We start from the raw sequence: 115,343 nt of genomic DNA, 5'->3' as shown, positions 1-115,343 counted from the left end.
TGGCCAACGACGCCGCCTTCTCCGCGGCCTACGCCATCGGCTGCGCCGCCGATCGGCTCTTCGTCACCGAGACCGGCGGCGTGGGCTCGATCGGGGTGATCGCGCTGCACGTCGACCAGTCGGTCAAGGACGCCCAAGACGGCTACCGCTACACCGCGATCACCGCGGGCGAGCGCAAGAACGACTACTCGCCGCACGAGCCGCTACACGATGCCGCCCGCGTGGCGCTGCAGGCCGAGGTGGACCGGCTCCACGCCATCTTCGTCGCGCACGTGGCGGCGATGCGCGGCCTGCCCGAGGAGGAGGTGCGTGCGACCGAGGCCGCGCTCTTCTTCGGCCCGCAGGCTGCTCGAGCCGGGCTGGCCGATGGCGTGGCGACGCTTGCCGCGGTGCTCGCCGAGTTCGACCGACATCTTGCGGCCACGCGGCGTCCGTCTTCCCCGCCGCGCCCAGCCCCGACCGGGAAGGCGACCGTTCTCCGAGGAAACACCACCATGACCGATACCCCGTCCGAAACGCTCGGCGTGGATGAGGCCGCCACCCTGATGGCCGAGGCCCGCCGCGAAGTGGCGCAGTCCGCGCAAGCGATCGCGGAACTGTGTCTGATCGCCGGCTGCCCCGAGCGCGCCGCCGAGTTCATTGCCGCCGGCCGCACCGAAGCCGAGGTGCGCCGCGCCCTGATCGAGGCGCGCGCCGCCCACAGCATGGAGTCGGCCGTGCGCTCGACCCACGTGCCCCAGGACTGGGCCGCCCCCGGCGCCGATCCGGCCGCCTCGCCCGTGGTCGCCGCCGTGAAGAAACTCGTGACCCGGGAGTGAACCATGCCCACGCTCACCCAAGCCCCCACCCTCGGCGACCTGCTGAAGTACGAGGCGCCGAATCTGTACTCGCGCGAGCAGGCGACCGTGGCCGCCGGGCAGAACCTGCCGCTCGGCGCCGTGGTCGGCCGCGAGACGGCCACCAGCAAGCTCAAGGCCCTCGACCCCGCGGCCGGCGACGGCAGCGATGTCGCCGTGGGCGTGCTCGCGCTGGCCGTGGATGCGACGCTGATCGACCGGGAGGACGCGATCCTGATCGCCCGCCACGCCATCGTCGCGCGAAACGCACTGGTCTGGCCCGCGGGGATCACCCCCGCGCAGCAGCTCGCTGCGATCGCCCAGCTCGAAGCGCGAGGCATCGTGGTGCGCGACAGCGCCTGATCGAGTACTCATCGAGCCCCCTGTTCAGAACCCGCCGCTGGCGGGTTCTGTCGTTTGGAGACCCCCATGCTCAACCCCTTCGATTCCCCCGGCTTCTCGATGGCGAGCCTGACCGCCGCCATCAACCTGATCCCCAACCGCTACGGGCGGCTGGAAGCCTTGAACCTGTTTCCGGCCAAGCCCGTGCGCACGCGCCAGGTCGTCATCGAGGAGTACGCCGGGCGCCTGAACCTGCTGCCCACCCGGCCGCCCGGCTCGCCGGGCACGGTGGGCGAGCGCGGCCAGCGCTCCTTGCGTTCCTTCGTCATCCCGCACATCCCGCACGACGACGTGGTGCTGCCCGAGGAGGTCCAGGGCATCCGGGCCTTCGGCTCGGAGACGGAAATGGAGGCCGTCGCGGGCGTGCTGGCACGGCACCTGGAGACCATGCGCAACAAGCACGCGATCACCCTCGAACACCTGCGTATGGGCGCGCTGAAAGGTCAGATCCTGGACGCCGACGGCAGCACGATCTACGACCTGTTCGACGAGTTCGATCTCAGGCCCACCACCATCGCCTTCGATCTGGCCAATGCCGCGAGCGACGTCAAGGGCCACTGCTACGAGGTGCTGGCCCACATCGAGGAGAACTTGAAGGGCGAGTTCATGACCGGCGTGCACGTCCTGTGCTCGCCCGAGTTCTTCCGTCAGCTCACCGGCCACAAGTCGGTCAAGGAGGCCTACGCGCAGTGGCAACAGGGCGCGATCCTGATCAACGACGTGCGCGCGGGCTTCGTCTTCGCCGGCATCACCTTCGAGGAGTACCGGGGCCAGGCCACCGACGCCAACGGCAACGCGCGCCGCTTCATCGCCGCGGGCGAGGCCCACGCCTTCCCGCTGGGCACGGTGGACACCTTCGCCACTTACTTCGCCCCGGCCGACTTCAACGAGACCGTGAACACCCTGGGCCAGCCGCTCTACGCCAAGCAGGAGCCGCGCAAGTTCGACCGCGGCACCGATCTGCACACCCAGAGCAACCCGCTGCCGATGTGCCACCGGCCCGGTGTGCTGGTGAAGCTGACGGCAGCGTGATGACGCAGGTGACGGATCTATACGAGGCCGCCGGCCGCGCCGGGCTGCTCACCGACGTCATGGTGGGTTCGCTCACGGTGCAGTGCGTCTTCAGCGCCCCGGACGAGCTGGCGCTCGACGGGCTCGCCCTGAACCGCGACTACCACCTCGAGTACCCGAGCGCCTGGCTCACCCTCGCCGCCGGCGACACGGTGGAGATCGCGGGAAGCCCGTATCGGGTGCGCGAGGTCCGCCAGCTGCGCGACGGCTCCGAGATGCAGGCCAAGCTGACCCGGCTATGACGTCCTCCGTCCGCGAGCGTCTGGTCCGGACGGTCGTGGCGCGTATCGGTCCCGCGATCGCACCGACGCCGCTGCATCGCCAGCCCACCGTGCCGCTCCCGCGCGAGGCGAGCCCCGCGCTCCTGCTGTTCATCGAAGGCGATCAGGTCCTCACGCAGGCGAACAACCGGCTCGACCGCGCCCTGACGCTGAGGCTGGTCGCGCTCGCGCGCGAAGACGACGCCTTCGACGTGGCCGACGCGCTCATCGTCGCGGCGCACGGCGCGTTGATGGCCGAGCCGAGCCTCGGCGGGCTGGCCCTGGGCGTGCGCGAGATCGACTGCGAGTGGGACGCGGAGGACGCAGACAGCCAAGCCATGGCCGTGCCCGCGCGCTACGAGATCCGCTACCGCACCCTGGCCTCCGACCTCACCCAAAAAGGATAGTCACCATGCACATCGAACTGATCGAACCGCACACCCACGCCGGCCGACTCCACGCCCCCGGCGAGATCCTCGATCTCGACGAGGCAGCGGCGGAATGGTTGATCGAGCGCGGGACCGCGCGGGGGCTGATCGAGCGCGGAGCCGCACGGCCGGCCGACCCCCAACCCCAGACCCAGATCAAGACCCGTAAAGGAGACTGACCATGCCGTACTTTTCCGGACAGGGGCGCGTCTACATCGGCGCCCGCGACGCACTCGGCAACCCGCAGGGCCTGGCCTACGTGGGCAACGTGCCCGAACTCAAGGTCTCCCTCTCGGTGGAGACCCTGGAGCACCAGGAGTCGGTGAGCGGCCAGCGCCTCACCGACCTGCAGCTCATCAAGACCAAGAAGGGCGAGTTCGCCTGCACGCTGGAGGAGCTCATCGCGACCAACCTGGCGCTCGCCCTCTACGGCGCCACCACCGCCCAGACCCCGGGCACGGTCACCGCCGAGGCGCTGCCGAACCCGGTCACCCCCGGCAGCCTCTACCTGCTCGCCAAGCAGGACGTCTCGTCGGTGGTGGTGAAGGACTCCAGCGCCACCCCGAAGACCCTGCCGGCCGCGCAGTACTCGGTGAACGCCAAACACGGCTCGCTCACGATCCTGGACGCCACCACCGGCGGACCCTATGTCGAGCCCTTCAAGGTCGACTACGCCTACGGCACGGCCTCGGTCACCGCGATGTTCACCCAGCCGCTGCCCGAGCGCTGGGTGCGCTTCGAGGGGCTCAACACCGCCGACGCCAACCGCGAGGTGGTGATCGACCTCTATCGCGTGGCGATCAACCCGGCCAAGGAGCTTTCGATCATCACCGACGAACTGCTGAAGTTCGAACTCTCCGGCCAGGTGCTCGCGGACCTCTCCAAACCCACCGACGGCGAACTGGGCCAGTTCGGCCGCCTGGTGCTGCTGTGAGGGGGATGACGATGAGTGCTTCCGATCTGGATGTTCTCGTGCCGCAGCCTCAAGTTGTGGATCTGGCCGGCCAACGCCTCGCGATCAGCCCGCTGGTGCTCGGCGAGCTGCCGGCGATGCTCAAGGCCGTGCAGCCCTTCGCGCAACGACTGGCGGACGAACCGGACTGGCTCGCCTTGCTCTCGGACCACGGCGATGCCTTGCTCACCGCGTTGGCGATCGCCAGTCGCCAACCGCGCGAGTGGGTGGACGCGCTGGCCCTCGACGATGCCATCACCCTGGCGGCGACCGTGTTCGAGGTGAACGCGGATTTTTTCGTGCGTCGGGTCGCACCGAAGGTGGGCGATCTGGCGCAGCGTCTGAACGGCCGTCTGGCTGGGCTGACGCCGTCGCCCGCCTGATTCGCGGCGGTCACCGCTACCCGGACATCCTCGGCTACACGTTGGGCCAGCTGAACGCCTTCCTCGCCGCCGATCGCCGCCTCGAACACGAACGGCTCGCCACCCGGCTTGCCGTCATGACCGCTGCCGCTCAGGGCAGTCGCGACGGCATCCGTGAGCTCCAGGCCGAACTCCATCGGGGCATGCGTGATGAAGATCGATCTGGTCGCTGAGGGCTTGCTGGATCGGCGGCGCTTCAGCGCCTGGCAAGGTGACACCCGCAAGGCGATCCACACCGCCGTGGCCCGCGCGATGCGCGACACCGGCAAGGCGATGGGCGAACGGGTGCGGAGCGACATGCGCGCCGGTTTCAAGGTCGTGAAGCCGAAGTTCCTCCGCTCGATGCACGCCAAGGTGTTCGATCGCAAGGCCGAGGAATTCCCGGCCCTCTACATCGGCTCGAAAGTGCCCTGGCTGGGTATCCACGAACGGGGCGGAACGATCCGGGGGCGGATGCTCGTCCCGCTGCTGCCGCAGCACCGGCGCATCGGGCGCAAGGCGTTCGCTCGGGTGATCGATGCCCTGATGCGCTCCGGCAACGCCTTCTTCATCGAAAAGAACGGCCAGCAGATCCTGATGGCCGAGAACATCGCCGAGAACGCCCAGCCGCTCGCGCGCTTTCGCCGTGCCGAGCGGGAGCGCACCGGCGCCAGGCGCGTGCGGCGCGGCCAGGAGATTCCCATCGCCGTGCTCGTGCGACGTGTGAGCTTGAGAAAACGGTTCGACCTCGCCCGCTCGGTGCGAGGCGATCTTCCCCGCCTGACGGCGGCCATCCGTAAAGCAATGTCGAAGGTTTGAACGTGGCCGGTAACCGTGCCCAGATCCTCATCACCGCCGTCGATGAGACGCGACGGGCCTTCCAGTCCGTACAGGGAAATCTCGCCCGCCTGCGCGGCGAAGCCGCCCAGGTCGGCCAGGTACTCTCACGCATCGGCGGCGCGATCGGCCTTGGGTTGGGGGTGCGCGAACTGGTCGAGGTCGCCGACCAGTACAAGAACCTGCAGGCGCGCCTCAAGCTCGCGGTCACCTCGCAAGAGGAGTTCAACCGCGCCGACGCGGCCCTCTTCGAGATCGCCCAGAAAAACCGCGCGCCCCTGGCAGAGACCATCACCCTCTATGCGCGGCTCGCACCCTCGGTGCAGGCGTTGGGGCGTTCGCAGGCGGACGTGCTGGCGGCTACCGACGCCATCGGGCAGGCCGTGTCGCTCTCCGGCGCATCCAGCGACGCGGCGGCCGGTGCCCTGCTGCAGCTGGGGCAGGCCTTCGCCTCGGGCCAGCTGCGCGGTGAGGAGTTCAATTCCGTCATCGAGCAGACGCCGCGCCTGGCGCAGGCCATCGCCGACGGCATGGGCGTGCCGCTCGGCTCACTGCGGGCCCTGGCGCAGGAAGGCAAGATCACCTCGAAGGCCGTGCTCGACGCCTTGCTCAAGGAGCGGACGCGCCTCGCCGAGGAGTACGCGAGCCTCCCCGATACGGTGTCGGGTGCGCTCACCCGCCTCAAGAACGCCTTCCAGCGAGCCTTCGGCGAACGCGACGCGAGCTCGGGTCTGACGGCGGGACTGGCGCAGGCCATCCAGCTCGTCGCCGGGCATCTCGAACTGCTGATCGACTTGGCCGGTGTCGTGCTGGTCGCCGCGTTCGGGCGGATGGCCGGCGCCTTCGCGACCAGTGTTGCTGCCGCCCGGGCGGAAGCGGCCGCGCGCCTGGCCAACCTGCGCACGCTGGAAGCCGAGGCGCTCGCCCGGGTGCGGCTCGCCGATGCCGCCTTGGCTCAGGCACGTGCGCAAGGGCTTGCCACCGGCGCGCTGGTCGCGGATGCGGCCAAGGCCCGGCTGCAAGCCACCGCTGCTTCCGGTGCCGTGGCTCAGGCAGTAGCGTCCACGTCCCTGCTCGGTCGCGCCGCGGGTCTGTTGCGCGGGGTGCTCGCGCTCCTGGGCGGGCCCATCGGCGTCATCGTGACCGCCGCGGGGCTGCTCGCGGGCGCACTCTATTCGGCGCGCGACGCCGTGGTCGAGTTCGGCGGCAGGACCGCCTCGATCAAGCAGATCGTCGCCGCCGCCTGGGACCTGGTCGTCGAGAAGGTCGGCGAAGTCGTCAGAGCCTTAGGAAGGCTGGTCGGCACCAACGATCTCTCCTGGGCGCGCGTGCGCGCGGCAATGGTCGGCGCGCTGAACGCCATCGGCACGGCGGTCCGCGCGATGGTCAATGTCGTCATCGGCGCGTTCAACGCCATCGGCAGCGTCGTCGGCATCACGGCCGCCTTCCTGGTCGAGCGCTTTCGTAACGCCTTCTCCGACATCGGGGAGCTGGCGAAGGCCCTGGGCCAGGACGTGGCCGCGGCCTTCAGCGGCGACTTCTCGATGCAGTCGCTGCGCGCAGCACTCGGCCGCCAGCTCGGCGAGGTGCGGGATTTCGGGAAGGAGCTGGCCGGAGCCGTGCGCGACGCCGTCACGCGTGACTACGTCGGGGAGGCCGCGCAAGCCATCGCCCGGCGCATCCGCCCCGAGCCAACCCAGCCGGGCGTCTTCGGCCGTCCGCAGCCGCAGGCCTTGTCCGCCCCCGACAAGGGAGGCGAAGCAGCGAAGCTCGCCCTCGTGCAGGCCCAGGCCGAGGCCGAATTCAAGCTCCTCAAGGACGCGTTGGACCGTCAGGCGCGGGCATTGGATGCCTCCCTCGAAGACCGGCTGATCTCGCTCAAGGACTACTACGCGGCCAAGACCCGGATCGAGCAGCAGGAGATCGATGCGGAGATCCGGCGCGTGCAGGTCTCGCTCGCGGAGCAGCAGCGCCTGCAGAGGACCGGCAAGGACGAACCGGTACGCCTCAAGGCGAAAGCCGAGGTCGCCAAGCTCGAAGCGGAGCTCACCGTCCTCAACAACAAGCGCGCGGACGTCGAGGTCGCCAATGCCCGCAAGGCCGCCCAGGCCGAGCGCGAGCTGCGCGAGGAGCTTGCCAAGGTGCGCGACGAACTGCTCGACCTCACCGGGGCGGCGACCAGCCAGGATCGACGCGCGGCGATCGAGCGGCAGTACCAGACGCTGATCGAGCGGCTGCGTGCCGAGGGCGACACCGAAGGCGTGGCCACGGTCGGGCGCCTCATCGACGTCAAGTCGGCGGCCGCCGATCTCGCCGACTACGAGCGCCAGTTCAACGACGCGCTCGCCCGGATGCGTGCATCCGAGGAGTCGATCAACCTGCAGCGCCAGTCGGGGCTGCTCACGGAATCCCAGGCCCGCCAGCAGATCCTCGCGCTGCACCGGGAGACCGGGGCGGCGCTGGAAGGACTGTTGCCACAACTGGAGGCCGCCGCCACAGCCATCGGCCCCGAGGCGGCGGCGCGCGTGCAGGCCTGGAAGAACGAGATCGCGCAGGTGAAGCTCGTGGTGGACGACGTGGCGGTCGCCATCGACGGGGCGGTGCAGGACGGCTTCGCGCAGATGTTCGAGGCCATCGGCAGCGGCGCCAAATCGGCCAAGGACGCCTTCGCCGACTTCGCCCGCTCGGTACTCGCCGCCATCAACCGCATCGCCTCGCAGAAGCTCGCCGAGGCGCTGTTCGGCAGCCTGTTCGGGGGCGGCGGCGCGGGCGGGTTCAGCCTGGGATCGCTGGTCTCGTCGTTGTTCCAGGGCTTCGCCGGCGGCGGCTACGTCACCGGCCCGGGCACCTCCACCAGCGACTCGATCCCGGCACGACTCTCCGCCGGCGAGTACGTAGTCAATGCCGCCGCCGTGAAGCGCGTGGGCGTGGCGTTCCTGGAGGCGATCAACGGCATCGAAGGCGGACCGCGCATCCAGGGGCCCCGGCTCGCTTTCGCCGCCGGCGGGTTGGTGCCCGAGACGCCGCCCCCGCAACCGCAGGGCCAGGCGGTGCGCATCGTCAACGTGATCGACCCGGCGATGGCCGCCGACTATCTCAACTCGTCCGCGGGCGAGAAGACCATCCTCAACATCCTGCAACGCAATGCGGGAGCCGTCAGACAGGTGCTTGCGTAAATGGCGTTCGAAATCGGCACGGCCAGCGATTACCGCGATCTGCTGGACCGCTTCCATGCCTTCCTCACCACTCACCCGAATCTGGTCGCCGCGGGCCAGCAGTGGCAGGCGCTGCGCTGGACGACGGACGCCGCTACGAAAGAGCTCATCCTCAAAGCGCCCGGCCTGGCCGGTGCCGAGGAGATCTACTGCGGCATCCGGGCCTACGAGAACGCCACGGCCGGCTACTACATGTGGGACCTGAACGGCTTCATCGGCTTCAACCCGGCCAACGACTTCTATACGCAACCGGGCGCGATCAGCGGCTGGCTGCCGATGATGTCGCTCTGGAACACAGCGATCCCGTACTGGTTCGTGGCCAACGGCCGGCGTGCCGTGGTGGTGGCGAAGATCTCGACCGTCTACCAGGCGGCGCACCTGGGCTTCGTCCTGCCCTACGCGACGCCGGGTCAGTACCCGTACCCGCTGCTCGTCGGCGGTTCGATGACCGGCCAGCGGGGCCGCAACTACAGCGTGACCTCGCCCAACCACCGCCATTTCGTCGACCCGGGCGAGGATGGACAGAACAACGCCAACACCGCCTGCATGCTGCGCGGCCCCTCGGGCGCCTGGCTGCCGTTCCAGAACGTCGCCTACTCGTCGTCCGAGTATCGCTACGACGGGCCGCGCCCGGTCTGGCCGACGAACTACACCTACCTCGGCAACCTGCGCGAGGCGCCGGATGGCACCTACGTGCTCTCGCCCATCGTGCTCACGCAGAACAACTCCGGCACCGATCACGACCTCTTCGGCGAGTTGGAAGGCGTCTATCACGTCTCCGGGTTCAACAACGCCGCCGAGAACCTGATCACGGTGGGCGGCGTGGACCACCTCGTGGTGCAGAACGTGTATCGCACCAGCGTGCGCGACTACTGGGCGCTGCGCCTTTCGTGACCGACCATGGCCTACCAGACTGGTACCTCCGCCAACGCCGATCAGCTGCTCGACGCCCTGCGCGTGTTCGCGGTGGCCAACGGCTGGACCCAGCTGCGCTGGGCCCCCGACGGCACCGGGCAGACCCTGTCGCTCGCCAAGGGCGGGCTCTACGTCCATCTGCGCTCCGCGGTGAATGAGCGCCTCTCCACACGCTACAACACCATCACCGGCATCTGGCTGATCGGCTCGACGGGATTCGATGCCGGCAAGCCCTGGTGGGATCAACCCGGATCGATCGTCAACGCCAGCTACGTGAGCAACACCACGAGCTACCGCGCCGAAGCCTGCGGCCTGTTCGAGGTGGGCACCGCCAACACCTACCACCTACTCTCGGCCGCCACGCCCGAACTGATCATGTGTGTGGCCGAGGTCTCGCCCGGCGTCTATCACCATCTCGCCTTCGGGGAACTCACGAAGTTCGGCAGCTACGGCGGTGGGGCGTTCGTGTCGGGCGCGTTCGGCCCGGACGCCTACACCTATACGTACAGCGGCTTCAACGACTATGTCTTCGGCTACGACCACGACCGGCACTTCGGCCTGCCGTTCAACGATTACAAGTACTACGGCGGCGCGAACTTCGTTCTCGCCGAGGTGGACGGCGCCACCGACTGGCACTCGGTCTGCAAGGACTGGGCGCTCACCGGCAAGCGCGCCAAGGCGCTGTGGGAACGGGGCACGGGCACGCCGCGCGACAGTCTGGCGCGCTACTGGTGGGGTCACGTGCCCAACACTCTCAACGGCGTGACGCCGATGCTGCCGTTCTACCTGTTCGTGGCGCGGCCTTCCGGCTTCTTCTCGCCCTTCGGCCACACCGCTCACCTGCGCTACCTCAACATCACCCACTACGCGCCGGCGGAGGCCTTCGCGTTGGGCGCCGAGCAGTGGATGGCCTTTCCGGCCCACTCCAAGAACGGCAAGAGCGGCGTGCACGGCTATGCCGTGAGACTCATCCCTTGAGCGGATCATGCCGACCTTTCCCGGTTCCATCCTGCCTGGTGCCGCCCGCCAGGAGCCGCCGACCTGGTCGCGCTCGCCGGAGGTCTCCGAGCGCGTGCCGGTCGCCTTTCCGTTCGACCCGAGTGCGAGCTCGGTCATGCGTCCGGGCGCGCGACTCGACACCCAGCCCGTCGACGAGCTGCGGCTCGGCGTCAACGGCGCTCTGCTGCCCATCTTTGGGGCCGACTGGTATCACCGCATCCACGTCATCCCTTCGACCATCGATCTCGGCAACCTGGTGAGTCCGGTCGAGCGGGTGCTGGAGGTGTGGAACGCTCGGTTCGACGCGCAGACGCTCGATGCCATCGACGAGACCGGAACGGACGGGCTGCTGCTCTCGGGCCAGCCGGCGCCGCCGCTCGCCTTCGGGCCGCTGCAGTCGCGCCTCTACACCTTCGCAGCGGGCACGCGCGGGGCGCCGGTGATCGACGCCGCCTACCGCTTCGTCTTTGCCGGCGGGCTCACCGCGCTGCTGGTGGTCACCGGCCGCCGCGTGGTGGTCTTCGGCATGCGTCCGGACTGGTCGCAAGGGATCACCGAGCGGCTGGAATGGCTCACCGAGGTGCTGGAGGCCTACGACGGCACCGAGCAGCGGGTGCGCCTGCGGCAGCTGCCGCGACGCGGTTTCGAGTATGGATTCCTGATCGAGGGTCGAGACGCCCAGGTGCTGGATCACCTGCTGTTCGCCTGGGGCGCACGCATCTACTGCCTGCCGGTGTGGACCGACGTCTCCACCCTTGCGGGCGAGGCCGCCGTCGGCAGCACCGCGCTCACCGTGCAGGACGCCGCCAACAGCGACTACCACGCCGGCGGCCTGGCGGTGCTGTGGCGCTCCAACACGCGGCACGAGGCGGTGGAGATCCTCTCCATCGCCGGCAACACGCTGACCCTCAAGCTCCCCCTGGCCGGGAGCTGGCCGGCCGGCACGCGGGTGTTCCCGGCGCGGCTCGCCCGCCTCGAGGGCGAGGTGGCCGTGGCGCGTCCCACCGACACCATCGCCGTCGGCCGCTGCCGTTTCGGCATCGAGGACATCACGGCGCCCGCGGTCGCCGACTATGGCCCGGCCTATCAGGGCTACCGGGTGTTCGACTGGCGGCCCAACCGGAGCACCGACCTTGAGGACAGGTGGCTTCGGCGCCTCTCCATCATCGACTACGGGACGGGACTGCCGACCTTCGACGACGAGTCGGGCTCCCCGCTCATCGGCCGCACGCTGACCTGGCTGCTCACCGACCGGAGCAAGGCGACCGCCTTCCGGGGCTGGCTCGCCGCACGCGCGGGACGGGCGAATCCCTGCTGGTTGCCGACCTTCGAGTCCGACCTCGAAGTCAGCCGCACGGTGGCGGCCACGGATGCCGGCCTCGTCGTCCGCAACGTCGGCTACGCCCGCTTCGTCGCCGCCGATCCCTTGCGGCGCGACCTGCGGCTCCTCACCACGGCCGGCACCTTCCATCGCCGTATCACCGGGGCGAACGAGATCTCCGAGGACGAGGAGCTGCTCTCCCTGGACGCGCCGCTGGGCGTGACCCTCGATCCCCAGCAGTTCCTGCAGGTCTCGTACCTGGAGTTGGCCCGGCTCGACCAGGACGCGGTCGAGCTGCATTGGGAGACGGACGCCACGGCGCGCGTGCAGCTCTCCACCCGGACGTTGAGATCATGAGCTAAGACCATGAGCTATCTGAGCATCGAACAGTCCGCCCACGGCGGACAACCGCAGGAGCTCTACCGCTTCTCCCAGGGCGCGCAGCGCTGGCTCTACACCTCGGGGCAGGCGGCGGTGGACTACCAATCCGAGACCTATCAACCGGCGACGATCTCGCGCGGCGGCCTCGAGCAGAGCAACGAGCTCGCGCGGCTGGGGCTGGAGATCCGCATGCCGCGCGACCTGGCCGTGGCGAGTCTATTTCTCGCCGCCCCGCCCGAGGGTGTGGTGAGCGTGACTCTCTACCGGCGCCATGTCGGCGACGCCGAGTTCATCACCTACTGGAAGGGGCGGATCACCGGCGCGCGGCTGTCCGGCGCCGAGGCCACCCTCAAGTGCGAGCCCATCGCCTCGAGCCTGAAGCGGCCGGGCTTGCGCGCCCGCTACCAGCTGCTGTGCCGCCACGTGCTGTACTCCAGCGGATGCGGCGCGCTGAAGGACAGCTTCCGCGTGGACGGCACCGTAGCGGCGGTGAGCGGCGTGACCGTCCAGGTCGCCGCCGCCGCCAGCCGGCCGGACGGCTACTTCGTGGGCGGCATGCTCGCCACCACCGCCGGCGCGCGCATGATCGTCGGTCACGCCGGGATCGACCTCACCCTGGTCGCGCCCATGGTCGGCCTCACGGCGGGCGATGCGGTCCAGCTCTATGCCGGCTGCGACCACACGATGGCGCATTGCAAGGACAGGTTCGGCAACTTGGACAACTTCGGCGGCTTCCCCTTCATCCCGGTGAAGAACCCCTTCACCGGCGACGCCATCGTGTAAGGCTTTCCCATGTGGCAACAGATCATCATTTGGGTCGTCACCACGGTACTGTCCGCGCTGCTCGCGCCGCGCCCCAAGGTGCAGGACGCCCAGCCGGGCCAGATCGGCGACAAGGACGTGCCCATTGCCTCCCAGGACGCCCCCATCCCGGTGCTGTTCGGTACGCGGGTGATCTCCGGGCCCAACGTGGTCTGGTACGGCGACGTGCAGGTGCGGCCGATCCGCAAGTCCTCCGGGGGCAAGAAGTGACCGAGGTCATCGCTCGGCTGGAGCATGCCCGTGCCCTGGGCTACTGCGCCCGCGGCATGCGTCGCTGGTTCGAGGGGCGCAGCCACACCTGGGCCGAGTTCGTGGAGCGAGGGGTCCCGGCCGACTGGCTGCGCGCCACGGGTGACGCGATGGCGATCCGCGTCGCCGAGGAAGCCGACAAGGCCCAAAGGGCCGCAGGACAGCACGAAGTGCTGGTCCCGAGCGCAGCGAGGGATGCGCGAAGCGCACAGAAGGAGCAGGCAGGATGAGCGGCGGCGGCAAAGGCAGTCAGGAGTACACGGTCGGCTATTGGTACGGCCTCGGCGCCCACCTTGCCCTGTGCCACGGCCCGCTGGACGCCATCACCGAGATCCGGGTGGGCGAGCGCGTCGCCTGGTCGGGCAACGTCACCGGCAACACCACGATCACCATCGACAACCCCAATCTCTTCGGCGGGGAGGAGCGCGAGGGCGGCGTGCAGGGGCCGGTGGACATCCTGATGGGCGGGCCGACCCAGGGACGGAACGCCTACCTGCAGGAGCGCCTCGGCGCCGACATCCCGGCCTTCCGCGGCGTGGTGTCGCTGATCCTGCGCCGGGTGTGGGTGGCGGCCATGAACCCCTACATCAAGTCATGGTCGGTGCGCGCCAAGCGGGTGCCGAGGCAGTGGTACGCGGCCAAGGCCGAGATCTCCGGCGACGCCAACCCGGCCCACATCGTGCGCGAGTGCCTCACCAACGGCGAGTGGGGCATGGGTTACCCGACGAGTGACATCGACGATGCCAGCTTCACGGCGGCCGCCGACACGCTCCATGCCGAGGGCTTCGGGCTGTCGCTGCTGTGGAACAAGGAAGAGACCATCGAGGACTTCATCCTGTCGGTGCTCAGGCACGTGGACGGGCTGCTCTACGTCCATCCGCGCACCGGGCTCTTCACCCTCAAGCTCGCGCGCGACGATTACACGATCTCCAGTCTACCGATCTTCGACCCCAGTAACATCCTGCGCATCGAGGACTTCACGCGGCCCTCCTGGGGTGAGATCACCAACCAGGTGACCGTCGTCTACCGCGACGGCGTCACGGACAAGGACGGCAGCGTCACAGTGCAGGACATCGCCGCCGTGCAGCTCAACGGCGGCGTGGTGGCGACCACGGTCAACTACCCCGGCATCAGCCGAGCGGAGCTGGCCAACCGGGTGGCCATGCGCGAGTTGAAGCAACTCGTAAGCCCCCTCGCCAAATGCACCTTCGTCGCCAACCGCCAGGCCTCCGGCCTCAACATCGGCGATGTGGTGAAGCTCTCCTGGCCGCCCTACGGCATCGACCAGATGGTGATGCGCGTCGCGCGCATCGCCTACGGGGAGCTGGCGAACGGCACGGTGCGGGTGGAGTGCGTGCAGGACATCTTCGGCCTGCCGCAGTCGGTCTACTCGGCGCCGCCGCCCTCGGGCTGGACGGAGCCGACCAGCCTGCCGGCGCCGTGCCCCCACCAGACCCTGTTCGAGGTGCCGTACTGGTCGGTGGTCAAGGACTTCACCGGCGAGTCCCAGAGCCTGCTCGGCGACATCGACGATCTCGACGGCCTGGTGGCAGCCTGCGGTTCGCGCCCCTCGTCGGACGCCTTCGGCTTCAAGGCGCTGGCCCGCGTCAGCGGCAGTTTCGCCGACAAGGGCTTCGGCATCTTCACGCCCACGGCGGTTCTCACGGCAATGCTGCCGCAGTCGGCCGCGCAGGTGAGCGTGGGGCTGACCTCCGGCATCGACCTCGAGGAGGTGACTGCCGGAGGACTCACGGTGATCGACGGCGAATGGCTCAAGGTGGTGTCGCTCAACCTCGCGACCCAGACCGTCACCTTGGAGCGCGGGATGCTCGATACGGTGCCGGCGAGCCACCCCGCAGGCAGCCGCATCTGGTTCGTCGACGGCTTCCGCCACTACCTCACGCCCGAGTACGTCGCCGGCGAGACGGTGCGCGTGAAGCTCCTCACCCGCACGGCACGCGGCACGCTGCCCGAGGCGGCGGCAACGGAGATGAGCCTGCCACTCGACAAGCGCTTCATTCGTCCGTACTGCCCCGGCAACGCCCAGATCAACGGCAAGCGCTATCCAACCGTGGTAGCCGGCGAGATCAACGTAAGCTGGGCCACGCGCAACCGCCAGTCCCAGACCGCCTACCTCGTCCTGCAGACCGAGGGGGCGATCACGCCGGAGGCGGGCCAGACCACAACCGTGCGCTTCTACAACGAGAATGGGCAGCTCGCGCGCACGGTGAGCGGCATCACGGGTAACGGTACCACCTGGCCGCTGGCGCAGGAGCTCGCCGACTCCGGCCTCGGGCGCGTCAACGCGCACGTCAAGGTGGAGATCGAGGCGAGCCGCGACGGCCACGTGTCCTGGCAGAAACACGTCATCGAATTCGACCGTACCGGCTACGGCCTGCGTTACGGCGACTACTACGGAGGTGTCTGATGGCCTTGAATGACCCGAACCTCGGCCTCGCCTACGGCTGGGCCCAGGGCGAACACAACTGGAACGGCGGCATGGACGCCAACCTGAAGCGGCTCGGCGCCGTGGTGGGGCTGTCGGTCAAGGACCGCGATCTCGCCACCCCACCCGCGACACCCGTGGACGGCGATCGCTACATCGTCCCGGCAACCGCCACCGGCGCCTGGGCGGGTCGCACCGACCAGATCGCGGTGCGCATCGCGGGCGCGTGGGAGTACCACGTCCCCAAGATCGGCTGGACCTGCTTCGTCGAGGACGAGGGCGTGCTCTCCGTCTACAAAGCGACCGGCTGGAGCCCCGGCATCGCCGTCTGATCGCATTCTCTTTACTGCATCCACCGAACCCGCCGCCCGGCGGGTTCTTCGTTTCTGGAGACCAGCAATGAGCCCACCCACTCTGCAAGACGGCATGGTCGTCATGCCGCGCGACGAGTTCGAGGAGATGCTCGCACGCGCAGCCGAACGCGGCGCGAGGCGCGCCCTTGCCGACGTCGGCCTTGACGGCGAGGACGCCGCCCACGATATCCGCGAGCTGCGCGGCCTGCTCGAAGCCTTCAACGCCGCCAAGCACACCGCCTGGCAGACCGTGATCCGGCTCGTCACCACTGGCTTCCTCCTGGCGCTGGTCGCGGGCGCCGTCATCAAGCTCAAGCTGATGGGAGGTGGCCAATGATCGAGACCCTGCTCGGTGGGCTGCTGGGCGGGGCCTTCCGTCTGGCGCCGGAGATCCTGAAATGGTTCGACCGCAAGGGCGAGCGCAGCCATGAACTCGCCATGCAGGACAAGGCCTTGGAGTTCGAGAAGCTGCGCGGTGCGCAGCGCATGGCCGAGATCGGCGCCGGGGCCGATGCCGCCTGGAACGTGGGGGCCCTCGAGACCTTGCGCGAGGCGGTGGCGGCGCAGGGACAGCGATCGGGCGCCCGCTGGGCCGATGCGCTCTCCAGCAGCGTCCGCCCCGTCATCACCTACTGGTTCATGGCGCTGTACTGCGCGGCCAAGACCGCCGCCTTCGTGGGCGCCGTCGAGGCCGGGGCGGACTGGATCCCGGCCATCCAGGCGGCCTGGACCGAGGCCGACCAGGCCCTGTGGGCGGGCGTCCTGAACTTCTGGTTCCTGGGCCGGGTGTTCGACCGGGTGCGGCCGTGATCGAGGTACCCCAGGCGGCCATCGACCTGGCCAAACGCTTCGAGGGCTTCCACCGCGTGCCCAAGCACGACCCCGGCCGCGCACACCCGTACGTGTGCCCGGCCGGCTACTGGACCATCGGCTACGGGCATCTGTGCGATCCGAAGCACCCGCCGATCACGGAAGGCGAGGCGGAGGCCTACCTCGCCCAGGATCTGAAGGTGGCGCTCGCCGCCACGCTGCGCTACTGCCCGGTGTTGGCCGCGGAGCCGGAGGGGCGGCTGGCGGCCATCGTGGACTTCACCTTCAACCTGGGGGCGGGGCGGCTGCAGACCTCGACGCTGCGGCGACGCGTCAATGAGCGGGACTGGAAGGCGGCCGCGCTCGAGCTGAGGCGGTGGGTATATGGCGGAGGGAAGGTGTTGCCAGGACTCGTAGCACGTCGTAATCTCGAGGCTCGATTGGTTCAGTGAGCGTTAACCTTCGAACTCCTTGAGGCAGATGCGCTTGCAAACGACGAAGTCAGCGAAGCCAAGCGGGAAGCTGAGCAGGGGCCGAGGCTGCGAAGCGTTCCTGGATGGCGAAGAAGAGCTTCCCGGCCCTTTCTAGCACGGGATCGGGAAGCACGACGCCCTGCTGTGACCACGACGAAACCAGTTGAAGAGCGACCGTGGTCTTCCAGCCATCGGGCAAGTCGATGTCCTTCTCTTTAGCGGAAGCCTTGATTCGATCGGGAAGGCTGCGGGTCCTGCCTTCTTCTTCTGGCAGGCGAAGCGGCTCTGACAAGAGAGGATTGAGGACTGGTAGGATGACATCCTCTCCAAGGATGTCTTCAATCTCGACGGTAGCTCCTGGCTGTTGTAAGGCGTCGTCGAGCATGACGATGTTGCTGTCTTTCCCGAGATACAACTCCTTAAGAAGTGCGTCGCGCCTGACTCGGCCAGCCTCGTCGGAATCGAGAAGGATCAGGGGCCGAACGTCCTGCCCGAGGAACAAGGCCGCTATGTGACCGACGAGCTTAGTCCCGCCGCACGGCGTGATGTAGATGTCCTCCGAAAGCGCGGGGAGACCCTTCGCACGGCACTGCTGATTAAGTGCGTGAAGGTAGTAGTAATCGCTCATGCCCTCGACGAGCACGTTCTTCTTGTGCTGGAAGAGGCCGCGCAACATGGCGTAGCCAGCGGCGGCTTGCAGCGGAAAGATGGTCTCGCGGTCTCTGGGCCATGTGTCGGCACTGATCCGCGAGTGGCCTGTGTTGTCCTCCGTGACAGGGCGGACGCGATAGATGTGCTCGCCGTCCACGAGGAACGGCGAGTGGGTCGTATATACGAGCTGGTTCTTTTCGGCCAGGCGCTCGAAGAAGGCCAGAAGCTCCTGCTGAGCCGTTGGATGTAGGTTCATCCCCGGCTCGTCGAGAAGAAGGATTGCGTCCTTGTGCCCCTCTTCGGACTCTACGAGGAACACCAGGTAGAAGGAGAAGAACCACTGGAATCCCTTGCTTCGGGCTTCCAGCTCGATTTCCACATCCGGCCTTCGGTCGTCAGCGACCCAGATTCGGAAATAATCGCCGTCAGCGTGATAGCGGATCTTGTGCCGGCGCTGCGACCACCAGTCAGAGAACCGGGTGCTTATGTCGTTCGATGCAGAGTTGAGGCGGATCGCGCGCTCCTCTTTTCGCCGTTGATCCTTGGCAACGGTCTCGGCGTTTGGCTGTTGGCCGTTTTGACGTTGCGCCCTAGCTTCTTCCGCACCTAGGTCAGCTATGTCCTTCGCGTCGAGCGCGACATGCTTGAACATCGCATTGATCGTGCGTACGCGAGGATTGTTTCGATCACGTTGAAGGTCTTCGAGGAACCGCGGCAGATAAATCGCACTGTCAAGGACACCGTAGTTCTCGAAGTAGATCAGAACGGGAAGCGCGTCTTCGATCAAGCTGTCGAGCTTGGGCAGGACTGGCCCTTCCTTGGCCGCTTCGAGAACCGGATCAACTGCCTCGTGGAGCGCTTCGACAAGATCGGCGGTCTGTGGGCTGCTCTTGGTCTCTGCCTCCGCCTTTAGCTTGGCGAGCATCTTGGCCCCGGCGTCACCACGAAGGTCTGCGGAACCCTTGAGCTTGTCCTGCCACTGAGTCGCCCACTGTGCGAGCGCGTTCCTTGTCTCGGCAGTTGCCTCTTCCTGCTCGGGCGTCGGTGCTCGGAGGCGACGCGCGCCGCTGGCAAAAGCCTTCAGTCCGGCAAGTACGGGCTCTGGCGAAAGGGGTTGCTCGGCAATATCAGGTTCGTATTCGAATGTGATGGAGCCGTCGTAGTAGCGCGTCGCAATCACTTCGGTCGGCGGGATCTGATCGGGTGGCAGCAGATCCGCCATATCGGCTTTCAGCGCATCGTCAACCGCAAAGGCGACGGAGCAGACAGGCCAGTCACTGCCCTTCGAGCCACCGCCGACGAAATCCCGCATGTAGCGATCGCGCGGAAACTCGCGCATTGGGTCGTATGGCTCCGTGGACGCCGGATTGAACTTGTGCAAGGCCTTTAGGAGCGTGGTCTTTCCAGATTCGTTGCGCCCAACAAATGCTGTCACTTGATCAAGCAAGATCCAACCGCTGTCATCAATATTTCTGAAGTTCTGGATTCGAAACCGCTTAGCCTTCATGGCATTTCCCCTTGCTTGTCTGATCCTCTCGGTGGCCTTTTGGATGATCCCCGCGGTTGGTCTCGCTACTCACCTACCTCAAACTCCGCGTTCTTGAACTTCAGCACGTTGCAGTTCTCCTTCACCACGCGCTGCAGGCCGTCATCGAATCCAGAGGGAGACTCGGCCTGGATCTCGATGGCGATCTTGACCTTCACGCCGGTGCGCATGGTGAACTGCTGGACCACCTCGTCCACCAGGTCGGCGAACTGCTTCTTGGCCAGGATGGGGTCGAGGTCGATGCTGCCGTAGAACTGCTTCTTGACGATCTGGCCGGCGGTCGCGCCACCGGCGTGGTAGCCCCCTTTGGCCGAGTCTTGGACGCACGAGGAGTCGCCGCCGCCAACCGGAGCCGTTGCGGTGCTTGCGCCCGTTCCGGCTTCAGCGGTCTTGGCACGCGAGGCCTCTTCAGACGCGCGCAGGGCTTCCATGTACGCGGCGGCCGTCAGCGGCTCGATCAGCAACAGCGACGAGTCCATGATGAGCGACGTGCGCTTGCCGTAGCTGAAGCCGATGTAGCGACCATCTTCCTTGCCCTGCGCGAAGCCGAAGAACTCACGGCTCTCGGCGCCCGCCGCCATCGTGTTCTGGAACACGGTGTCGTCTTTCAGGCGGGGCAGGTAGAGCTGCTGGCAGCTCTGCTGCCAGACGGTAAGCGCCGGAACGTCCTTGACGTCATCCTTCCAGAACCAGTTCTTCAGCACCTTGGCCAGGTGGATCGGCGCCCACTCGGTGATGAGCAGCTCGTTCTCCTTGAGGACGCGTTCGATCTCCTGAGACCAGTTCTGGGCGCCCGGGTTGAGCGAAAAGTGCTCCCACATCACCTCAGACAGACCTTTGCCCGGCCGCGCCTCTTGCACCGGGGCCAGCAGCCACTTATAGGTCTCACGAATCATCCGCCGCACGGTTTCCTCGGCCTGCTCCAGGCTGGCTTGCGCCTGCTTGGCCATCAGGTTGTCGAGGACGATGCGGTTGTCTTTGTAGTCGCCGACGATGCTGCGCCATGCAAGGTACGAGCGCACGTGGTCCTTCAGGCGGCTCACGCTGTCGTAGTCCGCAGCCACGAAGATCAGGCGGTTCTGCTTGAAACGGGGCTGGTCGCCGCGCTTCTTCAGGATCTCGGTGGCGCGCTCCACTGCCAGGCTCTGGCCGCTTTTACTGAAGGCTGCATCCGGCGGCAGCACCACCAGCCGCAATGCCCAGTCGTCCGGCACGTCGCCGCTGCCGGTGAAGATGTGGATGCCGCCGAAGACGCCGCTGGCAAAGCTGCGCTGCACGCGCTCTCGGATCGTAGGGAACACGTCCTCCTTGTCCTGGAAGCGGCGCTTGCGCTCTTCCATCTCGCGCCGCAGGTTCGGGCGCGTGTCCAGCCAGAAGCGGTTGTTGGCGTGGTTCAGGTAGTGCAGCCGGTCGGAGAGGCGCCTCAGCGCATCCTTGTAAAGGTTGACCTGCTGGCCGGGCTGGGCGACACCCAGCAGCACGCGCTCCAGCTCCAGACCCCGTACCAGCTGGTTGGACGCGATCTGGACGGAATGCGGTGCACTGCCCAGGAAGATCGCGCGGGCAGTGCGGCGGCAGGCCTGGACGCTGCCGAAACGGGTGTCCTTGTTTTCGATCTCCCAGGTCTCGGAGCGCTCGCCATCCACGTCGCGCTCGATCACCGGGTCCCAGCCCTGCGGCAGGTAGTAGATGGCCTCGTTGCGCGTGTCGGCATCCATCAGCGGCACGCTGCCAGGCATGATCAACGGGTCGTTGTTGCCGTCCTTCCACAGGCGATGGATGACCTTGGCCATCAGCTTCAGCACGCCGCGGGTGCGCTGGAAGTTGTCCAGCGTGGACCAGTCCTCGTACAGGCGGTCGAACACCTCGGGGTGGATGGGATAGGCGTGGATCAGGCGCTCGAAGTACTTGCTGTCCTGCGTCTCCTGGGGAAAGTCCTCGCGGTTGGCGATGTAGTAGTCCGCGAACGCGCGGCAGACCGACTCCATCGCCAGCTTGTCGTTGATGTTGGTAAAAAGGCGGCGGCGGACGATCTCGAACGCTTCCTCGGTGGCCACCGGCTTCCACAGCGCCTGCACGCGGCCGAAGTAGTGCTCGAGCGCACGCAGGGCCTTCACGCCTTGCTGGCTGCCGGCCTCGCGATCCGAGAACGGCAGCGAGGCGAGCAGCACCGCAGTCGGCACCGCCTTCAGGGCCTCGGTGAGTGCCTGCACGAAGGAGAGTTGGGTGTCGTAAGTGCCCCCCGAGAGCGTCTTACCCTCCTCGAACTGCGACACGTAGCGCACCAGCTCGTCCATCAGGATCACGCACGGAGCGCTGGCCGCCAGCATGTCCGCGAGCTCCTTTTTGCCCGGCGCGGTGCCGGTCAGGTCGGCTTCTTTCACGTGCTCGTAGCTGGTCTCGCCGCCCAGCTGCCAGGCCAACTCACCCCAAAGTGTGCGCACCGTACAGCCGTCATGGACGCGCGGCTTGCTGGCCAGGCTCAGCAGATCCACGCCGTCGAGCACAGCGATACGGGCCTTGGGCAAATCCGTCACGCCGGCCGCGTCAAGAATCGGCGGCACCCCCTGAAGCTCGCTCGCCGGTACCGCCCCCTTGGCGAGGTGGTAGACCGCCAGCATCGTGTGCGTCTTGCCGCCGCCGAATGCGGTCTGAAGCTGGATGACCGGATCGCCGCCTTTGCCGGCCAGGCGCTTGACTACTGAGTCCAGCAGCAGGCGCATGCCCTCGGTGATGAAGGTGCGCTGGAAGAACAGCACCGGGTTCTGGTACTCCTCGTTGGCCGTACGCGCATGCACCCGCGACAGGTCCGCCGCGAACTCGGCCTGCTGGAACTTGCCCTCCCGCACATCGGAATGCGGCTCTGCAATCTCACGCCATGGTTTCAGTGTCATGATCTTCCCCAATCAGATATCCAGTTGCGCTTGCGAGCCGACCACGCCCGCTTCGCTGGCCGCTTGCTCGATGGCGCTCCAGGCAGTAACCAGCTCGTTGTAGGCGCGGGCCTCCTCGGCCCAGCCCTTGCGCTCGCACAGGGTGTAAAGGCGGTAGGCCAGCGCGCGGATCGGCTCGGCCCTTGCAGGCATGCGGGCGAGCAGCGCGCCGGCGGCGGCCTCACCCTCCTGGTTCAGCGCGCGGATGAGTTGATGCAGCGCCTCCCACACGGGCAGGCGGGCGTCAGTCTCGGGTGACCAGTCGCGCGGCATCTCAGCCCACTTGAGCAGCCGCAGTTCGCCCTTGCTGGAGGCCACCACGCCACTGGCTTGCAAGCCGCTCACGCTGGTGCCCTTGGCGCGGGCAAGCACGTCGGCCTCACCGAACTTGCCCGTGGCCCAGCCCTGCTGCTCGAACCAGTGCAGGCAGAACTGGGTGTCATGGTCGAAGTCATCTTCCGCCAGGAAGCGGTTGATCAGCTGCAGCGCGGTACGCACGCTCATCGGCGTGCCGTCGGCTTCGAGCACCGCGGCGTACTGGCTGAAGATCGCCATGCCCGGGCCGATGATGGCCTGCGACAGATCCACTGGCGCGACGGGAGAGTTCACGCCGCCGCGGGTCATTTCATCCAAAGCCTCGGGCAACACCGCGTTCAGTTCGCGGATGAACTCGCGGCGGCTGACGGTAGGCGCATCCTTTGCGCGTTGGCGGCAGACCAATATGATGCTGGACGCGAGCGCGTTAGCTTCGGCACCGACCATGCGCCGCTCAAGCTCTGTGCGCATCGGCCAGGTCCCGGTAACCGCAAACCCTGCATCAATGACCGCCTGAAGAAACGTTTCCCAGCCCGTGCTTGATGTTCCAGCGTCGCTCTTGGTCTCGGCCTGCTTGAAGGCGTAGTAGATCGTTACAGGGAAGGCCGGATGTGCGCTCTCGGCCAGGTTGTGCATGGCCTTGGTCATGCCAGAAAGGAAGAAGGCCTCCGCCTTCTCTTTGCTGCCGTGACGGTATGCCGTCGCAACAAGCTCCTCTGCTTTGGGAACAGCCAAGGTCGCGAACAGCTCTGGGAAGCTCGACCGAAGGCTCTTGCGCAACCAGACGTAGAAGAAGTCGGACAAATCTGCGTATGCAATGTTGTCGTAATACGGTGGATCTGTTGAAACGACCCTGTTCAGGGACAGTGACTGGCCCTGGGCATCCGCTTGGCGAGCCCTTCCAGGAGCTACCGGGGCCAGGCCGGCGAGCGCGTCAATAATCGACTTGATGCCGCCTTCAAAGTTGCCGCTGGAGTCGGAAAGCGGATTGCTTTCTGCAAAGTCCCAGGTCATGGGTAGCGACTGCCGCCCGAAGGTGTTCCTGGCATGTTCGCGGAGGCTTGCCCATGCGCATAGATTGGAATTTCGGTCGCTCACCTTGTCTGTGGCGAAAGCCAGGTACACCCCGACCGCCTCCGCATATGCCGTCGCGCCGGTGCCGCCGGCGTCCAGCCCCACGCCATCGTCGGGCAGGCCGGCGGCGATGGCGTCCTGCCGGCACATGTTGATGGCCTCCTGCACCAGGTCAGAAAAGGTAGTCAACGCGACGAGTTGGCGGGGGGTGAAGAGGTCGCCCCATTCGGTCAGACCGTAGGGAACGCATGTGCCCCCCGTAAGGCGGGCAGGCACATTACCGGAGGGCTTCCAAGTGGGCTGCGCCTGTCGAGCGACATCCTCGTGTTCTTGAGTCGGTGCCAGATAGACGCGACCACGCGCGCCTTCGGCGACGATAGCCATCAGCCTTGCGCCCATGCGCCCGGCCTGCCCCTCGCCCTTGATGTAGTCGCCGCCGATGGGCGTGTCCGACAGCACACAGCGGAAGTTTGCGCCACGACCGGCGGCTTTGGTTCCGTCCTTCGCTTCTTCCGGCGGCGTGCCCACCCTCACCGTAAAACGGTACTGGTCGCCCTCCACCACCGGCTCCACATACGCCTCCTTGCCCGCCTTGCTGGAGAGCACGAAGGTCGATGCCAGCGGAACATCGACGTGGCTGAACGCCGGGTTCGGGCTCTTTACCGTGCGCGCCCACAACCAGGCGATCACGGTGAGCTGTTGCCCCACCAGCGGCTTCAGGTCCGGACGCTCGGCCGCCATCTCGGCGGTGACGGTGATCTTCGGGTACAGGTGCCCGATGCGCTTCTCGGCCTCGGCGCGCATCCAGGCGCCGTAGCGCCGCACGTCCTCCGCCAGCCCGCGCGCGCCACGCCAGTCCTCGTGCAACTTGGCCTGCTTCTCGCCCGGGGGCAGAGGCCCCACCGGCGCGCGGCCGGCAAAACGCGGCGGGATTTCGATCATCGCCTTGTTGATCGTCACCGCCACGGGGTTGAGGTCAGACGCCCAGGCTTCCAGCCCCAGGCGCTGCGCCTCCAGCGGGATTGCGCCGCCCCCGGCAAACGGGTCGTGGAAGGCGGGCAGCTCGTCGGGGTTGAACAGCTCGGCCGCCTGCGGATGGTTCTTGTTAAGTTCACAGGTCTCGCGCCACGAGCGGCGGATCTCGGCGCGGGCGCGTTCCAGCACTTCCTCGTTGTTGGTGTTCTCCCACTGCACCAGGTCTTCGATGATCTTGAACAGGCGCTCGCGCTCGGCGGCGGCCTTTTGCTTGTTGACGCCGCGGCCCAGGTGGCGTTCGTAGCCGGGGTCGTTGACCATCTGCGCAAAGATCACCGCCCGCGCCGCCGCCAGGGGCCGGCGCGCCCACCACAGGTGCAGGGTGCTGGGGTGGCCGTGGCGGATGGACTTCTCGCGCGCTGCCGCTTCGTTGATGGCGTCGAGCGGCAATGCTACTTCGATGAGTTTTTTGGGGGCTTTGATGCTGGTCATTCTTGAAGTCCTTCAGCGCCAGGTGGCAGGGCGTGCGAGCACGTAGCCATCGGGCTTGACGAGTTGTTCGGGTAGCTGGCTGGCGCGCAGCTTGTCTTCACCAATGTTGAGGTAGCCGTTGGCGCAGCGCTTGAGTTCGTTCGAATAACGACCGGGCGGAAAGGCAACGACGATGCGCTTTTGGGCAAAGCGCTCGCGCACCCTGCGGATGGGTGTCGTCAGATCGCTGTCGCCGGATATGACGAGCGCTGTGTCGAAGGCGTTGTCAAAGGCATCGCCGAGCAACTGAATGGCGATGTTCACGTCCGTCATCTTCTCTTCGTAGTCGGGCCAGTTCGCGCCGCACTGCCGGCACTGGCGTGTCTTCTGCAGGTAGTGGCCGAACTGGCAGCGCACGCCGCGCAGGGCCAGGGCTTCGAGGTAGTCGTTCTGCCGCTTCTGGTCAGCCGAGTTGCGGCCATTGGCGCGGATGCGGGCCGTGAAGTAGTGCGTGGCCAGCAGTTGCTGCCCAGGCTTGAGGAGGCTCTGTGCAAGCACTGAGACGTCGAGCCAGTAGTAGCGCTTGAAGCTGGAATCCTTCAACCCGAAGTAGAGGTTGAAGCCGTCCACGTAGGCCGTCACGCGCTGCATGGCTGGCCTCCGGAAACGCTGCTCGGCTTGACAGCAGAGCCTGGTCTGACGACAATATGGCGCATTAACCCCGCCGGAGATAGCATCTCCGGCCCGACGCCTCCCTCGGGAGGCGTCTCTTCTTGTAGCCCCGCCAAGGTGAGCAGCCCTGGCCCGACGCCCTCCCCGTGAGGGCGTTTCTGTTTCTGAGGGCAGCCCAGGCTCACAGCGAGCCCTCCGCCGCCGTGGCGCGCGCGAGCAGCGCGTCCAGGTCCAGGTTGATGCTGGTCACCGCCCAGTCGGGCTCCTGGGTGAAGGGCTTTCGGATGTAGAACGGCCCTTCGTGCCTGCCGCCGTCAACGAGCACGATGGCCAGGATGAACTTGTCCGCCTGGTTGAGGCCATAGAGGATCTCGTTGCGGGTGACGGTGATCGTGGTCTGGCCTTTAGCGCGGCCCTTGACCTCGATGTGGCGCGAGGTGGGCAGGCGGCCATCGCGGGCTTGGGGGATGCTGGTGACGTCCCAGCCGCACTTCTGCGCCGAGACGTCGATGACCTCATGGCCCAGCGCGCGTTCGGCGTTCATCACCGCCTGCATGGCGATGTGCTCGATGCGGCTGCGCGCATCGGCATCCGCCGACCAGCCGGGCTGACCCTTGCGCTGCATCAAGAGGCCCGCCGGGATCACCAGCGCACCGCCCAGCACGACCGGCGTGGCGGAGACCACATGGCGCATGGCCAGCAACTCCTTCTCGCGCGATTCGCGGCGGGCGGTCAGGTCGTCGATGGTGCGGCGCACGTTCTCCAGCGTCAGGCGCACATCCTTGCCGGCAGCCAGGTCGTCTTGCAGCTTGATGTAACGGTCGGACCAAAAGTTGATTTCCTTGACCAGACGCTCATGCACGGCGGCCAGGGTTTTGTCCACCGCCTTCTCGCGGCGGGTGCGAACTTCATCGAAGTGTTCGGGCACCAGGAAGCTTCCGGCATGGGTCAAGGCCTGTTGCTCCAGGTCTTTGGCGATCCACGGGGCCGCCAGCACGTCTTCGATCAATTTGAGGTCGGCAGGCGCAATGGGCTCCAGGTCCAGGTGAGGCGCCCAGCCGGCGTTGGTGGCATGGCCCTGCGGGTCGATCTCGACGAACTGCATGCGACGCGAGACGATGCGCGCGGGGTCTGCCCCTTCCTTGACCGCGTGATCAACGATGAACATCACCTTCGGGGTGACGCCCATATCACTCGGGTCCACCAACACCGCGCCTTGCTTGAGCTTGTTGCGGTGAGCTTCCAGCACCAGGTCGGTGACCGCCTGCATCAAGGGGTGGCCGGGATGGATGAGGCTGGCCATCGGGGCGCCGACACGGTCGGTCAGCCGCACGTACTGCTTCTCGAAGCAGACGCGCTCGTAACGGCGTAGCACCGGGTCGGTATTGCGGCGGTCGCGGCCGGTGATTTGCCGGTCGCGCTCGCGGATGATGGCCGGGACGTTGGTGATCTCGTAGCGCCCTTGCTCGCGCGGGCGCAGCTCGCCGCCCAGTTGCTGGAAGGCCTGATTGAAGAAAGCGCGGATGAAGAAGGGCTGCAGCTTGCGGGCCTCGGCCTTCTCCATCTCCTCCTTCACCGCGAACAGGCGCTTCTCATCCATCACCTCTTCGCACAGCGCATTGCGTTTGATGATGTTTTCAAGGTGCTGGGTATCCAGCGCGCCTTCCACCTTCTTGAGCAGGCGGGCACGGACTTCGGGATCCGAGCCGTAGCGGATGGCCTCGATCAGCAGGTCCTTGAGGGGCTTGTCCTCGAAGACCTCGCCCAGGATGTCGAACACGCGGCCGCCCAGGGCCTGGCGCTCCACCTCCAGCTTCTCAAACAGGCGCTGGAAGACATCCCCCTCGCGGGTCTCGGCGGCCACCATGTTCCACAGGTGGCAGACCTCGGTCTGGCCGATGCGGTGGATGCGGCCAAAGCGCTGCTCCAGGCGGTTGGGGTTCCAAGGCAGGTCGTAATTGACCATCAGGTTCGCGTTCTGCAGGTTCACGCCTTCGCCCGCCGCGTCCGTGGCCAGCAGCACGCGCACCGTGGGGTCGTTGCGGAACAGCTCCTGCACCTTGCGGCGCTCTTCGCGCTTGACCCCGCCGTGGATCATCACTACAGCTTCTTCGTTGCCGATGAGGCCGCGGATCTTCACCGCCAGGTAGTTCAGAGTGTCTCGATGCTCGGTGAAGATGATGAGTTTGCGCTGGCGCCCATCGGCGTCGTGCATCTCCGGCGTGTCTTGCAACAGGCGGGAGAGCTCATCCCACTTGCGATCCTGACCGGAATGCACCACTTGGCGGGCCTGCTCCTCCAAGCCTTCGAGGATGATGATCTCGGCCTCCAGTTCCTGGATGGTCTGGGCCGCCGTGGCCTGGTCGACCACGGCCTCTTCGAAGTTCTCATAGTCTTCGGGCGACAGAGCGTCGGCGGCTTCCCACACGTCGTCGGGCAGGCCGTTGTTGCCGCCCAGCGTCTCGGCCAGTGACTGGCCGCGCTGACGGAGTTTTTCTTCCTCGACGCGGCGTTTGAGCTTGTTGCGCCGCCGCTTGAGCGACTGGTAGATGGCCTCGGGGCTGGAGGCCAGGCGGCGCTGCAAGGCGGTGAGCGCAAAGCCCACCGTGCCCTTGCGCCCACCATCCGTGAGCTGGTCAACCTTGTTGAACTGCTCCTTGACGTAGTCGGTCACGGCCGCGTACAGGGCAGCTTCAAGGTCGGAGAGCTTGTAGTTGACTGTGTAGGCCCGGCGCTCGGGGAACAGCGGGGTACCGTCGAACTTGAGCAGTTCCTCCTTGACCATGCGGCGCATGAGGTCGGACACGTCCACTTTGTGCGCGCCGTCGCGGAACTTGCCGTAGAAGCGGTCGGCGTCCAGCAGCGACATGAACAGCTGGAAGTCCTCTTCCTTGCCGTTGTGCGGCGTGGCCGTCATGAGCAGGAAGTGGCGGGTGATCGAGCCCAGGAGCTCGCCCAGCTGAAAGCGCTTGGTCTTGTTGACCTTGTTGCCGAAGTAGCTGGCCGACAACTTGTGGGCTTCATCGACCACCACCAGGTCCCAGCGCGACAGGCGCAGCTTCTCCTGGAGGTCTTCAGCGCGGGCCAGTTGATCGACGCGGGCGACCAGCAAGTCATGGTCGTCGAAGGGGTTTCCGCTGCGCGACTGTTCGACTTGCTCTCGCGAAAACAGCGCAAACGACAGGCCGAACTTCTCGAACATTTCGTCCTGCCACTGCTCGACCAGGCTGCCGGGGGCGACGATCAGCACGCGCTTGGCATCCGCGCGCATCAGCAGCTCGCGGATGAAGAGGCCTGCCATGATGGTCTTGCCAGCACCGGGGTCGTCGGCCAGCACGTAGCGCAGCGGCTGGCGCGGCAGCATCGACTCGTAGACCGCCGTGATCTGGTGCGGCAGCGGCTCCACGTTCGACGTGTGCACCGCCATCATCGGATCGAACAGGTGGGCCAAATTGATCCGGTAGGCCTCGGTGGCGAGCTTGAACTCCTCGCCCGGGGCGTCGAAGGCCCAGGGGCGGCCGGCCTCGGCCGGCGACAGGTTGGCCTCGTCGGTGCGGAACAGCATCCGCTCACGCAGCGAGCCGTCGGCGGTCTTGTAGTAAACGGTGAGGGCGTTGTCACCGACCGGCTCTGTCGTGACGATGCGTACCACCTGCCCGGGTTCCAAGCCCGAGATGGCCGCGCTCTTCTGGATCTGTTCGAGCTTCAGCACGGTGCGCCCCCTTGTTCTTATTGCTCCCGCCTCAGGGCTTACGCCGGTTGTAGGGCGACTGGTTGGTGGGCTTGAGGGAGATGTTGTTCTCGCCCGCCTTGGCTCGCACCGCGTCCTCCGTGCGGCCCAGCTTCAGGCCAATGACGCGCGTGGGCGTGTTTTCTTGGGCGAGCTGCTTGAGCTGCTTGGCCTCGGCAGGCGTCCATTGCTTGCCGTGGTTGGCGGGAGGCTTAGCCATGATGGAGCTCCTTTCGGCGGTGACGGTCGACGGGATTGCAGGTGGGGGTGATCGTCATGATTACCCCTACTTGCTGGATTCGCTGTAGCCCGGCGCGAGCACCAAGTTGGTGACGCCATAGAGGGCCTGGCGATTGCGGAGCCACAGGTGGTGCTCGCCACCCTTGAGGCTGTGATCTTCGGTGCAGTCCACGTTCCAGCGGCGCAACAGGTAGCCGGCCATCGCCGCACGGGTCCGCACCTTGAGCACGCCGCCGTCCATGCCGTACTCGGCCTCGATGGTGTCGGGGTGCTGCACGTTGGCCGGATGCGGCACGAGCTCGAGCTCGGTGATCCGGTTCCACTGGATGTCCTGATCGGGCTTCTCGTGGTCGGCCACAGGGCCGGGCAGGATGCGGGCGGCGTCGAGGCGGCCCAACACGAAGTCGCGGAACTCACCGCTGCGCCGGTCGAAGGCGCGGACGTGCCAACGAAGGCCGCTGTCGGCCAGTGCGAACGGGACGATCTCCCGGGTCGTCAGCCCGCTCGACAGTGCGCGATAGGCGACCTCAACAGCGGCGCCTTGGTGAATGGCGCGGGTCAGGACGGACAGCAGATCCAGATCAATCTTGCCCGGCAGGCTGGTGCCCTCTTGTGCCACGACACCCTTCCAGCGGATGGGCTCGCCGTCACCGTAGCCCTGGGACAACCAAGTGAGGATCCGCTCGGCGGGGAAGTCAAACAGGGGGCGGAACCAAGCGGCGCGGACGTAGACCTTGCCCTTGGTGTCGTACTCCATATTGCCTGGGGCCAGCTCCTTGTACTGGGCGATGTCCCGCGTGGCTGCCGCAGCCTGGATGCCGAAGCGCGTCACCAAGTCCTGCCGGCGGATCTCGCCGACGAACCGCAGGCGCAACTCGACGAACGCGAGTCGGTCGCGTTGCGCCTGGGTCATCTCCGGGAGTCGGTCGCTGGACATGTTTGCGCGTTGGCTTCAGTATTGTTTCGTGCATCATACACTCATCCAAACAGAACGTCAATTAGTTTGAAAAAGCTACTATATGCATCGCAAAATGATTACTACTGTCGTCGAGTGGGAGGTCTTGCGGGCCAGTTGCGCGCGGGAGAGGCCGCGGATTTCTCTGGCCACAGCGTCAACCAAGGTGTAAACTGACAACTCAACTGTCAACCGCGAAATGATTGGAGCCTACCAGTGAGCGAGAGGATGTCCAACGCGCCGGTGTACTACGCCCTCGCGCAGGCGCACTTCAATCCTGTCGCGGCAATGTCCAAGTACGTGGACCAGATCCAGGATCGGCTGCGACGCGAGGGATACCCGTTGTTTGAGCCGCAGCAAGTCACGCATCTAGTTGTGCCAGGGCCGGGTCGAGCGCAGCCAGTGGAACCGCAGGTCACGCAGGTCCATCAGTGGCTCATCACCCGCAGCGACCGCACAGCGGGGTTCATCTTGGCGCCATCGGCCATCACCTACCACACGACCCACTACGACACGCATAACGAGTTCATTCCGGAACTGCTGCGCGGCTTGGCGGCCGTGCACGAGGCGGCCACCCTTGACCACGTCAGTCGGTTGGGCCTTCGCTACCTGGATGCCGTGTTACCTCGCGCCGGTGAGAGCGTGGAGCAGTACCTTGTTGGCGGGTTGCATGGGGTCGAGTTCAATGCACAGCCACTTTACAGACTGACGGAATCGGTCTTTAGGACGGAGATTGGCCCACTGGTACCGATGGGGACGCTCGTGGCTCGGGTGCATAGGATGACCGCGCCCTTGGGGTTCCCGCCAGACATGCAGCCCAGCGGCTTGACGATTAACTCGAAATTCGAGGTAAAGGAGCCTCGGGCGCATGCGGTCATTGATACGGATCACTTCGTCGAAGGCCGCATGCCGATCGACATGGACAAGCTAGGTGAGGAGTTGCTCTCGCTGCATGCGATCATCAAGTCTGTCTTCCGAGCGACGACGACGGATCACGCGCGCGGCGCGTGGGCCTGAACCGGACAAGGCAAACGCCATGTACACAGCAACCCTCCCTTCCCAGCGACCGATGCCGTTCGCCGCGCCGATAGGGGCTGCCGCTACCGCAGCTTTTGCGCTGATCGGCTCAGCCCTTGTGATCGGCGGTACTGGCAGTGTTTTCGATCTCTCCCGTGCCGGGGACTGGCGCAGGATGTTGGAGGCGCGCGTGCCCTTTCATGTCGATGTGGGGGTGGCTGACGATAGCCAGGAACAGCGCCCGGATCTGAGATCTGCATCTGACCACCTTGCCAACATCCGCCAAGTGTTGAATCCGGCCATCGCGGATCTGGCCGCTGTGTTTGGCGTCTCCCGGCAGGCGATCTACAAGTGGATCGGCGGCGAAGCCACGCCTGAGCCCGAGAAATTTGAGCGGATCATCGCCCTCAGTCATGCTGCCGACGCTTTCCGAGACGCTGGAATTACGCGCGCGTCTGCCATGCTGAAGATGAAGGCGTTTGAAGGTCGGTCCTTGCTGGACCTCGCTGCTACCGGGCAGCTTTTGCCCTCACATATTCAAATGCTGATTGCCGAAGCCCAAGCGATGGATGCAGCATACGACCGATCCGGTATGGCGAAGTCGAAAGCGAAGCCCTCGACCGACTGGCGCGCAGAGGTGTCCATTCCCGGGGCTCCCGAGTGACAGGTCGGGGGAGGATGGATGCTGGCTCGTGATACGGACTGGCGACAGGGCGATCTACTAACTCGCGAGGCCGCTGCTGCTCTCGGGCTGGTCGCGGCTGTTGACGAGGAGCGCCGCGTCATCGTTATCACTCACGACTGCGATCTGCCGCATGGGAGCGAGTTGTGCGTCGAGGTCATCGTCGCCGAAATGGTCGTCAAGGAGGACCCGCAGCTCTCCTACGCCAAAAACCCGCGACGACTCCACCTTGCCTACGAGGGCATCAACGCTGCGCCGTTGATTCTTGAGCTTCGGCACGGTGATCGCCGCAGCGTACCGAAAGGCGATTTCGCCGAGCGCGCAGTCAAAGATCACAGCCTCGCGCTGCCGATTGACGCCAAGCGGGTTCTGAAGCAATGGCTCGCTGCACGGTACGGCCGACCTGCCTTTCCCAACGAGTTCGAAGAGCGACTGCGTAAGGGCAAGGTCGAGCGGAAGATTGCAAAGATTCTGGAGCCCGATGCCAAGTACCTGGTCGGGCTGTTCTTCGATCTGGGCGAGCAGCGAGGCACAGAAGCGGTCGAGGGGGAGCCCTACGCCTTGTCGGTATCTGTTGTCTACGACGCCAACGAAGGGGGCGCCGACGCAAGGGGAGCGGCCGAGCGTGTCGCCATGCAGTTGCGCGAGCTGTTCGAAAATACCTATGGCAAGCCCGACGTTGCCACGGAAATCGCGCTCGACGCTTGCGAAGCCGTGGCAGACACCTACCTGACGCTTGCTGATCTGCGCCGGGTGGATCAGTGGCGCCTGGAGTACATCAGCCTGCGCGATGGCGAGCAGGGCGACTTCCTTCCAGTTGGCGAGATTCCGGTGTAATCGGCGAGGGCCCCGCGCCAGCCCGCGGTTTTCCGCCCAAACGCGTCCTGATGGAGAAGTTGGGTTGTCTTTTCGGGTGAAGTCCACCACCAAATCCACACCAGACGAAAGCCCCGGCTCACGCCCGGGGCTTTTCGTTTCCGGCGCGCATCGTTTCGAAAGAGCCTGCGAACTGGCTGACTGGCAGGCAAACGGCGGCAGCGTGGACCTTGATGCGGCAGCGTCAAGGCGCACTTTCGGCACTGCATGCGCGGCATGCTTGGCGCCAGATTGGGCGCCATACGTCGTCCACGGAGATCCGCAAGCCATGACACCGCAGGAACAACAGCTACTCGATGATTTTCTCCAGCGCCTGGCCGCCGCCGGCGGCGTCGCGAAGGACGCGCAGGCCGACGCACTGATCCGCCAGCGCCTGGCCGGCCAGCCCGATGCGCTTTACCTGCTGGTGCAGCGCAGCCTGCTGCAGCAGCAGGCGCTGGAAAGCGCCAAGGCGCAAATCGCGCAACTGCAGGCCCAGCTCGCCTCGCAGCAGGGCGGCGGCAGCTTCCTCGGCGGCCAACCGTCGGCCTGGGGCGCCACGCCGCCACCGATGCCGCCGCAACAACCCGCGGCCCCCGGCTGGCGCGAACGCCTGTTCGGCGGCGCGCCCGCGCAGCCACCCGCGGCAGCGCCCAGCTTCCTGTCGCAGGCTGCCACCACGGCAGCCGGCGTGGCCGGCGGCATGTTCCTGTTCGACGGCATCGAGAGCCTGCTGAGCGGCCATCACGGCGGCGGCTTCTTCGGCGGCGGGCAGCCGACGGTGATCGAGAACGTCACCGAGAACAACTACTACGACAACGACGACCGCCAGCGCGACAACGACCAGGACTTCGCCTCGACCGATTTCGACGACAACAACGACGGCGGTTTCGACGACAGCGGCTGGGCATGACCCGGAATCCGCGCACGTGCGCGTGCGCGGACCTAGCCCGCGCTGGCGACGCCACCCGCCAGCGCGCGAAGGGCCGGGTGGCGCGAATGCTCCAGCTCGCCACGCAACGCATCCACGAAGTAATCCGGCGCATGGGCGATGGCGGCGCGCAACAGCGCGCAGGCTTCCTCGACGCGGCCCAGGCCGGTGAGCACGGAGGCCCAGCTGCACTGGCCACGGTAGTCGCCCGCTTCCGCCGAGCGGCGATAGAGCTCGCAGGCGCGGGCCATGTCGGGCTCGGTCTCCCAGCCGTATTCGTAGTACTGCCCCAGGAAATGCATGGCGCGCCCATGGCCCGCCTCGGCCGCGCGGCTGAACCAGCGGAACGCCTCGGCGCGATCGCGGGACACGCCTCGCCCCTGGGCCAGCGCGTTGGCGTAGTGGTACATGCCCAGGTCCAGGCCATGCTCTGCCGATTCGCGGTACCACACGGCGGCCAGTCCCACATCCACCGTTCCGCCCCAGCCGTTTTCGTGGCAGCGCCCCAGCATGTGCATGGCCATCGGCGCGCCCTGGTGAGCGGCATGCTGGAACCAATAGCGTGCTTCGGTGCCGTCCCGCTCGCAGCCGATGCCGCCCAGGTACATCTGGCCCACCGCCAGTTGCGAAGCGCAGTCGCCCGCCAGGGCCTGCGCCAGCAGCATGCCGTGGGCGCGCGCCGGGTCGGACCTCAACAGGTGGGACAACACGTCGCCGCCCGTGGCGGACTGGCTGAGGGCGTCGCGGGTCATGGCCGCGCTCCACGGGCACCGGCCGGCGAACCGGCCATCGGCGGAGGGGGGAACCTCCGGCTTGGAAAGAACAGCATGGTGTTTCCTCGCATACGGCCTCCGTTTCCGGCGGAGACGGCAGGCCTGCGAACGTATCAGAAGCCGTACGCCATGGTCATGACGCCGGCCCGATAGCGCGCCGCATCGTGCCGGACAAAGCGCCGCGCCCCAGGCAGGCAAGCCAGCGCCGGCATGACCGCCTCGCCGGTAGGGAACTGTCGGAAAACAACCCGCCCGCCACGCACCATCATATGGCGAACGCCCTATCCGTATCCGCACCGCCCCCATGGCATGCCTTGCCCGCGACAGGTCCGGGCCGGCCGCACCCCTGCCCCTTCATGGCCTGGCGTCACAAAAGACAATATCCGCCATCCGGCAAGCATCCTCTGGCCTAGCGGAAAAACCGGCCCAGCCTGCTAGCCTTGCGACGCCGCCGCGGCACCGCCGCGCGGCCCCATCCAGACACAGCGGGACGCCGGCATGCATTCACTGGAAGACACCAAACTCGCCATCATCGGCCTCGGCTACGTGGGCCTGCCGCTGGCGGTGGAGTTCGGCAAGCGCTACGACACCCTGGGCTTCGACATCAACCGGGGACGCATCGAGGAACTGCGCGCCGGACATGACAGCACGCTGGAAGTGGGCGCCGAGGAATTGCGCGACGCCGCGCGCCTGCGCTTCGGCAGCGAGCTGGCGGACCTGGCCGACCGCAACGTCTATATCGTCACCGTGCCCACGCCGATCGACACGGCCAAGCGGCCCGACCTCACCCCGCTCATCCGCGCCAGCGAGACCCTGGCCATGGTGCTCAAGCGCGGCGACGTGGTGGTGTACGAATCGACCGTGTATCCCGGCTGCACCGAGGAAGTGTGCGTGCCGATCCTGGAGAAAGGCTCGGGCCTGGTATTCAACCGCGATTTCTTCGCCGGCTACAGCCCGGAGCGGATCAACCCCGGCGACAAGCAGCACCGGGTCACCAACATCCTCAAGGTGACGTCCGGCTCCACCCCCGAGGTGGCCGACTTCGTGGACCGCCTGTACGGCTCGATCATCACCGCCGGCACGCACCGGGCCAGCTCGCTGAAGGTGGCCGAGGCGGCCAAGGTGATCGAGAACACCCAGCGCGACCTCAACATCGCGCTGGTCAACGACCTGGCGATCCTGTTCAACAAGCTGGGCATCGATACGCTGGAAGTGCTGCAGGCCGCCGGCACCAAGTGGAACTTCCTGCCGTTCCGGCCCGGCCTGGTCGGCGGCCACTGCATCAGCGTCGATCCCTACTACCTCACGCACAAGGCGCAGGAAGTGGGGCATCATCCCGACGTGATCCTGGCCGGCCGGCGCACCAACGACAGCATGGGCGCGTACGTGGCCAGCGAGGTGATCCGGCTGATGGTGCGCAAGGGCATCAACCCGGTGCGCGCGCGCGTGCTGGTGCTGGGCCTGGCCTTCAAGGAGAACTGCCCGGACCTGCGCAATACGCGCGTGGTGGACATCGTGCGGGCGCTGCGCGGCTACAACGCCGAAGTGGACGTGCACGATCCGTGGGTGAACGCCGCCGAGGCCGAGCACGAATACGCGCTGAGGCCGGTGGGCGAACCGGCGACGGGCGGCTACGATGCGGTGATCGTGGCGGTGGGGCATCGCCAGTTCACCGAACTGGGCGCCGAGGGCATCCGCGCGTTCGGCAAACCGGACTCGGTGGTGTACGACGTGAAGTACGTACTGCCGCGCGAAGCGGTGGACGGTCGCTTGTAAGGAACGCGCATCATGAAAGTGCTGGTCACCGGCACCGCCGGGTTCATCGGTTCCTACGTCGCCGAGCGCCTGCTGGCGCGAGGCGACGAAGTGGTCGGGCTGGACAACCTCAACGACTACTACGACGTCACGCTGAAGAAGGCGCGCCTGGCCCGCTTCGCCGAGCGGCCCGGCTACGCGCATATCCATGCCGACCTCGCCGACCGCGGCGCCATGGAGCGCGCCTTCGCGCAGCACCGGCCGCAGCGCGTGGTGCACCTGGCGGCGCAGGCCGGCGTGCGCTACGCGGCCGAGAATCCCTATGTCTACACCAGCAGCAACGTGGTGGGCTTCCTGCACGTGCTGGAAGGCTGCCGCCAGCATGGCGTGGAACACCTGGTATTCGCCTCGACCAGTTCGGTCTACGGCGCCAATACCGACATGCCGTTCTCCGAGCACAAGTCCGCCGAGCATCCGCTCACCCTGTACGCGGCCACCAAGAAGGCCAACGAACAGATGGCGCACAGCTATGCGCACCTGTACGGCATCCCTTGCACCGGGTTGCGCTTCTTTACCGTCTACGGTCCCTGGGGACGCCCGGACATGGCGCTGTTCCTGTTCACCCGCGCCATCCTCGCCGGCGAGCCGATCCGGGTGTTCAACCACGGCAGGCACAAGCGCAGCTTCACCTACGTGGACGACATCGTCGAAGGCGTGATCCGCACGCTGGACAAGGTGCCCGGCATCGACGCGCGATGGGACAGCCAGCGCCCCGACCCGGCCAGCAGCGGCGTGGCGCCGTACCGCCTGTTCAACATCGGCAACGAGCGGCCGGTGGAGCTGCTGCACTACATCGAGGTGCTGGAGCATTGCCTGGGCCGCAAGGCCATCATGGAACTGCTGCCGCTGCAGCCGGGCGACGTGCCCGACACCGAGGCCGATGTCACGGACCTGATACAGGCCGTTGGGTATAGGCCGCAGGTGTCGGTAGAAAACGGTGTCGCCAACTTTGTACGCTGGTACCGGGAGTACTACCGCGTGTGATGGGCTGAAGGCCACCGACGGTCCGTAACCAACGACCGCCACGAACCCGATCCACGACGCGACATGACGTTGGCCAACGTGGGTTCCTAGGGGGTTGGTGTGATCATCGACTACTTGAGCGGGTCGCATCCAGAGGATGTGGAAGCGGACCTGTGCGTCGTCGGCGGCGGTGCCGCCGGCATCGCCATCGCGCATGCCTTCATCGGCACGCCGTTCACCGTATGCCTGCTCGAAAGCGGCGGCCTGGCCGGCGAGCAGCGCAGCCAGGCCTTGTGCGAGGGCAGCTACGAAACCCGCTTGCCGCTGGACCCCGGCACCTCGCGCATGCGCGTGTTCGGCGGCAGCTGCAACCTGTGGGGCGGCGGCTGCATACCGCTGGGCAAGCAAGACATGGCACGGCGCGACTGGGTGCCGCACAGCGGCTGGCCGATCGATTACGCCGAACTGGAGCCCTACTACGCGCGTGCTCGCGCCTTCTGCAAGCTGGACCCGCTCGACTTCACCGATGGCACCTTCCGGGCGCCGACGCCGCGCGCGCCGTTGCCGTTCGACGCGGACACCCTGGTCAACCAGCTGTTCGCGCGCAGCCCCGTGCTGTTCGGCGACGCCTACCGCGACGCGCTGGCCCAGGCCGCCAACGTCAAGGTGCTGCTGCATGCGAACCTGCTCGAACTGGAGGCCATGCCCAACGGCGCCTATGTGCGCGAGGCGCGCATCGGTTCGCTGGGCGGGCAGCGTGGCCGCGTGCGCGCGCGCCATTACGTGCTCGCCGGCGGCGGCATCGAGAACGCCCGCCTGCTGCTGTTGTCCGGTTCGGTGATGCCGTATGGGCTGGGCAATGCGCATGACGTGGTGGGCCGCTATTTCATGGACCATCCCAGCGGCAAGCTCGGCACGCTCACCACGGATGCGCCGCATCGGGTGACGCGTCCCTACGAGCGCCGGCATGGCCGCAACGCGCCGACCTCGTTTCCCGAGATCGCGCTGTCTCCCCATTTCCAGCGGCGGCATCGCGTGCTCAACGGCCGCGTGCATCCGTTCGGCGTGGAAGGTCCCCTGCCCCGTGGCATCCGCGCCCTGCGCGAGCTGCGCTCGGCCCTGCGGCACGCGGTGCCGGACGAGAATGCCCTGCTGGAAGCGCGGCTGTCCGAGGCGCTGCGCAATGCGCCGGCCGCCCAGGCCATCGCGGTGCCGCAGAACCTGGGCCTGACCACGCTGCGGCTGGGCCTGGGCATCGGCGACATCGCGCGCGCCTTCGCGCACAAGCTGGCCGACCGGCCCGCGGTGACCAGCAGCCATATCGAACTGGTCGGTTATTTCGAGCAGGCGCCCAACCCGGATAGCCGCATCACGCTGGGACGCGAGATCGATGCACTCGGCCAGCGCAAGGTGCACGTGGACTGGCGGCTGACGCCGCTGGACCACTACACCTACCGCACGGCGGCCGCTGCGTTCGGCACGGGCATCGCGCGCGCCGGCCAGGCGCGGTTCGTTCCGGAGCCATGGCTTGCCGACGGCGATACCGCGAGCACGCCCGTGCATGGCACCGCCCACCACATGGGTACGACGCGCATGTCCGAGGATCCCCGTACCGGCGTGGTCGATCGCGACTGCAAGGTGCATGGCGTGGACAACCTGCACGTCGCCGGCAGCTCGGTGTTCCCCACCGCCGGCTGGGCATTCCCCACCTTCACCATCGTCGCGCTGAGCCTGCGGCTGGCCGACCACCTGCGCGGCCTGCTCGCCGACTACGCCTCCGGCGGGTTGATCTAGGCGCGGAGCGATGCACTACGCGGCGTGCCAGGAACCGGAACCATCGTTTGCACGCGAAGTAGCGCTCGCCTTGCGGCACGGCGGCTTCGCCGCCCCGGCCGAGGACGAGGCGCGCGTGCTGGTGTTCGACAGCGCGCCGTGGTGGCCTTGGCAGACGGATGCCGCGGAACGGCTCACGCCCGCGGAACAGGCACGCTCCTGGCGCTTCCACCATGACCGCGATCGCCGCACCTACGTGCTGGCCCACGCCTGCTGGCGGATCGCGCTCGGCGAAGTGCTCGGATGCGATACCCGCGACGTCGCGCTGGCCAGCAGCGCCAGCGGCCAGCCGCGACTGCCCGGTACGGCCTTCGCCACCAGCCTGAGCCACAGCGGCTCGCACGTGGCGATCGCCGTCGCGCGGGCGCCCATCGTTGGCGTGGATATCGAATGCTCGCCCACGCGCACCAGCCTGCGCGCCATCGAGGACATGCTGTGCACGCCCGGGGAGGCGCTGGCCATGCGAGCACTGCCGGACGACGCGCGGACGACGGCGATGCTTGCCCTGTGGACCCGCAAGGAAGCCTTGCTCAAGGCATTCGGCATAGGCCTGTGCGTCACGCCATCGGCCATCGCCGCACCCGGGCAACACGCCATCGATCCGCCCTTGGCCGCCGCCGGCATGCCGGCATGCCGGATCCACGCGCTGCCGCTACCGGCAGGATTGCTTGGCGCCATCGCCGCGCCGCTCGCCGTCGCGCGCATCCACGTACATGGCCTCGCACGCGCATCGTAGACGCGCTGTTACATGGCTGAGACAGCCGAACAGGTAGTCCGGCAGGTCTTCCGTAAGTTGCATCGACACCCATCGATCCCAGGCGATAGCCTCGCTTCCCGCTGACAGGGACGTGCACTTTGGGTTCAAGGGGGATTGGATGCTTCGTTTTCTGCGTCGGCAATCCGTGCGTTGGCTGGTGTTGCTGGGCTTGTGCGAGTTGATGCTGCTTGCCATCTCGCTCTGCCTGGCGACCTACCTGCGCTACGCGCATCATCCGGACGAACTCGCCGAGTTCTCCATGCACATGCCCGAGCGCGCGCTGGTGTTCGGCGGCAGCATCGTGTTCGCCATGGTGGCCATGGGCCAATACCAGGCGCACATGCGCACGACCCGCTTCGGGCTGCTGGCGCGCCAGGCGGTGGCCTTCGTGCTGGGCGGCACGCTGCTGGTGATCGGCTACTACGTGGTGCCGCAGGCCTACGTGGGCCGCGGCGTGCTGGCCATCGCGCTGACGCTGGGCTTCCTGCTGGTGCTCGGCCTGCGCCTGGCCTTCCTGCAGCTGGTGGAAGTGGAGGCGCTCAAGCGGCGCGTGCTGGTCCTCGGCGCGGGCACGCGCGCCGCGCAGATCCACAACCAGATGCGCCGGCGCACCGATCGCCGCGGTTTCCACGTGGTGGGATATATCCCCCATGCCCGCGAAACCATCGCGGTGCCGGAGCAGCACCTGATCCGCTACAAGCTTCCGCTGCACGTGCTGGTGCAGCGCGAGCAGATCGACGAGGTGGTGGTCGGCGTCGACGACAGGCGCGGCCACCTGCCGATGGACGCCCTGTTGGAATGCCGCCAGGCGGGCGTGACCATCACCGATCTCACCTCGTTCTTCGAGCGCGAGGCGGGCCGCCTGCAACTGACCATCCTCGACCCGTCCTGGCTGGTGTTCTCCGGCGGCTTCAACGGCACCCCGCTGCGCCAGCTGAGCAAGCGCTGCTTCGACCTGGTGGCGGCCACGCTGCTGCTGTTGCTGTGCTGGCCGCTGATGCTGCTGGAGATGCTGGCCATCCGCCTGGAATCCGGCCCAGGCCAGCCCATCCTCTATCGGCAGGAGCGCGTGGGCGAACATGGCCGCACCTTCCTGCTACTGAAGTTCCGCAGCATGCGCACCGACGCCGAACGCGACGGCGTGGCGCGCTGGGCCGCCAAGAACGATGACCGCGTGACCCGCGTGGGACGCATCAGCCGCAAGCTTCGCCTGGACGAGCTGCCGCAGCTGTGGAACGTGCTCAAGGGCGACATGAGCATCGTCGGCCCGCGGCCGGAACGGCCGCAGTTCGTGGCCGACCTCGCCACGCAGATCCGCTACTACACCCTGCGCCATTGCCTCAAGCCCGGCCTGGCCGGCTGGGCGCAACTGAGCTATCCCTACGGCGCCACCGTCGAGGAAGCTGCCGAAAAGCTCAAGTACGACCTGTTCTACGTAAAAAACCACAACCTGCTGCTGGACCTGCTTATCCTGATCCAGACGGTGGAAGTGGTGCTGTTCGGGCGCGGCGCGCGCTAGTCGGCGATCGGCAGCGTGCCACCGGGCGTCGTGGGGATGGGACCGAGCGAATGAAGCGGCGAGCTGTACCAGTCCACCACGCGGTCGCCCTCGAAACGGACCCAGGAGGGGCCATAGTCCCAGCGGTCGCCATGGATGCCCAACGGCTCGCCCTCGATGGCGCGCACGTCCTCGCGCGACATGCCCAGGTCCAGCACCGGCCCGGAAGCCGTCGCCGCGCCCAATGGCCGCGCTGCCGGCGAGGCTGGCGCGGGCTCCTCCACGCGCGCCGGCGACTGCCCGAGGAAAAGCCAGGCCAGTGCGCCGGCCACCACCAGGCACAGCAGCATCCAGCCGGCACGCAAGCGCCCGCGATGACGTGCCGGCGCCGCGGGCACCACCTGCACCCTGGCCTCCGGCACGCTGAAGCGCACCTGCGGCATCGCTCCGGGCAGGCGCCCATGCTCGCGCTGGAAGGCCATGGCCGCGTCGTATTGGGCGATCAGGCGCCGCAGGCGTTCGGCGGCGGCGGGATCGACGGCGCCATCGCCACCGCGGTCGGGATGCAGGCGCGCCACCTGGCGCCGGTAGGCCTGCTTGAACACAGGCAAGGCGCAGCCGGGACGCAGGCCCAGCGTGCGGTACATGTCGAGAAAATCGATCTCGCTGGCCAAGCCGGTCCCCCTCCGGGTGGCGATCCGCCGGCGCCGTCCGCGCGACATGCGCGGTGCATGCACCGATCTCGCCTGATTGTTGGCACAGCATGATGCGCTTCGCAATATCGGCCATTCGCCGGAGAGGAATCCCCGCCATCGCGCGGCACATGCTTGCCATCGCGTTGGCGTTGGCGTTGGCGGGCATGCGCGCGGCGGCCGCGCAGGAGCCAGCCATGCCGACGCTCGGCGCGCATGCGCTGCTCACCCATTCCGAAGGCATGGGCGTGACGCCCGCGATCAGCCCGCGGCTGGACACGCAAGCCAGCGGCAGTTCGTTCCTCGTGCTCAGCGGCGGCTACGCCAGGAACGACGAGCCGCCGACGGACAGCTACGCCAACCGCTGGAAGCGCGTCGGCGAGCGCGTGGCCTATCGCGGCTACGACGGCGCCTTCGAGGTGGCCGCCTATGTCGCGCTCGACGGCAAGGGCGGCGCGGCGCACAGCGTGCGCATCGACAAGCCCGGCTACCCGCAGGGCGAGATCTCCATGCCACTGGTCGAGATCCGCCATGCCGGCGTGCTCAAGGACATGGCCCAGAACTATCCGCAACCATCCCTGGTGCTCACCAGCGGCGAGGTGACGACGACCGGCCCCGCGCTGCTGGTGGCGGTGTGGTGGGGTGATGCAGGAGTGAAACACATGAGCGCGCGCCCCGGCGACGGCTTCACCGTGATCGACGACTACCTGCAGCTTCCCGACAACAGCGGCGTGCAATGCGCCGTGGCCTACCGGCAGGTGGCAGCGGCCGGCACGTATCGCGTGAGCTGGGTGGGCTCGCCGATCCAGGGCGCCATCCTGTGGCTGTTCGCGTTCCAGTCGAAATAGCGGACCGCGCCATGCGCATGGGCAGTGACGCCATGCACGCATCGCGCGTCATAGGCAGTAAGGGATAGGGGCAGGAATAGCCGGGATGGTCTAGGGAAAAAGCCTCCCGATCAGCCGACAATCGAAACCAGTCCAGACAGGACCCACCGGGGGAGTGCCATCGAACGTCGCGCGGGCGCGGCAGCAAGCTCCCGGCACGACGAGGTCTGATTCGCCAGGCAGTACCGCGCCACGCGGGGGAGGGTGTAAGCCATGCATGCAGGCTCGGCTTCGCTGATCGAGATGGATTGGGATGCGTTCGACCCATGGCGCATGCAGGACCTGCGCCATCGCCTCGCCGATCATCCGTTGCTGCAGCCCGACCAGTTGGTGGCGCTGGGCAAGCGCTTTCAGGGCAGCAACCACCTGTTCACCTTCAACAACCAGGCTGGCGCGGACGCGAACTTCGATGACGTGGCGCGCCTGTATCCCAACCGGCGTTCGGTTGCCGACACGCTGCAGGGCATCAACGAGGCCAAGGCCTGGATGCTGCTGCGCCACGTGCAGGCCGACCCGACCTACCGCGAGCTGATCGACCGCGTGCTGGACCCGGCGATGCCGCACATCGAGCGCAAGGATCCCGGCATGTACTACCGCGCCGGCTGGATCTTCGTCGCCTCCCCGCATACCACCACGCCATTCCACATCGACCGCAACCACGGCCTGCTGCTGCAGATCCACGGCACCAAGAAGGTGTACGTGTGGGATGCCGCCGATGCGGACGTGTGCAGCGAGCTGGCGCGCGACTGCTTCCATTCGCGCCACGAACTGGACAAGGTGACCTGGCACGAGGCGTTTCGCCAGCGCGCCCGGGTCTTCGAGGTGGGTCCGGGCATGGGCGTGTACATGCCTATCACCAGCCCGCACATGGTGGAGACGGGCGACGAGCCCTCGATCACCATCAGCCTCACCTACAGCACCGACGCGACGCGGCGCAACGCGATGGAACACGTGCTGCACGACCTGCTGCGCCGCAAGGGGCTGCATCCGCCGGCGGTGGGCGCGCATGCCCTGTTCGATCGCCTGAGCTACGCCGGCGCCGCCGCGATGATCGCGCTGCACGGCACCGGCAGCCACCCACCCGCCTGCCCTTCCCTCGCCCACCGCACGGCCTACGCCGTCGCGGACTGAACGCTGCGCGCGCAGCCGCCTCAGCCACCGAGCCCGTGAATGCCATGAGTACCCGCCTGCCCGATCCACCCGCCGAATCCATCCCCGGACTGTTCGATGTGCTGCCGCGCCAGGCCAGCCCGCACGACACCGGCTGGCAGGAAACGGCGTTCGCCTGCGATGGCATCGGCGTGCCCGCCACCCGGCTGTGCGCCGCGCTGGCATGGGCCGAGTCCGCGCTGACCGGCGCGGAACGCGTGCGGGTGACGCTCGCCGCGCAAGGACAGCTGCGCGGAGGCGAGGTGGATGCGCTGCCCGCGCTGGATCGGCATGCCTGGATGGATGCCATGGAAGAGTCCCTCGCCCGCGCCGTTCCCGCCGATGCGCCGTCAGCCTGGTGCGTGGCCGGCGGCGATGCCGGGGCGATGGACATCGATGCCGCCAGCGTGTGGCAGTTGGACCCTGCCAATGCCACCCTGCGCGTGCGCCATCGCGCGCCCTTCGACCGCCAGGGCCTGGGCCTGCTCGCCCAGGTCGTGCGCCGCGTACTGGCCGCGCTGGCGTCGCCCGTCGATGGGCCGCTGGCGGAGATCGACGTGATCGGCGGCGAGCAACGGCAACTGCTGACACAGGCCTGGAACGACACCGGCGTGCCGCGCCATCCCGGCGACACTGTGCATGGCCTGTTCGCCGCCACCGCGCGGCGCCATCCCGCACGCATCGCCGTGGCGGGCGACGGCGCGCCGTTGCGCTACGACGAGCTCGACGCCCGCGCCGACCGCGTCGCCGCCGGCCTGGCCGGCGCGGGCGTGCGTCCCGGCGACGTGGTCGGCCTGATGATGGAGCGCTCGGCCGAGGCCATCGTCACCCTGCTGGGCATCCTCAAGGCGGGCGCCGCCTACCTGCCGCTGGATGCCGGCCATCCCGCGGAACGCCTCGCCTTCACCCTCAACGATGCGCGCGCGGTGCTGCTGGTCATGGCGGGGGACGCCGCCGCGCCGACCGGCGCGGCGATGCCGGCGCTCACCCTCGGCCAGTTGGAAAACGCGGCGCCGCCGCCATCGCTGCCGCCGATGGACGGCGAGGCGCTGGCCTACGTGATGTACACCTCCGGCTCCACCGGCACGCCCAAGGGCGCCGAGATCCTGCACCGTGCCATCATCCGGCTGGTACGCGAGGCGGACTACGTCGCGTTCGGCGACGCGCCGCGCATGCTGCATGCCGCGCCGCTGGGTTTCGACGCCTCCACGCTGGAGATCTGGGGTGCCCTGCTCAACGGCGGCACGTGCATCATCCATGGCGAACGCATTCCCACCGGTTGCGGGCTGGCGCGCACGATCCAGCGCCACGACGCGCGCATCGCCTGGCTCACCGCCGCGCTGTTCAACGCCATCGTCGACGACGACGCCACCTGCCTGGAGGGCCTGCGCCAGCTGCTGATCGGCGGCGAGGCGCTGTCGGTGGCGCACGTGCGCAAGGCCTATGCGGCGCTGCCGCACGTGACCATCATCAACGGCTATGGTCCCACTGAGTGCACGACCTTCTCGGCGACCTACGCCATCCCCCGCGAACTGGACGAACGCGCGCACGCCATCCCGATCGGGCGGCCCATTCCCAACACCACGCTGCACGTGCTCAACGCGCGCGGCGAGCCCGTGCCGGTGGGCGTGGCAGGCGAGCTCTACATCGGCGGCGCCGGGTTGGCGCGCGGCTACCTCGGCCGCCCCGAACTGACCGCCGAGCGCTTCGTGCCCGATCCATCCGGCGAACCCGGCGACCGCCTCTACCGCACCGGCGACCTGGCGCGCTGGCTGCCGGAGGGCGTGGTCGAGTTCATCGGCCGCACCGACCACCAGGTGAAGATCCGCGGCTTCCGCATCGAGCTAGGCGAGATCGAGGCCGCGCTGCAACGCATCGACGGCGTGCGCGCCGGCGCCGTGCTCGCGCGCGAGGACCGGCCCGGGCAGAAGCGGCTGGTCGCCTACTACGTGGCCACCGACGAGCATCTCACGGCACATGCGCTGCGCGAGCAATTGGCGCGCGCGCTGCCGGAGTTCATGGTGCCGGCCATCTACCTGCGGCTGGACAGCCTGCCGGTGACGCCCAACGGCAAGCTGGACCGCCGCGCCCTGCCCGCGCCGGACAGCCGCCGTCCCGAGCTGGCCGATCCCTACGTGCCGCCCGCGACCCCGCTGGAGCGCAAGCTGTGCGCGCTGTTCGCCGAGACACTCGGACTCGACCAGGTCGGCCGCCACGACAACTTCTTCGAGCTGGGCGGGCACTCGCTGCTGGCGGTGCGCACGCTGGCGCGCATCCACGCCGAACTGTCCGCCGCCCCCACCGTGCCCGCCTTCTTCGGCGGCCCGACGGCGACGGCGCTGGCCGCACTGATCGAAGGCGGGAACACTACCGATGCGCTGGCCACGCGGCTGGCGCGCGGCCGCCGGGGCGACGCCGGCGAGGCCATCGCCATCATCGGCATGGCCGGGCGCTTTCCCGGCGCGAACGAGGTGGAGCGCTTCTGGCGCAACCTCTGCGAGGGCCGCGAATCGATCACCTTCTTCAAGCCGGGCGAACTCGATCCGGCCGTGCCCGTCGCCGAGCGCGACGATCCCGCCTACGTCGCGGCGCGCGGCGTGATCGACGGCGTGGAGGATTTCGACGCGGCCTTCTTCGGCATGTCGCCGCGCGAGGCGGAGCTGACCGACCCGCAGCAGCGCGTGTTCCTGGAGCTGTGCTGGGAGTGCCTGGAACGCGCCGGCTACGTGCCCGACGCGCACCCGGCACCGGTCGGCGTGTTCGGCGGCATGCACAACGCCACCTACTTCCAGCGGCACGTCCGCACGCGGCCCGACCTGATCGACAAGTTCGGCGCATTCCAGGTCATGCTGGGCAACGAGAAGGACTACCTCGCCACGCGCGTGGCGAACAAGCTCAACCTCACCGGGCCGGCGATCAGCCTCAACACCGCCTGCTCCACCTCGCTGGTGGCGATCTGCCAGGCGGTCGCCGCGCTGCGCGCGGGCCAGTGCGAGATGGCGCTGGCCGGCGGCTCCTCGATCACCTGCCCGCCACGCAGCGGCTACCTCGCCCAGGAAGGCTCGATGCTGTCGCCGGACGGCCATACGCGCAGCTTCGATGCGCGGGCCCAGGGCACCACTTTCAGCGACGGCTCGGCGGTGGTGCTGCTCAAGCGCCTGTCCGATGCCGAGCGCGACGGCGACGACATCCTCGCGGTGATACGCGGCGTAGCGGTCAACAACGACGGGGGTGCCAAGGCCAGCTTCACCGCGCCCAGCAGCGCGGGCCAGGCGGCGGTGATCCGCATGGCGCTGGACGACGCGGGCGTGGACGCGCGCTCGATTTCCTACGTGGAGACGCACGGCACGGCCACGCCGCTGGGTGATCCGATCGAGATCGAGGGCCTGACCGCGGCCTTCCGCCGGGACACCGACGAGCGCGGCTACTGCGCCATCGGCTCGGTCAAGAGCAACGTGGGCCACCTGGTGATGGCGGCCGGCGCCACCGGCGTGATCAAGACCGCGCTGTCGCTGCGCGAACGCCTGCTGCCGCCGACCGTCCACTTCCAGTCCGGCAACCCCAAGATCGACTTCGCCGGCTCGCCATTCGTGGTCAACGACACGCTGCGCGAATGGCCGGCCACCGGATCGCCGCGCCGCGCGGGCGTAAGCTCGTTCGGCGTGGGCGGCACCAATGCCCACGTGATCCTGGAGGAAGCGCCGCCGCGCCCGGCATCCGATGCGGCCGAGGGACCGCAGCTGCTGCTGCTTTCCGCCCGCTCCGCCGAGGCGCTGGCGCGCGCCGCCGCGAACCTGGGCGAGCACCTCGCCGCGACGCCGGAGGCCAACCTCGCCGACGTCGCCTACACGCTGACGCATGGCCGCAAGGCATTCGCCCAGCGCCTGCGCGTGGTCGCGGCGAGTGCCGCGGAGGCCGGCGAACGGCTGCGCGGGCTCGGCGCCGCCGACGCTGGCACACCGCTGGCAGCCGCGCCCGGCGTGGTGTTCCTGTTCCCCGGGCAAGGCTCGCAGTACGCCGGCATGGGGCGCGGGCTGTACGCCGCCTACCCGGTGTTCCGCGAGGCGATCGATGCATGCGCCGAGGCGCTGGCCGGCGAGCTGGGCTTCGACCTGCGCGAACGATTGTTCGCCGACGATGCCGACGCGCTGCGCGAAACCTCGCTGACCCAACCGGCCACCTTCGCCATCGAGTACGCGCTCGCGACACTGTGGATGTCGCTGGGCGTGCAACCGATCGCGATGATCGGGCACAGCGTGGGCGAGTTCGTGGCCGCGGTGCTGGCCGGGGTGATGAGCCTGGCCGACGGCGCGCGCCTGGTGGCGCGGCGCGGCCGCCTGATGCAGGCCCTGCCGGCCGGCGCGATGCTGTCGGTGCGCCTGGATGCCGCGCGGCTGTCGCCGCGCCTGCCGGCCACGCTGGACCTGGCGGCGGAGAATTCGCCCAGCGCCTGCGTGGTCAGCGGCGAAAGCGCCGAGGTCGAGGCGTTCCGCCTGGCGCTGGAAAGCGACGGCGTCGCCTGCCGCCTGCTGCAGACCTCGCACGCCTTCCACTCCGCGATGATGGACCCGGCGCTTGCGCCATTCCGCCAGGAAGTGGCCGCCATCGCCCTGTCCGCGCCGCGGCTGCCCATCGTCTCCACCCTGACCGGCCAGCCGCTGGGCGACGACGAGGCGCGCTCCATCGACTACTGGACGCGCCACCTGCGCGGCACCGTGCGCTATGCCACCGCCTTGGCCGTCCAGCTGGCACAGGCGCCTTCGATCCTGCTGGAAGTGGGGCCGCGCGCGGCGCTCGCCACGCTGGCGCGCCAGCATCCGCTGAGTCGTGGCCATGCCGTGGTGTCTTCGCTGGCCGATGCGCCCGAGCGCGAAACCGCCGTCTGGCTCGACGCGGTGGGTGCGCTGTGGTGCGCCGGCGCCGCGCTCGACCTGGCGGCGCTCGACACCCGCCAGGTCCGCCACCGCGTGCGCCTGCCCACCTACCCGTTCGAGCGCAGGCGCCACTGGATCGATGCCATGCCCGCGCCGGCCGCCGCGGTGCCGGCGCCCAGCAATGTCGTCCCGTTGTTCAACCCATCGTCTGCCCCTTCTGCGGAGAGTCCCATGGAAGCACTGCGCCCCGAAGCCAAGCCCGGTTCCCCGCGTACCGGCCGCCTGCTCGGCCAGCTCGTCGAGCTGTTCGAGGACGTGGCCGGCACCGAACTGCAAGGCGTGGACCCGACAGCCGGCTTCGTCGAACTGGGACTCGACTCGCTGGCCCTCACCCAGGTCGCGCTGCAATTGCAGAAGACCTTCGCGCTGAAGATCACCTTTCGCGAATTGATGGAGTCGCACTCCACCTTCGAGCGCCTCGCCGCGCACATCGACCAGTTGCTGCCGTCGGATACCGCCGCGCCACCCGCGCCGGCAACGGCCCAGGCCGGCGCGCCGATGCTCACCGTCGCCGCCGCCGTCGCGCCCACCGGTAACGTGGTGCAGGACCTGATCCAGCAGCAGATGCAGATCATGCAGCAGCAGTTGGCCCTGCTTGCCGGAACCCACGGCGGCACCATCGCCGCCCCGGCCGCCGCGCCGGCGGCATCCGCGCCGGTGCCGCCCCCCGTGGCGCGCCAGGCGGCGGAGCCCGCCGCGCCGGACGATGAGGCCGCGCTGGCGCACACCACCTACGACGTGAAGAAAGCCTTCGGCGCCATCGCGCGCATCCATTCCACCCAGACCGAGCTGAGCGAGCGCCAGCGCGCGCGGCTGGACGCCTTCATGCGGCGCTACATCGACCGCACGCGCGCCTCCAAGGAATACACCGCGCGCCACCGTGGACACCTCGCCGACCCGCGCGTGGTCAACGGCTTCCGGCCGCTGCTGAAGGAAATGATCTACCAGATCGTGGTGAACCGCTCGAAGGGTTCCAAGGTGTGGGACCTGGACGGCAACGAGTACGTCGATGCGCTCAACGGCTTCGGCATGAACCTGTTCGGCTGGCAGCCGGACTTCGTGCTCGACGCGGTGCGCCGCCAGCTCGACGCCGGCTACGAGATCGGCCCGCAGCACCCGCTGGCCGGCGAAGTGGCCGAACAGGTATGCGAGCTGACCGGCTTCGACCGCGCCGCGCTGTGCAACACCGGCTCGGAGGCGGTAATGGGCGCCATCCGCGTCGCGCGCACGGTGACCGGCCGCGACACGCTGGTGATCTTCACCGGTTCCTACCACGGCATCTTCGACGAGGTGATCGTGCGCGGCACCAAGAAGTTGCGCTCGGTGCCGGCCGCGCCGGGCATCCTGCGCAACACCTCGGAGAACGTGCTGGTGCTGGACTACGGCACGCCTGAATCGCTGCAGATCATCCGCGAGCGCGCCGCCAGCATCGCCGCGGTGCTGGTGGAACCGGTGCAGAGCCGCCGGCCGGATTTCCAGCCGCGCGACTTCCTCAAGGAGCTGCGCGCGATCACCGCCGACACGGGCGCGCTGCTGATCTTCGACGAGGTGGTCACCGGCTTCCGCTCGCATCCGCGCGGCGCGCAGGCGGTGCTTGGCATCGACGCGGACCTCGCCTCCTACGGCAAGGTGGTCGGCGGCGGCTTCCCGATCGGCGTGATCGCCGGCAAGCGCCGCTACATGGATGCGCTGGACGGCGGCGGCTGGCAGTACGGCGACGCCTCGATTCCCACCGTGGGCGTCACCTATTTCGCCGGCACCTTCGTGCGGCATCCGCTGGCGCTGGCCGCCGCGCACGCGGTGCTCAATCACCTGAAGGCGAATGGCGCGGCCCTGCAGGAGCGCCTCAACGCGCGCACCAGCCTGCTGATGGACGAGCTGAACGCGTTCTGCGCCAGCGTGGGCGCGCCGATCCAGCTGGTGCATTTCGCCTCGGTATGGAAAACCAGCTTCACCGAGGACCATCCGCTGCAGGACCTGCTGTTCGCCATGATGCGCAGCCGCGGCGTGCACGTGCTGGACAACTTCCCCTGCTTCTTCACCACCGCGCACGGCGAGCAGGACTTCCAGGCGATCGCCAAGGCTTTCAAGGACTCCGTGCTGGAGATGCAGGAGGCCGAATTCCTGCCGCGCCGCCGGGACGTGGAAGCGCGGGCCTTCGACGCCAGCAGCCCGCCGGTGCTCGGTGCGCGCCTGGGCAAGGACGCGGACGGCCGCCCCGCCTGGTTCGTGCCCAATCCCGACGTGCCCGGCAAATACATGAGGGTCACCGCATGAGTCCCAACGATTCGCTCCCGCTGTCCGCCGCCGCGGTCGCCGTCGACTACGATCCGTTCGCCGGCTCGACGCTGGCGCGCGTGGTGCCGGCCACCGCGCCGCAGCGCGAGGTATGGCTGGCCTCCACGCTGGAGCCGGCCGCCTCGCTGGCCTACAACGAGTCGATCTCGCTGCGCCTGCACGGTGAGCTGGATGCCGCCGCGCTGCGGGCCGCGCTGCAGCAGCTGATGGACCGGCACGAGGCGCTGCGCGCTACTTTCGGCGCCGATGGCGGCGAGCTGTGCATCGCCGCGCAGCAGGCCTTGCCCTGCGCGTTGCGCGATCTGTCATGGATGGGACCCGACGAGCAGGAGTCCGATGTCGCGCTCACGCTCGAACGCGCGGTGACCACGCCGTTCGACCTGGAGCACGGCCCGCTGGTGCGCGCCGAGTTGCTGCGGCTCGCCCCGCAGGAACACCTGCTGGTGTTCACCGCGCACCACATCGTGTGCGACGGCTGGTCGTTCGGCGTGATCGTGCGCGACCTCGCCGCGCTGTACGCGCAACAGCTCGGCATGGGTGGCGGGCTGCCGCCGGCCGATCCGTTCGCCGACTACGCGCTGGCCGAGGCGGCGCATGCGCAGAGCCAGACCGCTACCGACGACGAGGCCTACTGGCTGCGGCGCTTCGCCGGCGGCGCGCCGATGCTGGACCTGCCCACCGACCGTCCGCGTCCCCGCCGGCGCAGCTTCTGCTCGCGGCGCGAGGACCTGTTGCTGGATCCCGCCCTCGTCGCGGACGTGAAGCGGCTGGGCGCGCAGCGCGGCGCCAGCCTCTACGCCACCCTGCTGGCCGCCTTCGGCTTGCTGCTGCAGCGGCTGAGCGGGCAGGACGAGGTGGTGATCGGGATTCCCTCGGCCGGCCAGGCGGCCGGCGGCCACCACGCGCTGGTGGGCCATTGCGTCAACGTGCTGCCGCTGCGCGTGGCGATCGATCCCGCCACGCCGTTCGCCGATGGCCTGGCCCTGGTGCGCGGCGACCTGCTCGATGCCTTCGACCACCAGCAGTACACCATCGGCAGCCTGCTGGCGCGCCTGGCCCTGCCGCGCGACCCCGGCCGGCTGCCGCTGGCCAGCGTGCTGTTCAACCTGGACCAGGCGCTGGACGAGCGTACGGTGAGCTTTCCTGGCCTGTCGTTCGAGTTCGCCGGCAACCCGCGCGCCTACGAGAACTTCGAACTGTTCGTCAACGCGGTGCAGGTACAGGGCGGCGTGCGGCTGGAATGCCAGTACAACAGCGAGCTGTTCGAGGACGCCACCATCCGCGCCTGGCTCGATGCCTATGCCACCCTGCTGCGCCGCGCGGCGGCCACGCCGGAGGCGCCCGGCGGCGCGCTGGGCCTGGTCTCGGAGCCGGCCTGGCTGGCCCTGCAGGCGCTGCAACCCTCGCGCACGCCCTATCCCGAGCAGCAGCTGGCCCACGAGTACTTCGAGGCGCAGGTGGACCGCGCGCCTTCGCGCCTCGCCATCGACGGCGCCGCGCCGCTCGGCTACGCCGGGCTGGAGTCGCGCGCCAACCGCATCGCCCACGTGCTGCGCGCGCGCGGCGTGGGACGCGGCAGCCTGGTCGGCCTGTCGCTGGCGCGCGGCGCGGACATGGTCGCGGCGCTGCTGGGCGTGCTGAAGTCCGGCGCCGGCTACGTGCCGCTCGATCCCGGCTTTCCCGCCGAGCGGCTGGCCTTCATGGCCGAGGATGCCGCGCTCGCCGCGCTGATCGTGGACGACGAGGCTTCCGCCGCCTTCGCCTTCCTGCCTTCGCAGGTGCTGTCGCTGCGCCGCGACGCAGCCCTGATCGAGGCCGCCAGCGACACGCGCCTGCCGCGCGACGAGCGCTCCGCCACGCCGGAATCGGAGGCCTACCTGATCTACACCTCCGGTTCCACCGGCAAACCCAAGGGCGTGCGCGTGCCGCACCGCGCCGCCGCCAACTTCATCACCGCCATGCAGCGCGAACCCGGCATCGGCGAGGACGACCGGCTGGTGGCGGTCACCACGCTGTCCTTCGACATCGCCTTCCTGGAACTGATGCTGCCGCTGAGCGTGGGCGCCGCGATCGTGCTGGCGAGCTACGACGAGGTGCGCGACGGCGCCGCGCTGCGCCGGCTGGTGGAACGCCACGACGCCACCATGATGCAGGCCACGCCGGCCGGCTGGCGCATCCTGCTCGAATCGGGCTGGCCCGGTCGCCAGGGCTTCAAGGCCATCGCCGGCGGCGAGCCGCTGCCGCTGGACCTGGCCGAGACCCTGCTGGAACGCTGCGGCGAACTGTGGAACGCCTACGGCCCCACCGAGACCACGGTGTGGTCCACGCTGTGGCGCGTGAGCGACCCGCGCGCCGGCATCTTCATCGGCCGGCCGATCGCCAACACCACGGTCGTCATCCTCGACGAGCGCGGCCAGCCCTGTCCGCTGGGCATGCCGGGCGAGATCCATATCGGCGGCGACGGCGTCACCCTCGGCTACCTCAACCGCCCGGCGCTCAGTGCCGAGCGCTTCCTGCCCGATCCCTGGGCGGCACGCCCGCAGGCCCGCCTGTACCGCACCGGCGACCGTGGCCGCTGGTTGGCCAACGGCCTGCTGGAACATCGCGGCCGCCTGGATTTCCAGGTGAAGATCCGCGGCTACCGCATCGAGCTGGGCGAGATCGAGAGCGCGCTCGCCGACCTGCCCGGGATCGCGCGCGCCGTGGTGGTGGCGCGCGAGGAGCGGCCCGGCGACGTGCGCCTGGTGGCCTACGTGGTGCCGGCCGAGGGCGCCGCCATCGAGGATGCCGAGCTGGGCCCGCAACTGCGCCAGCGCCTGCCTGACTACATGGTGCCTCAGCACGTCATGGCGCTGGAGGCGATCCCGCTGCTGCCCAACGGCAAGATCGACCGCAAGTCGCTGCCCGCGCCGCCGGTGCAGACGGTGGCCACGCAGCGCGAGCGGCAGGCGCCGCAGGGCGACACCGAGCAGCGCGTCGCCGCCGCGATGGAAGCGGTGCTGGCCCTGCCTGGCCTGGACGCGCGCGACAACTTCTTCGCCCTGGGCGGCCACTCGCTGCTGGCCGCCCAGCTCACCGCGCGGCTCAACCGCGAGTTCGACCTCGCGCTGTCGTTCCGCACCCTGTTCGACGCGCCGACCATCGCCGGCCTCGCCGCCACCATCGACCAGCTCAAGGCCAGCGGCGCCGCTGCCGCCGTGCCGCCGATCGAGCGCCGCGCCGACCAGCGGCGCGCCCCGCTGTCGCTGATGCAGCAGCGCCTGTGGGCGCTGGAGGAACTGCAGCCCGGCCGCGTCACCTACAACGCGCCCTCCGCGCACCGCCTGCGCGGCAGGCTGGACGAGGCCGCGTTCGAGCAGGCCATGCGCGCGCTGATGCAGCGCCAGCCGATCCTGCGCACCGCGTTCCGTCGCGAGGACGGCGAGGTCATGCAGGTGGTGGAGGACATCGGCATCACGCTGTTCCCCGCCGAGGATCTCTCCGCCCTTCCCGCCGACGAGCGCGAGGCGGAACTGATGCGCCGGCTGCAGGTGCTGACCGACACGCCGTTCGACCTTGCCCGCGCGCCGCTGTTCAGCGCGCGCATGTTCAGGCTGGCCGACGACGAGCATGTGTTCTTCTTCATGCCGCACCACATCATCTGGGACGGCTGGTCGTTCGACATCCTCTACGCGGAACTGTCGCAGCTGTACAAGGCCTTCGCCGAGGGTAGCCCCTCGCCGCTGCCGCCGCTGCCGGTGAGCTACGGCGACTACGCCGCCTGGCACGCGCAATGGCTGGAGAGCGAGCCGTTCGCGGCACAGCTCGGCTACTGGCGCGAACGCCTGGGCAAGGCGCAGGAAACGCGCGCCCTGCCCACCGACCACCCGCGCCGCCCCGGCATGTCCGGCATCGGCCGCACCGAATGGATCCGCGTGTCCAAGGAGGCCACCGACGCCATGCACGCGGTGGCGCGGCAGGCCGACGCCACGCTCAACATGGCGCTGCTGGCGCTGTACTACGTGATGCTGAGCGGCATGACCGGCGAGCGCCACCTGGTGGTGGGCACGCCGGTGCGCGCGCGCAACCACACCGACGTCGAGTCGGTGATGGGCTACTTCAACAACCTGCTGCCGCTGCACGTCACCGTCGATCCGTCGCGGCGCTTCATCGATTTCGTGCGCCAGGTGAAGGACGCCGCGATCGAGAGCTTCGGCCATCCCGACGTGCCGCTGGAATACCTTCAGCGCGAGCTGCGCAGTGGGCACGGCAACGGCGCGGTGCTGTACCAGGCGCTGTTCTCCTTCCAGGATGCGCGCCAGCGCGTGGTGGACTGGGGTGGCCTCGGCCACGAGCAGATCCTGCTGTTCCAGAGCGGCGCCACCGAGGACCTGGGCCTGTGGTTCCTGGAAAACGCCCAGGGCCTGCTGGGCGGCGTCACCTACAACGCCGACATCCTTCAGGCCGAGACCGCACGCCTGCAGCGCGACCGCTACCTCGCCCTGATGGCGCGCGTCAGTGCCGATCCGCGGCAGACCATCGATGCCCTCATCGCCGCCGACGAGGCGGAGCTGGACCAGTTGCGCGCATGGAACGAGGGCGCCGATGCCGTCGAACCCGACGACGTGGTGGCCCAGTTCGAGGCCCAGGCCGACGCCCGACCCCAGGCGCCGGCACTTGCCGTGGGCGACTGGACCACCGCCTACGGCGAACTGGAAATGCGCGCCAACCGCGTGGCGGCCTGCCTGCGCCGGCGCGGCGCGAAGCCCGGCAGCGTGGTCGCGCTGTGCGCCGCGCCGGGCGTCGGCCGGCTGTCGGCCCTGCTCGGCATCCTCAAGGTGGGCGGCACGGTGCTGCCGCTCGACCCGGACGACCCGCCCGCGCGGTGGCGCGACCTGCTCGACGACGCGGGCGCCTCGCTGATGGTCGGCGACGCGGCGCTGGAAGCCACGCTGGAGTGGCCGCGCCAGCGCGCCCTGTGGCTGGACAGCGACACCGACGAACTGATCGCCGCGTCGGCCATGCGCGCCGATGCCCCGCGCGCCGCGCCGGAGCAGCCCGCCTTCGCCTGCTACGTGCCGGGTGCCGACGGCCTGCCGCGCGGCGTCGCCATCGGCCACCGCGCCCTGGCGCTGATGCTGCACGGGCTGCGCGACGCCCTGCAACTGGGCCCATGCGACAGCGTGCTGGGCACGGCGCCGGCCACCACCGGGCTGGCCATGCTCGAACACCTGCTGCCACTCGTCGCCGGCGCCCGGTTCACGCAGGCCGGTCACGGCGCCGATGGCCAGACGCTGGCCCACCTGATCGATGCGGGCGAGGCCAGCGTGATGTTCGCCACGCCCCCGCAATGGCAATCGCTGCTGGCCGCCGGATGGCAGGGACGCCATTCGCTCAAGGCGGTCTGCACCGGTGGCATGCCGTCGCCGGCCCTGGCGACCGCGCTGTCGGAACGCTGCGCGGGCGTGTGGAGCCTGTTCGGCGCCGACGAAAGCGCGTCCGCGCTCGCCGTCGGCCGCATCGACCGTCCCGCCGAGTGCGTGCATAGCGGGCATCCGCTGGGCGGCGCCGGCGCCTGGGTGCTGGATGCGCAACAACGCCCGTGTCCCGCGGGCGCCATCGGCGAGATCCATGTGGATGGCGCCACGCTGAGCCAGCCGTTCGGGCAGCGCTCGGCGCTCGATCTCGTGCGCGCCGGGGAAACGTCCGCCGCGCCGTTGCGCGCCACCGGCTTTCGCGGGCGCCGGCTCGCCGATGGCCAGCTGCAACCACTGGGCCGCTACGACCGGCGCGTGCGCGTGCACGGCCACGAGGTCGATCCGGCCACGGTGGAGGCCGCGCTGCTCGCCCAGTCCGGCGTGACGCAGGCCGTGGCGGTGGCGCGCGCATCCGCCGAGGGCGACGTACAACTCGCTGCCTACGCGGTGGCCGGGGATGGCGGCGATGCCACCCGCGAGCGCCTGCACGCCGCGCTGGCGCGCGTGCTCGCGGCCCATGCGATGCCGCGCCACCTGACCCTGCTCGGCGAGCTGCCGCGCCTGCCGGACGGCAGCGTGGACCTGGCGGCGCTACCGCCGCCGGGCGCACAGGCGGACGACCTGGCCGAACTGGCGGTGCAGCCAAAGACGTCCGGCGAGCAGTTGCTGGCCGGCATCTGGCGCGAGCTGCTGCACCTCAGCCAGGTGCGTACCAGCGACAACTTCTTCGACATCGGCGGCCACTCGCTGCTGGCGGTGGAGATGGCCGCGCGGGTGCAGCGGGACACCGGGGTGCGGCTCAACCTGCTCGACATCGCCAACGGCACGCTGGCCACGCTGGCCGCCGAACTGGCCGAGGCGCCCGCGCCGTCCGAGCGCGGCGCGGCGCTGGGGCAACGCCTGCGCAAGCTGTTCGGACGGCGATGACGCGGTCACTGCCACAGGGGGAATGCACATGATCGGATTGGCCTATGCCGTGTTTCTCGCCTGCTGGGTGTTGCTGGCCTATATCTTCGCCGGCTATCCCCTGCTGGTCTGGCTGCAGGCGCGCCTGTGGCCGCGTCCCGTCCACAAGCAGGCGATCAGGCCCACCGTCTCGGTCATCATCGCGGTACGCGACGGCGCCCGCTTCATCCAGGGCAAGCTGTCCAACCTGGGCACGCTGAACTATCCGCGCGAGCGGATCGAGATCATCGTCGCCTGTGACGGCTGCACCGATGCCACCGCCAGCCTCGCCCGCCATTTCGGCGATCCGCGCGTGCGCATACTCGATTTCAAGCGGCACCGCGGCAAGGCCGCCTGCCTCAACGACGCGGTCGCCATCGCCAGGGGCGAGGTATTGCTGATGACCGACGTGCGCCAGAAGCTCGCCCCGGTGGCGCTGCGCGAGCTGGTCGCCAACCTGGCCGATCCCTCGGTCGGCGCGGCCGGCGGCGAACTGCTGCTGGCCGATGCGGAAACCGGCTTCGCGCACAGCGTCGACGCCTATTGGCGCTACGAGAAGCTGATCCGCCACTCGGAAAGCCTGTCCGGCTCCACCATCGGCGTCAGCGGCGCCCTGTATGCGATGCGCTGCGAGCTTTACCGGCCCCTGCCGCAAGGCACCGTGCTCGATGACGTGCTGGTGCCGATGCGCGTGATCGCCGCCGGCAAGCGCGTGGTGTTCGAGCCGCGCGCGCTGGCCTGGGACCGGGTGACCCAGGCGCCGGCCGAGGAGCGCGTGCGCAAGATCCGCACGCTGGCCGGCAACTGCCAGCTGATCCAGCTGGCGCCATGGCTGCTGTGGCCGGGCCGCAACCCGGCCTGGTTCCGCTTCGCCAGCCACAAGCTGCTGCGCCTGGCCGCGCCCTGGCTGCTGCTGGCGCTGTCGCTGACCTCCACCTACCTGGCCACCGTGCACCTTGCCTGTGCCGCGACCTTCGCGCTGCTGCTGGCGGGCGGCGCCCTGGTGCTGGCCGGGCGCATGCAGCCGGTGGTGGCGCGCTGGCTGCCGGTACGGCTGGCGGTGGCGTTCTTCTACCTGAATCTGTTCGCGGCCCAGGCCCTGCTGGCCTTCGCCCGCAACCGGGGACTGCAGCTATGGTGATGGAAGACATCGGCACGCACGTGGGGTTGCGGGGCCAGCTGGGCCAGCTGTGCTACCGCAGCGGCCTGCTGCATTCGCTGCAGCGGATGCGCTCGTGGTGGCGGCGGGAGCTGCGCGTGCTGGCTTACCACCGCGTGATGCCGCTGCCCGATCCCGCCAGCTACGAGTTCGACCTGGAGCTGATCAGCGCCACGCCGGAAGGCTTCCGCGCGCAGATGCAGCTGGTGAAGGAGCGCTACCGCCCGATGCGCCTGGGCGACGTGGCCGCCGCGATCAACGCCGGCCAGGATCTGCCCAACGATGCGGTGGTGGTCACCTTCGACGACGGCTACGACGACAACTACCGCATCGCCTTCCCGATCCTGCGTGAGCTGGGCGTGCCGGCCACCTTCTTCGTCTCCACCGGGCACATCGACAGCGGGCGGCCCTACGGCTACGACTGGCTGGTGCACATGATCCTGCTCAGCCCGGCCCGGCGGCTGCAGCTGCCGGAACTGGGCATCGACCTGCCGATGCCGGCGGACCGAGCCGCGCGCCGCGCGCTGGCCGGCCACGTGCTGAACCAGATGAAGGAGACCGACGCGCTGGTGCAGACGGCGATGACCCGCCGCCTGGAGCAGGAATGGAACATGCCCGGCGACACCGCGCCGCCCGACTGCCGGCCGATGAGCTGGGAGCAGGTGCGCGAGATGCATGCGGCCGGCTTCGAGTTCGGCTCGCACGGCGTGCACCACCGCATGCTGTCCAAGCTGCCGCAGGCCGAGATGGAGTTCGAGATACGCCACTCGCGCGACACGCTCCGCCGCGAGCTGGGCGAAGCGCCACGGCACCTTTCCTACCCGGTGGGCGGCCAGCGCGCCTATGACGAACGGGTGATGGCGGCCACCCGCGAGGCGGGCTACGCCCTGGCCTGCAGCTACCTGCCCGGCACCAATCCGCAGCCGGCCGCCAACCGCTACGAACTGTTCCGGCTGGCGGTGGAGCGCAACATGGGCACGGGCTGGTTCGCCGCCATGCTCACCCTGCCCCGGCTGATGAGCTATCCGCCGGCCCACGCCGACGCGGCGAAGGAAGCGGCGGCATGGTCCCACTGATCCTGCTCTACCTGGTGCTGACCATCGTGCGGCCGCAGGACTACCTGCCCGCCCTGGCCGGCGTGCCGGTGCTGCCGGTGGTGCTGGTGCTGGCCTTCCTGGCCTGGGCGGGTTCGCGCGCGCGCACCTTCGCCGCGCCGCAGTTCGCGATACTGCCGGCCTTCCTGCTGGTGCTGATGATCTCGCAGGCCACCAACGGCTGGGTCGGCGGCATGCTCGACCAGTTGGGCAAGTTCGGGCCGACGGTGATCGCGTTCTTCATCCTGGCCGCGGCCTGCACCACGCGCGCCCACGCCATCGCCACCATGAGGGTGATCGCGCTGTGCGCCTTCGTGCTGGCCCTGCACGGCGTGGGCCAGGCCCGCAGCGGCATCGGCTGGACCGGCGTGCCGGTGGGCGAGGACGGGCGCATCCAGTACGTGGGCATCTTCAACGATCCCAACGACCTGGGCCTGCTGTTCGTCACCGCCCTGCCGATGGCCGTCTATCTCGCCCACCGCGCGGGCGTCCTGGGCAAGCTGTTCTGGCATGCCGGCGCGCTGCTGCTGCTGTACGGCATCTACCTGACCAATTCGCGCGGCGCCCTGCTGGCCGTGCTGCTGGTGGCCGGCGCCTATGTCTGGTACCGCCGCGGCGCGCTCGTCGCGGGCATGCTGGGTGCGGCGGGGCTGGCAGCGATGAAGCTGCTTTCCTCGCGCATGCAGGAGCTGGACGCGGGCGAGGAATCGGCCAACGGCCGCGTGGATGCCTGGTATTCGGGCCTGCACATGTTCATGTCCCACCCGCTGTTCGGCGTGGGCGCGGGCAACTTCACCGAGTACAACGACCTCACCGCGCACAACTCCTTCGTGCTGGTGCTGGCCGAGGCCGGCTTCGTGGGTTACGTGCTGTGGCTCGCCTTTGTCGGCTATAGCTTCTGGATGATGTTCGCGGTGCTGCGCTACCAGCCAAAGTCCGGGGACGCGGAACTCCTGGCCACGGCACGGGAGGAACGCACGCTGGGCCTGGCCCTGCTGCTGTCGCTGTGCGGCATGTTCGCCGCGGCGTTCTTCCTGAGCCGCAGCTACATGATCGTGCTGTACCTGGTCCTGGCCATGGTGACGGGCTACTACGTGGGCGCGCAGCGGCGCCTGCCGGGGCTGCGCATGTTCACCCTGTCCGATGGCGGCTGGCGCTGGGTGCCCGCGGCGATGGGCAGCATCGCCGGGTTGTACGTGCTGGTGGCCGTGCTGTTGCGCACGGCCGGCTGAATCCGTCCGAGGAAACGAGGCATGAGCGGTTGGTACGAGACGGCATTCCGGCGGGTGCTCTTTCCCGCCTACGAAACGGGGCTGCGGCGTCGCGATACGCTGTCCTGGCTGGATCGGTACGAGCGCGACCAGTGGCTGTCGCCGGGCGAGCTGGCGCAGCTGCAGTGGACCCGGCTCAAGCAGCTGCTGGAACACTGCCATCGCGAGGTGCCCTACTACCGGCGGCAATGGCGCGAGCTGGGCATCACCCCGCGCGACATCCGCAGCCTGGACGACTACGCCAAGCTGCCCGTGCTGACCAAGGCCGACATCCGCGCCCACTTCGAGGAACTGAAGGCGGACTCGCTGCGCGACCGCCTGCTGTACAAGGCGACCGGCGGCTCCACCGGCGAGCCGATGCGCTTCGGCTACACCCGCGAGAGCAACGGGCGCCGCCAGGCGGTGATGTGGCGCGGCTACGCCTGGGCCGGCGCCCCGCTGGGCAGCCGCAGCCTGATGCTGTGGGGCGCGGGCGTCGGCTCGCCGGCGTGGCGGCAGCGCCTCAAGGACCGCGTCTACAACGCCGCCTTCGCCCGGCACATCGTCAACAGCTTCCACATGACCGAGGCCAACATGGCCGGCTATGCCGACGCGATCGACCGCTACAGGCCCTCGGTCATCGTCGGCTACGTCACGCCGCTGGTGCAGCTCGCCCAATGGATGCTGGCCACGGGCCGCCGCGTGCACCGGCCGCGCAGCATCGTCGGCGCCGCCGAGGCGCTGCACGCGTTCCAGCGCGAGCTGGTCGAGAAGGCCTTCGAGTGCCCCGTCTACAACACCTACGGCTGCCGCGAATTCATGCTGGTCGCCTCCGAGTGCGAGCATCGCCAGGGCCTGCACGTGAACGCCGACCACCTGGTGGTGGAGCTGCTCGGCGCGACAGGCGGCCAGGCGCCGGGCGCCGCCCGCGAGATCGCGATCACCGACCTTTCCAACTACGGCATGCCGTTCATCCGCTACGTGAACGGCGACCTCGCCACGGCGGCGCCCTCCGCCGGAGCCTGCCCCTGCGGCCGCGGCCTGCCGCTGCTGGAGCGCGTGGACGGGCGCGTGCTGGACGCCATCCGCACGCCGGACGGCCACGTGCTGCCCGGCGAATTCTTCCCCCACATGCTCAAGGACGTGCCGGGCGTCACGCGCTTCCAGCTGGTGCAGCGCGAACGCGACCGCCTGGACCTGTCCATCGTGCGTGGCGAGGGCTTCGACGACGGCGCCCTCGCCTACATCCGGCGCGAGACCGCCAAGGTGGTGGGCGACAGCGTGGCGCTGCATTGCCATTTCGTCGACGACATTCCGCTGACGCGCAGCGGCAAGCTGCGCGTCACGCTGTCCGAGCTGGCGCCATGAACATCACCCACGTGGTGGAGAACCTCAACCGCGGCGGCCTCGAACGCATGGTGATCGAGCTGGTGAAGCTGCAGCACCGCCAGGGCCACCGCTGCCAGGTGGTGTGCCTGTTCGAGCCCGGCTCGCAGGCGCACGAGCTCGACGCGCTGGGCATTCCCGTCACCGGCTGCCACAAGCGCCGCGGGCTGGACCTGCGCGCGCTGGCGCGGGCGCGCCAGCTGATCCGCCGGCACGACACCGAGGTGCTGCACACCCACAACGCCGTGGCGCACTACCTGGGCGTGCTGGCCAGCACGCGGCTGGGCGTGCGGCGGGTCATCAACACGCGCCATGGCATGAGCCTCAACCAGCGCGCCCGCCGCGAGTGGCTGTACCGCCGCGCCCTGGCCTGCACCGACACCGTAGTCACCGTGTGCGAGGCCGCGCGGCGTGACGCCATCAAGCTCGGCCTGCTGCCCTGGCCCAAGACCCGGGTGGTGCCCAACGGCATCGCGCTGGACGGCTTCGCGCCCGCCTCGCCCGCCATGCGCGGCCAGTTGCACCGGATGCTGGGGCTGGCGCCGGAGCGCATGCTGATCGGCAACGTGGGCCGGCTCAACTGGGCCAAGGACCAGGTGGGGCTGATCCGCGCCTTCGGCCGGCTGCACGCGCAGCGCCCCGATGCCGCCCTGGTGCTGATCGGCGACGGCGAGCTGCGCGCCGAGCTGCAGCGCGAGGCCACGCGCGAAGGCGTGGGCGACAGCGTGTTCCTGCTCGGCGACCGCACCGACGTGCACGAGCTGCTGCAGGGCCTGGACCTGTTCGTGCTGTCCTCGCTGAGCGAGGGCTATTCCATCGCCCTGCTGGAGGCCTGCGCGGTGGCGCTGCCCATCGTGGCCACCGACGTGGGCGGCAACGCCGAGATCGTGCACGACCGGCATACCGGCCGGCTGGTGCCGCCGGGCGATCCGCCGGCGCTGGCCGAGGCCATGCTCGCCCTGCTGCGCGAGCCCCAGTGCGCCTCGGCGTGCGGGCGCGCGGCGCGCGCCTGGGTGGAGCAGCACGGTTCGCTGGAAACCATGGCAGGGCGCTACGCCCTGCTCTACCACGGCGTGACGGACCGCTCCCCATGCGACTACGCCTACTGATCGTCACCAACCTGTTTCCCACGCCCTGGGATCCGCAGCGCGGCGCCTTCAACCGCCAGCAGTTCGAGCAGCTGGGCCAGCACCACGACGTGGACGTGCTGACCGCGGTGAGCTTCGCCGAGCGCAAGGGCGAGCCCGTGGCGCCGGTCGCGGTGAAGGGGCTGCGCACCGACGAGTTCGTGTTCTATTACCCGCCGCGCATCGGCCGCTCGCTGCACGCGCTGTGCTTCCTGCTCTCGCTGTGGTGGCAGCGCGGCCGCCGGCTGCGCGCCGCCGGCTACGACTGCGTGCTGGCCAGCTGGGGCTACCCCGACGCGGTGGCCGCGGGCTGGCTGGCGCGGCGCCTGCGCATTCCCTACGTGGTGAAGGTGCACGGCAGCGACCTCAACGTGCAGGCGGAACGCGCGCTGCAACGGCCACAGATCCGCGCCGCCCTGCGCGGCGCCCGTGCCGTGGTGGCGGTGAGCCGCGCATTGGCCGGCAAGGCCATCGGCCTGGGCGTGCCCGCCGCGCGGGTGCACGTGCTCTACAACGGCGTGGACCCGGCGCTGTTCCACCCCGGCGACCGCGCGCGGGCACGGGCGAAGCTGTCGCTGCCGAGCGGCGCGCCGCTGATTCTCTACGTTGGCAACCTCAAGGCGAGCAAGGGCTGCGACGACCTGCTGGAAGCCTTTCCCGCCGTGCTCGATGCGCAACCGGGCGCACACCTGGTGTTCGTCGGCGACGGGCCCAGCGGCATGCCGCTGCGCGAGCGCGCCGCCGCGCTCGGCTGCCTCCACCGGGTGAGCTGGGCGGGCAAGGTGGCGCACGGCCAGCTGGCCGGCTGGTTCCGTGCGGCGGACCTGCTGTGCCTGCCCAGCCACAACGAGGGCGTGCCCAACGTGGTGCTGGAGGCGATGGCCTGCGGCACGCCGGTGGTGGCCAGCCGCGTCGGCGGGATTCCCGAGGTAGTGCCTGGGGACGCGGGCATCCTGGTGCCGCCGCGCGACCGGGCCGCGCTGTCCGCCGCCCTGGTCGAGGCGACGCGCCGCCCCTGGGACGGCACGCGCATCGCGGCGCATGCGGCCCGCTTCCGCTGGGACGACAACATCGCCGCGCTCGACGCCATCCTGCGCGAAAGCGTCGTGCGCGCGGCGGATTCGCTGGGAGCCACCGCATGAGGCTGCGCCCGAGAAAGCAGCAGTTGCTCGGCCTGCTGCCGCCCAGCCTGGTGCAGACGCATGGCCCGCGCGCGGACAACGCGGTCTACCTCAGCTTCGACGACGGCCCGCATCCCGAGCACACGCCGCGCCTGCTCGACCTGCTCGCCGCACAACGCGTGCGCGCCAGCTTCTTCCTGGTCGGCCGCCACGCGGAACGGCATCCCGCGCTGGCGGAGCGCATCGTGGCCGAGGGCCACATGATCGGCAACCATTCCTATACCCATGCCTCGTTCGGGCCCATGCCGCTGCGGCAGCAGGTCGGCGAGTTCGACCGCACCGACGAGGTGCTGCGCGCCTTCGACCAGCGTTCCCGCCACCGCGTGCGCCCGCCCCAGGGCCACCTGTCGCCCGCGCTGCTGCTGCACTGCGCGGGCCGCCGGCGCAGCATCGTCTACTGGTCGTACGACAGCCTGGACTACCAGCGCGATTCCAGCGAAGCCTTGCGCGAGCGGCTGCGCGCGGCGCCGCCGCGGGCCGGCGACATCGTGCTGATGCACGACGACAGCGACAAGGCCACCGAGGCGCTCGCCGCCCTGCTGCCGGCATGGCGGCAACGCGGCTACCAGTTCCTACCACTGCCGGCGGACGGCGCATGAGGATTCTCTACCACCACCGTACCCAGGGACGGCACGTCGAGGGCGTGCACATCCGCGGGATCGTGCACGCCTTGCGCGAACTCGGCCATGAGGTCAGCGTGATCTCCTTCCCCGGCGCCGATCCCGAGCGCGAACCCGCCCCGGCGGCCAGCGCCAAGCATGGGCGCCTGCACAACCTGATCGCGCGCATGCCCGGCGTGCTGTTCGAGTTGCTGGAGCTGGCCTACAACCTGGTCACCCTGGCGCGGCTGTCGTCGGCGATCCGCCGGCTGCGCCCGCAGCTCATCTACGAGCGCTATTCGCTGTTCCTGTTCGCCACCGTCTGGCTGGCGCGCCGGCACGGCATCCCGCTGGTGCTGGAGATCAACGATTCGGCGCTGGTGCGGCGGGTGCGCCCGCTCTACCTGAAACCGCTGGCGCGCCGCATCGAAGGCTGGTGCCTGCGCCGCGCCACCGGGCTGGTGTTCATCTCCAGCTATTTCCGCGACCAGGCCGAGGCCGCCCATGGCGCCATCGCGCCCTCGGTGATCTCGCCCAACGCGGCGGACCTGTCGCGCTTCGATCCCCGCCGCTTCGACCGCGAGCGCCTGCGCGCGCAACATGGCCTGGCCGGGCGCGTGGTCTGCGGCCATATCGGCGTGTTCGCCCACTGGCATGGCGTGGACGGTTTCGTCGACGCCATCGCCGAACGCCTGCGCGAGCAGCCCCGGCTGGCCCTGGTGCTGGTAGGCGACGGCGTCACCCTGCCCGCCGTGCGTACACAGGTGGAGGCGCGTGGGCTGGGCGAGCGCGTGCTGCTGCCGGGCCGTGTGCCGCACGAGGAGATTCCTGCCTGGATCGCCTGCATGGACTACGCCGTGTTGCCCGATTCCAACCTGTATGGCTCGCCGATGAAGCTGTTCGAACTGATGGCGATGGGCGTGGCCGTGGTGGCGCCCGACTATGCCCCGGTGGCGGAAGTGATCGCCGATGGCCGCACCGGCTGGCTGTTCCCGCACGGCGACGCCGCCGCCTGCGTGCGGCGCGTGCTCGACCTGGCCGAGTGCGACGAGGAACGCCAGCGCATCGGCCGGGCCGCGCGCCACTACGTTATGCGCGAGCGCCAGTGGCGCAACAACGCCGAGCAGTTGCTGAGCCTAGTGCCCATGCAAGGGGAGGCGCCATGCCTGGCCTGCTGATCCTGCTTGCCGTCGCGGCGGTGGCCTGCGCGCTCGCGGTGCTGGTGCTGGCCATCCGCGCCCGCCACATGCAGATCTGGCTGGGCAGCTACCTGCGTCGCCGACGGCCCCGGCCGACAGGCCAGGTCCACGTGATGTTCTGCTTCGTCGACCATTTCGAGCCGGCCTGGGGCGGCGCCGACCTGGCGACCCAGCGGCGGCGGGTGGACCGCTGGTGCCGCGACTACCGCGCGCTGGCATCCGCCCATCGTGACGCGGACGGACGCCCGCCGCAGCACACCTTCTTCTATCCCGAGGAGGAATACCGGGAGGAACACCTGGACCCGCTCGCCTCGCTGTGCGCCGACGGCTATGGCGAAATCGAGGTGCACCTGCACCATGACAACGATACCGAGGACAATTTCCGCGCCACCATCGCCCGCTTCAACGAGGTACTCCACCAGCGCCATGGCGCGTTGCCGCGCGACCCTGCCAGCGGGCGGCTGCGTTTCGGCTTCATCCACGGCAACTGGTGCCTGGACAACTCGCGTCCGGACGGACGCTGGTGCGGCCTCAACAACGAACTGGTGCTGCTGCGGGAATTGGGCTGCTATGCCGACTTCACCCTGCCCTCCGCGCCCAGCGACACCCAGACGCGCACCGTCAACGCCATCTACTACGCCACCGACGACCCGTCGCGCCCCAAGTCGCACGACACCGGCGTGCCGGTGCGCGTGGGCGGCCGGCCCAGCGGCGACCTGATGATCGTGCAGGGACCGCTGGGACTGAACTGGCGCGAACGCCGCTTCGGCCTGGTGCCGCGCATCGAGAACGCCGACGTGCGCCGCGCCTGCCCGCCCACGCCGGCCCGCGTGGACGCGTGGGTGCGCACCGGCATCCACGTCGAGGGGCGGCCGGAGTGGATCTTCGTCAAGGTGCATACGCACGGCACCCAGGAACGCGACATGGACACGCTGCTGGGCGCGCCCATGCACGCCATGCACGAGCACCTGGAGCGCGCCTACAACGACGGCAAGCGCTACGTGCTGCACTACGTGACCGCGCGCGAGATGTACAACATCATCAAGGCCGCCGAGGCCGGCAAGGACGGCAATCCCCACCAGTGGCGCGACTTCGAGCTGCCGCGACCCACCCACCGGGTCGACACGCCATGCGTACCGTGCTGATCTGCCACGCCGCCGACGCCTTCGACCGCGAGGGCCTGGCGGCGTGGCTGGCCTCGTTCTCCGAACTGGCCGGCCTGGTGGTGCTCGACGAGACGCCCGCCCAGCGGCACGCCCGCGTCCGCCGCGAGATCCGCCGCGTGGGCTGGCTGCGCTTCCTGGACGTGCTGGCCATGCGCGCCTACCAGCGCGTGGCCCAGGCCGGCCACGACCGCGCCTGGATGGATACCGCGCTGGCCACGCTGCGCCATCGCCATGGCGCGCCGCCGCGCGTGCCGGAACTCACCGTCGCGGACGTCAACGACGAGGCGGTCGCCCGCTTCCTGCGCGATGCGCGAGCCGACCTGGTGGTCGCGCGCTGCAAGCAATTGCTGAAGAAGCGGCTGATCGCGCTGCCTCGCGCGGGCTGCGTCGTGTTCCATCCCGGCATCTGCCCGGAATACCGCAACGCGCACGGCTGCTTCTGGGCGCTGGCGCGGCGCGACCTCGGCCGCGTGGGCATGACCCTGCTGAAGATCGACGCCGGCGTCGATACCGGCCCGGTGTACGGCTATTACAGCTATGCCTTCGACGAGCGTCGCGAGTCCTACGTGGTGATCCAGTACCGCGTGGTGCTGGAGAACCTCGACGCGCTGGCGGCGCGGCTGGGCGAGATCGCCGCGGGCACCGCGCGGCCGCTGGACACGCGCGGCCGCGCCAGCGGCAGCTGGGGCCAGCCATGGCTCACCCGCTACCTGGGCTGGCGCCTCGCCGTGGCGAAGGCGGACGCGCGATGAACCACGCGGCCCTGATGTACCACGACGTGGTCACGCGCGGACGCGAGGATGCGAGCGGCTTTCCCGGCGCGGCGGCGGCGCACTACAAGCTGGACGAAGCGGCCTTCGCACGGCACGTGCGGACGCTGGCCGGCAGCGGCCTGCGCTTTCCCGCCGTCACGGCGCCACCCGGCGCGGCCGCCTGCTACCTGACCTTCGACGACGGCGGCCGCAGCGCCGCCGGGATCGCCGACGCCCTGGACGTCCATGGCATGGTCGGCCATTTCCTGGTCACCACCGGCCGCATCGCCACGCCGGGCTTCCTCGACGCCGCGGCGATCCGCCGCCTGGCGGTCGGCGGCCACGTCGTCGGCAGCCATTCCCACACGCACCCGGCCGAGATCTCGCGCCTGCCGGCGGCGGCGCTCGATGCCGAATGGCGGCTCAGCGTCGACCGGCTGCAGCAGATCCTGGGTCGCGAGGTCACGGTGGCCTCGGTGCCCGGCGGCTTCTACTCGCATGCCGTCGCACGCGCCGCCGCCGCCGCCGGCATCCGCTGGCTGTTCACCTCCGAGCCGACGATGCGCCCGCACGCGGTGGATGGCTGCCGCATGCTGGGCCGCTACACGCTGTGGCGCGGCATGTCCGCCACGGATGCGCTGGCGCTGGCGCTGGGCAGGGCCGCCCTGCGGCAACGCCAGTGGCTGGGCTGGAACCTCAAGAAGCCGCTCAAGCGCTGCGCCCGTCCCGTCTACCAACGGGTACGCCGCCGCTGGCTGGGCGAAGCCTGATGGCCATCTCCGTCCGCATCCTCATCCGCCTACCGGCGCCCTCTCCCGGAGGAGGACCGCATTTGCTTTTCCTACGGATTACCGCCGAGTCTCGGCCGAGATACGTAGGGTGCCTGGCGGTCCAGTGTTTCATCCATCGCGCCAGGGAGATGGCCAGCTGATGCTCGGCGCTGATCGGGCTGCGTACAGGGGAAGGTTGGGAGGGATAGCCAGGATGACACCGAGACTTGAACAGGCTCTTAGAGGGGCCGTGATCAAGAGGGGGATGATGTACCGGCGCTAGGCCGTTTCCGCCACCTTACGCTGCCGCATGCGGTGCAGCTGGCGATAGATGCCGCGCAGCGGCGCCAGCATGCCGAACCTCGCCCTCGGCACGCCACCGCGCACGAGGTAGAGCGATCCGCACGGCGCCTGCCGGTCGGCCAGCACGCGCTTGTACTGGTTGTCGCCGTAGCCGAAGTCGATGGTCTCGCCGGGAAAACGCGCCAGCACGTCCTGCACGGCCTGGAACACCAGGGACGAGCCCACGCCCAGCGCGGCGAACGCCTCGTCGTAGCCGGTGTCGTCGAGCAGGTAGCGGCCGCCCAGCCGGTAGCCGTGCACGTAGGCGACGGGCTGTTCGCCCAGCATGAGCATATGCCCCAGCAGGTGGCCGTCCCCGGCCAGCCGGCGGAACAGCGCCAGCCGTGCCGGCGCCTCCCAGTCGATCGGCGTGTCGGCGGCATGCCAGCTGCGCGCGTACAGCCGGTTCATCAGGCCACCGTATTCATCCATCTCTTCGGATGCCTCGAACACTCGCAGGCGCGCCTGCTCGCCCAGCTTCTTGTAGACGTTGCGCAGCCGGCGCGAGAGGTCGTTGCGCTTCTTGGAACCCAACGAGGCGAGATAGCCGGCCAGCGAGGCCTGCGGACCGATGCTCCAGTTCACCTGGTCGAGCAGGTTCGACGCCACCCGGCTGAAGCGCCGCTCGCCCACCGACATCGCCGCGGCCAGCGTGTTCGGCAATATCGTTTCCTGGATGCGCACGACGCGCACCGCGCGGTCGCGCAGCAGCGAATCGGCCACTTGCCGCTCGACCAGGCCGCGGTAGGCCGGGAGGGCGACCACGCCCTCTCCCAGCAGGCGCAGCACGCGCCCGCGATAGATCTGCAGATGGCGCCCGCCGAGGGGAACGCGCGCATGGTGCACATAGCCCAGCATCGGCGCATAGCCGACCAGCCGGCCCTGCCCGTTGCGCACCACCACCAGGTAGGGCGACATGATCTCGCTGCGCCACGCCACTTCGAACAGCAGCCAGTCGGGATGCTGCACCACGCCACCGGCGGCCCCCGGCACGCCGGCCAGGCTCGCCAGTTCGTCGCGCAATGCGCGTATCGCCGCAACGTCGCGCAGCGTGGTGCAGCCCAGCGGTTCCGGCGTCGGCATCATGGCAGCGGGTTCACCCGGGGACCCTGCAGGCCGCCCAGCCCGCGCAGCAGCAGGCGGCCCGGCGGCCCGAGGCGGTTGGCGAGGCTGGCCAGCAGCCGGTAGTCGTCCTCGCCCCAGTAGCGCACCAGCACGCTGGCCGGCACGTAGATGCCGACGAAGGCCACGGCGCCGGCGAGGAATCCCCACAGGCTGGGCACGGACGCGGTGACCAGCCAGGCCACCGCGGTCGCCACGGCACCCACGCCGAACAGGCGGGCCATGGCCGCCAGCGGCAGGCTGCCGGTGGTGGCGCGGCGCAGGTAGAACACCGCCAGCGCCAGTTCCGACAGGCGCGTCGCGGCATAGGCCAGCACGGCGCCCAGCAGTCCCAGCCAGGGCACCAGCGCGATGCCGGCCAGCGCGTTCACGCCCAGCGAGATCACCGTGATGCGGATGCGGTCATCCTGCCGGTCCACCACGGTCTGGTAGGCGGCGATGCCGTTGCCGATCAGCAGCAGGCCGGCCAACGCCAGCATCGCCTCGATGGCGGGTATCGCCTCGGTATAGCGGTGCCCGTACAGCAGCGTGACGATATCGGGCGTGGTGACGAAGCCCAGCCCCGCGATCACCAGTCCCACCGCCCAGTAGAACCGCGTCGCCTCGCCCAGGAAGCGCACGGCATGGTCGTTCCCACGCTCGCCGAAGGACTTGGCCATGTAGGGCAGCAGCGTGGAGGTCAGCCCCACCGAGAACAATTGCACGGCGCCGCGCGTCAGCGTGCCGGCGATGGCGAAGAAACCCACCGCGGTCGAGGTGGCGAAGGTGTTGAGCAGGAACACCTCGATGGTGCCCGTCTTGAACGACATCACCAGGATCAGCACGGCGGTCAGCCGCAGGTGGCGGTTCAGGCGCGACTGCAACTCGCCCGGCACCGGGCCTGGCGCGATGGGCCGGCAGTAATGCCGGTACGCCACCCGGTTGATCAGGTTAAGCAGCAGGCAGGCCACCGCGAAAAGGCCGACGAAGGCCAGCAGGCCGGCCTTGGCCAGGGTCGCCGCCACCACCAGGGCCAGGCCGATGACGCCGGCGAGCACGGTGGCGATCGCTTCCGTCTCGAAGCGCTCCTGCCCCTTGGCGATGGCCACCCACATGGCGTAGTTCGCCTTGCCGACCGTGGCCACCACCACCAGCGCCGCGGCCGGCAACAGGGCGTCGTGCCATTCCGCCGGCCGTATCGCCGCCAGCGCCACCACGAACAGCAGCACCACCGCCGCGCTGCTCAGGTGCTGCAGGCGATTGAGCCGGTAGGCGATGTGCGCGGCGATGCCGGCCTGGCCGGCGCCGTCCGCCTCGGCGATGAACTTGGTCGAGGAGGTGGTCAGCGCATGGTTGCTGCATACGATCAGCCAGCCGCACAGCCACACGGTGAACGCGTAGCGGCCGAAATCGGCGGGGCCCAGCGCGCGCGCGATCCACACGCTGACGAACAGGCCGAGCGCGAATTCCACGTAGCTGGAGACCGACACGATGGTGACGCTGCGCAGCACGTCCAGCCGGCGGTTCGACGGGCGCGCTGCCATCACGGGCCTCCCCGCCGCGCCAGCAGCGCGGTGCCGCTGCCGGGTGGCTGTCGGATCATCCACTGCACCACCCCGCTGCCCCGGTTGTTCCAGTTGAAGCGCCGCTTGGTGTCGTCGATGGCCGCGCACGCGGTGTTGTACGACGAGGCCAACCGGTCGAGCCGACGCTTGTAGGCCGCGATCCGCGCCGGGTCCGTCTCGAAGTAGTAGGCCGCCGCCACCGGCAGGGCCAGTTCCACGTTGTGCCCGTCGCTGTACCAGCCCTCGGATTCCTGGATGGCCTCGAGCGCCGCCTGCGGCGCGTGGACCGACGACCAGTACCAGGCGATCTGGCCATCGGGTCCCGAGCAGTTGTTGCGCCAGTCGTGCGGCTGCACCAGCAGCTCGGGGCCGATCCAGCCGTAGCGCTCCAGGTAGCGGCCGAAGCCCGTGACCATGTCGGGGATGCGCCGGTCGCCGGTCACCAGCCAGGCATGCCACAGCCCGTCGATGATGTTCTCGCTCATCCACGGCGAGGTGCCGCGCACGTCGGCCTGCGGTTTCCAGTCGTCGCCCTCGTGGAGGTTCCAGCTGTTGCGCCAGGAACCGTCGTCGCCGAGATGATCGGGGTTGTTGCGCTGGTGCTCGTAGAGCCAGCCGAGCCGCTCGTCGATCATGGCCAGCGCTCGCTTGCTGCCGGTGAGCTCGTACGCGCTCACCGTCTCGACCAGGCCGAGGCCGGCCAGGCGTTCGGTGAAATACGCCTGCGGCTGCGCATAGGGTCCGGGCGGGCGGTTCCAGCCGCCGTTGGACCACAGCGTCAGCATCTTGTCGACCAACGCCTCGTCGTGGTCGCCGTCGTTGCCGGCCAGGGCCACCGATAGCAGGATCGGTTCGATGTAGACGTACTTGACGTCGCACACCTTGTCGTCGAAGGTCCAGCCGCCGGCGCACACGGGGCTCTCCGGCGCGCCGTCGCGCTTGATGTACTTCATGTAGAAGCGGTAGCTGAGGTCGGCCGCCTGCAGGTAGTCGAAGCGGCCGGTGCGCAGGTAGGCCTTGTACAGCGCGGTCGGGCGATCGAACAGCCAGGCGGAGTAGTCGTCCACCGGCAATGCGCGCGCCCACTCGAACTGGCGCGACACGTACCTGGCATAGGCCTCGTTGGGCGAGGCCGGCTGCTGCGGCCCGGCGATCAACGAGGCGCACAGCCATTCGCTGGTCAGCGTGCCCAGCGCCATCGGCACGCGCAAGCCATCGGGCCCGTCCACCAGTCCCGTCTCGTAGGGCCAGCCGGCGATCTCCTCCCTGCGCGGCTTGCCCACGGCGAAATAGAACGTCTCCTCCCCGCCCGCCAGCGCGGCGCGGAACTGCACGCGCACCGCGCGGATGCTGCCGTCCTTGAAATGCCAGCGCAGCATCACCTTCACCGCCGAAGCCACCTCGTTGCCCTTGGCGTCGAGGATGCGCAGCTGCTGTGGGTCATCGAGCACGCCGGGCGGGAACGGGATGCCCACCGAGGCCAGCACCGGGGAACCGCTGCCCGCGTTGCGGTGGAGCACGATGCGCTGGGCCGCCACCAGCGCCGCCTCCGACGCGGCCACGCCAGAACCCGCCTTGGCCTGCGCCACGGAACCGGTCGCCGCCTTCCTCCCCGCGTGGCCCGCCGCCAGCGCCGTGCCGGCAAGGCACAGCAGGCACAGGGCGAGCAGCCAGCCTCGCCAGGGGCGCGTGCTAGCCGGCATGGGCCGCCTGCCGCGCCAGCTTCTGCTCCCAGCGGAAAGCCGTGCGCACGATGAAGTCCAGGTCGTCGTAGCGCGGATGCCAGTCGAGCGCGTGCTGCAGCCGCTGGCTGCGCGCGATGAGCATGGCCAGGTCGCCGGCCCGCCGCGGCCGCTCGATCACGTTCAGCGGGCGGCCGCTCACCCGCGTCACCGCGTCGATCACCTCGCGCACGCTGTAGCCGTGGCCATAGCCGCAGTTGAGGGTGAGCGATTTGCCGCCGTCGCGCAGGTGGTCCAGCGCGCGCAGGTGCGCCGCGGCCAGGTCCTCCACGTGGATGTAGTCGCGGATGCCGGTGCCGTCGGGCGTGTCGTAGTCGGTGCCGTAGATGCAGAGGCTGTCGCACTTGCCCACCGCATGCTCGCAGGCCGCCTTGATCAGCAGCGTGGCGTGCGGCGCGGAGTGGCCGATCCGCCCCTGCGGATCGCACCCGGCCACGTTGAAATAGCGCAGGATCACGTGGCGCATGCCGCTGGCGGCGCTGACGTCGCGCAGGATGTTCTCCGACATCAGCTTGGACATGCCGTACGGGTTCGCCGGGCGTGTCGGCGTGTCCTCGTCGGCGACGCCGCCTTCGGTCATGCCGTACACCGCGGCGGTCGAGGAAAAGATGAAATGGCTCACTCCCGCCTCGGCGCATGCGGCCAGCAGGTTGCAGGTATTGCAGGTGTTGTTGCCGTAGTACTTCACCGGGTCGCTGACCGACTCGGGCACCACCGTGTGCGCGGCGAAGTGCATCACCGTGTCCACCGCATGCTCGGCCAGCACCCTGGCCACCAGGGCGCGGTCGCCCATGTTGCCGACCACCAGCCCGGCGCCCCGCACCGCCTCGGGGAAACCCGAGGACAGGTTGTCCAGCACCACCACGCGCTCGCCGCGCCCGGCCAGTTGCTGCACGACGTGGCTGCCGATGTAGCCGGCCCCGCCGGTCACGAGAACTCCATTCATGATGCACCTGCATGGACTGTGGGGAAATTGCGGCGCAGCCAGGCCTCGACCTGGCCGACCAGCCAGCGGCGGTCGCAGCCCAGCGCGTAGGTGTGATCGGTCTGGCTGGCGTAATGCGCGGTCACCGCCGGGTCTGCCATCACCGCGCCGAAGCATTCGCGGAACTGGCGGCGGTGGTTGAAGTACATGTTGATGCCGCCGCTGTAGACCAGGCACAGCTTGAGCCCGCGCGCCACCATGCCTTCAAGGTCCGCGCGCACCACCGCCTGCGGCAGCGGCGCCACGCTGAAGGCTGGCGCCTCGCCGGCGGCCGCCTGCTTCGCCTTGCGCGCCAGCCAGCGCGACCAGCGGCGCATATCGAGCAGGCGCGGCAGGTAGTGCCGCAGGCGGAAGCCGAGGGTGCGGTAGGCGAAGCCGTCCAGAAACACGGCGCCGAGCAGCTTCTCGTGGCTGTCGTCGGCGCGCGCCACGGTGTGCGCGTTCTCCGCGCCCGAGCACAGGCCGACCAGTACGAAGCGGCGGCACCCGGCGTGCTCGCGCAGCAGCGCCATGGCGTCGTCCACGTCCGCCCGTACCTGCTGTGTGCGCGATTGCGATTGCCCGCTGGCGCCGCTGTCGCCGATGGTGGAGAGGTCGAAGCGCAGCGTGGGATAGCCGCACGCGTTGAGCCGGCGCGCCAGCTCCACGTGCAGGCGGAACGGCCCGACCCGGTGCACCAGCCCCGCGTTGAGCAGGATCACGCCCACCCCGCCACGCCCGATGTCGGGCGTCCCCACGATGCCCACCAGGTGCCGCGCGCGGCCAAAGCGGAAAGCCTGCTCAGGCATACGCGTGCTCCTTCCAGTGGTCGCTCACCGCCTGCACCAGCGCGTGCGAGAGAATGGCCGTCTCCAGCCGCTCCAGGTCATCCCAGGGCGTGGTCGCGTCCAGGCGCCGGATGCGCGCCGGATCGGCCACCACGCCCAGCCAGTCATGCGGCGGTTTCGCCGCCAGCGAATCCAGCAGCAGCGACGGCGCGGCGCTCCAGCCCGCGTGCAGGCCGCCGATCTGCCCGCGCAGGAGCGGGCTGACGGCGAATCCCGTCCATTGCCCTTGCGCATCCGCCCACGCCCGCGGCCGGATGAAGCGCCGGGTATCCAGGCGCATGGCGTCCTGCAGGGCATCCTGCGCGGCCACGTAGGCGCTGCCGTCGATCACCGGGTCCCATACCACGATGTCGTCGAAGCGGGCCGCCGCGCCCACCGCGAGGGCGATGCTGCCGCCGAGCCGGGCGCCGAAGGCCAGCACGCGTTCGGCGCCGCTGCGCCGGCGCAGCTCGCCGGCCGCAGCCAAGGTGTCGGAGAGGCAGCGCCGCCAATCGACCTGCGTGCTGTCGCCGGCGGAATCGCCGCAGCCGTAGTAGTCGAAGCGCAGCACCGGCATGCCCTGGGCCGCCAGCGCGGTGGCCAGCTGGCGGTACAGGCGATGGCAGCGGATGTAGTCCTGCCCGAGCGGCGCGCACAGCAGCACCGCCCTTCCCCCGCGCACGGCGGCGGCGTGATGGATGCCGAACAACTCGCCATCGCGCCCGAAGAAGAATGGCTGCTCGCTATCGACGTGTGTCATCGCTTGTACGTCACGGTGAGGAAGATTTCGTTCTCGTGGTACGACTGGCCCGCCGTATTGCTGCTCTGCGTCTGCCGCGCGAACGAGGCGCTCCAACTCCAATGCGAGGTGAACTGGTGGTTGAAGGCGAGGCCGTAGCGATAGGTCCGGTCGCGACGGCTGATGGTGTCGTAGGTGGTCCGGTCGGCCGTGCCGAACACCGACACCGACTTGTCGGGCGTCAGCCGGTAGCTGGCGGTCGCGCCCACGCCTCGGCTGGCCTGGTTGAACGTGACATCGTTGACGTAGTCCAGCTTGCTGTAGGCCGGCGACACCGAAAAGGAAAAGCGCTGGCCCTGGAAGCTGTACGCGGCCGACAGCTGGCGCTCCTTGTAGACGTCCGAACTGATGACCACGTTGCCGACGCCGATGCCGCCGCGCACCGTATCGGCGGCCAGCGTCACCGGCTGCAGCGGCACCAGCTCGCCGCCAATGCTGATGTTGGTCGGCTGCAGCATGTCCTGCGCCGCGTCGGAGTACTGGTAGACGCCGTCGACCGTGATGGTGCTGCGCGGCGACAGGCGCCACCCCAGGGTCAGGCGCGCCAGCGGCCCGGATTGCGACGCGCCCTGGGTGAAGTCGATGTTCGACCAGCCCAGCGAGGCATCGATGTCCAGCTTCGCCAGCCGGCTGGTGTAGCGCCCGTACAGTGCATAGCTGGTGTAATTGGAGCCGGCGGTGCTGCTGCTGAAGGCGACGCGCTCGAGCTCCATGTTGGCGGAAAGCTGGTCGGTGGGACTGAGGTCGCGGAACACGCGCAGCGCGCCGGCCCCGCGCGAGGAGTTGAACTGGTCCACGCGGGAGGCGTAGCTGTTGATGTACTTGAGCTCGGCATCGCCGCTCATGCCCGCGCCCAGCAGGAAGTGCAGCGTCGGCCCGACCGCCAGCACGTTGGTCTGCTGCTGGTTGCCCGGCGCATTGGAGGCCAGCGAGTTCACCGGTGCCACGCCCGCGGCATCCTGCATGGTGACGTCCAGCCGCTGCGGAATGGCCGACCAGTTCGCCTGGCCGTTGATCTCGGCCACCGTCTGGTTGCCGAGGACGCTGCTGGAATAGTCGCGATATTCCAGGTTGCCCGCGACGTTCGCCTGGAACACCGACCCCTGCCTGGCGTAGCTGAAATTCACGCCCGGCGCGATCACGTTGGTGCTGATCGGGTTGGTGGTGGTCAGCGCCGCGTTGTCGCTGTGCTCCCCGCTCAGGTAGGCCGACCAGTCGAACTGGTCGGCCCATGCGCCGCCCGAGCAGACCGCCAGGGCTAACGCGACGGAACGAGCGAGTATGGTGCGTGCTGCCATGTTCCTTCTCTCCCCACTGGAGTAGCGCAGCGGAAGTCGCTCCGGTCGCAGGCGCGGCGGCCCGTCAAGGCACGTGGTTGAAGACCACCCCGGCCATCTTCTCCGGGTCGAAATTGGTGACGGCCTGGCTGATCGCCGCCGGCATGTCGCGGCCATACCCGGCCACCACCACCACGAAATCGGCAAGGTCGGAAAGGATGCGCGCGTCCGGCGACCCCTTGATCGCCGGGCCGTCGAGGAACAGGTAGCGGTCCGGGTAACGGCAGCGCAGCGAATCGAGCATCGTGCTCATGCGGAACGAGGAGAAATACTCGCCGCTGTTCTCGCGCGCCTTGCCCGCCGGAATCAGCCGCAGCCGCGGGATGCCGGTGCGGTACAGCACCGGCTCGATGCCGAGCGAGGGCTGTTCCAGGAAATCGATCAGCCCACCCGCCAGCGGCTCCACGCCCAGCGCCTTGTGCTGGCTCGGGTAGCGCAGGTTGCAGTCCAGCAGCAGACTGGTCTTGGTCTCGTCGAAGGCAAACGCGGCGGCGAGGTTGCGCGCCACGAAGCTGCCGCCCGAACGCGGGCTCACCGATACCACCAGGGTCACGAAATTCTGCTGGCCGGCGATGCCGAGCAGCCGCGTGCGGATTTCGCGGAACGCGTCCGACTGGCGCCGCACCGAATCCTCGCGATGGATCAGCCGGCGCTCCTCCAGCTGCAGCGGCACCAGTTCCTGGCCGGGCTCGTCCATGCGCGCGATCGAATTGCCCGGCATCGAGCGGCGTTGCAGGTTGCGCGCCGCCTCTTCGAGCACGCTCTCGAAATCGTCGGCGGAGGCGACGCCATTCTCGTCATGGATGTTCATTGCTTCAGCCTCAGCCAGAAGGCGGCCAGGTACACCGCGGCGATGCCCGCCACGGTGACCAGCAGCAGCATGTTGTGGCGCCGCTCGCGGCGGCGGTCCTGCGGCGTGGGATAGAACGGGATGGCGGCCATCACCGCCAGGCCGGTGGCCTGCTCCAGCCGCTCGACCGAGCGCACGCGCGGATCGAGCCGCACCAAGCCGAACAGCAGGCCGACCGGCACCGCCAGCGCCAGCGCGATGCCGGCCAGGCTGAAGTGCATGAAGCGCAGCCCCGAGGGCACCAGCGGCAGCACCGCCGGGTTCTGCACCAGGAAGGTCAGGCCGCGCTGCTCCGCATCCAGGTTCATCGACACGCGCGCGTTCTCGCGGCGCTTGAGCAGGTCCTGGTAGACGTCGCGGTTGACGTTGTAGTCGCGCGTCAGCTCGGCCACCACGTTCTCGGAATTGGCGATGCGGGCGCTGCGCGCCAGTTCGCTCTGCAGCATCGATTCGCTGGCGGCCAGCCGCGCGGCGGCGGCGGCGGTGGAAGCGCGCGTATTGGCCAGCTGGGTCTTGATCTGCTGGTAGGCCGGGTTGAACTGCACGCGGCTGTCCAGCGTGGTGGGCGTGCCGGACAGTTGCGCGGCGGCGTTGCGCTGCTCGTCCTGCGCCATCTGCTGGCGCAGGTCCTGCATCTGGTGGCGGATGCGGACGACGTCCGGGTATTCCTCGGTATAGGTCAGCAGCAGCTTGTCCAGCTGCGCCTGCAAGTCGGCCATCTGCGTCGCGTAGACCCCGCCGACCGTCTGCACCGTGCTCACCTCCGACTCGCCGCTGAGCTGGGCGCTGAGCGAGCCCTCCTGCGAGCGACGCTCCATCAGGTCCATGCGGGCCTGCTCGATCTGGCTGCGCAGCTGGCCGATGCGCGCATTGGTGTCCGCCTCGCTGCCGGGACGCGCGTCGTCGTTGGCGCCGCGATAGGCCTTGAGCTTGTCCTCCGCGTCGGTGAGCTTCCCGCGGTATGCCTCCACCTGGCTGTTGATGAACTCGTAGGCCTCGCGGCTCTCGCGCTGCTTGGAAGCCAGGCTCTCGCTGATGAACAACTGGGCGAACTGGCGCGTGACCTCGTAGGTGCGGCGCGGCTCGGTATCGAAATAGCTGATGGTGATGAGGTTCTCGCGCTCCATCTGCACCCTGGTGCGCGACTTGATGCCGTCGATGATGCGGTCCTGCTCGACCGGCGATGGATGGCTGGCCATCCAGCCGCCGGCTACCAGGATCGCGTCCATTACCTTGCGGCTGAAGATCACGTCGCGGGCGATGCTGGCGCGGTTCTTGTTCGCCGTGGCGGCGGCCGCGCCCTCCATCAGCGGCGAGATGATGCTGCTCTCCTGGGCCAGGATGGTGGTGGAAGCCTCGTACTTCTTCGGCCACAGCATGCCGGTCACCAGCGCGGCCAGGGCGATGGCCGCGAACATCGCCGCCATCGCCAGGCGGCGCCGGCGCGCCTCGCTCAGCAGCGCGGGCACCATGCTGGCAAAAGGTGTGAGTTCTCCGCTCATGGCCTTCCCCCTCGTCCGCCTCGGATCTCAGAACGCACGCAGCGGCACCGTGACCACATCGCCCGGCTGCACCGGGTAGTTCGTCGCCAGGTCCCCGTCCTGCAGCACCTTGTCCAGCCGCACCGCGTAAGGCGTGGTCGCGCCATCGCTGCCCTTGCGGTACAGCTCGGTGCGGTCGGGCGCGGCGAATTCCGTGGTGCCGCCGGCCGCCAGCACGGCGTCGAGCACGGTCATGCCCTGCCGGTAAGGAATGGAAATCGGCGAGCGCACCGCGCCGGTCACGCGCACCCGCGACAGGTACTCGTGGCTGCGCAGCTCGGTGAGGATCACCGCCACCTGCGGATCGCGCACATAGGCCTGCAGCTTGTCCTTGATCTCGCCGGCCACTTCCTCCGGCGTCTTGCCGCCCGCCACCACGTCACCGATCAGCGGCACGGTGATCTTTCCGTCCGGGCGCACCGGCACGCTGACGCTCAGGTCGGGGTTGTGCCACACGGTGATCTGCAACTGGTCGTCCACGCCGATGCGATAGGTGGTCACGGCCTGGGCCGCAGGATCGACCTTCGGCGGCTCTGACAAGCCCCTGCCCGTGGCGCACGCCGCCAACAGCAGGGGAACGCATAGTGCGAGAAGCAAACGAAGATTCTTCATGGCCGCCCCTGCGAAGAAAATGTGACTCAGTTCACGATTGAGTATATCCACGCCCAAAATAAACTTGACAAAACCATAAGTTCTATGACTTGCAGGACATGGACGCCCGCCAACGGCGCGGAAACCGCAAGCGGGCGTGGACTCGCATGGGACACGCGAACGACGCACCGCCCGTGCGGCGACAGGCAGGGCCACGGCGGACGCACGTCGGGATTAGGCCGTTTGGCCGATGATCGGCACGGTGCGCGCGGCAAGGGGGAGCGCGCCCCACTGCGCTATCGTTACGCACGGCCGTGCTTGCCGATGCCCACCGCCGCCCTATCCATTCCCGCTTCCGAGGTACCCCCATGCCCAAGGCACCCGCCATCGCCCCCTATGACTCGCAGCCGCTGCACGACAAGGTCGTGCTGGTGACGGGCGGCGCACAGGGCATCGGCCGCGGCATCGCGCAAGCGGTACTGGGCGCGGGCGGCAAGGTGCTCATCGGCGACCTGGATGCCGAGGCGGGCCACGCCTGCCTGGACGAATGGCAGGCCGGCGGGCGCGCCGCCTTCGCCCGCCTGGACGTATCGCGCGAAGCGAGCGTGCGCCAATGGATGTCCACCGCGCTCAAGCGCTTCGGCCACATCGATGGCCTGGTGAACAACGCCGGCATCGCCAACCCTCACGTGGCCCGCATTACCGAGCTGGCGCTGGCCGACTGGAACCGCTACCTGGCCACCAACCTCACCGGCGCCTTCCTGTGCAGCAAGCATGCGCTGCCCGCGCTGGCGGAGGCGCGGGGCGCGATCGTCAACATCGCCTCCACGCGCGCGCTGCAATCGGAACCGGATACCGAAGCCTATGCCGCCAGCAAGGGCGGCCTGGTCGCCTTTACGCATGCGCTGGCAGTCAGCGCCGGGCCGCAGGTGCGCGTCAACGCTATCCTGCCTGGCTGGATCGCCACCGATGCATGGCGCAAGCCGGCCGAACGCAAGCCGCCCTCGCTCAGCCGCCAGGACCATGCCCAGCATCCGGCCGGGCGCGTGGGCACGCCCGAGGACATCGGTGCCCTGGCCGTCTATCTGCTGTCGGCGCAGTCCGGCTTCGTCACCGGCCAGCCGTTCGTGGTCGACGGTGGCATGACCATCAAGATGCAATACGCCTGAGAGCTGTTCAAAGTCTCGATGTGGCCACAGACCCTGCATGCACCCGATTAGCGTCGAGTCTCAACCGAGATCCGCAGGATGGCAGGAAAAGCGAACTACCGCCTTCCGACAGGATAAATGCACCGATGCCGATCGGGATTTAAGTCCTCCGTCCATCGCCGCCCCGCGGTGTAGCCGCGGTGTGTGGCGGAAGGAGAAGCTGATTCGGCATGCGAGGCCTGCAGGGCTTGTATGCCGCACTTCGTCGGGATGACGCCCAAAGACTGAGGCGCAAGGCGTCGCGCACAGGGTGCGCTCCTACAAGGGGCCGCTGAATCTCAGCCGAGACCCGTAAGGTGCCTGCCGGTCCAGTGTTTCATCCATCGCGCCATGGGGATAACCAGCCGATACTCGCCACTAACCGGACTGCGCGTACAGACCGAGACCTTGAACAGACTCTAGGGCCGGGGCGTCTCGTGAAACGGCTTCGGCGCGATGGTCAGCCCGACCACCCAGCCCAGGTAGAAGCGGAAATCGATGGTGTACTCGCCCCAGGTGTAGATGACCAGGGATCCACTGCCGAACAGCGACAACACCAGTTGCGACAACCCCGCCAATGCCAGCCAGATGGCGGCGATGATCGCCACCACGCCCGCGCAGCGGAAAAGCGCATGGCGGTCGAAGCCTTTGCGCATCACGATGTGGCCGCCGACAAGCATGCACAGGCACGGCACCACCGTCGTGTAGATGTCGATGGGATACCAGTCGAAAACCGGACCGACCAGCGCGATGGAAGCCAGCGCCAGCAGGAACACCGGTACGCTTATCCACCGTCCCAGGTGCGCGCACAGCCAGGCCATGGTGACGGCAAACGGGATCCATGCCCACTGGAACACTTCCGACATGGCGTAGGCGAGCGTGTCCTTCACGTAGTGCCCGGCATAGGGCTCGGCGATGAACGCCGTGATCGCCTCGTGCACAAAGACCGCCAGCACCGCGAAGCTGAAGGCGGCGAACGTCGCATGCGCGGTCGTCTTGTGCCGGTGCGCCAGCTGCAGGCGCATCGCGCGCAGGCGTTCGGTCAGCGGCTCCACGAAGAAGGCGACCACGGCGCCGGTCAATATGGCCGACCCCACGGTAATCCAGTCGTAGTGCCGGAGGGCGACGAGCAGCCCCTGCCAGATGATCTCCGGCGCCACGGAACAGATGGACACCCATATCGCGAAAAAGAAGACATGGACGATGCCGGCCAGCAGGGTTCCCCCATGCGGAGCGTGCGCGGCGGCGGCCGGCGCTTCCCTCTCGAGTCCAGACAAGGTTTCCCCTTTCCCTTTCGGCGGTGAAGCCCGGCATGACACTACTATACAGCGGCGGCTTTCCCGCCCCGGCCGTGGCCGGGCACCACCGAGGATGCCTTCCGGCGCCTTTTCAGGGGAGGGTCATTGCGGCGCGTGGAAGACCGTGGTGACGTCCCCGCCCAGGCGCGTATTCTTCATCGGCCGCAGGGAATCGGCTTTCTGCGCGATCGCGCCCTGGCAGCCGACGGTCCAGCAGTACGGTTCCAGCCAGGCCAGTTCTGTACGCTGCTTGGCGACATCGTCCAGCACCTGGGTATAGCCGCCGCTCTTCGCCTCGAATATCCTCGGATCGTCGATGCCCTGCAGCGTGCGCTGCGCCAGCCTCGTCAATGCGCCATGGCCCTCGCTGGCCAGGTCCACGCCATTGGCCTTGCCGAACGCCGCGATCATCGCCACCGGCGTGAGCGCGAAATTATGGTAGCCCAGGGCGCGTGTCTGCCGCGCCAGTTCGTTCGGCAGGTAGCCATCGGCATCCACTTGCTCGGAAAAGATGCGATAGACCTTGACCGCCCAGTCGAACTCGCCTCGGCGGTTCTCCACCACGCTGGTCGCCATGATGGCCCATGCGGCCCAGTAGAAATGGTTGTTGATCTTCTTCTGCGGTTCGCCGAGGTCCCATTCGGTCAGCACCTTGTCGCCGATGCGGCCGAGCCAGGCCTTGATCTGCTCGGCCTGCTGCGGATAGGCGGCGAGCGGCTGGGAGCGGGAGAATTGCAGGTGCAGGAAGGCGCCGCTCAGGCTGGCCAGCGACCACTTGCGCATCGCCTTGCCCGAATACGAGCTGGAAGGCCCGAGCAGGCCGCCGGCGTCCGCCCATTTGCCATACCAGCCGATCACGCACTTCAAGGTGTCGGGATTGCCGGTGTGCATGTACTCGTCGACCATCTTGTTGATGCCCTTCTCCATCTGGTTGATGGGCTGGCTGCGCTCCTGGTACTCGGCGTTGGCCTGCTCGTTCAACTGGTCGCGGGCCTTGCCGGAACCCTCGTACTTGCTCGGAAAATCCAGCGTGCCCGTATAGGGCTCCGGCGGCGCTTCGCAGGTGAACGACTTGTCCGCCTTCTGCTCGACCGGGGCGTCGTAGCCCGGCGGCGGCACCAGTGCCTGCTGGGCCTGCGCGCAGAGCGGGAACAAGACACTTGTCGCCAGGAACAACGGCAGCCGCCAACCACGATGCCTGATGCATGGATTCATGGGATTCACCTGTTTTGCGAAGCGAGTTGCGTCGACTTGTCCCGCGCGCACACCTGGGCGGTCACGCTCAGCGGCTTGGCCGGGGCCTGGTCCATGAGCATCGTGACGCCCATCACCGTCGCCGACGCATAATCGGGCCGGTCCGAGCGCAGTTCCGCATCGAAACGGCCGCCGTTGTCCACGTATTGCTTGAAGTGCATCTTCAGCGACTCCTTGAGGCCGCTGAAGTACCAGACCTCCGCATGCATGTCCTTGACGCCGGGGTCGCTGAACTGGAATTCGAGCTGGTAGTCGCGGCCCACCAGCGGCAGGATGCGGCCGCCGCCGTTGAACAGCAGCTCGTTGCTGCCCTGGTGCAGTTCCACCGTCCGCGACATCAGCGCGGTCTTGCCGCGGCAGCCGTCGGTCACCAGCGGCACCGCCTGCCGGTAGACCTTGTAGGCGCTCTGCTCGGAGTCGGGGTAGTCCTGGTAAGGCGTCTCCCAGATCAGGAACTTCGGCGGATGCTGCTGGAACTCCTTGCTCGCCAGGTAGTGCAGCAGCGAACCCTCGAACGAACCGCCGGTGATCGCCACGTTGAGCACGTCCACGCCCATGTACTGCTCCAGGTAGCCGGCGAAGTTGTAGCCGCCCAGGCTGTCGCTGTTGCTGGTGCCGACCAGCACCACCTCCGGTTGCGAGGCGTCGCCGAGCAGGCTGCCGCCGCCGACCGGCTCGGTGACGTAGGCCGGCTGGTATTGCAGCGAATACCCGCCGCCGCACAATTGCGTGGCAACCTTCTGCAAGGTTCCCGGCTTGCCGATCACGCCGCTGGTGTGGGTGCTGAACTGCTTTTTCGGGATCGAGCCGAAACCGGGCAGCTTGCTCATGGTCTCGGCGACTACCTGCGCGGTATGTTGCGCGCCGGCCGCGGTCCAGTGGTGGTCGCGGCGGAAGTAGTAGTCATACCCCTTCTGCTCGTTCACCAGCTGGTCCAGCGGCGGCACGATGACGCCGCCCTCGCTGCGCATGTGCTGCAACACCTGCGCATAGTTGCCGCGCGCGGCCTGCAGGTCGTAGCCCCGCCGCTGCTGGGGCGTCAGCTTGTCGGGATCCATCAGCCCGCGAGGCGGCTGGTATACCATCACGATTTCGGTCCCGCGCTGGCGTAGCGCATCGCTGAGGCGATGCAGCTGGGCAAGGTTGTCGTCCTCCACGTCGAAATGCGTGGTCAGGTCGAGGCCGGTGCGGAACAGCCAGCCGTCGCGCCCATCGATCAGCACGCGGAAATCGCTCAGGAACTTGGAGCCCGCGTAGGCTTGCGGGTCGGCCGCGTGCGGGCAGAGCGAGCAGCATGGCTTGGCGTCGTAGGCCGGCGATGCCGGAGCCGGCGTGGCCGCATGGGAGATCACGCCGACCGAGCACGCGATCCCCGCGGCAAGCAGTACCTTGAATATCCTGCGCATGGCGGCTCTCAACCGTTCACCCAGATCAGCACCGGGCTGCTGCGTGTCCCGATCACGAACAGGCTGTAGGTACCACCGCGCATCAGCATCACGGGCTTGGCATCGGCCAGCTTGTTGGCGCCGTCGTAGACGACGAGGTCGGCCTTGATCGGGTTGACCTCGCGCTGGCCGCTGGCATTGGGGGCGACGCTGTCGACCACGGTCGTGCCGTCGGTGGTGCGCAGGCTCAGCGTGGTGCCGTCGATCAGGTTGTAGATCGCGACCAGGGCCTTGAGCTGGCTGTTGAAGCATGGCTGGTCGAACTGGTGCAGCTTGCTGTCGCTTCCCAGTGCGGCCGTGTAGCAATGCGCGCCTTGCAGCGTGGCGTTCTCCGAGGCATCGCCGATCTTCACCGGGTACTGCCCCGGCGGCAGGAACGCGTACGAACTGGCCTCGAGCGCGGCGACGTCGCCGAGGCTCTTGCTGCCGACCTGCGCCGTCACCTTGGGCTGGCTGGTGGCGTTGAATACGCGCACGAATGCCGAGCCGGGCGGCGCCGCGGGCGGATACAGGCCGGCCGTGGCGACGGCGGCGCTGCCCAGGAGGATGACGGCGGTAGCGGCCTGCATGAAGGACCGCATACGCATGGAGCGTTCAGGGTTGACTCGTGACATGGCTGAAGGAGCCTCCTTCTCTGGCTTGTGGGCCGCGCACGGCAGCCGATGTCGCCACGCGGCCGGTGGAAACGCCGGGCGGCAGGTGGTAGGCGGCAAGCGCCGCCTGGGGAAGCGGCAGGTAGCGTTCCGGCACTTCCCAGACCACCAGCTTCGGCGGGGAAGTACGGAAATCATCGGAATCCAGGTAGGCCAGCATCGGCGCGAACGGCCCTTCGCCATCCTTCGCGTAGTTGAGCACGTCGGCATGCATCGCCTGTTCCAGTGCACCGGCGAAATTCCATTGCGCCTCGGCGCTGTAGCTGGTGCCGACCAGCGCGACTTGCGCCGCCGGCGCGTCGCCGAGCAGGCTGCCGGCATGGTCGCTGTCCATGGTGCGCCATGGCGTGAGCCTGTCCGGTGGCGGCAGCAGCGACGCGAACCAGGGATCCAGCGGCAGGAAATTGAAAAGGTCGCCGCGATACGTCCGCGAGCCATCGGGTTGCGAATGGAAGGCGCGCCCTCCTTCGACCAGGCCACGGGCACGCATCGCGACCGCCTGCGCCGCCACGCGCGCGCCATAAGGCGTCCAATGCGTATCCGTGCGCAGGAACGTCGGCTGCTCACGCTTGCCGGCACTCAGCGGCTCCAGCAATGCCACCGTGGCGACGCCTTCGGCTTGCAGCGCATCGAGCGCCCGCGCGTACAGGGCCTGCCGCAGTTCCGGCGGTCGCCTGCGGCCGAGGTGCTCGGGGTACACGCGAGCCTTGGCCGGCACCACCGCGACCAGCAGCGCGACGTGGCGCTGCGTCAACGCACGCCCCACCCAGCCGACCAGCGCGAGATGCCGGTCCACCAGCGCCGGCGAGTCGTTGTCCAGCTTGAACTCCTCGTCGGTGTACAGCCAGCCGTCCTTGCCCACGACCACGCCGGGCAGGCCTTCCCCGAACAACTGGTAGTCGATCGCCGCCCACAGATTCACGCCCAGCTGCTTCAGCGGAAATGCCTGGTCGTAGTGCGCTTCGAAGGCATGGGCCAGCCCGCCACGCCACAGGCCCTGGTGCTGCGCAGGCCGGAAATCCAGCGCGCGCGCCAGGGCAATGCCACCCAGGATCGCCACCAGGCTGACGAACAGCATCGCGTTCAAGGGTCTTTCGCGGCGCCACCACGCGCGCGCGGCCTCAGCCCTGGCCGCCAGGCCAGGAGGCGCGACGTCGAGCGGCGTCGGCTGCATGGCAAGCTTCCGGGCCAGCTCCCTTTGCCCATAAGGCTGCGCGGTCACTCGTCGATGCATCCACATATCTTTTCCTCCTGATGCCCTGGCCTGCGGGCAGGGAACCGAGGGCGCGGCCGCCTGGCCGGACGCGACGGTCCTAGAACTGGAAGTACAGGAACGGCGAATAGCTCTGCGCGGACAGCTTGAGGATCGCCAGCAGGAACACCGGCCACACCATCCACTGCGCGGCGAGGTGGCCGCGCGCGAACAGCGGCGGGCTCACCGCCGGCGAGCGCAGGCTGGCCGCGCCCGTGGCCGCGGCCACCGCGATCGCCAGCAGCAGCGTCACGACCTCGAGCGACGTGATGCTTCCCGCGTATACATCGGACAGGCCCGAACCATGGAAATCGAACATGGCCCGGTACAGGTGCAGTGCGTTGACGACGCTGCCGGCCCGGAACATCACCCAGCCGAGCATCACCAGCAGCAGGGTCAGCGCCCAGCGGTGCGGACGAAACCGCGTCGCGCTGGGCGCCACGCCGAACACGCGCTCCACGCACAGCACCAGCCCATGCCAACCGCCCCACAGCAGGAAGTTCCAGCTCGCGCCATGCCACAGGCCACCGAGCAGCATCGTCAGCATCAGGTTGCGATAGGTCGTGAGCGTGCCCTTGCGGTTGCCGCCGAGCGCGATATACAGGTAATCGCGCAGCCAGGCGGAAAGGCTCATGTGCCACCGGCGCCAGAACTCGGTGATGCTCTGGCTGATGTACGGCTGGTTGAAGTTCTCGACGAAGCGAAACCCCATCATCAGGCCAAGGCCGATCGCCATGTCGCTGTACCCGGAAAAATCGAAATACAACTGCGCCGTGTAGGCCAGCACACCGAGCCACGCATCGGCGGTATGCGGATGGGCCAGTTCGAAGGCACTGTTGGCCAGCGGCGCTATCGAGTCGGCGATGAGCACCTTCTTGATGAATCCCTGCATGAAGCGCACCGATCCCTCGCCGAACTTCTGCCAGCTGTGCTCGCGGTGCACGAACTGGTCGGCGAGATCCTTGTAGCGGAACACCGGTCCGGCGATCAGGTGCGGGAACAGCGCGACGAAGGTGGCGAAATCGACCGGATGGTGGGTGGCCTCGGTATCGCCACGGTACACATCGGCGATATAGCTGATCGATTCGAACACATAGAAGGAAATGCCGATCGGAAGGATCACGTGGAGCCACGAGACCTGACCCGCGCCGGCCGCGCCGAGCACGTCGTTGAGGCTGGAAATGCCGAAGTTGGCATACTTGAAATAGCACAGCGTGAGCAGGTTGCCCGCCACGCCGGCGACAAGCCGGCGGCGGGCCTCGCGGCTTCCCCGCGGCGCGCGCGCGATCGCCAGGCCAACGAAGTAGTTCCAGACGGTCACCGCGGCGAAGAGCAACAGGAAGTCCACGCGCCACCATGCGTAGAACGTATAGCTCCCGGCCAGCACCACCAGGTTGCGCGCGCGCCCGCGGTTGGGCACCAGGTAGTACACCGCCAGGAAGAGCGGCAGGAACAGGAACAGGAACACATGGGAGGAAAAGACCATGGCAAGCTCCTCCTATTTGCTCGCGGTGCTCACGCTGATCGCCTCCGGCTTCACCACCACCGGCAGCTTCTGCCTCACCATGATGTCGAGCACCTTTTCCTGGTTCTCGCCAAGCACGCCGGTGAAATGGATGCCGAGATTCCGTCGCGGCTCGCGCAGGTCGACGTCGTATACCTCCAGGCTAAGCGGCTGGTCGATCGTGATCGGGCCGGAGCCGTTGGACACCAGTTTCCCGCCCACCACGGTCATGGAGATGATCGGGTGGAACGGATCCAGCTTCAGGTTGCGCCCGGTATCGTTGAGGTTCTCGATATGCCCGTAGATGCCTGAAAGGGCGTTGCCGACCGCGACGTTGTCGCGCAGCTGCACGTCGATGCTGTTGCGAACGCGTATGCCGTGGCGGTTGTTGGCGGTGACCAGGTTGCGCCAGATCAGCGTATTGGGGCTTTCATAGATGGTGATGCCGTCGGACTTGTTCTGGTAGGTCTTGTTCAGCGCGATCACGTTGTGCATGCTGCTGCGGTCGACCACGATGCCCGACAGGGTGTTGTCGAACGATGTGTTGTCGACGATCCAGCTTTCGTTGACTTCGCGCGACACAATGATGCCGTGCTTGATGCGCGTGCCGTATACCGTGTTCTGCGCGATGACCAGCCGGCGCGAGCGGTCGTGCGGGTCGATGCCGTACTTGATGTTGTCGTGATAGGTGTTGCCGCGGATCACCACGTCCTCTGCCTCGTAGCAATAGAACCCGTACCAGTTGTCGAAGAATTCGGAGTTGAGCAACCAGCCGGTCGGCGCCCCGCGCTTCATGACGGGCGCCAGCGACGGGCTGAACTGGCTGATGGAAATGCCGTAGGCCTTGCTGGCCGCGTAGCCGAGGTGCGCCACGACGCTATGGATCATGTAGGTGCGCGAACCGCCCCAGGAGACGATGAAGGGCCGGAAGTCCTTCTCGTCGACGAACCAGGTCGGCTTGTCGTTCGCCTCGTCCCAGCCTTCCAGCCGGCTTTGGTCGATGAACAGGTCGCCCTCGTTGACGATGAAGGCACCACGATCCATCGAAAGGCGGAAATCCTTGACGTCCTTGCCGATATGCAGGGTCGCGCCGGGCTGCACGTCGATCGGCAGGCGGGCCACGAACACGCCGGGTTGCGTCTCCGCGAAATACTGCCTGGGCAGCGCACGCGCTAGGTCGCGCGGCGTCACGTAGCCACCACTGATGAAGATGACCTGCGGCATCGAGGACTGGCGTTTCGCCCACTCGCGCAGGCGCTCGTCGCGCCCCATGAAATTCTTGAAGGACATCTGCTCGAGCATGCTCCCGACGCGGACATGGCCAGCCGGCGTACGCCGCAGGTTCTGCATGGCAGCCGACTCGGTATATCGCGAAACGTCGGGAATCCGCGGCGACTGCCAGTCCATCAGGGCCTTGGCCACGCCGGTGCTGACGATATACGCCTTCGGCTTGCTGTCTGTCGCCGCCACCGCGTTCGTATCGGTGCCCTGGTTGTCCTCGTCGGAACCGTCGGTCTGGTCGGCCATGTCGTCGTCGGGGTCCTCCGCCTGGGACTTGCCATGCACCGGCTTGTCCCCGGCCCCGGCGGCGTGCGAAGGCGCATGCCGCGGCGCGGCCTGCGCCGCCCATGCCGCATGGTTGCCGCCGAGCGACAGCAGCGCCGAGATGGCGACAACCAGGCAGGCGGACTTCAGAGCCATAGCACCAGCTCCATGGTGACGCGGTATTCGGACCGGGTATTGGGCCCGTAGGCCGCGCCAGGACGGAATACCGAGCCGCGCAGGCGGATCGAGCTTTCCGGCTCGTCGCCCGACATCAGGTCCGATCGCGCGATGGTCTTTCCGAAGAAGCGGGTGACGACGATGTCGTAGCCCTGCCCTAGCGACCCGCTGTTGTTGACCGGCTCGACGATGATGTTGTCGGCGGTGATCGGCGCATCACCGTGCACGCGGTCGTAGTGGTTGTAGATCAGGCTGGTGTTCCAGCGCCCCAGGTTGACCGACGCATAGGCGGTGGCCACCTTCAGGTTGCCGAGCTCGGCGCGGTAGGCATCCGTGAAACGCTGCACCAGCGAGTCGGTGCCGGTGAAGCGCGAGTAGTTGCTTTGCAAGCCGGTCTGGCTGTACTGGGTGGACAGGTCGTCGCCCCGTCCACCGCTGCTGTAGACGTAGGCCACGCCCAGCTGCAGCGGGAAGGCGTCGACCGGCAGGCGGTAGCGCAAGCCCGCGTCCGCCGCCCAGGCATGCACCGTACGCCTGTCGGTGATGCTGGTGACCACCCGCGTCACCGGGTCGATGAGTGCGCCGCGCTGGTTGCCGCCGAGCCAGTTGAACGACGCGTTGTACGCAAGGGCCGGCGCATTGGAGCCATCGTAATAATGGTTGCCCAGGAAGGCGCCGAGCCAGAGCAGGTTGCCGCTGTTGAGCTTGGCGCCAAGGGTGGCCGGCTCGCCGACCGCCGGCAGCCCATCGTTGTCGTGGACATACATCGCGCGGACACCGATGCGCTGGTAGGCATGCCACTCGCCGCTGAACGTGCCGAACGCATAGACGCGATGTTTCTGGTCCGGCGGCAGGCCGATGTCGTCGGTGCGGTAGGTGCTGAATTCCCGCCCGACGCCGAATTCTGACTGGACCAGCGTGGTATTGAAGATCCAGCGCGCCGCATCGACGTCCTGGTCCATGTACATGGCGTCGTCCTCGCGCACGCGCTGGCGGCCGAGCCGGATCGATTCGCCCGGATAGCGGAAGCCTGCATAGTCGATCCACGCCTCCTTGAGCCCGACGAAGGTCTGCCTGGTAGGGCCGACATTGTTGTTGTCGTTGGCATTGGTCTGCACGGTTCCGGTCGGCGCGAACAAGCGCGCCCGGACGAAGCCGCTCCATGCCTGCGAGAACTGGAAGTGCACCCATGGCGTCGCATCCAGGTAGGCCTGCTGCGTGCTGTGCTGGCCGAGCCGCCCGAAATCGCCGCCCGTCTCGTCGACGACCGCTATCTCGGTCTTGAACGCGTAATCCGTCTCCACCGCGGCGGCGGGAAGGGCTGCCAGCGCCAGCAAGGCACCACATCCGGTCAACGAGAGCGATCTCATCGCGGTTCCTTTTTCATGGCGTTGGAAGTGCGGCCTCGGCGAAGCCGGGCTCGGGCAGCTGCTGCCGCATCGCTTCTTCCTGATGGAGGATGCGTTGCGCTTCCTGGTGCTGTTGCGGTGTCAGCACGCCACTGAGCTGGCCGGCCAGCGTGCGGATGGCATCGGCGCCGTCGCGAGCGCCGAGCTGCGCGAATACGTAGGCGTTGACATGGTTCGGGCAGATGCCCTTGCCGGAGGCGTAGAGCCTGGCCAAGGCGCTATCTGCCGAAACATAGCCGCGGCGCGCGGCATACAGCAGGTGATCGATCGCCTGTTGCGGATCGACCTCGTCCAGATAGCCGAACTGGTACAACCTGCCTATGTAGTATTGCGCGTCGAGCCTGGTGGCGGGTTCGTCTGCGGCGCGCTGCAGCAGTTGCAGCGCCTTGCGCGGGTCGCGCGTGGCACGGTTGCCGTGCAAGTACAGTTCGCCCAGGTACAACGTGGCATCCGGCAGCCCCTGCTTGATACCCGCCTGCAGTGCCGGCTCGACATCGAAATCCGGCGCCAGGAACGGAAAGCGTACTACCACGCCGGCGGCTTCCACGCGCGCCTCGGTGGAACCGGCGACAAGCTTGGCAAGGACCTGATTGGCCAGGTCGGGTTGCGCATTGGTCTCCGGCGACGGCGGCGCCTTGGCGCCCGGGGCATTGCCCGGCGGCGGTGACGGCGCCGGACCACCCGCGCTCGCGCCAGGGGCGCCATTCGAAGCCGTCTGCGCATTGGACGTCCCAGCCACCGCCCCCACGGTGGGCACCAGCTGCGCAACGCCCACCGGATCCTCGGCGCAGGCGTGCGCTGCGCCGAGGGCGATCGGCCTCGGGCCGGCACCGGTGGGTGCAAGATCTTCCGCATCTGTTTCCGGGAGATCGGAAACAGCGACGTCGGATTCGGACACATCGAGGCTGCCATCGGGCGCCGCCACCAGCGCGCGGGCCACGCTTGCCGCCGTGTCGATCGGCAACAGGCCTTGGCCGAACTGCGACATCGCCGCGGCCACCATCTGCCGCATGCCCTGCTGGTCGTTGCGCGCGCGCATGTCCCGGATCAGATCCACGTAGCACGTCGGCGCGAGGTTCAGCGACTTGCGGCACATCGCCAGCAGGCGCTCGTCGTGCCCTGGCATCTCGCGCGTATTGCGGTACCAGCTGATCAGCGCGCCGTTGCTTACCGGCAGGTCGAGCTTTTCGGCGCTGGCGACCAGCGACGGCAACCGCTTTCCGCTGTCGTAGCCCGGGTATTGGACGTACAGCTCGATCAATCCTGCCAGGGCCTCCGGGTCCTGGCGCTCATCCCAGGCCTTCGTGAAAAGGCGCTGCGCTTCGGCGATCTGCGATGCCTGGTCCTGCTGCAACAGCAACCGCGCCAGCGGAACCTCGGCCTGCAGCGGCACCTTCTCCGCGGCGACGCGGAACCAGTGGATCGCCTCCTGCATGGACTGTTGCGTCTGTTGGCGCGCATACACGCGCGCCAGCGCGAGCTGCGCCTCGACATAGCCGCGCTTGGCCAAGGGCAGGAAATTGCTTTCCGCCTCGGCATCGTGCCCGGCTTCGGCGGCAAGCTTGCCGCGAGCCAGGTCCGGCATGCCGCCGCCCTCGACGGACGTGCCATGGCTGTCGCCGGAGGGCTTCTGCGCGTTCGCCATCCCGCCGGCAAACAGCCCGATGGCGAGCAACACTGCGCAACTGGCCGTCGCGCCTTTCATCAAAGCCCCGCGATCAGCTCGCGCACGCGGCGCACGCCCTGGGCGAGAGGCCCGGCGATATCGTTGCGTGGATCGCCAAGCTGGACATCCACCGGCTGGTCGATCAGCGTGCGCGCCAGCGGCTGCGCCGGCTCGATCTGGGTGAGCACATCGCTGACCGCGCCCGGCGCATCCAGCCCGCGCAGGTCGCTGGCGCCCCCCTTGTCGTCGCTCCCTGCCGGATTGGGCAGCAGACGTACCTGGCTGATGCGGCCGTAGCGGTCATGGTTTTCGCCGCTGACATGGAAGCTGACGGTACGGCCCACGCGAAGATCCTGGATGTTGTCGAAATGGAAGCGCGCCAGCACATAGGGCTTGGCATCGTCGGGCAGAAGCACCATCAACGGCTGGTTGCGGTTGATGAACTGCGAATCCAACGCGAAGGTCTGCTGCACCGTGCAGTCGCAGGGACTGGACAGCGTACCCTTGAGCGTTTCGCCCATCAGGTCCGACAGCTGCTGCGGCGTGAGATGCAACGAGCCAGGATCGTTCTGCACCACGTCGAGCATGGCCGCCTGGAAGGTGCCCAGGGGCTGCCCCTTCTTGACCTTGCCATCGGGCGGCACCAGGTTGAAGTAGGTGCCGTCGCGCGGCATGGTGATCGCGAAGCTGGGCGCGGCGACCTTGGCGGCGATGGCATGGTTGATGAAAAGCACGCCGTAGAGCTTGGCGAAGGCATACAGGAAGGCGGCGACGCCGACCAAGAACAACAGGCCCGTCAGCGTCACCGTGCGCGGCCGCACATGCTGAGGCTGCGACGCGAGGGCGCCCTGCGGTTCGCGCGGCTTGGCGAAGTTGTTGCGCGACAGGGTGGTCAGCATGTCGCCGACGCTGACCACCTCGCCTGCGATGTAGGCGTTTATCAATTGCCGAAGCAGCGCCACCTGGCGTTCATCCAAATCCTCGAACGAGCATCCGACGCGATGGTGTCCCTGGTCGACATTGCACACCCTGAAATCGATGGGAAGGGTCATGCCCATGGGATCGATCGCAAAGTTGAGCGTCGCGTGGTAAGTCTTGCCGACGTTAAAGGCCTCGCCGAGCGAATCGAAGGCGAAGCCGCCGGCCGAGATGTCGATCACGTGGTAGTCCTTCTCGCGCCCCATGGTCTCCATGTGCAGGGTGGCCGGGATGCGGACCCTGGGATGCTGGCGCTCGACCTCCGTTTCGTGCACGACATTGAGTGTTTCGTCGACCATTGCTTGGTTTCCTCGTAGCCCTGAATCGTTGGTAAGGCGTCACAGGCTCAGAAGGCACATCACAATCGCGGCGAAGAAGCTCGTCGCCGAAAACGTCATGGCCCACGACGACCACTGGTTGAAACGTTGCTGAAAAGCGCCAAGGTTGCGATCGAGCGTGGTCTTCTGGCGCGTCCAGGATTGCTGGTCAAGGCGGAAGAACACGAAGATCTTCATCACCGAGCCGATCACCTGGTTGTAGTACAGCAGCAACGGAAACGCGGGACCGATGCGGTGTCCCGAGGCCAGCAGAAGCATCGACATCACCAGGCGGGTGATGCCCACCCACAGCAGGAAGGTCAGCATGTAGACCATGCTGAACTTGATGCTCGCGGCGATCGCCGTGGCCAGGCCAAGCAGGCCCGTCCACATCAGCACGCGCTGGTCCAGCAGGACGTAGTAGGTGAACCAGCCAAGCTTGCGCGGCCCAAGCTTGAGCGCGCGCCCGTTCTGGCGCAGCGAATTGCCGTACCAGCGAAACATCAGCTTGCGGCTGGCCTTCAGGAAACGGGGATCCGGCGGGCTCTCCAGGGTTCGTACCGAGGTGTCCGGGACGTAGTAGGTATCCCATCCCAGTCGCACCAGGCTGTACCATGTGCTCTTGTCGTCGCCGGTCAAGAACCTGAACTTGCCCAGCCTCCAATGCTCGATGGCATCGTTCTGCACGTCGTCGATGAAGCGCGGGTCGGTGACGATGGACGCGCGGAACAACGACATGCGCCCGGTCAATGTCAGCACGCGCCGGGTCAACGCCATCGAGCACATGTTCAGGTGGCGCTGGGCGAAACGCAGCTTGTGCCACTCGCTCATGGCGTAGCTGCCGGCGACGTCGCAGAACTCGTTGGTGGTGAGGGCGCCGACGCTGGGCATGGTCTTCAGGAACGGCGCGGTCTTCACGATCACGCCCTTCTCCAGCACCGTGTCCCCGTCGATCAGCGCGACCACCGCGTCCGCATCCGGCATGTCGCGGGAAATGCAGCGGAAGCCCTGGGCCAGCGCATCGCGCTTGCCCGTCCCGGGGATCCGCACGATCTTCAGGCGAACCCGGCTGGGAGGCGCCAGGTGCTCCCACAGCGCGAGGATCAGGCGCTGATCGGCCATCTCCACGATCGAGGCGACCACCGTCGTGGGCAATCCGCAGTTAATCGCCTCCTCGAAGGCCGCCTGGTAGACCATCGTCGTGGTGAGGGTCTCGATGCGGAAGCTGGTGATGAGCAGGTACACGTGCGAGGGCATGGCCGAGGCGCCGGTGCGGAGGGCGGCGCGCCGGGCCCGCGGGAACGCCCAGTGCAGGAACACCATGCTGCGCACGAAATGCATGATGCGGAGGCCATAGCGCCACAGCCCCAGGCCACCCAGCGCGAACACGAAGATCCGCGTACCCGGCTCGAACGCCTGCGCCGGCAACATCAGCACCAGCCCGATCAGACCGCTCAGGTACAGCAGCCAGCCGCCGAGATCGATCAGGAAACTCCGCGATGCGCTCGGCGGCGGACCGTCCAGGTACGTGGACGGATAGGCAATGAACCCGCGGTTTGTCTTGTATGCCGAAAGCATCGCGGCGTCACCAGCAGATGCCCTGCATTTCCGGCGTCGACGCATGCGGCATGAAGCCGATCAGGTCCACCACCTTGCGATCGCCGCGGGCGCCGTTGAGCACCTTCTCGAAGTTCCGGTCGCGCTGCCCCACGATCAGCACCTCGGAATTCTCGATCACTTCGTCGAGGTCCGGATTCAGCAACGAGGAGATATGCGGGATCCTGCTGGTGATGTATTCGCGATTCGCACCATGTACCCGCGCGTACTCGATGTTCTCGTCGAAGATCGAAAGATCGTAGCCCTTGCCGATCAGCATCTCCGCCAGCTCGACCAGGGGGCTTTCGCGCAGATCGTCGGTCTGTGCCTTGAAGCTCAGGCCGAGCATGCCGATGCGACGGTCGCCGAACGAGGCGACCAGGTCGAACGCACGCTTCAGGTGGATCTCGTTGCTCTGCATCAGCGATCCGATGAGTGGATGCGGCGCGTCGACCTGGGTGGCGCGGAAATTGAGTGCCCGCACGTCCTTGGGCAGGCACGAGCCGCCGAACGCATAGCCTGGCTTGAGGTAGTAGCTCGACAAGTTGAGCTTGCGGTCCTGGCACATCACATCCATCACCTCGCGGCCGTCCACCCCGAGCTCCTTGGCGATGTTGCCGATCTCGTTGGCGAACGTGATCTTGGTGGCGTGCCAGACGTTGCAGGTGTACTTGACCATCTCCGCGACCTCGATCGGCTTGCGGATCAGCGGCGCGGAAAGCGTGGAGTAGAGCTCCGCCAACTGGTCGCCGGAAGCCTTGTCCCATTCGCCGATCACGGTCATCGGCGGGTCGTTGTAGTCGACGATCGCGGTGCTCTCGCGAAGGAATTCGGGATTGACGGCAAGGCCGAAGTCGCGTCCCGCGCGCTTGCCGGAGGTGGCTTCGAGCAGCGGCAGCACCACTTCACGGATCGTTCCCGGCAATACCGTGCTGCGGATGACCACGGTGTGCCTCTCCTTCTTGTCGCGAAGCGCCGTGCCGATCTCGGCAACGACGGTTTCCACGAAATGCAGGTCCAGGTCGCCGTTCTTCTTGCTTGGCGTGCCGACGCATACCATCGACAGGTCGGTATGGTGGATCGCATCGTGGGTATCGGAGGTCGCCCGGATGCGGCCGGCGTCGACGCCCTTGCGCAGCAGCTCCTCCAACCCGGGTTCCACGATCGGCGATTCACCGCGGTTTATCAGGTCGATCTTGGTCTGCGCGATATCGACACCGATCACCGTGTGACCACGGTCCGCGAGACAACCGGCGCAGACCGCGCCGACATAGCCCATACCGAAAATGCTGATACGCATGCTGATTCCTCCGAAGGTGAAGCGGTGGGTTGGTCGTCACTCCTGCGCTACGAGGCGCCGTATCTCGTCCGTTTTCTCTTGCACAAGCGCACTATCCCCGCGCGCTTCCACGTTCAGTCGGATCACCGGCTCGGTATTGGAACCGCGCAGGTTGAAGCGCCATCCGGCGAACTCCATGCTGAGCCCGTCGACCCATTCCACTTTTTGCGCGGACGCCGCATAGCGGTGCTCGACGCGCTTCAGCGTGGCATCGGTGTCATCCACCGTCGCATTGATCTCGCCGCTGACCGGGAACGCCCGCATGCGCGCGTCGAGCAGTTGCGACAGCGGCAGGCCGGTGCGGCTCAGCATCGCCGCGACCAGCAGCCACGGGATGGTGCCGTTGTCGCAATAGGCGAAATCGCGGAAGTAATGGTGCGCGCTCATCTCGCCGCCGTAGACGGCATCCTCCGCGCGCATGCGCTCCTTGATGAATGCGTGCCCGGTCTTGGACTGGATGGGCATGCCGCCGGCGCGCTGCACGATCTCCCGCGTGTTCCACACCAGGCGCGGGTCGTGGATGATCTTCGCTCCGGGATGGCGCTGCAGCATTTCCTCGGCCAGCAAGCCGACGATGTAGTAGCCCTCGATGAAGCGCCCTTGTTCGTCGAACAGGAAGCAGCGGTCGAAATCCCCGTCCCAGGCGACACCGAAATCCGCGCCGTGCGCACGCACGGCCTCCGCGGTCACGGCACGGCCTTCCGGCAGCAAAGGATTGGGCACGCCATGCGGGAAATTGCCGTCGGGCCGGTGGCGGATGGATTCGAGGCGCAATGGCAGGTGCGGTGCCAGCGCGTCCACCACCAGCCCGGCGCAGCCGTCCCCGGCATTGGTCAGCACCTTCAGGGGCCGCAGCCTGGCGGCATCGATGTAGCCAAGCAGATGTCGCACATAGGCATCGCGGAACGAGGTCGGCGTCATCCGCGCCGCGCCTGCCGGCGCGGGCGCATCGGACTGCTCCACCTCCGCCTGCAGTTCGCGCAGGCCGGAATCGCCGGAGACCGGCACGGCACCGCCGCGCACCAGCTTCATGCCGTTCCACTCGGGCGGATTGTGGCTGGCGGTGACCATGATGCCGCCGTCGCAGCCGGGCTGGAATGCGGCGAAGTAGATTTCCTCGGTACCGCATAGTCCTAGATCGAGGACTTCGACGCCTTCCTGCGCCAGTCCATGGGCCAGCGCATTCAGCAGCTCGGGCCCGGACAGGCGCGCATCGCGGCCCACGGCGACGCGCGACGGCCGGAAGCGCCTGGCATAGGCAAGCCCCAGGCGGAACGCCACTCCCGCATCCAGCTCGCCGGGAACACGGCCGCGTAGATCATAGGCTTTGAAGCAGGACGCAAGTCGGGGCGGTGATGCAACTGTTTCCAGCACTTCAGCCATCGAATGTTTCCTCGCGGATTGCGGGGTCTTCAAGCTACGTGAGCGCTACCGGCGGTCTCCGTTGCCGCTTCGATGCGGCCATAGGCATCGCTGAACCGCACGATGTCGTCCTCGCCCAGGTACACGCCGGTCTGCACCTCGATCAGCTCGAGCGGAATCCGGCCGGCGTTTTCCAGCCGATGCGTGTTGCCGAGGCGGATATAGGTCGACTGGTCCTCGGACAGGATGAAGGTCTTGGCCGCGATGGTGACCCTCGCGGTGCCCTTGACGATGACCCAATGTTCGGCGCGGTGGTAATGCATCTGCAGGCTAAGCTTGTGCCCTGGCTTGACGCAGATGCGCTTGACCTGGAAACGGTCGCCAAGCGCGATGGTTTCGTAGAACCCCCACGGCCGGTAGACCCGGCGATGGTTCTCCACTTCGGTTCGCTTGGCGTGCTTGAGCGACTGCACCACCCTCCTGACTTCCTGGGCGCGGTCCTTGGGTGCCACCAGCACCGCATCGTCGGTCTCGACCACGATGTGGTCGCGTACGCCGATCAACGCGATCAGCCGGTTGCTTGAATGCACCAGGTTGCCCGTCGCATCCTCCAGCAATACGTCGCCGTGCGTGTGGTTGTCTCTCGGATCGACTCCTGGCATGCGATCGAGGTAGTCCCAGGCGCCGACGTCCTCCCAGCCCGCATCCAATGGCACCAGCGCAATCCGTCCAACTTTCTCCATGACGGCGTAATCGATCGATTCGCTGCGGCAAAGGCGAAAGGCTTCCGGATCAAGCTCGGTAAAGCCGTTCTCATGGCGGGCCTTGTGCAATGCCTGCCGCGACTGTTCGAAGGTTTCCGGCTCGAGCCGTCGCAATTCGTCGAGGAAGCGGCCACAGCGGAACACGAACATGCCACCGTTCCAGAAGTAGTCGCCCGTGGCAAGGAACCGGCGTGCGGTATCGACGTCGGGCTTTTCGACGAAGGACTCGACCTCCCGCACGCCAGCGCCCCCCAGCGGCGCGCCGCCCTTGATATAGCCGTAGCCCGTTTCCGGCCTTGTCGGCGTAATGCCGAAGGTGACGATATGGTCCTGGTTCGCGGCACTCGCGGCCGCGCAGGACGCAAGCCTGAAAGCCTCGACATCGGAGATGAAGTGATCGGCCGCCATGAGGAACGCAAGCGCATCCTCACCGTGTTCCACGGCAACATGGTGCGCTGCTATCGCAGCGGCGGCGAGCGTGTTGCGGCTCTCCGGCTCGAGCAGGATCGCAGACGGCTTTACCGCGATGTCCTGCAGTTGTTCGGCGATCACGAAGCGATGATCGTGCGAACCAAGCACCATCGGCGCGACCGCGCCATCGATCCCCGTTGCACGTTGCGCGGTTTGCTGGAAGAGACTGAGCGATCCGATCAGCGAAAGAAACTGCTTCGGATACTGCTCGCGTGAAAGCGGCCAGAGCCTGGTGCCCGTACCGCCGGCGAGCAAGACAGGAACGAGGACGGGATCCGCATTTTTAACCGGGAATTCTTGGGACGTAGCCATGCACGCGCCTCTTTCTTCGGTCGCGGAGGGCCCCCTGATGCGTATTGAATCGTCACGGACGACCTACGAACGGCGGGTGCGATTCACGCAACCATCCATTCGCTGATCTCGAAAGAAACTGAGAATCATGCGTCGGCGAGGCATCATGCGTTTAACGCTTATCCATCGCCCGTCTAACGATTCGGGGTTGTTATAGCGGACGCCCATGACCGCAACATGAACTTGCCGAAGCGCAAACTTTCGATATTCGCAGAGCGTTCAGCACGCAACGCACAAGCGAAGTGAAGATCTTTTCGATGAATCGATGCGTTTTACGATGGAAGTCTATACTTCCAAAAGAAAAACCATGCCCTATCGAACATCCGTCATGCAAGAGGGGCGACAGGAATCCACTTATGAGGTTGCAGTAACCGTGCCACCGCATGACGGCACATCGCGTCACGCACCGAAATCAGCGAAATCACGAGGATTTTCCTGACCGCATCTTGTGCATTCCCGAGGGCATGTCACGGTCGTGCATGCACCATTGCGAGGACTTCCCACGCAACCTGAACGAACTCATCCATGGGGCGCCGCTCATCGCGAGACCCGCTTGCCCAGCTTGCGCGGCGCTATATGCCGTGCACACAACCCCATTCCGCTTGCACACCCATCGCCACGAACCGCGATGCATGCGGGCCTTCATCGCGGCCAATGAAAAAGGCACCCGGCTTTCGCCAGGTGCCTTTGAATTGGTGGGCCGTCAAGGATTCGAACCTTGGACCAATTGATTAAGAGTCAACTGCTCTACCAGCTGAGCTAACGGCCCGTGAAACTAAATTGTAGAACCAAGAACTGGGGTGGACGATGGGATTCGAACCCACGACAACCGGAATCACAATCCGGTACTCTAACCAGCTGAGCTACGCCCACCATAAACCACGAATTGGCGCGCCCGACAGGAATCGAACCTGCAACCGTCGGCTTAGAAGGCCGATGCTCTATCCGGTTGAGCTACAGGCGCATGTGCACGATGTGCATAGCATCTGCTGGTCGGGGCAGAGGGATTCGAACCCCCGACATCCAGCTCCCAAAGCTGGCGCTCTACCAGGCTGAGCTATACCCCGATTTCGAACCCTCAACCTTACGGGCTGAAGCTTTGAAATGCTACGGGTGACGCCTAGCCTAGTCAATCCGTATCAAAGCACACCGAACCTCGTACCTCATCGTCCGGCCCGCTTGGCGATTCACTGCCCTGCGGCGGCAAGCAGTGATGCCGAGCACCACACCTTGCCTCTTGTTTGGCGCGCCCGGAGAGATTCGAACTCCCGACCACCAAGTTCGTAGCCTGGTACTCTATCCAACTGAGCTACGGGCGCGTTTCAATCATTGCCTTGTCGCTTAACCATTCTACTGGAAAGCGTCGAAGCGAGAAGCGGAATTATTCAGATTCGGGACCAATGCGTCAATACTTTTTTTCATATTTTTTTCATCGCCGTTGAAGAATCGTCATCTTCGGCGATGAGAGCGCGTCACCCGAGCCCGCTAGTTTAACCAGCCTTTCCCTATTCGGCCATACCCCGCGGAAGAAAAATATCCGCTGGCACCCTGTAGGAGCACGCCCTGTGCGCGACTGGCCTGTCGGGACAGCAAGCACACACACTGACCGCGCCGTGCGCCTAACTATTCCATCTCCTTTTCGGGGACTCATTCCTCTTGTCCGGCGCAAGTCGCGCACAGGGTGCGCTCCCACAGGAGGAGCTCTCGGAAGCCATCACAGGAAAAAGGCGGCCCATGGCCGCCTTCTCTTCGTATGCCGCTACGACTCGTTCAGCGGTCGGCGATGCGGCTCTGCGTGGCCGGATCGCCCACCTTGGCGCCCGTGTCGCCGCGCGGTGGCGGAGGTGGCGGCGTGGAGCCGGTGGTGGAGTTCTTCGACCAGTCCGCCGGCGGTCCAGGAATGCGGCCGGCCATGATGTCGTCGATCTGGTGCGCATCGATGGTCTCGTACTGCAGCAGCGCGTCGGCCATCACGTGCAGCTTCTCGATGTTGTCGGTCAGCAGCTGCTTGGTGCGCGAATAGGCGCGGTCCAGGATGGAGCGCACTTCCTCGTCGATCTTGCGCGCGGTCTCGTCGGAGACGTTCTTGTGCTGGGTCACCGAGCGGCCGAGGAACACCTCGTCCTCCTCCTCGCCGTAGGTCACCGGGCCGAGCTTGTCGGACAGGCCCCACTTGGTCGCCATGTTGCGCGCCATCTTGGTCGCGCGCTCGATGTCGTTGGAAGCACCGGTGGTGACCTTGTCCTCGCCGAAGATCAACTGCTCGGCCACGCGTCCACCGTACAGCGAGCACAGCTGCGATTCGATCGCCACGCGGTTCATGCTGTACTTGTCGCCTTCCGGCAGGTACATGGTGACGCCCAACGCGCGGCCGCGCGGGATGATCGTAACCTTGTAGACCGGATCGTGCTCGGGCACCAGGCGGCCGACGATGGCATGGCCGGCCTCGTGGTAGGCGGTCAGTTTCTTCTCGTCTTCGCTCATGGCCATCGAGCGGCGCTCGGTGCCCATCAGGATCTTGTCGCGCGCCTTGTCCATGTGCGTCATGCGCACCTCGCGCGCGTTCTCGCGCGCGGCGAACAGTGCCGCCTCGTTGACCAGGTTGGCGAGGTCCGCGCCGGAGAAACCCGGCGTGCCGCGCGCAATGGTCATCGGTTCCACGTCCGCTGCGGTGGGCACGCGGCGCAGGTGTACCTTGAGGATCTGCTCGCGCCCCTTCACGTCCGGCAGGCCGACCACCACCTGGCGGTCGAAGCGGCCCGGACGCAGCAGCGCGGGATCGAGCACGTCCGGACGGTTGGTGGCCGCGATGACGATGACGCCCTCGGTACCCTCGAAGCCGTCCATCTCGACCAGCAACTGATTGAGCGTCTGCTCGCGCTCGTCATGGCCGCCGCCCAGCCCAGCGCCGCGATGGCGGCCAACCGCATCGATCTCGTCGATGAAGATGATGCACGGCGCGTGCTTCTTGGCCTGCTCGAACATGTCGCGCACGCGGCTGGCGCCCACACCCACGAACATCTCGACGAAGTCGGAGCCGGAGATCGAGAAGAACGGCACCTTGGCCTCGCCCGCGATGGCCTTGGCCAGCAGGGTCTTGCCGGTGCCCGGCGGGCCCACCATCAGCACGCCGCGCGGGATCTTGCCGCCCAGCTTCTGGAACTTGCCCGGGTCGCGCAGGAATTCGACCAGCTCGCCGACCTCTTCCTTGGCTTCGTCGCAGCCGGCGACGTCGCTGAAGTTGACCTTGATCTGGTCCTCGCCTTGCAGCTTGGCGCGCGAGCGCCCGAAGCTCATGGCGCCGCGCCCACCCGCGCCGGCCTGCATCTGGCGCATGAACCAGATGAACACGCCCACGATCAGGATGATCGGCAGCCAGTTGAGCAAGAGGCCCAGCAGTGAGAAGCCGTTGTTGGAGGGCTCCTGGCGCACCTCCACGCCCTTGTCCTGCATCTGCTTGACCACCGCGTTGGTGGACCAGCCCAGGACCGGCGCGACGGTGCGGAACGAGCTGCCATCCTTCAGCTTGCCGCTGATGGTGGCCGGCTGGTCGGCGCTGATGGTGGCCGTGGACACGTTGCCGTTGTCCACGCTCTGCACGAAGCTGCTGTAGGGCAGATCCGAGGAGGACGCGCCATGCGGATTGAAACTCTGGAACACGGTGAGCAGGACCACCGCGATAATCAGCCAGAGCAGCAGGTTTTTCGCCATTTCATTCATGCACGGTTCTCGCCCGGTTGCCGGCCGGGGATCTTGCGACCCACGGCCAATGCATACACCTCCCGCGAACGTGCGCGGGAGGCCTTAGGTTTACGCATGGTCACGCGGGTGAAGTCTGCGCGCAAGTTGCGTAGGTAATCGTCAAAGCCCGTCCCCTGGAACAGCTTGATCAGGAACGACCCGCCCGGCTTGAGCCACTGGCGGCTGAAATCCAGCGCCAATTCAGCCAGGTCCATCGCCCGGATCTGGTCGGCCAGGGCCACTCCGCTCATATTGGGGGCCATGTCCGACAGCACAAGATCGACCTGCTGGCCCTGCAGGCGGCTTTCCAGCTCGCGCAGGACCGATTCCTCGCGGAAGTCGCCCTGCAGGAAATCCACCCCGGCGATGCCCTGCATGGGCAGGATGTCCATGGCCACCACGGTACCCGAATCGCCCAGGCGCTGCCGCACCAGTTGCGACCATCCGCCCGGGGCGGCGCCCAGGTCCACCACCCGCATGCCCGGCTTGAGAAGGCGGTCACGGTCGACCAGTTCCTCCAGCTTGAACACGGCGCGCGAGCGCAGGCCCTCGGCCTGGGCCTTCTTCACATAGACGTCATCGAAATGCTCCCGCAGCCAGCGGGAACTGCTTTTGCTGCGAGACATGGGTCGGCGGCGGCCACAGATACGGGGGAGATGCCCGCATGATACCCTTACCGGTCCTATCGCAGTGAATCCGAGACTGAACACATGGCCCTCTCCCCTTCGCAGCGCCGCTACCTGCGCAGCCTGGCCCATGACCTGAACCCCGTCATCCTGCTGGGCGCCAAGGGCGCGACCGAGGCCGTGCTCAAGGAACTGGATCTGGCCCTGTCGCACCACGAGCTGGTCAAGGTGAAGCTGTCCGGCGGCGACAAGGACGAGCGCCAGGCGCAGGTCGACTATCTGGCTGACGGCACCCGGTCAGAGAACGTGCAGCAGATCGGCCATATCGTGGTGTTGTTCCGCCGCAATGAGGACGAGCCCAAGCTCGCCCTGCCCCGCTGATGGATCTTTCCCTCGACCGCCCCGGCAATTACCTGTACGTGCGCCGCGTGAGCGCACGCGCCATCACCGTGGTGGACCGCGAGTTCACCGCCAGCTTCCTGCTGTCGCCCGAGCGGGCGGTGGAGCGCTGGCCGGTGGCCGCCTCCGCCGAACTGGACGACAGCCACGTCCAGGCCATCCTCGACCTGAAGCCCGAGGTGGTGCTGCTGGGCACGGGCGAGCGCCAGGTCTTTCCCGCCGCCGCCTTCATGGCCGCCCTGCTGCGCCAGGGCGTCGGCGTGGAGGTGATGGACAACGCCGCCGCGGCACGCACCTACGACCTGCTCGCGGGTGAAAGCCGGCGGGTGGTGGCGGCGTTCATCCTCCCCGCCTGACTTGTGGGAGCGCACCCTGTGCGCGATTGGTGTCCGATCCTGTTCCTCGCCTCGCCGGTCGCGCATTGAGTGCGCTCCCACAGTGGTCCTACGGAGACCGAGGTTCAGCGTGATGGCAGGTAGCCCAACGGATCGACCGGGTTGCCATCCTTGCGGATCTGGAACTGCAATTCGTCGCGCGAGGCACCGGTGGAACCCATCTCGGCGATCTGCTGGCCGGCGGTGACGCGCTGGCCTTCCTTCACCAGCCGCTTGCTGTTGTGGCCATAGGCCGACAGGTAGCTGTCGTTGTGCTTGACGATGATCAGTTCGCCATAGCCCACCAGGCCGTTGCCGCTGTACACCACCACGCCGTCGGCGGCCGCCCGGACCGGATCGCCGGCCTTGCCGCCGATCTCGATGCCAGGGATGGCATCGCCCGCCTGGAAGCGCTTGATGAGCTGGCCATCGGCCGGCCAGCGCCAGGTCACCCCGCCATTGCTGCGGGTGGCCCCCGGAGCTGCCGGAGTGGCGGGCGCGGGAGGCGGCGTATTGCTGGCGGTGGCGGCAGGCGCACCGGCTACCGGCACCACCGGCGTGGTGCTTGCCGCCGGCGCAGGGGAAGCGCTGGCCGCTGTCGCCGGCTGGGGTGGACTGGCCGGGCCCGCATGCGCGGGAGCCGCCGCCGGGGCCTGGGGCCTGGCCGTCGTCCCCACCACCACGCCGGTCATGTTGCGCGTGGGCGCGGGAGCCTTGCCCTCGGGCGCCAGCCGCAGTTCCTGGCCCGGCCAGATCGTGTACGGCGTATCGATATGGTTCCAGCTCGCCAGGTCGCGGAAATCCACCCCGTTGCGGAAGGCGATGGAGTACAGGGTGTCGCCCTTGACCACCTTGTAGGTGCCGCCCGGTGCCGGGCGCGCGGCTGGCGCGACGGTTCGCGAGGCGCCGCCCGCGGCAGGCTGGACCACCACGGAACGCTGGGTTCCACAGGCGGCGAGGGTCAGGACGGCGAGGGTCAGGGCGATCGACCGGAGATATCCATTCATGGAAACGAGCATAGCGAGGCGCGGCGGTATTTTCATGCGTGCCACACCGACAACCTCCTTGGATACAGGCCTACGTTCAGTGCGCCCAGAGCCACCACGCCACGAGGCTGGCCAGGATCACCAGGGCCACCCAGCCAATACGCTCGATATGCTGGTGCAGGATGCGCTCGGCGCGCTCGCCGAACAGGCGGATCAGCAGCGCCAGCAGCCATACGCGCTTGCCGCGCCCCACCGCCATGCACACCAGGAACGGGATCACCGGCACGCCGACGATGCCCGCCGCCCAGGTCACGAACTTCATCGGCACCACCGGCTGCAGCGCCGCCAGCGCCAGCACCAGCATCAGGCCCAGCCAATGCTGGTTCATCTGCGCGCGCAGGTTGGCCACGCCGGTCTCGATCGGCGCCAGCAGGTGCAGGTGCTCCAGCAGCGGCGACAGCGCATGGAAGGCCCAGTGGCCCAGCGCATAGCCGACCAGCGAGCCCAGCAGCGAGAACAGCAGGCTGAGGTTGGCGTAGAAGAACGCCTTGTGACGCTTGCCGAGCATCATCGGCGCCAGCATCACCTCCGGCATGACCGGGAAGATGAAGGCCTCGACGAAGCTGAGCCCGCACAGGAAATACACGGCCTTGGGGTGGCGCGCCCAGGTCAGTGCGCGCGCATACAGCGGTCCGAACAGACGCATGCTTACGGATTTCCTTGTGGGCGCATCAGCCGATGCCGCCGAGCAGGGGCACGAAACTGACCGCGCCCAGTTCCTCCTGGATGAAATCGCCCTGCCCGTCGCCGCGCATGCGGATCAGCATCTGGTTGCTGGGCGAACCGACCGGCGCCACCAGCACGCCGGTGGGGCTGAGCTGGTCGAGGATGGCATGCGGGATCGCATCGCCGGCGGCGGTGAGGATGATGGCGTCGAACGGCGCCTCGTCGGCCCAGCCCAGCTTGCCGTCGTCATGGCGCGAGCGGATGTTGGCGAGGCCGAGCTGGCGGAAGCGGCGGCGCGCCTGGCGCAGCAGTTCCTCGATGCGCTCGACGGTGTAGACCTGCGGCACCAGTTGCGCCAGTACCACGGCCTGGTAGCCCGAACCGGTGCCGATCTCCAGCACCTTCTGCGGCATGCCCTGCTTCGCGTCGAAATGTTCCAGCAGCGCCTCGGTCATGCGCGCCACCACCCAGGGTTGGGAAATGGTCTGGCCATGGCCGATCGGCAGCGCGGTGTTCTCGTAGGCGCGCGAGTGCAGCGCCTGGTCGATGAAATGGTGGCGCGGCGTATGGCGGATCACGTCGATCACGCGCTGGTCGCGGATGCCCTCTTCCTTGAGCTTGGTAGCCAGGCGATCACGCGCGCGCTGCGAGGTCATGCCCTCGCCCTTCAATGCGGATGGCGGCAATGGATGCACGTTCATGCCCTCACGCCGCCTCGTCGGCGCTCTTGCCGCCGACGCCTTCGTTCAACGCGCCGACCCAACTGCTGACCTTCTCCAGCGCCTGGAAGCGGGTGAGGTCCACATGGATCGGCGTCACCGAGATATAGCCGCGACGCACCGCGTTGAAGTCCGTGCCCGGGCCGGCATCGTCCACGTCGCCGGCCGGGCCGATCCACCAGATGGTCTTGCCGCGCGGATCGGTCTGCCTGATGGACGGCGCCGAGCGATGGCGCTTGCCCAGACGGGTGACCTCGAAGCCGTGGATGTCCGCCCACGGGCGATCGGGCACGTTGACGTTGAGGATGGTGTCGGCCGGCAACGGATCGACCAGCAGGCGCCGCATCAGCAGCAGCACCGCATTGGCCGCCGAGTCGTAGTGGATGCCGTTGTGGTCCTTGCTCACCAGCGAGACCGCGATGGCGGGCAGGCCGAGGAAGCGCCCTTCCATCGCCGCCGACACGGTGCCGGAATAGATCACGTCGTCGCCGAGATTGGCCGAATTGTTGATGCCGGAGACGACGATGTCCGGCTCATGGTCGAGCATGCCGGCCAGCGCCAGGTGCACGCAGTCGGTGGGCGTGCCGGCCACGCGGTAGTAGCCGTTCTCCATCCGCAGCGCGCGGATCGGCGCATCCAGCGTGAGGGAATTGCTGGCGCCGGAACGGTCACGGTCGGGCGCCACCACCGTCACCTGGCCGACCGCGCCGAGGCGCTCGGCGAGCACGCGGATGCCCGGTGCATCCACGCCATCGTCGTTGCTTACCAGAACTCGCATGATGATCCGTCGAAAGCCAATCGCGGCGTCCTCGTCCTGGGGACGGGCGCATGTCAGGAGCCGAAGCATACCGGAGCCGGCCGGAGGTTTCACATGCGTTTAGGCTGCCGCGCCGCCGGCCGTGCGTGTGGCGCCAGCCGGCGCCGCCTGCATTACGATGCAGGCATGAAACACCGTCCGCCCTCCCCGGTGACCGACGACGACGCCCGCCTGTTCCGCGAGGCCATCGGCGACGTGCGGCCGATCGACCCGGTAGCGCCCGCGCCGTCGGCGCCCAAGCCAGCGCCGCATCCGCGCATGTTCGAGGCCGACGAGGCCGCCGTGCCCGGCGAGCTGCTGGACATGGCCTTCGATCCCGGGCTGATCGAAGTGGGCGAAGAACTCAGCTACCTGCGCGACGGCTACCCGCCCAAGCTGCTGCGCCAGCTCAAGCGCGGCCAGTTCAGCATCCAGGACGACATCGACCTGCACCAGATGAACGCCGCCGCCGCGCAGGCGACCATCAACATGTTCCTGGCCGAGGCACGGCAGCGTGGCCTGCGCTGCGTGCGCATCGTGCATGGCAAGGGCCTGCGCTCGCGCGCTGCCGGGCCGGTGCTGAAGGCACTGACGGACCGGATGTTGCGACGGCGCGACGACGTGGTGGCATTCGCCTCGGCGAGGCCGATGCAGGGGGGCACGGGGGCGGTGGTGGTGCTTTTGAAGGGGTGAGCGCCGCCATGCGCCCGCTTTGAGTCCTCATCGCTAGGGCGCGTTGCGATGTCGTGGCTGGAGACCGACGCGAAAGGCGGTCGCGCACAGAGTGCGCTCCTGCAGAAGGCGGGCTAGGTGTTTGCCAGTTCGCGCACCACCGTGGTCGCATACGCCCCCGCCGGCAGCTCGAAGCTCAGTTCCAACGCGTCGTCGTCCAGCCAGCGCCAGGCGAGGTGCTGCGGGATCATGCGCAGCGCGCGCCGCTCCTGGTCCATCTTCGCGGCGACAAGTCCCCCGGCCAGGTCGGTGTTGGCCGCCGCCACGGCGTTCTCCAGCGCGGCGACGTCGCCCTTGGCCGGCGTTTCGCCGCGGCCCCACAGCGGGCCGGAAGGATGGATGTCGCCACGCGCCAGCCGGTCCGACAGCGTCGCGTCGAACGGCTCGGGACCGAACCACGAGCGCGAGCCGGCCAGCGCCCAGATCTCGCCGTCCATCGGCGCGTCCCAGCTGCCCTGCTCCACCCGCGCCGCCAGCACCGCGTTGAAGATGTGCGAGCGCGCGGCGGACAGCAGGAAATGGCGCTTGTCGCGGTCGAAACGGCGTCCCGCGAACATTGCCCGGGCCAGCGCGACGTTGCCGCCTTCGCGGCCGAAGCGCTGTTCGCCGAAGTAGTTGGGCACGCCGCGCCGAGCGATCTGCTGCAACACCTGCCCGGCCACCGCGCGGTCGCCCGCCACCTGGCGCAGTACCAGCACGAAGCGGTTGCCGCGCAGCGCGCCGCGCTTGAGCTTGCGCTTGTGCCGCGTGGCAGCCAGCACCTTCACTTCCGTATGCGGAAACGCCGACCAATCGGGATCGGGCTTGCCGGCCAGTTGCACGGAAAACGCCTGCCGCGTGACGGCGTGGCGATCCTTGAGGCCGGCATAGCCGACATTGAGCGGCGGCACCTCGGCGAAGCGCGCCAGCTCGCGCGCTACCCAGTCGGTGTTGGCGCCGCGCTTCTCCACCCACAGCAGCGCGTGCTCGCCCTCGCCGTCGGCGTCGTAGCCGAGGATCTCCTCCACCTGGAAATCCTCCGGCGCCGCCCGCAGCACGGCGGTCAGCGGTGGGTTGCCGTAGGCATAGGGCAGTTCAGGATCGGACATGGGAACTCCGCCGGCAGGGCCGGTCGATGGAAACGAAAAACACCAGCCTGGCGCCCGCCGGTCCATGGAGCCAGACGCGGCATGGCGGGACCGGAAAACCGCAGCTTACGCGAGAACCAGCAGCACGCAGGCCTGTGCGGCAATGCCTTCGCCGCGGCCGGTGAAGCCCAGCTTCTCGGTGGTGGTGGCCTTGATGCTGACCTGGCCGACGTCGCAGCCCAGCTCCGCCGCCACCGCCTCGCGCATGGCCAGCGCGTGAGGGCCGACCTTGGGCGCCTCGCAGATCACGGTGACGTCGGCATTGCCCAGCGCATAGCCCTGCTCGCGCATCAGCTTCGCGGCGTGGCGCAGGAAGATCCGGCTGTCGGCATGCCGCCACTGCGCCTGGCTGGGCGGGAAATGCCGGCCGATGTCGCCCAGCGCGAGCGCGCCGAAGATGGCGTCGCACAAAGCATGGATCACCACGTCGCCATCGGAATGCGCCACCACGCCGCGGCTGTGCGGCACGCGCACGCCGCCGAGCATCACGTGGTCGCCCTCGCCGAAGATGTGGACGTCGAAGCCCTGGCCAATCCGCATCATCTTTGACTCCTCATTGGGTTCGCGGCAGCAGGAACTCCGCCAGCGCGAAGTCCGCTGCGGTGGTCACCTTGATATTGTCCTCGGCACCCTCGACCAGCAACGGCGCGAAGCCGGCACGCTCCATCGCCATCGCCTCGTCGCTCACCGTCACGCCGGCCAGCGAGGCCGCCAGCAGGGCCGCCGACAGTTCGCCGCGGCGGAACATCTGCGGGGTGAAGGCGCGCCAGCGATGGTCGCGCGGCTCGGTGTCATGGCTGCGCCCGTCGTCGCCGGCACGCTTAAGCGTGTCGCGCAACGGCGCGCCCAGCAAGCCGCCGCCGGCGGGTATGCCGAGCTCGATCAGGCGCGCGATGTCAGCCGTCCGCACACAGGGCCGGGCCGCGTCGTGCACCAACACGAAGGCCGCGTCGGTGACCGCCGCCGGCAAGGCGCGCAGACCGGCCAGCACCGAATCGCAGCGCTCGGCCCCGCCCACGCAGGTCAGCAGCGGCTTGCCCGCCAGTTCACCAGCGCCAGGCCAGTGCTCGTCACGGGCGCCCAACACCACCATCAGGCCGGCCACTTGCGGATGTGCCGCCAATCGCTCCAGCGTGTGCAGGATCAGCGGCTTCCCACCGAGTGGCAGGTATTGCTTGGGAATGTCGCCGCCCACGCGCGTGCCTCGCCCCGCCGCCGGCACCACGCACCACAGCCGCCCGCTCATTGGCCCCCGCTGCTGGAGGGAGAGGCCGGCGGCTGGGCAGCGCCCGGCTTCTCGACGACCTGGTAGAACGTCTCGCCCGGCTTGATCAGGCCCAGTTCGGCGCGCGCGCGCGCCTCGACCGCCTGCTCGCCATGCTTGAGATCGTCCACGTCCGCGCCCAGGGCCTGGTTGCGCTGCTGCAGCTTGTCATTGTCCTCGCCCTGCTTCTTCACGGCGGCGCGCAGGGTTTCCACCTCATGCACGCCACCGTTGCCGCCCCACAGCTTCACCTGCAGGGCGATCAAAAGCAGTACCAGGACCAGCGCGACCCAACGCAGCATGGACGATCCGCACTCCTTCGTCAGCCCGGCAGGCTGGCCAGGTTCGGGAAGGCCTCGCGGCCGGCATAGCGTGCCGCCGAACCCAGCGCTTCCTCGATGCGCAGCAGCTGGTTGTACTTGGCCACGCGGTCGGTGCGGCACAGCGAGCCGGTCTTGATCTGGGTGGCGGTGGTAGCCACGGCGATGTCGGCGATGGTGGTGTCCTCGGTCTCGCCCGAGCGATGCGAGATTACCGCCGAATACTTCGCCGCGTCGGCCATGGCGATCGTCTCCAGGGTCTCCGACAGCGTGCCGATCTGGTTGACCTTGACCAGGATGGAATTGGCGATCTTCTTGTCGATGCCTTCCTTGAAGATGGCGGGATTGGTCACGAACAGGTCATCGCCCACCACCTGGATGCGATCGCCGATCGCATCGGTCAGCAGCTTCCATCCGTGCCAGTCGCCCTCGGCCATGCCGTCCTCGATGGTCACGATCGGGTACTGCCGGGCCCAGCCGGCCAGCAGGTCGACGAACTGCTCGGAGCTGTAGGCCTTGCCCTCGCCCGCCAGGTCGTACTTGCCATCCTTGTAGAACTCCGAGCTGGCCGCGTCCAGGCCCAGCAGGATCTCGCTGCCAACCTTGTAGCCAGCCTTGTCGACCGCCTCGAGGATGGTGTCCAACGCCTCGACGTTGGAGCGCAGGTCCGGGGCGAAGCCGCCCTCGTCGCCCACCGCGGTGTTGAGGCCGCGGCCCTTGAGCACGCTCTTGAGCGCGTGGAAGATCTCCGCGCCGGCGCGCAGCGCCTCGGCGAAGCTGGGCAGGCCCACCGGCAGCACCATGAATTCCTGCACGTCGACGTTGTTGTCGGCATGGGCGCCGCCGTTGATGATGTTCATCATCGGCACCGGCAGCGCGCCCGGCCTGCCAGTGGTGCCGTTGATCTCCGCCAGGTACTGCCACAGCGCCTGCTTGCGCTGGGCGGCGACCGCATGGGCGGCGGCCAGCGATACGCCGAGGATGGCGTTGGCGCCGAGCTTGCCCTTGTTCGGGGTGCCGTCGAGGTTGATGAGCTGGGCGTCCAGGCCGCCCTGGTTGGCGGCGTCGAAGCCCTTCAGCGTGCTGGCGATGACGCCGTTGACGTTGCCTACGGCGTTCTTCACACCCTTGCCCAGGTAGCGCGACTTGTCGCCGTCACGCAGCTCCACCGCCTCGCGCGAGCCGGTGGAGGCGCCGCTCGGCACCGCCGCGCGGCCGAAGCCGCCACCGGCCAGGGTCACCTCCGCCTCAAGCGTGGGATTACCGCGGGAATCGAGAATTTCACGGGCGTGGATGCGGGTGATGTCGGTGCTCATGGGTTCCGTTGCTTGGTTGAGGTGAAGGAAGTTTGGATGTCTATCCTGCCTGATCTGCGGGGGATCCGCTTCATTCGCCTCCCCCGCGG

94 protein-coding genes and 5 tRNA genes (1 of these 99 only partly in view) are annotated in these 115,343 nt (G+C 68.0%); 50 read left to right on the top strand and 49 right to left on the bottom strand.

Translation table 11 applies throughout. The annotated features are described in order from the left end of the window. From MJ605_RS08670 to MJ605_RS08565, 22 genes are all read left to right on the top strand, one after another. Nucleotides 1-818 carry the 3' portion of a S49 family peptidase gene (locus MJ605_RS08670; protein ID WP_243041032.1) on the top strand. Its footprint begins 406 nt before the window's first position, so the window shows 818 of its 1,224 coding nt (coding positions 407-1,224); its start codon lies beyond the left edge, outside the window; its stop codon occupies nucleotides 816-818. 3 nt (nucleotides 819-821) lie between these two features. Next, nucleotides 822-1,199 carry a head decoration protein gene (locus MJ605_RS08665; protein WP_132766472.1) on the top strand — a complete coding sequence of 126 codons (378 nt, stop codon included), beginning with the start codon at nucleotides 822-824 and terminating at the stop codon, nucleotides 1,197-1,199. 66 nt (nucleotides 1,200-1,265) lie between these two features. After that, the gene (locus tag MJ605_RS08660; RefSeq protein ID WP_243041031.1) at nucleotides 1,266-2,270 is read left to right on the top strand and encodes a major capsid protein; all 1,005 of its coding nucleotides are present in this window, start codon (nucleotides 1,266-1,268) and stop codon (nucleotides 2,268-2,270) included. Then, nucleotides 2,270-2,551, top strand: coding sequence for a head-tail joining protein (locus tag MJ605_RS08655; RefSeq protein WP_037411660.1), 282 nt, complete (start codon nucleotides 2,270-2,272; stop codon nucleotides 2,549-2,551). Before MJ605_RS08660 ends, MJ605_RS08655 begins: the two co-directional genes overlap by 1 nt. Continuing rightward, nucleotides 2,548-2,976, top strand: coding sequence for a hypothetical protein (locus tag MJ605_RS08650; RefSeq protein ID WP_243041030.1), 429 nt, complete (start codon nucleotides 2,548-2,550; stop codon nucleotides 2,974-2,976). Before MJ605_RS08655 ends, MJ605_RS08650 begins: the two co-directional genes overlap by 4 nt. A 5-nt stretch (nucleotides 2,977-2,981) precedes the next feature. Beyond that, a complete protein-coding gene (locus tag MJ605_RS08645; RefSeq protein WP_024892220.1) occupies nucleotides 2,982-3,176 on the top strand; it encodes a DUF7210 family protein in 195 nt (64 codons plus the stop codon). A 2-nt stretch (nucleotides 3,177-3,178) separates the two neighbouring features. Beyond that, nucleotides 3,179-3,931 (top strand): phage tail tube protein, encoded by a 753-nt coding sequence (locus MJ605_RS08640; protein WP_243041029.1) that lies wholly within the window; start codon nucleotides 3,179-3,181, stop codon nucleotides 3,929-3,931. Between the two features lie 11 nt (nucleotides 3,932-3,942). After that, a complete protein-coding gene (locus MJ605_RS08635) occupies nucleotides 3,943-4,332 on the top strand; it encodes a DUF6631 family protein (protein ID WP_243041028.1) in 390 nt (129 codons plus the stop codon). A gap of 41 nt (nucleotides 4,333-4,373) precedes the next feature. Then, nucleotides 4,374-4,544, top strand: a complete 171-nt coding sequence (locus MJ605_RS08630; RefSeq protein ID WP_201769617.1) for a hypothetical protein — start codon at nucleotides 4,374-4,376, stop codon at nucleotides 4,542-4,544. After that, nucleotides 4,522-5,169 carry a DUF6441 family protein gene (locus tag MJ605_RS08625; protein WP_243041027.1) on the top strand — a complete coding sequence of 216 codons (648 nt, stop codon included), beginning with the start codon at nucleotides 4,522-4,524 and terminating at the stop codon, nucleotides 5,167-5,169. Before MJ605_RS08630 ends, MJ605_RS08625 begins: the two co-directional genes overlap by 23 nt. Before the next feature lie 2 nt (nucleotides 5,170-5,171). Then, nucleotides 5,172-8,363, top strand: a complete 3,192-nt coding sequence (locus tag MJ605_RS08620; RefSeq protein WP_243041373.1) for a tape measure protein — start codon at nucleotides 5,172-5,174, stop codon at nucleotides 8,361-8,363. Then, complete coding sequence (locus tag MJ605_RS08615) at nucleotides 8,364-9,296, top strand: hypothetical protein (RefSeq protein ID WP_243041026.1); 933 nt, start codon at nucleotides 8,364-8,366, stop codon at nucleotides 9,294-9,296. Nucleotides 9,297-9,302: 6 nt separating this feature from the next. Beyond that, nucleotides 9,303-10,295 carry a hypothetical protein gene (locus tag MJ605_RS08610; protein ID WP_243041025.1) on the top strand — a complete coding sequence of 331 codons (993 nt, stop codon included), beginning with the start codon at nucleotides 9,303-9,305 and terminating at the stop codon, nucleotides 10,293-10,295. 7 nt (nucleotides 10,296-10,302) lie between these two features. Then, nucleotides 10,303-11,994, top strand: coding sequence for a hypothetical protein (locus tag MJ605_RS08605; RefSeq protein WP_243041024.1), 1,692 nt, complete (start codon nucleotides 10,303-10,305; stop codon nucleotides 11,992-11,994). Nucleotides 11,995-12,003: 9 nt separating this feature from the next. Then, entirely contained in the window at nucleotides 12,004-12,801 is a 798-nt protein-coding gene (locus MJ605_RS08600; protein WP_243041023.1) for a DUF2163 domain-containing protein, read from the top strand. 9 nt (nucleotides 12,802-12,810) lie between these two features. Continuing rightward, the gene (locus MJ605_RS08595) at nucleotides 12,811-13,050 is read left to right on the top strand and encodes a hypothetical protein (protein ID WP_017365809.1); all 240 of its coding nucleotides are present in this window, start codon (nucleotides 12,811-12,813) and stop codon (nucleotides 13,048-13,050) included. Beyond that, nucleotides 13,047-13,319, top strand: coding sequence for a hypothetical protein (locus tag MJ605_RS08590; protein ID WP_211226626.1), 273 nt, complete (start codon nucleotides 13,047-13,049; stop codon nucleotides 13,317-13,319). The genes MJ605_RS08595 and MJ605_RS08590 overlap by 4 nt, the downstream gene beginning before the upstream one ends. Then, on the top strand, nucleotides 13,316-15,517 hold the full coding sequence (locus MJ605_RS08585; RefSeq protein ID WP_243041022.1) for a phage tail protein: 2,202 nt from the start codon (nucleotides 13,316-13,318) through the stop codon (nucleotides 15,515-15,517). The genes MJ605_RS08590 and MJ605_RS08585 overlap by 4 nt, the downstream gene beginning before the upstream one ends. Then, on the top strand, nucleotides 15,517-15,867 hold the full coding sequence (locus tag MJ605_RS08580; protein WP_102042207.1) for a DUF2793 domain-containing protein: 351 nt from the start codon (nucleotides 15,517-15,519) through the stop codon (nucleotides 15,865-15,867). The genes MJ605_RS08585 and MJ605_RS08580 overlap by 1 nt, the downstream gene beginning before the upstream one ends. Before the next feature lie 67 nt (nucleotides 15,868-15,934). Next, complete coding sequence (locus MJ605_RS08575; protein WP_243041021.1) at nucleotides 15,935-16,225, top strand: DUF6127 family protein; 291 nt, start codon at nucleotides 15,935-15,937, stop codon at nucleotides 16,223-16,225. Next, nucleotides 16,222-16,698, top strand: a complete 477-nt coding sequence (locus MJ605_RS08570; RefSeq protein ID WP_243041020.1) for a hypothetical protein — start codon at nucleotides 16,222-16,224, stop codon at nucleotides 16,696-16,698. Before MJ605_RS08575 ends, MJ605_RS08570 begins: the two co-directional genes overlap by 4 nt. Beyond that, a complete protein-coding gene (locus MJ605_RS08565) occupies nucleotides 16,695-17,150 on the top strand; it encodes a lysozyme (RefSeq protein WP_243041019.1) in 456 nt (151 codons plus the stop codon). The genes MJ605_RS08570 and MJ605_RS08565 overlap by 4 nt, the downstream gene beginning before the upstream one ends. Nucleotides 17,151-17,199: 49 nt before the next feature. Here the strand turns inward: MJ605_RS08565 and MJ605_RS08560 are convergent, their stop codons facing one another. The 7 genes from MJ605_RS08560 to MJ605_RS08530 all read right to left on the bottom strand — a co-directional run bounded on the left by MJ605_RS08560 (nucleotide 17,200) and on the right by MJ605_RS08530 (nucleotide 30,715). Continuing rightward, the gene (locus MJ605_RS08560; RefSeq protein ID WP_243041018.1) at nucleotides 17,200-19,329 is read right to left on the bottom strand and encodes an AAA family ATPase; all 2,130 of its coding nucleotides are present in this window, start codon (nucleotides 19,327-19,329) and stop codon (nucleotides 17,200-17,202) included. A 65-nt stretch (nucleotides 19,330-19,394) separates the two neighbouring features. After that, a complete protein-coding gene (locus tag MJ605_RS08555; RefSeq protein ID WP_243041017.1) occupies nucleotides 19,395-22,262 on the bottom strand; it encodes an ATP-binding protein in 2,868 nt (955 codons plus the stop codon). Nucleotides 22,263-22,274: 12 nt separating this feature from the next. Continuing rightward, nucleotides 22,275-25,157 (bottom strand): DUF1156 domain-containing protein, encoded by a 2,883-nt coding sequence (locus MJ605_RS08550; protein WP_243041016.1) that lies wholly within the window; start codon nucleotides 25,155-25,157, stop codon nucleotides 22,275-22,277. Between the two features lie 12 nt (nucleotides 25,158-25,169). Further along, on the bottom strand, nucleotides 25,170-25,787 hold the full coding sequence (locus MJ605_RS08545) for an NYN domain-containing protein (protein WP_243041015.1): 618 nt from the start codon (nucleotides 25,785-25,787) through the stop codon (nucleotides 25,170-25,172). Between the two features lie 202 nt (nucleotides 25,788-25,989). Then, a complete protein-coding gene (locus MJ605_RS08540; protein ID WP_243041014.1) occupies nucleotides 25,990-29,520 on the bottom strand; it encodes a helicase-related protein in 3,531 nt (1,176 codons plus the stop codon). Between the two features lie 31 nt (nucleotides 29,521-29,551). Continuing rightward, nucleotides 29,552-29,758, bottom strand: coding sequence for a hypothetical protein (locus MJ605_RS08535; protein WP_243041013.1), 207 nt, complete (start codon nucleotides 29,756-29,758; stop codon nucleotides 29,552-29,554). A gap of 66 nt (nucleotides 29,759-29,824) precedes the next feature. Then, on the bottom strand, nucleotides 29,825-30,715 hold the full coding sequence (locus MJ605_RS08530) for a BrxR family transcriptional regulator (protein WP_026330261.1): 891 nt from the start codon (nucleotides 30,713-30,715) through the stop codon (nucleotides 29,825-29,827). Nucleotides 30,716-30,961: 246 nt separating this feature from the next. Here MJ605_RS08530 and MJ605_RS08525 point away from each other — a divergent pair, with 246 nt between their 5' ends. The 4 genes from MJ605_RS08525 (at nucleotide 30,962) to MJ605_RS08510 (ending at nucleotide 34,200) form a co-directional block, all read left to right on the top strand. Beyond that, complete coding sequence (locus MJ605_RS08525; RefSeq protein WP_243041012.1) at nucleotides 30,962-31,750, top strand: TIGR04255 family protein; 789 nt, start codon at nucleotides 30,962-30,964, stop codon at nucleotides 31,748-31,750. A 19-nt stretch (nucleotides 31,751-31,769) separates the two neighbouring features. Then, nucleotides 31,770-32,414 carry a helix-turn-helix domain-containing protein gene (locus tag MJ605_RS08520; RefSeq protein ID WP_243041011.1) on the top strand — a complete coding sequence of 215 codons (645 nt, stop codon included), beginning with the start codon at nucleotides 31,770-31,772 and terminating at the stop codon, nucleotides 32,412-32,414. A gap of 18 nt (nucleotides 32,415-32,432) precedes the next feature. After that, nucleotides 32,433-33,269 carry a hypothetical protein gene (locus MJ605_RS08515; RefSeq protein ID WP_243041010.1) on the top strand — a complete coding sequence of 279 codons (837 nt, stop codon included), beginning with the start codon at nucleotides 32,433-32,435 and terminating at the stop codon, nucleotides 33,267-33,269. Between the two features lie 307 nt (nucleotides 33,270-33,576). Beyond that, nucleotides 33,577-34,200 (top strand): DUF2076 family protein, encoded by a 624-nt coding sequence (locus tag MJ605_RS08510; protein WP_243041009.1) that lies wholly within the window; start codon nucleotides 33,577-33,579, stop codon nucleotides 34,198-34,200. A 32-nt stretch (nucleotides 34,201-34,232) separates the two neighbouring features. On the opposite strand, the gene MJ605_RS08505 is transcribed toward MJ605_RS08510, so the two are convergent. After that, entirely contained in the window at nucleotides 34,233-34,970 is a 738-nt protein-coding gene (locus MJ605_RS08505) for a tetratricopeptide repeat protein (protein WP_243041008.1), read from the bottom strand. Between the two features lie 519 nt (nucleotides 34,971-35,489). Between MJ605_RS08505 and tviB the strand changes: the two genes are divergently transcribed. The 5 genes from tviB to MJ605_RS08480 all read left to right on the top strand — a co-directional run bounded on the left by tviB (nucleotide 35,490) and on the right by MJ605_RS08480 (nucleotide 41,878). Next, complete coding sequence (gene tviB / locus MJ605_RS08500; protein WP_243041007.1) at nucleotides 35,490-36,767, top strand: Vi polysaccharide biosynthesis UDP-N-acetylglucosamine C-6 dehydrogenase TviB; 1,278 nt, start codon at nucleotides 35,490-35,492, stop codon at nucleotides 36,765-36,767. A 12-nt stretch (nucleotides 36,768-36,779) separates the two neighbouring features. After that, on the top strand, nucleotides 36,780-37,790 hold the full coding sequence (locus tag MJ605_RS08495; RefSeq protein ID WP_243041006.1) for an NAD-dependent epimerase: 1,011 nt from the start codon (nucleotides 36,780-36,782) through the stop codon (nucleotides 37,788-37,790). A gap of 99 nt (nucleotides 37,791-37,889) precedes the next feature. Continuing rightward, on the top strand, nucleotides 37,890-39,563 hold the full coding sequence (locus MJ605_RS08490; RefSeq protein WP_243041005.1) for a GMC oxidoreductase: 1,674 nt from the start codon (nucleotides 37,890-37,892) through the stop codon (nucleotides 39,561-39,563). A gap of 10 nt (nucleotides 39,564-39,573) precedes the next feature. Further along, the gene (locus tag MJ605_RS08485) at nucleotides 39,574-40,338 is read left to right on the top strand and encodes a 4'-phosphopantetheinyl transferase family protein (RefSeq protein WP_243041004.1); all 765 of its coding nucleotides are present in this window, start codon (nucleotides 39,574-39,576) and stop codon (nucleotides 40,336-40,338) included. Nucleotides 40,339-40,477: 139 nt separating this feature from the next. After that, nucleotides 40,478-41,878, top strand: coding sequence for a TIGR03013 family XrtA/PEP-CTERM system glycosyltransferase (locus MJ605_RS08480; RefSeq protein ID WP_243041003.1), 1,401 nt, complete (start codon nucleotides 40,478-40,480; stop codon nucleotides 41,876-41,878). On the opposite strand, the gene MJ605_RS08475 is transcribed toward MJ605_RS08480, so the two are convergent. Continuing rightward, complete coding sequence (locus MJ605_RS08475) at nucleotides 41,875-42,531, bottom strand: hypothetical protein (RefSeq protein WP_243041002.1); 657 nt, start codon at nucleotides 42,529-42,531, stop codon at nucleotides 41,875-41,877. The two genes, MJ605_RS08480 and MJ605_RS08475, sit on opposite strands and share 4 nt — an antisense overlap. Nucleotides 42,532-42,746: 215 nt before the next feature. On the opposite strand from MJ605_RS08475, the gene MJ605_RS08470 reads away from it, so the two are divergent. The 15 genes from MJ605_RS08470 (at nucleotide 42,747) to MJ605_RS08400 (ending at nucleotide 69,901) form a co-directional block, all read left to right on the top strand. Beyond that, complete coding sequence (locus MJ605_RS08470; RefSeq protein ID WP_243041001.1) at nucleotides 42,747-43,397, top strand: hypothetical protein; 651 nt, start codon at nucleotides 42,747-42,749, stop codon at nucleotides 43,395-43,397. Between the two features lie 252 nt (nucleotides 43,398-43,649). After that, the gene (locus MJ605_RS08465; protein WP_243041000.1) at nucleotides 43,650-44,567 is read left to right on the top strand and encodes a cupin-like domain-containing protein; all 918 of its coding nucleotides are present in this window, start codon (nucleotides 43,650-43,652) and stop codon (nucleotides 44,565-44,567) included. A gap of 44 nt (nucleotides 44,568-44,611) precedes the next feature. Beyond that, nucleotides 44,612-51,796 carry a hybrid non-ribosomal peptide synthetase/type I polyketide synthase gene (locus tag MJ605_RS08460; protein WP_243040999.1) on the top strand — a complete coding sequence of 2,395 codons (7,185 nt, stop codon included), beginning with the start codon at nucleotides 44,612-44,614 and terminating at the stop codon, nucleotides 51,794-51,796. After that, on the top strand, nucleotides 51,793-58,200 hold the full coding sequence (locus tag MJ605_RS08455) for a non-ribosomal peptide synthetase (RefSeq protein WP_243040998.1): 6,408 nt from the start codon (nucleotides 51,793-51,795) through the stop codon (nucleotides 58,198-58,200). Before MJ605_RS08460 ends, MJ605_RS08455 begins: the two co-directional genes overlap by 4 nt. A gap of 28 nt (nucleotides 58,201-58,228) precedes the next feature. Continuing rightward, nucleotides 58,229-59,359, top strand: a complete 1,131-nt coding sequence (locus MJ605_RS08450) for a glycosyltransferase family 2 protein (RefSeq protein WP_243040997.1) — start codon at nucleotides 58,229-58,231, stop codon at nucleotides 59,357-59,359. Next, complete coding sequence (locus MJ605_RS08445) at nucleotides 59,353-60,453, top strand: polysaccharide deacetylase family protein (RefSeq protein WP_243040996.1); 1,101 nt, start codon at nucleotides 59,353-59,355, stop codon at nucleotides 60,451-60,453. Before MJ605_RS08450 ends, MJ605_RS08445 begins: the two co-directional genes overlap by 7 nt. Next, the gene (locus MJ605_RS08440) at nucleotides 60,441-61,703 is read left to right on the top strand and encodes an O-antigen ligase family protein (protein WP_243040995.1); all 1,263 of its coding nucleotides are present in this window, start codon (nucleotides 60,441-60,443) and stop codon (nucleotides 61,701-61,703) included. The genes MJ605_RS08445 and MJ605_RS08440 overlap by 13 nt, the downstream gene beginning before the upstream one ends. Before the next feature lie 21 nt (nucleotides 61,704-61,724). Further along, a complete protein-coding gene (locus MJ605_RS08435; RefSeq protein WP_243040994.1) occupies nucleotides 61,725-63,089 on the top strand; it encodes a phenylacetate--CoA ligase family protein in 1,365 nt (454 codons plus the stop codon). Next, on the top strand, nucleotides 63,086-64,216 hold the full coding sequence (locus MJ605_RS08430) for a glycosyltransferase (protein ID WP_243040993.1): 1,131 nt from the start codon (nucleotides 63,086-63,088) through the stop codon (nucleotides 64,214-64,216). The genes MJ605_RS08435 and MJ605_RS08430 overlap by 4 nt, the downstream gene beginning before the upstream one ends. Then, a complete protein-coding gene (locus MJ605_RS08425; protein WP_243040992.1) occupies nucleotides 64,198-65,376 on the top strand; it encodes a glycosyltransferase family 4 protein in 1,179 nt (392 codons plus the stop codon). The genes MJ605_RS08430 and MJ605_RS08425 overlap by 19 nt, the downstream gene beginning before the upstream one ends. Continuing rightward, nucleotides 65,373-66,014 (top strand): polysaccharide deacetylase family protein, encoded by a 642-nt coding sequence (locus tag MJ605_RS08420; protein WP_243040991.1) that lies wholly within the window; start codon nucleotides 65,373-65,375, stop codon nucleotides 66,012-66,014. Before MJ605_RS08425 ends, MJ605_RS08420 begins: the two co-directional genes overlap by 4 nt. Next, on the top strand, nucleotides 66,011-67,192 hold the full coding sequence (locus MJ605_RS08415) for a glycosyltransferase family 4 protein (protein WP_243040990.1): 1,182 nt from the start codon (nucleotides 66,011-66,013) through the stop codon (nucleotides 67,190-67,192). Before MJ605_RS08420 ends, MJ605_RS08415 begins: the two co-directional genes overlap by 4 nt. Continuing rightward, nucleotides 67,177-68,358 (top strand): hypothetical protein, encoded by a 1,182-nt coding sequence (locus MJ605_RS08410; RefSeq protein ID WP_243040989.1) that lies wholly within the window; start codon nucleotides 67,177-67,179, stop codon nucleotides 68,356-68,358. Before MJ605_RS08415 ends, MJ605_RS08410 begins: the two co-directional genes overlap by 16 nt. Next, nucleotides 68,343-69,131, top strand: a complete 789-nt coding sequence (locus MJ605_RS08405; protein ID WP_243040988.1) for a formyltransferase family protein — start codon at nucleotides 68,343-68,345, stop codon at nucleotides 69,129-69,131. The genes MJ605_RS08410 and MJ605_RS08405 overlap by 16 nt, the downstream gene beginning before the upstream one ends. Beyond that, nucleotides 69,128-69,901 carry a polysaccharide deacetylase family protein gene (locus tag MJ605_RS08400; protein ID WP_243040987.1) on the top strand — a complete coding sequence of 258 codons (774 nt, stop codon included), beginning with the start codon at nucleotides 69,128-69,130 and terminating at the stop codon, nucleotides 69,899-69,901. Before MJ605_RS08405 ends, MJ605_RS08400 begins: the two co-directional genes overlap by 4 nt. Before the next feature lie 279 nt (nucleotides 69,902-70,180). Here MJ605_RS08400 and MJ605_RS08395 read toward each other — a convergent pair whose 3' ends face one another. From MJ605_RS08395 to MJ605_RS08350, 10 genes are all read right to left on the bottom strand, one after another. Next, nucleotides 70,181-71,329, bottom strand: coding sequence for a GNAT family N-acetyltransferase (locus MJ605_RS08395; RefSeq protein ID WP_243040986.1), 1,149 nt, complete (start codon nucleotides 71,327-71,329; stop codon nucleotides 70,181-70,183). After that, the gene (locus MJ605_RS08390; protein WP_243040985.1) at nucleotides 71,326-72,888 is read right to left on the bottom strand and encodes an oligosaccharide flippase family protein; all 1,563 of its coding nucleotides are present in this window, start codon (nucleotides 72,886-72,888) and stop codon (nucleotides 71,326-71,328) included. Before MJ605_RS08390 ends, MJ605_RS08395 begins: the two co-directional genes overlap by 4 nt. Further along, nucleotides 72,888-74,612, bottom strand: coding sequence for a hypothetical protein (locus tag MJ605_RS08385; protein WP_243040984.1), 1,725 nt, complete (start codon nucleotides 74,610-74,612; stop codon nucleotides 72,888-72,890). The genes MJ605_RS08390 and MJ605_RS08385 overlap by 1 nt, the downstream gene beginning before the upstream one ends. Continuing rightward, entirely contained in the window at nucleotides 74,602-75,597 is a 996-nt protein-coding gene (gene galE, locus MJ605_RS08380) for a UDP-glucose 4-epimerase GalE (RefSeq protein WP_243040983.1), read from the bottom strand. The genes MJ605_RS08385 and galE overlap by 11 nt, the downstream gene beginning before the upstream one ends. Then, the gene (locus tag MJ605_RS08375) at nucleotides 75,594-76,424 is read right to left on the bottom strand and encodes an alpha/beta hydrolase family protein (protein WP_243040982.1); all 831 of its coding nucleotides are present in this window, start codon (nucleotides 76,422-76,424) and stop codon (nucleotides 75,594-75,596) included. The genes galE and MJ605_RS08375 overlap by 4 nt, the downstream gene beginning before the upstream one ends. Beyond that, nucleotides 76,417-77,202, bottom strand: a complete 786-nt coding sequence (locus MJ605_RS08370) for an alpha/beta fold hydrolase (RefSeq protein WP_243040981.1) — start codon at nucleotides 77,200-77,202, stop codon at nucleotides 76,417-76,419. Before MJ605_RS08370 ends, MJ605_RS08375 begins: the two co-directional genes overlap by 8 nt. Continuing rightward, the gene (locus tag MJ605_RS08365) at nucleotides 77,199-78,539 is read right to left on the bottom strand and encodes a porin family protein (protein WP_243040980.1); all 1,341 of its coding nucleotides are present in this window, start codon (nucleotides 78,537-78,539) and stop codon (nucleotides 77,199-77,201) included. Before MJ605_RS08365 ends, MJ605_RS08370 begins: the two co-directional genes overlap by 4 nt. A 64-nt stretch (nucleotides 78,540-78,603) precedes the next feature. After that, nucleotides 78,604-79,389, bottom strand: coding sequence for a P-loop NTPase family protein (locus MJ605_RS08360; RefSeq protein WP_243040979.1), 786 nt, complete (start codon nucleotides 79,387-79,389; stop codon nucleotides 78,604-78,606). Continuing rightward, nucleotides 79,386-80,930, bottom strand: coding sequence for an XrtA system polysaccharide chain length determinant (locus MJ605_RS08355; RefSeq protein ID WP_243040978.1), 1,545 nt, complete (start codon nucleotides 80,928-80,930; stop codon nucleotides 79,386-79,388). The genes MJ605_RS08360 and MJ605_RS08355 overlap by 4 nt, the downstream gene beginning before the upstream one ends. A gap of 27 nt (nucleotides 80,931-80,957) precedes the next feature. Continuing rightward, nucleotides 80,958-81,509, bottom strand: coding sequence for an XrtA/PEP-CTERM system exopolysaccharide export protein (locus MJ605_RS08350; protein ID WP_243040977.1), 552 nt, complete (start codon nucleotides 81,507-81,509; stop codon nucleotides 80,958-80,960). A 419-nt stretch (nucleotides 81,510-81,928) separates the two neighbouring features. Here MJ605_RS08350 and MJ605_RS08345 point away from each other — a divergent pair, with 419 nt between their 5' ends. After that, nucleotides 81,929-82,729 (top strand): glucose 1-dehydrogenase, encoded by an 801-nt coding sequence (locus tag MJ605_RS08345; RefSeq protein ID WP_243040976.1) that lies wholly within the window; start codon nucleotides 81,929-81,931, stop codon nucleotides 82,727-82,729. A gap of 437 nt (nucleotides 82,730-83,166) precedes the next feature. On the opposite strand, the gene MJ605_RS08340 is transcribed toward MJ605_RS08345, so the two are convergent. From MJ605_RS08340 to rlmE, 21 genes are all read right to left on the bottom strand, one after another. Then, nucleotides 83,167-84,024, bottom strand: coding sequence for a hypothetical protein (locus tag MJ605_RS08340; RefSeq protein WP_243040975.1), 858 nt, complete (start codon nucleotides 84,022-84,024; stop codon nucleotides 83,167-83,169). A gap of 123 nt (nucleotides 84,025-84,147) precedes the next feature. Next, the gene (locus tag MJ605_RS08335; RefSeq protein WP_243040974.1) at nucleotides 84,148-85,260 is read right to left on the bottom strand and encodes a mannuronate-specific alginate lyase; all 1,113 of its coding nucleotides are present in this window, start codon (nucleotides 85,258-85,260) and stop codon (nucleotides 84,148-84,150) included. A 5-nt stretch (nucleotides 85,261-85,265) separates the two neighbouring features. Next, a complete protein-coding gene (locus MJ605_RS08330) occupies nucleotides 85,266-86,705 on the bottom strand; it encodes an alginate O-acetyltransferase AlgX-related protein (protein ID WP_243040973.1) in 1,440 nt (479 codons plus the stop codon). 8 nt (nucleotides 86,706-86,713) lie between these two features. Continuing rightward, nucleotides 86,714-87,331: an alginate O-acetyltransferase AlgF gene (locus tag MJ605_RS08325; protein WP_243040972.1), complete on the bottom strand. Its 618-nt coding sequence runs from the start codon at nucleotides 87,329-87,331 to the stop codon at nucleotides 86,714-86,716. A 7-nt stretch (nucleotides 87,332-87,338) separates the two neighbouring features. After that, nucleotides 87,339-88,571, bottom strand: coding sequence for an alginate O-acetyltransferase (locus MJ605_RS08320; protein ID WP_243040971.1), 1,233 nt, complete (start codon nucleotides 88,569-88,571; stop codon nucleotides 87,339-87,341). 139 nt (nucleotides 88,572-88,710) lie between these two features. Next, a complete protein-coding gene (locus MJ605_RS08315) occupies nucleotides 88,711-90,135 on the bottom strand; it encodes an MBOAT family O-acyltransferase (RefSeq protein WP_243040970.1) in 1,425 nt (474 codons plus the stop codon). 12 nt (nucleotides 90,136-90,147) lie between these two features. Next, entirely contained in the window at nucleotides 90,148-91,854 is a 1,707-nt protein-coding gene (locus MJ605_RS08310) for a right-handed parallel beta-helix repeat-containing protein (protein ID WP_243040969.1), read from the bottom strand. Continuing rightward, on the bottom strand, nucleotides 91,845-93,212 hold the full coding sequence (locus MJ605_RS08305; protein WP_243040968.1) for an alginate export family protein: 1,368 nt from the start codon (nucleotides 93,210-93,212) through the stop codon (nucleotides 91,845-91,847). Before MJ605_RS08305 ends, MJ605_RS08310 begins: the two co-directional genes overlap by 10 nt. 46 nt (nucleotides 93,213-93,258) lie before the next feature. After that, nucleotides 93,259-94,989, bottom strand: coding sequence for a tetratricopeptide repeat protein (locus tag MJ605_RS08300; RefSeq protein ID WP_243040967.1), 1,731 nt, complete (start codon nucleotides 94,987-94,989; stop codon nucleotides 93,259-93,261). Next, nucleotides 94,989-96,227: a PilZ domain-containing protein gene (locus MJ605_RS08295; RefSeq protein ID WP_243040966.1), complete on the bottom strand. Its 1,239-nt coding sequence runs from the start codon at nucleotides 96,225-96,227 to the stop codon at nucleotides 94,989-94,991. The genes MJ605_RS08300 and MJ605_RS08295 overlap by 1 nt, the downstream gene beginning before the upstream one ends. 39 nt (nucleotides 96,228-96,266) lie before the next feature. After that, nucleotides 96,267-97,823 carry a glycosyltransferase family 2 protein gene (locus MJ605_RS08290; protein WP_243040965.1) on the bottom strand — a complete coding sequence of 519 codons (1,557 nt, stop codon included), beginning with the start codon at nucleotides 97,821-97,823 and terminating at the stop codon, nucleotides 96,267-96,269. A gap of 7 nt (nucleotides 97,824-97,830) precedes the next feature. Continuing rightward, on the bottom strand, nucleotides 97,831-99,141 hold the full coding sequence (locus tag MJ605_RS08285; protein ID WP_243040964.1) for a nucleotide sugar dehydrogenase: 1,311 nt from the start codon (nucleotides 99,139-99,141) through the stop codon (nucleotides 97,831-97,833). Between the two features lie 36 nt (nucleotides 99,142-99,177). Continuing rightward, nucleotides 99,178-100,563 carry a phosphohexomutase domain-containing protein gene (locus tag MJ605_RS08280; RefSeq protein WP_243040963.1) on the bottom strand — a complete coding sequence of 462 codons (1,386 nt, stop codon included), beginning with the start codon at nucleotides 100,561-100,563 and terminating at the stop codon, nucleotides 99,178-99,180. A gap of 29 nt (nucleotides 100,564-100,592) precedes the next feature. Next, nucleotides 100,593-102,089 carry a mannose-1-phosphate guanylyltransferase/mannose-6-phosphate isomerase gene (locus MJ605_RS08275; protein ID WP_243040962.1) on the bottom strand — a complete coding sequence of 499 codons (1,497 nt, stop codon included), beginning with the start codon at nucleotides 102,087-102,089 and terminating at the stop codon, nucleotides 100,593-100,595. 732 nt (nucleotides 102,090-102,821) lie between these two features. Beyond that, nucleotides 102,822-102,897 (bottom strand) — tRNA-Lys (locus MJ605_RS08270). A gap of 27 nt (nucleotides 102,898-102,924) precedes the next feature. Next, nucleotides 102,925-103,001, bottom strand: a tRNA-His gene (locus tag MJ605_RS08265). A 14-nt stretch (nucleotides 103,002-103,015) separates the two neighbouring features. After that, a tRNA-Arg gene (locus tag MJ605_RS08260) sits at nucleotides 103,016-103,092 on the bottom strand. Nucleotides 103,093-103,118: 26 nt separating this feature from the next. After that, nucleotides 103,119-103,195: transfer RNA gene (locus MJ605_RS08255), tRNA-Pro, on the bottom strand. Nucleotides 103,196-103,370: 175 nt separating this feature from the next. Continuing rightward, nucleotides 103,371-103,447 (bottom strand) — tRNA-Arg (locus tag MJ605_RS08250). Between the two features lie 451 nt (nucleotides 103,448-103,898). Continuing rightward, a complete protein-coding gene (ftsH, locus tag MJ605_RS08245) occupies nucleotides 103,899-105,848 on the bottom strand; it encodes an ATP-dependent zinc metalloprotease FtsH (RefSeq protein WP_243040961.1) in 1,950 nt (649 codons plus the stop codon). Continuing rightward, complete coding sequence (gene rlmE / locus MJ605_RS08240) at nucleotides 105,845-106,495, bottom strand: 23S rRNA (uridine(2552)-2'-O)-methyltransferase RlmE (RefSeq protein WP_243040960.1); 651 nt, start codon at nucleotides 106,493-106,495, stop codon at nucleotides 105,845-105,847. Before rlmE ends, ftsH begins: the two co-directional genes overlap by 4 nt. An 84-nt stretch (nucleotides 106,496-106,579) precedes the next feature. On the opposite strand from rlmE, the gene yhbY reads away from it, so the two are divergent. Both yhbY and MJ605_RS08230 read left to right on the top strand, forming a co-directional pair. Next, nucleotides 106,580-106,876, top strand: a complete 297-nt coding sequence (gene yhbY / locus MJ605_RS08235) for a ribosome assembly RNA-binding protein YhbY (protein ID WP_243040959.1) — start codon at nucleotides 106,580-106,582, stop codon at nucleotides 106,874-106,876. Further along, nucleotides 106,876-107,250, top strand: coding sequence for an Mth938-like domain-containing protein (locus tag MJ605_RS08230; protein ID WP_243040958.1), 375 nt, complete (start codon nucleotides 106,876-106,878; stop codon nucleotides 107,248-107,250). The genes yhbY and MJ605_RS08230 overlap by 1 nt, the downstream gene beginning before the upstream one ends. 104 nt (nucleotides 107,251-107,354) lie before the next feature. On the opposite strand, the gene MJ605_RS08225 is transcribed toward MJ605_RS08230, so the two are convergent. The 4 genes from MJ605_RS08225 to surE form a co-directional block, all read right to left on the bottom strand. Further along, on the bottom strand, nucleotides 107,355-108,287 hold the full coding sequence (locus MJ605_RS08225; protein ID WP_243040957.1) for a peptidoglycan DD-metalloendopeptidase family protein: 933 nt from the start codon (nucleotides 108,285-108,287) through the stop codon (nucleotides 107,355-107,357). 64 nt (nucleotides 108,288-108,351) lie between these two features. Beyond that, nucleotides 108,352-108,960 (bottom strand): YqaA family protein, encoded by a 609-nt coding sequence (locus MJ605_RS08220; protein WP_243040956.1) that lies wholly within the window; start codon nucleotides 108,958-108,960, stop codon nucleotides 108,352-108,354. Nucleotides 108,961-108,985: 25 nt separating this feature from the next. Further along, complete coding sequence (locus tag MJ605_RS08215; protein ID WP_243040955.1) at nucleotides 108,986-109,681, bottom strand: protein-L-isoaspartate(D-aspartate) O-methyltransferase; 696 nt, start codon at nucleotides 109,679-109,681, stop codon at nucleotides 108,986-108,988. Nucleotides 109,682-109,685: 4 nt separating this feature from the next. Continuing rightward, the gene (gene surE, locus MJ605_RS08210) at nucleotides 109,686-110,477 is read right to left on the bottom strand and encodes a 5'/3'-nucleotidase SurE (RefSeq protein WP_243040954.1); all 792 of its coding nucleotides are present in this window, start codon (nucleotides 110,475-110,477) and stop codon (nucleotides 109,686-109,688) included. Nucleotides 110,478-110,642: 165 nt separating this feature from the next. On the opposite strand from surE, the gene MJ605_RS08205 reads away from it, so the two are divergent. Next, nucleotides 110,643-111,188: a Smr/MutS family protein gene (locus MJ605_RS08205; protein ID WP_243040953.1), complete on the top strand. Its 546-nt coding sequence runs from the start codon at nucleotides 110,643-110,645 to the stop codon at nucleotides 111,186-111,188. Nucleotides 111,189-111,301: 113 nt separating this feature from the next. On the opposite strand, the gene truD is transcribed toward MJ605_RS08205, so the two are convergent. The 5 genes from truD to eno all read right to left on the bottom strand — a co-directional run bounded on the left by truD (nucleotide 111,302) and on the right by eno (nucleotide 115,254). Further along, nucleotides 111,302-112,315, bottom strand: coding sequence for a tRNA pseudouridine(13) synthase TruD (truD, locus tag MJ605_RS08200; RefSeq protein ID WP_243040952.1), 1,014 nt, complete (start codon nucleotides 112,313-112,315; stop codon nucleotides 111,302-111,304). 105 nt (nucleotides 112,316-112,420) lie between these two features. Then, nucleotides 112,421-112,894 carry a 2-C-methyl-D-erythritol 2,4-cyclodiphosphate synthase gene (gene ispF, locus MJ605_RS08195; RefSeq protein ID WP_279237503.1) on the bottom strand — a complete coding sequence of 158 codons (474 nt, stop codon included), beginning with the start codon at nucleotides 112,892-112,894 and terminating at the stop codon, nucleotides 112,421-112,423. Between the two features lie 13 nt (nucleotides 112,895-112,907). Next, on the bottom strand, nucleotides 112,908-113,600 hold the full coding sequence (ispD, locus tag MJ605_RS08190) for a 2-C-methyl-D-erythritol 4-phosphate cytidylyltransferase (protein ID WP_243040950.1): 693 nt from the start codon (nucleotides 113,598-113,600) through the stop codon (nucleotides 112,908-112,910). Next, nucleotides 113,597-113,920, bottom strand: coding sequence for a cell division protein FtsB (gene ftsB / locus MJ605_RS08185; RefSeq protein ID WP_243040949.1), 324 nt, complete (start codon nucleotides 113,918-113,920; stop codon nucleotides 113,597-113,599). The genes ispD and ftsB overlap by 4 nt, the downstream gene beginning before the upstream one ends. A gap of 20 nt (nucleotides 113,921-113,940) precedes the next feature. Continuing rightward, entirely contained in the window at nucleotides 113,941-115,254 is a 1,314-nt protein-coding gene (eno, locus tag MJ605_RS08180) for a phosphopyruvate hydratase (RefSeq protein ID WP_243040948.1), read from the bottom strand. Between the last annotated feature and the right edge of the window lie 89 nt (nucleotides 115,255-115,343).

Origin of the sequence: Dyella sedimenti, assembly GCF_022760995.1 — a bacterium.
GTDB classification, from domain to species: Bacteria; Pseudomonadota; Gammaproteobacteria; order Xanthomonadales; family Rhodanobacteraceae; genus Dyella; species Dyella sedimenti.
This window is presented reverse-complemented; position numbering and strand designations above follow the sequence as displayed.

Excerpts from the sequence above, each read along its gene's own strand:
- MJ605_RS08665 (WP_132766472.1), top strand. The coding sequence starts at position 822 with ATGCCCACGCTCACCCAAGCCCCCACCCTCGGCGACCTGCTGAAGTAC.
- MJ605_RS08660 (WP_243041031.1), top strand. The coding sequence starts at position 1,266 with ATGCTCAACCCCTTCGATTCCCCCGGCTTCTCGATGGCGAGCCTGACC.
- MJ605_RS08655 (WP_037411660.1), top strand. The coding sequence starts at position 2,270 with ATGACGCAGGTGACGGATCTATACGAGGCCGCCGGCCGCGCCGGGCTG.
- MJ605_RS08650 (WP_243041030.1), top strand. The coding sequence starts at position 2,548 with ATGACGTCCTCCGTCCGCGAGCGTCTGGTCCGGACGGTCGTGGCGCGT.
- MJ605_RS08645 (WP_024892220.1), top strand. The coding sequence starts at position 2,982 with ATGCACATCGAACTGATCGAACCGCACACCCACGCCGGCCGACTCCAC.
- MJ605_RS08640 (WP_243041029.1), top strand. The coding sequence starts at position 3,179 with ATGCCGTACTTTTCCGGACAGGGGCGCGTCTACATCGGCGCCCGCGAC.
- MJ605_RS08635 (WP_243041028.1), top strand. The coding sequence starts at position 3,943 with ATGAGTGCTTCCGATCTGGATGTTCTCGTGCCGCAGCCTCAAGTTGTG.
- MJ605_RS08625 (WP_243041027.1), top strand. The coding sequence starts at position 4,522 with ATGAAGATCGATCTGGTCGCTGAGGGCTTGCTGGATCGGCGGCGCTTC.
- MJ605_RS08615 (WP_243041026.1), top strand. The coding sequence starts at position 8,364 with ATGGCGTTCGAAATCGGCACGGCCAGCGATTACCGCGATCTGCTGGAC.
- MJ605_RS08610 (WP_243041025.1), top strand. The coding sequence starts at position 9,303 with ATGGCCTACCAGACTGGTACCTCCGCCAACGCCGATCAGCTGCTCGAC.
- MJ605_RS08605 (WP_243041024.1), top strand. The coding sequence starts at position 10,303 with ATGCCGACCTTTCCCGGTTCCATCCTGCCTGGTGCCGCCCGCCAGGAG.
- MJ605_RS08600 (WP_243041023.1), top strand. The coding sequence starts at position 12,004 with ATGAGCTATCTGAGCATCGAACAGTCCGCCCACGGCGGACAACCGCAG.
- MJ605_RS08595 (WP_017365809.1), top strand. The coding sequence starts at position 12,811 with ATGTGGCAACAGATCATCATTTGGGTCGTCACCACGGTACTGTCCGCG.
- MJ605_RS08585 (WP_243041022.1), top strand. The coding sequence starts at position 13,316 with ATGAGCGGCGGCGGCAAAGGCAGTCAGGAGTACACGGTCGGCTATTGG.
- MJ605_RS08580 (WP_102042207.1), top strand. The coding sequence starts at position 15,517 with ATGGCCTTGAATGACCCGAACCTCGGCCTCGCCTACGGCTGGGCCCAG.
- MJ605_RS08575 (WP_243041021.1), top strand. The coding sequence starts at position 15,935 with ATGAGCCCACCCACTCTGCAAGACGGCATGGTCGTCATGCCGCGCGAC.
- MJ605_RS08570 (WP_243041020.1), top strand. The coding sequence starts at position 16,222 with ATGATCGAGACCCTGCTCGGTGGGCTGCTGGGCGGGGCCTTCCGTCTG.
- MJ605_RS08560 (WP_243041018.1), bottom strand. The coding sequence starts at position 19,329 with ATGAAGGCTAAGCGGTTTCGAATCCAGAACTTCAGAAATATTGATGAC.
- MJ605_RS08555 (WP_243041017.1), bottom strand. The coding sequence starts at position 22,262 with ATGACACTGAAACCATGGCGTGAGATTGCAGAGCCGCATTCCGATGTG.
- MJ605_RS08550 (WP_243041016.1), bottom strand. The coding sequence starts at position 25,157 with ATGACCAGCATCAAAGCCCCCAAAAAACTCATCGAAGTAGCATTGCCG.
- MJ605_RS08545 (WP_243041015.1), bottom strand. The coding sequence starts at position 25,787 with ATGCAGCGCGTGACGGCCTACGTGGACGGCTTCAACCTCTACTTCGGG.
- MJ605_RS08535 (WP_243041013.1), bottom strand. The coding sequence starts at position 29,758 with ATGGCTAAGCCTCCCGCCAACCACGGCAAGCAATGGACGCCTGCCGAG.
- MJ605_RS08530 (WP_026330261.1), bottom strand. The coding sequence starts at position 30,715 with ATGTCCAGCGACCGACTCCCGGAGATGACCCAGGCGCAACGCGACCGA.
- MJ605_RS08525 (WP_243041012.1), top strand. The coding sequence starts at position 30,962 with ATGTCCAACGCGCCGGTGTACTACGCCCTCGCGCAGGCGCACTTCAAT.
- MJ605_RS08520 (WP_243041011.1), top strand. The coding sequence starts at position 31,770 with ATGTACACAGCAACCCTCCCTTCCCAGCGACCGATGCCGTTCGCCGCG.
- MJ605_RS08515 (WP_243041010.1), top strand. The coding sequence starts at position 32,433 with ATGCTGGCTCGTGATACGGACTGGCGACAGGGCGATCTACTAACTCGC.
- MJ605_RS08510 (WP_243041009.1), top strand. The coding sequence starts at position 33,577 with ATGACACCGCAGGAACAACAGCTACTCGATGATTTTCTCCAGCGCCTG.
- MJ605_RS08505 (WP_243041008.1), bottom strand. The coding sequence starts at position 34,970 with ATGACCCGCGACGCCCTCAGCCAGTCCGCCACGGGCGGCGACGTGTTG.
- tviB (WP_243041007.1), top strand. The coding sequence starts at position 35,490 with ATGCATTCACTGGAAGACACCAAACTCGCCATCATCGGCCTCGGCTAC.
- MJ605_RS08495 (WP_243041006.1), top strand. The coding sequence starts at position 36,780 with ATGAAAGTGCTGGTCACCGGCACCGCCGGGTTCATCGGTTCCTACGTC.
- MJ605_RS08485 (WP_243041004.1), top strand. The coding sequence starts at position 39,574 with ATGCACTACGCGGCGTGCCAGGAACCGGAACCATCGTTTGCACGCGAA.
- MJ605_RS08480 (WP_243041003.1), top strand. The coding sequence starts at position 40,478 with ATGCTTCGTTTTCTGCGTCGGCAATCCGTGCGTTGGCTGGTGTTGCTG.
- MJ605_RS08470 (WP_243041001.1), top strand. The coding sequence starts at position 42,747 with ATGCCGACGCTCGGCGCGCATGCGCTGCTCACCCATTCCGAAGGCATG.
- MJ605_RS08465 (WP_243041000.1), top strand. The coding sequence starts at position 43,650 with ATGCATGCAGGCTCGGCTTCGCTGATCGAGATGGATTGGGATGCGTTC.
- MJ605_RS08460 (WP_243040999.1), top strand. The coding sequence starts at position 44,612 with ATGAGTACCCGCCTGCCCGATCCACCCGCCGAATCCATCCCCGGACTG.
- MJ605_RS08455 (WP_243040998.1), top strand. The coding sequence starts at position 51,793 with ATGAGTCCCAACGATTCGCTCCCGCTGTCCGCCGCCGCGGTCGCCGTC.
- MJ605_RS08450 (WP_243040997.1), top strand. The coding sequence starts at position 58,229 with ATGATCGGATTGGCCTATGCCGTGTTTCTCGCCTGCTGGGTGTTGCTG.
- MJ605_RS08445 (WP_243040996.1), top strand. The coding sequence starts at position 59,353 with ATGGTGATGGAAGACATCGGCACGCACGTGGGGTTGCGGGGCCAGCTG.
- MJ605_RS08440 (WP_243040995.1), top strand. The coding sequence starts at position 60,441 with ATGGTCCCACTGATCCTGCTCTACCTGGTGCTGACCATCGTGCGGCCG.
- MJ605_RS08435 (WP_243040994.1), top strand. The coding sequence starts at position 61,725 with ATGAGCGGTTGGTACGAGACGGCATTCCGGCGGGTGCTCTTTCCCGCC.
- MJ605_RS08430 (WP_243040993.1), top strand. The coding sequence starts at position 63,086 with ATGAACATCACCCACGTGGTGGAGAACCTCAACCGCGGCGGCCTCGAA.
- MJ605_RS08425 (WP_243040992.1), top strand. The coding sequence starts at position 64,198 with ATGCGACTACGCCTACTGATCGTCACCAACCTGTTTCCCACGCCCTGG.
- MJ605_RS08420 (WP_243040991.1), top strand. The coding sequence starts at position 65,373 with ATGAGGCTGCGCCCGAGAAAGCAGCAGTTGCTCGGCCTGCTGCCGCCC.
- MJ605_RS08415 (WP_243040990.1), top strand. The coding sequence starts at position 66,011 with ATGAGGATTCTCTACCACCACCGTACCCAGGGACGGCACGTCGAGGGC.
- MJ605_RS08410 (WP_243040989.1), top strand. The coding sequence starts at position 67,177 with ATGCCTGGCCTGCTGATCCTGCTTGCCGTCGCGGCGGTGGCCTGCGCG.
- MJ605_RS08405 (WP_243040988.1), top strand. The coding sequence starts at position 68,343 with ATGCGTACCGTGCTGATCTGCCACGCCGCCGACGCCTTCGACCGCGAG.
- MJ605_RS08400 (WP_243040987.1), top strand. The coding sequence starts at position 69,128 with ATGAACCACGCGGCCCTGATGTACCACGACGTGGTCACGCGCGGACGC.
- MJ605_RS08395 (WP_243040986.1), bottom strand. The coding sequence starts at position 71,329 with ATGATGCCGACGCCGGAACCGCTGGGCTGCACCACGCTGCGCGACGTT.
- MJ605_RS08390 (WP_243040985.1), bottom strand. The coding sequence starts at position 72,888 with ATGGCAGCGCGCCCGTCGAACCGCCGGCTGGACGTGCTGCGCAGCGTC.
- MJ605_RS08385 (WP_243040984.1), bottom strand. The coding sequence starts at position 74,612 with ATGCCGGCTAGCACGCGCCCCTGGCGAGGCTGGCTGCTCGCCCTGTGC.
- galE (WP_243040983.1), bottom strand. The coding sequence starts at position 75,597 with ATGAATGGAGTTCTCGTGACCGGCGGGGCCGGCTACATCGGCAGCCAC.
- MJ605_RS08375 (WP_243040982.1), bottom strand. The coding sequence starts at position 76,424 with ATGCCTGAGCAGGCTTTCCGCTTTGGCCGCGCGCGGCACCTGGTGGGC.
- MJ605_RS08370 (WP_243040981.1), bottom strand. The coding sequence starts at position 77,202 with ATGACACACGTCGATAGCGAGCAGCCATTCTTCTTCGGGCGCGATGGC.
- MJ605_RS08365 (WP_243040980.1), bottom strand. The coding sequence starts at position 78,539 with ATGGCAGCACGCACCATACTCGCTCGTTCCGTCGCGTTAGCCCTGGCG.
- MJ605_RS08360 (WP_243040979.1), bottom strand. The coding sequence starts at position 79,389 with ATGAACATCCATGACGAGAATGGCGTCGCCTCCGCCGACGATTTCGAG.
- MJ605_RS08355 (WP_243040978.1), bottom strand. The coding sequence starts at position 80,930 with ATGAGCGGAGAACTCACACCTTTTGCCAGCATGGTGCCCGCGCTGCTG.
- MJ605_RS08345 (WP_243040976.1), top strand. The coding sequence starts at position 81,929 with ATGCCCAAGGCACCCGCCATCGCCCCCTATGACTCGCAGCCGCTGCAC.
- MJ605_RS08335 (WP_243040974.1), bottom strand. The coding sequence starts at position 85,260 with ATGAATCCATGCATCAGGCATCGTGGTTGGCGGCTGCCGTTGTTCCTG.
- MJ605_RS08330 (WP_243040973.1), bottom strand. The coding sequence starts at position 86,705 with ATGCGCAGGATATTCAAGGTACTGCTTGCCGCGGGGATCGCGTGCTCG.
- MJ605_RS08325 (WP_243040972.1), bottom strand. The coding sequence starts at position 87,331 with ATGCGTATGCGGTCCTTCATGCAGGCCGCTACCGCCGTCATCCTCCTG.
- MJ605_RS08320 (WP_243040971.1), bottom strand. The coding sequence starts at position 88,571 with ATGCAGCCGACGCCGCTCGACGTCGCGCCTCCTGGCCTGGCGGCCAGG.
- MJ605_RS08315 (WP_243040970.1), bottom strand. The coding sequence starts at position 90,135 with ATGGTCTTTTCCTCCCATGTGTTCCTGTTCCTGTTCCTGCCGCTCTTC.
- MJ605_RS08310 (WP_243040969.1), bottom strand. The coding sequence starts at position 91,854 with ATGGCTCTGAAGTCCGCCTGCCTGGTTGTCGCCATCTCGGCGCTGCTG.
- MJ605_RS08300 (WP_243040967.1), bottom strand. The coding sequence starts at position 94,989 with ATGAAAGGCGCGACGGCCAGTTGCGCAGTGTTGCTCGCCATCGGGCTG.
- MJ605_RS08295 (WP_243040966.1), bottom strand. The coding sequence starts at position 96,227 with ATGGTCGACGAAACACTCAATGTCGTGCACGAAACGGAGGTCGAGCGC.
- MJ605_RS08290 (WP_243040965.1), bottom strand. The coding sequence starts at position 97,823 with ATGCTTTCGGCATACAAGACAAACCGCGGGTTCATTGCCTATCCGTCC.
- MJ605_RS08285 (WP_243040964.1), bottom strand. The coding sequence starts at position 99,141 with ATGCGTATCAGCATTTTCGGTATGGGCTATGTCGGCGCGGTCTGCGCC.
- MJ605_RS08280 (WP_243040963.1), bottom strand. The coding sequence starts at position 100,563 with ATGGCTGAAGTGCTGGAAACAGTTGCATCACCGCCCCGACTTGCGTCC.
- MJ605_RS08275 (WP_243040962.1), bottom strand. The coding sequence starts at position 102,089 with ATGGCTACGTCCCAAGAATTCCCGGTTAAAAATGCGGATCCCGTCCTC.
- ftsH (WP_243040961.1), bottom strand. The coding sequence starts at position 105,848 with ATGAATGAAATGGCGAAAAACCTGCTGCTCTGGCTGATTATCGCGGTG.
- rlmE (WP_243040960.1), bottom strand. The coding sequence starts at position 106,495 with ATGTCTCGCAGCAAAAGCAGTTCCCGCTGGCTGCGGGAGCATTTCGAT.
- yhbY (WP_243040959.1), top strand. The coding sequence starts at position 106,580 with ATGGCCCTCTCCCCTTCGCAGCGCCGCTACCTGCGCAGCCTGGCCCAT.
- MJ605_RS08230 (WP_243040958.1), top strand. The coding sequence starts at position 106,876 with ATGGATCTTTCCCTCGACCGCCCCGGCAATTACCTGTACGTGCGCCGC.
- MJ605_RS08225 (WP_243040957.1), bottom strand. The coding sequence starts at position 108,287 with ATGCTCGTTTCCATGAATGGATATCTCCGGTCGATCGCCCTGACCCTC.
- MJ605_RS08220 (WP_243040956.1), bottom strand. The coding sequence starts at position 108,960 with ATGCGTCTGTTCGGACCGCTGTATGCGCGCGCACTGACCTGGGCGCGC.
- MJ605_RS08215 (WP_243040955.1), bottom strand. The coding sequence starts at position 109,681 with ATGAACGTGCATCCATTGCCGCCATCCGCATTGAAGGGCGAGGGCATG.
- surE (WP_243040954.1), bottom strand. The coding sequence starts at position 110,477 with ATGCGAGTTCTGGTAAGCAACGACGATGGCGTGGATGCACCGGGCATC.
- MJ605_RS08205 (WP_243040953.1), top strand. The coding sequence starts at position 110,643 with ATGAAACACCGTCCGCCCTCCCCGGTGACCGACGACGACGCCCGCCTG.
- truD (WP_243040952.1), bottom strand. The coding sequence starts at position 112,315 with ATGTCCGATCCTGAACTGCCCTATGCCTACGGCAACCCACCGCTGACC.
- ispF (WP_279237503.1), bottom strand. The coding sequence starts at position 112,894 with ATGCGGATTGGCCAGGGCTTCGACGTCCACATCTTCGGCGAGGGCGAC.
- ispD (WP_243040950.1), bottom strand. The coding sequence starts at position 113,600 with ATGAGCGGGCGGCTGTGGTGCGTGGTGCCGGCGGCGGGGCGAGGCACG.
- ftsB (WP_243040949.1), bottom strand. The coding sequence starts at position 113,920 with ATGCTGCGTTGGGTCGCGCTGGTCCTGGTACTGCTTTTGATCGCCCTG.
- eno (WP_243040948.1), bottom strand. The coding sequence starts at position 115,254 with ATGAGCACCGACATCACCCGCATCCACGCCCGTGAAATTCTCGATTCC.